The organism is Xanthomonas sp. XNM01 (assembly GCF_014851915.1).
Classification (GTDB): Bacteria; Pseudomonadota; Gammaproteobacteria; order Xanthomonadales; family Xanthomonadaceae; genus Pseudoxanthomonas.
Window position 1 is genome coordinate 1 of sequence record NZ_JACVAP010000004.1, and the last position, 114817, is coordinate 114817.

General features: G+C 70.3%; 97 protein-coding genes and 2 pseudogenes (1 of these 99 cut by a window edge). 54 read left to right on the forward strand and 45 right to left on the reverse strand.

Translation table 11 applies throughout. The features are described from left to right. Window positions 1-323: 323 nt before the first annotated feature. On the reverse strand, window positions 324-782 hold the full coding sequence (locus IB242_RS14190; RefSeq protein ID WP_192280658.1) for a hypothetical protein: 459 nt from the start codon (window positions 780-782) through the stop codon (window positions 324-326). Between the two features lie 206 nt (window positions 783-988). Between IB242_RS14190 and IB242_RS14195 the strand changes: the two genes are divergently transcribed. From IB242_RS14195 to IB242_RS14210, 4 genes are all read left to right on the forward strand, one after another. Continuing rightward, window positions 989-1999, forward strand: coding sequence for an integron integrase (locus IB242_RS14195; protein ID WP_192280661.1), 1011 nt, complete (start codon window positions 989-991; stop codon window positions 1997-1999). A 340-nt stretch (window positions 2000-2339) separates the two neighbouring features. Then, on the forward strand, window positions 2340-3479 hold the full coding sequence (locus tag IB242_RS14200) for a PQQ-dependent sugar dehydrogenase (protein ID WP_192280664.1): 1140 nt from the start codon (window positions 2340-2342) through the stop codon (window positions 3477-3479). Between the two features lie 326 nt (window positions 3480-3805). Further along, a complete protein-coding gene (dcp, locus tag IB242_RS14205; RefSeq protein WP_192280667.1) occupies window positions 3806-5953 on the forward strand; it encodes a peptidyl-dipeptidase Dcp in 2148 nt (715 codons plus the stop codon). A 565-nt stretch (window positions 5954-6518) separates the two neighbouring features. Continuing rightward, window positions 6519-7262, forward strand: coding sequence for a helix-turn-helix domain-containing protein (locus IB242_RS14210; RefSeq protein ID WP_192280670.1), 744 nt, complete (start codon window positions 6519-6521; stop codon window positions 7260-7262). 382 nt (window positions 7263-7644) lie between these two features. Here the strand turns inward: IB242_RS14210 and IB242_RS14215 are convergent, their stop codons facing one another. Then, a complete protein-coding gene (locus IB242_RS14215; protein WP_192280673.1) occupies window positions 7645-8706 on the reverse strand; it encodes an ankyrin repeat domain-containing protein in 1062 nt (353 codons plus the stop codon). A 145-nt stretch (window positions 8707-8851) separates the two neighbouring features. Beyond that, window positions 8852-11644 carry a TonB-dependent receptor gene (locus IB242_RS14220; RefSeq protein ID WP_192280676.1) on the reverse strand — a complete coding sequence of 931 codons (2793 nt, stop codon included), beginning with the start codon at window positions 11642-11644 and terminating at the stop codon, window positions 8852-8854. A gap of 310 nt (window positions 11645-11954) precedes the next feature. Between IB242_RS14220 and htpG the strand changes: the two genes are divergently transcribed. The 5 genes from htpG (at window position 11955) to IB242_RS14245 (ending at window position 17480) form a co-directional block, all read left to right on the forward strand. Continuing rightward, a complete protein-coding gene (gene htpG / locus IB242_RS14225) occupies window positions 11955-13847 on the forward strand; it encodes a molecular chaperone HtpG (protein WP_192280678.1) in 1893 nt (630 codons plus the stop codon). A gap of 174 nt (window positions 13848-14021) precedes the next feature. Further along, complete coding sequence (locus tag IB242_RS14230) at window positions 14022-15092, forward strand: catalase family peroxidase (RefSeq protein ID WP_192280681.1); 1071 nt, start codon at window positions 14022-14024, stop codon at window positions 15090-15092. Further along, complete coding sequence (locus IB242_RS14235) at window positions 15089-15661, forward strand: cytochrome b/b6 domain-containing protein (protein WP_192280685.1); 573 nt, start codon at window positions 15089-15091, stop codon at window positions 15659-15661. The genes IB242_RS14230 and IB242_RS14235 overlap by 4 nt, the downstream gene beginning before the upstream one ends. 122 nt (window positions 15662-15783) lie before the next feature. Next, window positions 15784-16134, forward strand: a complete 351-nt coding sequence (locus tag IB242_RS14240; RefSeq protein WP_192280688.1) for a VOC family protein — start codon at window positions 15784-15786, stop codon at window positions 16132-16134. A 665-nt stretch (window positions 16135-16799) separates the two neighbouring features. After that, window positions 16800-17480: a hypothetical protein gene (locus IB242_RS14245; RefSeq protein ID WP_225540671.1), complete on the forward strand. Its 681-nt coding sequence runs from the start codon at window positions 16800-16802 to the stop codon at window positions 17478-17480. A gap of 129 nt (window positions 17481-17609) precedes the next feature. Here IB242_RS14245 and IB242_RS14250 read toward each other — a convergent pair whose 3' ends face one another. Further along, entirely contained in the window at window positions 17610-18578 is a 969-nt protein-coding gene (locus IB242_RS14250; RefSeq protein ID WP_192280690.1) for a LysR family transcriptional regulator, read from the reverse strand. Window positions 18579-18686: 108 nt separating this feature from the next. Here IB242_RS14250 and aceB point away from each other — a divergent pair, with 108 nt between their 5' ends. The 4 genes from aceB to IB242_RS14270 all read left to right on the forward strand — a co-directional run bounded on the left by aceB (window position 18687) and on the right by IB242_RS14270 (window position 25612). Continuing rightward, window positions 18687-20351, forward strand: coding sequence for a malate synthase A (gene aceB / locus IB242_RS14255; RefSeq protein WP_192280693.1), 1665 nt, complete (start codon window positions 18687-18689; stop codon window positions 20349-20351). Window positions 20352-20631: 280 nt separating this feature from the next. Next, window positions 20632-21924 (forward strand): isocitrate lyase, encoded by a 1293-nt coding sequence (aceA, locus tag IB242_RS14260; RefSeq protein WP_192280696.1) that lies wholly within the window; start codon window positions 20632-20634, stop codon window positions 21922-21924. Window positions 21925-22089: 165 nt separating this feature from the next. Continuing rightward, window positions 22090-23082 carry a GGDEF domain-containing protein gene (locus IB242_RS14265; protein ID WP_192280699.1) on the forward strand — a complete coding sequence of 331 codons (993 nt, stop codon included), beginning with the start codon at window positions 22090-22092 and terminating at the stop codon, window positions 23080-23082. Between the two features lie 16 nt (window positions 23083-23098). Beyond that, entirely contained in the window at window positions 23099-25612 is a 2514-nt protein-coding gene (locus tag IB242_RS14270) for a putative peptide modification system cyclase (RefSeq protein ID WP_192280702.1), read from the forward strand. Window positions 25613-25651: 39 nt separating this feature from the next. On the opposite strand, the gene IB242_RS14275 is transcribed toward IB242_RS14270, so the two are convergent. After that, entirely contained in the window at window positions 25652-25939 is a 288-nt protein-coding gene (locus IB242_RS14275; protein ID WP_255523467.1) for an NHLP-related RiPP peptide, read from the reverse strand. Window positions 25940-26056: 117 nt separating this feature from the next. Between IB242_RS14275 and IB242_RS14280 the strand changes: the two genes are divergently transcribed. Continuing rightward, window positions 26057-27250 carry a putative peptide maturation dehydrogenase gene (locus IB242_RS14280; RefSeq protein ID WP_192280707.1) on the forward strand — a complete coding sequence of 398 codons (1194 nt, stop codon included), beginning with the start codon at window positions 26057-26059 and terminating at the stop codon, window positions 27248-27250. Between the two features lie 128 nt (window positions 27251-27378). On the opposite strand, the gene IB242_RS14285 is transcribed toward IB242_RS14280, so the two are convergent. From IB242_RS14285 to IB242_RS14295, 3 genes are all read right to left on the reverse strand, one after another. Then, window positions 27379-29460: a S9 family peptidase gene (locus tag IB242_RS14285; protein WP_192280710.1), complete on the reverse strand. Its 2082-nt coding sequence runs from the start codon at window positions 29458-29460 to the stop codon at window positions 27379-27381. A gap of 852 nt (window positions 29461-30312) precedes the next feature. After that, window positions 30313-31818: a YifB family Mg chelatase-like AAA ATPase gene (locus tag IB242_RS14290; protein WP_192280713.1), complete on the reverse strand. Its 1506-nt coding sequence runs from the start codon at window positions 31816-31818 to the stop codon at window positions 30313-30315. A gap of 10 nt (window positions 31819-31828) precedes the next feature. Continuing rightward, window positions 31829-32095: an accessory factor UbiK family protein gene (locus IB242_RS14295; RefSeq protein ID WP_192280716.1), complete on the reverse strand. Its 267-nt coding sequence runs from the start codon at window positions 32093-32095 to the stop codon at window positions 31829-31831. Between the two features lie 199 nt (window positions 32096-32294). Here IB242_RS14295 and IB242_RS14300 point away from each other — a divergent pair, with 199 nt between their 5' ends. Further along, window positions 32295-32633 (forward strand): P-II family nitrogen regulator, encoded by a 339-nt coding sequence (locus tag IB242_RS14300; RefSeq protein ID WP_192280719.1) that lies wholly within the window; start codon window positions 32295-32297, stop codon window positions 32631-32633. A 262-nt stretch (window positions 32634-32895) separates the two neighbouring features. On the opposite strand, the gene IB242_RS14305 is transcribed toward IB242_RS14300, so the two are convergent. Together IB242_RS14305 and speE are read right to left on the reverse strand one after the other, a co-directional pair. Continuing rightward, window positions 32896-33561: a phosphotransferase gene (locus tag IB242_RS14305; RefSeq protein ID WP_192280722.1), complete on the reverse strand. Its 666-nt coding sequence runs from the start codon at window positions 33559-33561 to the stop codon at window positions 32896-32898. Between the two features lie 196 nt (window positions 33562-33757). Beyond that, on the reverse strand, window positions 33758-34609 hold the full coding sequence (gene speE, locus IB242_RS14310; RefSeq protein WP_192280725.1) for a polyamine aminopropyltransferase: 852 nt from the start codon (window positions 34607-34609) through the stop codon (window positions 33758-33760). 423 nt (window positions 34610-35032) lie between these two features. Between speE and speA the strand changes: the two genes are divergently transcribed. Then, the gene (speA, locus tag IB242_RS14315) at window positions 35033-36922 is read left to right on the forward strand and encodes an arginine decarboxylase (RefSeq protein ID WP_192280728.1); all 1890 of its coding nucleotides are present in this window, start codon (window positions 35033-35035) and stop codon (window positions 36920-36922) included. A 269-nt stretch (window positions 36923-37191) separates the two neighbouring features. Then, window positions 37192-37803, forward strand: a complete 612-nt coding sequence (locus tag IB242_RS14320; protein WP_343237152.1) for a MarC family NAAT transporter — start codon at window positions 37192-37194, stop codon at window positions 37801-37803. A gap of 69 nt (window positions 37804-37872) precedes the next feature. Here IB242_RS14320 and IB242_RS14325 read toward each other — a convergent pair whose 3' ends face one another. The 8 genes from IB242_RS14325 to radC form a co-directional block, all read right to left on the reverse strand. After that, window positions 37873-38628, reverse strand: a complete 756-nt coding sequence (locus IB242_RS14325; RefSeq protein ID WP_192280731.1) for an SDR family NAD(P)-dependent oxidoreductase — start codon at window positions 38626-38628, stop codon at window positions 37873-37875. Between the two features lie 39 nt (window positions 38629-38667). After that, the gene (locus tag IB242_RS14330) at window positions 38668-39345 is read right to left on the reverse strand and encodes a hypothetical protein (protein WP_192280734.1); all 678 of its coding nucleotides are present in this window, start codon (window positions 39343-39345) and stop codon (window positions 38668-38670) included. Between the two features lie 98 nt (window positions 39346-39443). Next, entirely contained in the window at window positions 39444-39869 is a 426-nt protein-coding gene (locus IB242_RS14335; RefSeq protein ID WP_192280737.1) for a hypothetical protein, read from the reverse strand. Between the two features lie 313 nt (window positions 39870-40182). Continuing rightward, window positions 40183-40491, reverse strand: coding sequence for a hypothetical protein (locus tag IB242_RS14340; RefSeq protein WP_192280740.1), 309 nt, complete (start codon window positions 40489-40491; stop codon window positions 40183-40185). A 217-nt stretch (window positions 40492-40708) separates the two neighbouring features. Further along, the gene (locus IB242_RS14345; RefSeq protein ID WP_192280743.1) at window positions 40709-41491 is read right to left on the reverse strand and encodes an SPOR domain-containing protein; all 783 of its coding nucleotides are present in this window, start codon (window positions 41489-41491) and stop codon (window positions 40709-40711) included. A 15-nt stretch (window positions 41492-41506) separates the two neighbouring features. After that, complete coding sequence (gene argS, locus IB242_RS14350) at window positions 41507-43195, reverse strand: arginine--tRNA ligase (protein WP_192280746.1); 1689 nt, start codon at window positions 43193-43195, stop codon at window positions 41507-41509. Between the two features lie 124 nt (window positions 43196-43319). After that, window positions 43320-43835 carry a DUF1697 domain-containing protein gene (locus tag IB242_RS14355; RefSeq protein ID WP_192280749.1) on the reverse strand — a complete coding sequence of 172 codons (516 nt, stop codon included), beginning with the start codon at window positions 43833-43835 and terminating at the stop codon, window positions 43320-43322. A 128-nt stretch (window positions 43836-43963) separates the two neighbouring features. Beyond that, window positions 43964-44638, reverse strand: coding sequence for a DNA repair protein RadC (gene radC / locus IB242_RS14360; protein WP_192280752.1), 675 nt, complete (start codon window positions 44636-44638; stop codon window positions 43964-43966). Window positions 44639-44735: 97 nt separating this feature from the next. On the opposite strand from radC, the gene coaBC reads away from it, so the two are divergent. The 3 genes from coaBC to IB242_RS14375 are packed head-to-tail and all read left to right on the forward strand — an operon-like array spanning window position 44736 to window position 48800. Then, a complete protein-coding gene (coaBC, locus tag IB242_RS14365) occupies window positions 44736-45977 on the forward strand; it encodes a bifunctional phosphopantothenoylcysteine decarboxylase/phosphopantothenate--cysteine ligase CoaBC (protein ID WP_192280755.1) in 1242 nt (413 codons plus the stop codon). Beyond that, a complete protein-coding gene (gene dut / locus IB242_RS14370; RefSeq protein WP_192280758.1) occupies window positions 45974-46444 on the forward strand; it encodes a dUTP diphosphatase in 471 nt (156 codons plus the stop codon). The genes coaBC and dut overlap by 4 nt, the downstream gene beginning before the upstream one ends. Window positions 46445-46457: 13 nt before the next feature. Next, window positions 46458-48800, forward strand: coding sequence for a phosphomannomutase/phosphoglucomutase (locus IB242_RS14375; protein ID WP_192280761.1), 2343 nt, complete (start codon window positions 46458-46460; stop codon window positions 48798-48800). Window positions 48801-49062: 262 nt separating this feature from the next. Here the strand turns inward: IB242_RS14375 and IB242_RS14380 are convergent, their stop codons facing one another. Together IB242_RS14380 and pyrE are read right to left on the reverse strand one after the other, a co-directional pair. Continuing rightward, window positions 49063-49734 (reverse strand): hypothetical protein, encoded by a 672-nt coding sequence (locus IB242_RS14380; RefSeq protein ID WP_192280764.1) that lies wholly within the window; start codon window positions 49732-49734, stop codon window positions 49063-49065. An 18-nt stretch (window positions 49735-49752) separates the two neighbouring features. Next, window positions 49753-50412, reverse strand: a complete 660-nt coding sequence (pyrE, locus tag IB242_RS14385; protein WP_192280767.1) for an orotate phosphoribosyltransferase — start codon at window positions 50410-50412, stop codon at window positions 49753-49755. Between the two features lie 123 nt (window positions 50413-50535). Here pyrE and IB242_RS14390 point away from each other — a divergent pair, with 123 nt between their 5' ends. The 5 genes and pseudogenes from IB242_RS14390 (at window position 50536) to IB242_RS20680 (ending at window position 53596) form a co-directional block, all read left to right on the forward strand. Continuing rightward, the gene (locus tag IB242_RS14390; RefSeq protein ID WP_192280770.1) at window positions 50536-51345 is read left to right on the forward strand and encodes an exodeoxyribonuclease III; all 810 of its coding nucleotides are present in this window, start codon (window positions 50536-50538) and stop codon (window positions 51343-51345) included. Further along, window positions 51342-52667: an MFS transporter gene (locus IB242_RS14395; RefSeq protein ID WP_192280773.1), complete on the forward strand. Its 1326-nt coding sequence runs from the start codon at window positions 51342-51344 to the stop codon at window positions 52665-52667. The genes IB242_RS14390 and IB242_RS14395 overlap by 4 nt, the downstream gene beginning before the upstream one ends. A gap of 82 nt (window positions 52668-52749) precedes the next feature. Next, a complete protein-coding gene (locus tag IB242_RS14400; protein WP_192280776.1) occupies window positions 52750-52977 on the forward strand; it encodes a hypothetical protein in 228 nt (75 codons plus the stop codon). 147 nt (window positions 52978-53124) lie between these two features. Next, window positions 53125-53247, forward strand: a pseudogene (locus IB242_RS20675) (macro domain-containing protein); the annotation flags it as partial. A gap of 88 nt (window positions 53248-53335) precedes the next feature. Beyond that, complete coding sequence (locus IB242_RS20680) at window positions 53336-53596, forward strand: macro domain-containing protein (protein WP_255523468.1); 261 nt, start codon at window positions 53336-53338, stop codon at window positions 53594-53596. A 121-nt stretch (window positions 53597-53717) separates the two neighbouring features. On the opposite strand, the gene IB242_RS20505 is transcribed toward IB242_RS20680, so the two are convergent. Both IB242_RS20505 and IB242_RS20510 read right to left on the reverse strand, forming a co-directional pair. Continuing rightward, window positions 53718-54686, reverse strand: a complete 969-nt coding sequence (locus IB242_RS20505; RefSeq protein ID WP_343237162.1) for an isoaspartyl peptidase/L-asparaginase — start codon at window positions 54684-54686, stop codon at window positions 53718-53720. Between the two features lie 456 nt (window positions 54687-55142). Then, window positions 55143-55655, reverse strand: a pseudogene (locus IB242_RS20510) (Type 1 glutamine amidotransferase-like domain-containing protein); the annotation flags it as partial. A gap of 102 nt (window positions 55656-55757) precedes the next feature. Here IB242_RS20510 and IB242_RS14415 point away from each other — a divergent pair. From IB242_RS14415 to IB242_RS14425, 3 genes are all read left to right on the forward strand, one after another. Then, window positions 55758-56351, forward strand: coding sequence for an RNA polymerase sigma factor (locus IB242_RS14415; RefSeq protein ID WP_192280782.1), 594 nt, complete (start codon window positions 55758-55760; stop codon window positions 56349-56351). After that, window positions 56332-57411, forward strand: a complete 1080-nt coding sequence (locus IB242_RS14420; protein WP_192280785.1) for a FecR domain-containing protein — start codon at window positions 56332-56334, stop codon at window positions 57409-57411. Before IB242_RS14415 ends, IB242_RS14420 begins: the two co-directional genes overlap by 20 nt. A gap of 106 nt (window positions 57412-57517) precedes the next feature. Beyond that, window positions 57518-60592: a TonB-dependent receptor gene (locus IB242_RS14425; RefSeq protein WP_192280788.1), complete on the forward strand. Its 3075-nt coding sequence runs from the start codon at window positions 57518-57520 to the stop codon at window positions 60590-60592. A 393-nt stretch (window positions 60593-60985) separates the two neighbouring features. Here IB242_RS14425 and IB242_RS14430 read toward each other — a convergent pair whose 3' ends face one another. The 5 genes from IB242_RS14430 to IB242_RS14450 all read right to left on the reverse strand — a co-directional run bounded on the left by IB242_RS14430 (window position 60986) and on the right by IB242_RS14450 (window position 66253). Continuing rightward, complete coding sequence (locus IB242_RS14430) at window positions 60986-62101, reverse strand: anhydro-N-acetylmuramic acid kinase (RefSeq protein WP_192280791.1); 1116 nt, start codon at window positions 62099-62101, stop codon at window positions 60986-60988. A 159-nt stretch (window positions 62102-62260) separates the two neighbouring features. Next, window positions 62261-64486 carry a hypothetical protein gene (locus IB242_RS14435; protein WP_192280795.1) on the reverse strand — a complete coding sequence of 742 codons (2226 nt, stop codon included), beginning with the start codon at window positions 64484-64486 and terminating at the stop codon, window positions 62261-62263. Further along, window positions 64483-65235, reverse strand: a complete 753-nt coding sequence (locus tag IB242_RS14440; protein WP_192280799.1) for an ankyrin repeat domain-containing protein — start codon at window positions 65233-65235, stop codon at window positions 64483-64485. Before IB242_RS14440 ends, IB242_RS14435 begins: the two co-directional genes overlap by 4 nt. A 302-nt stretch (window positions 65236-65537) precedes the next feature. Then, window positions 65538-65897: a hypothetical protein gene (locus IB242_RS14445; RefSeq protein ID WP_192280802.1), complete on the reverse strand. Its 360-nt coding sequence runs from the start codon at window positions 65895-65897 to the stop codon at window positions 65538-65540. Further along, window positions 65894-66253: a hypothetical protein gene (locus IB242_RS14450; protein ID WP_192280804.1), complete on the reverse strand. Its 360-nt coding sequence runs from the start codon at window positions 66251-66253 to the stop codon at window positions 65894-65896. The genes IB242_RS14445 and IB242_RS14450 overlap by 4 nt, the downstream gene beginning before the upstream one ends. Between IB242_RS14450 and IB242_RS14455 the strand changes: the two genes are divergently transcribed. Further along, on the forward strand, window positions 66237-66557 hold the full coding sequence (locus IB242_RS14455; RefSeq protein ID WP_192280807.1) for a hypothetical protein: 321 nt from the start codon (window positions 66237-66239) through the stop codon (window positions 66555-66557). The two genes, IB242_RS14450 and IB242_RS14455, sit on opposite strands and share 17 nt — an antisense overlap. A 501-nt stretch (window positions 66558-67058) precedes the next feature. Here IB242_RS14455 and IB242_RS14460 read toward each other — a convergent pair. Beyond that, complete coding sequence (locus IB242_RS14460) at window positions 67059-68471, reverse strand: peptidoglycan DD-metalloendopeptidase family protein (RefSeq protein ID WP_192280810.1); 1413 nt, start codon at window positions 68469-68471, stop codon at window positions 67059-67061. Window positions 68472-68642: 171 nt separating this feature from the next. Between IB242_RS14460 and tyrS the strand changes: the two genes are divergently transcribed. Further along, window positions 68643-69851: a tyrosine--tRNA ligase gene (gene tyrS, locus IB242_RS14465; protein WP_192280812.1), complete on the forward strand. Its 1209-nt coding sequence runs from the start codon at window positions 68643-68645 to the stop codon at window positions 69849-69851. Window positions 69852-69915: 64 nt separating this feature from the next. Here tyrS and IB242_RS14470 read toward each other — a convergent pair whose 3' ends face one another. The 3 genes from IB242_RS14470 to IB242_RS14480 form a co-directional block, all read right to left on the reverse strand. After that, entirely contained in the window at window positions 69916-71067 is a 1152-nt protein-coding gene (locus IB242_RS14470) for a GGDEF domain-containing protein (protein ID WP_192280815.1), read from the reverse strand. An 88-nt stretch (window positions 71068-71155) separates the two neighbouring features. Continuing rightward, entirely contained in the window at window positions 71156-74365 is a 3210-nt protein-coding gene (gene putA, locus IB242_RS14475; protein ID WP_192280818.1) for a bifunctional proline dehydrogenase/L-glutamate gamma-semialdehyde dehydrogenase PutA, read from the reverse strand. Window positions 74366-75073: 708 nt separating this feature from the next. Next, window positions 75074-75787: an AraC family transcriptional regulator gene (locus IB242_RS14480; RefSeq protein WP_343237153.1), complete on the reverse strand. Its 714-nt coding sequence runs from the start codon at window positions 75785-75787 to the stop codon at window positions 75074-75076. A 286-nt stretch (window positions 75788-76073) separates the two neighbouring features. On the opposite strand from IB242_RS14480, the gene IB242_RS14485 reads away from it, so the two are divergent. The 6 genes from IB242_RS14485 to IB242_RS14505 all read left to right on the forward strand — a co-directional run bounded on the left by IB242_RS14485 (window position 76074) and on the right by IB242_RS14505 (window position 80942). Next, entirely contained in the window at window positions 76074-76547 is a 474-nt protein-coding gene (locus IB242_RS14485) for a DUF2244 domain-containing protein (protein WP_192280824.1), read from the forward strand. A gap of 20 nt (window positions 76548-76567) precedes the next feature. Then, a complete protein-coding gene (gene coxB, locus IB242_RS14490) occupies window positions 76568-77515 on the forward strand; it encodes a cytochrome c oxidase subunit II (protein ID WP_192280827.1) in 948 nt (315 codons plus the stop codon). Between the two features lie 65 nt (window positions 77516-77580). Next, complete coding sequence (ctaD, locus tag IB242_RS14495) at window positions 77581-79191, forward strand: cytochrome c oxidase subunit I (RefSeq protein WP_192280830.1); 1611 nt, start codon at window positions 77581-77583, stop codon at window positions 79189-79191. Window positions 79192-79311: 120 nt separating this feature from the next. Further along, the gene (locus tag IB242_RS20685) at window positions 79312-79446 is read left to right on the forward strand and encodes a hypothetical protein (protein ID WP_255523469.1); all 135 of its coding nucleotides are present in this window, start codon (window positions 79312-79314) and stop codon (window positions 79444-79446) included. Continuing rightward, complete coding sequence (locus IB242_RS14500) at window positions 79443-80039, forward strand: cytochrome c oxidase assembly protein (RefSeq protein ID WP_192280833.1); 597 nt, start codon at window positions 79443-79445, stop codon at window positions 80037-80039. The genes IB242_RS20685 and IB242_RS14500 overlap by 4 nt, the downstream gene beginning before the upstream one ends. A gap of 18 nt (window positions 80040-80057) precedes the next feature. Beyond that, window positions 80058-80942 (forward strand): cytochrome c oxidase subunit 3, encoded by an 885-nt coding sequence (locus tag IB242_RS14505; RefSeq protein ID WP_192280836.1) that lies wholly within the window; start codon window positions 80058-80060, stop codon window positions 80940-80942. 117 nt (window positions 80943-81059) lie between these two features. Here IB242_RS14505 and IB242_RS14510 read toward each other — a convergent pair whose 3' ends face one another. Then, the gene (locus IB242_RS14510) at window positions 81060-81278 is read right to left on the reverse strand and encodes a twin transmembrane helix small protein (protein ID WP_192280838.1); all 219 of its coding nucleotides are present in this window, start codon (window positions 81276-81278) and stop codon (window positions 81060-81062) included. Between the two features lie 69 nt (window positions 81279-81347). Between IB242_RS14510 and IB242_RS14515 the strand changes: the two genes are divergently transcribed. The 6 genes from IB242_RS14515 to IB242_RS14540 all read left to right on the forward strand — a co-directional run bounded on the left by IB242_RS14515 (window position 81348) and on the right by IB242_RS14540 (window position 86581). Next, the gene (locus tag IB242_RS14515) at window positions 81348-82046 is read left to right on the forward strand and encodes an SURF1 family protein (RefSeq protein ID WP_192282112.1); all 699 of its coding nucleotides are present in this window, start codon (window positions 81348-81350) and stop codon (window positions 82044-82046) included. Between the two features lie 27 nt (window positions 82047-82073). After that, the gene (locus IB242_RS14520; RefSeq protein ID WP_192280842.1) at window positions 82074-82646 is read left to right on the forward strand and encodes a hypothetical protein; all 573 of its coding nucleotides are present in this window, start codon (window positions 82074-82076) and stop codon (window positions 82644-82646) included. Window positions 82647-82659: 13 nt separating this feature from the next. Continuing rightward, window positions 82660-83847 carry a COX15/CtaA family protein gene (locus tag IB242_RS14525; RefSeq protein WP_192280845.1) on the forward strand — a complete coding sequence of 396 codons (1188 nt, stop codon included), beginning with the start codon at window positions 82660-82662 and terminating at the stop codon, window positions 83845-83847. Beyond that, window positions 83844-84740 carry a heme o synthase gene (locus IB242_RS14530; protein WP_192280848.1) on the forward strand — a complete coding sequence of 299 codons (897 nt, stop codon included), beginning with the start codon at window positions 83844-83846 and terminating at the stop codon, window positions 84738-84740. The genes IB242_RS14525 and IB242_RS14530 overlap by 4 nt, the downstream gene beginning before the upstream one ends. 70 nt (window positions 84741-84810) lie before the next feature. Then, complete coding sequence (locus IB242_RS14535) at window positions 84811-85647, forward strand: calcium-binding protein (RefSeq protein WP_192280851.1); 837 nt, start codon at window positions 84811-84813, stop codon at window positions 85645-85647. 106 nt (window positions 85648-85753) lie between these two features. Continuing rightward, window positions 85754-86581, forward strand: a complete 828-nt coding sequence (locus tag IB242_RS14540; protein ID WP_192280854.1) for a calcium-binding protein — start codon at window positions 85754-85756, stop codon at window positions 86579-86581. Window positions 86582-86641: 60 nt separating this feature from the next. Here IB242_RS14540 and IB242_RS14545 read toward each other — a convergent pair whose 3' ends face one another. Both IB242_RS14545 and IB242_RS14550 read right to left on the reverse strand, forming a co-directional pair. Beyond that, complete coding sequence (locus tag IB242_RS14545) at window positions 86642-87373, reverse strand: TerC family protein (protein WP_192280857.1); 732 nt, start codon at window positions 87371-87373, stop codon at window positions 86642-86644. Between the two features lie 91 nt (window positions 87374-87464). Then, window positions 87465-87800: a zf-TFIIB domain-containing protein gene (locus tag IB242_RS14550; protein ID WP_192280860.1), complete on the reverse strand. Its 336-nt coding sequence runs from the start codon at window positions 87798-87800 to the stop codon at window positions 87465-87467. 432 nt (window positions 87801-88232) lie between these two features. On the opposite strand from IB242_RS14550, the gene IB242_RS14555 reads away from it, so the two are divergent. Beyond that, on the forward strand, window positions 88233-90287 hold the full coding sequence (locus IB242_RS14555) for an amidohydrolase family protein (RefSeq protein WP_192280877.1): 2055 nt from the start codon (window positions 88233-88235) through the stop codon (window positions 90285-90287). Between the two features lie 148 nt (window positions 90288-90435). On the opposite strand, the gene IB242_RS14560 is transcribed toward IB242_RS14555, so the two are convergent. After that, the gene (locus IB242_RS14560; protein ID WP_192280880.1) at window positions 90436-90912 is read right to left on the reverse strand and encodes an Lrp/AsnC family transcriptional regulator; all 477 of its coding nucleotides are present in this window, start codon (window positions 90910-90912) and stop codon (window positions 90436-90438) included. A 200-nt stretch (window positions 90913-91112) separates the two neighbouring features. On the opposite strand from IB242_RS14560, the gene IB242_RS14565 reads away from it, so the two are divergent. From IB242_RS14565 to IB242_RS14590, 6 genes are all read left to right on the forward strand, one after another. Then, the gene (locus IB242_RS14565) at window positions 91113-92465 is read left to right on the forward strand and encodes an MFS transporter (protein ID WP_192280883.1); all 1353 of its coding nucleotides are present in this window, start codon (window positions 91113-91115) and stop codon (window positions 92463-92465) included. A 148-nt stretch (window positions 92466-92613) separates the two neighbouring features. Further along, on the forward strand, window positions 92614-94242 hold the full coding sequence (locus tag IB242_RS14570; protein ID WP_192280886.1) for a M20/M25/M40 family metallo-hydrolase: 1629 nt from the start codon (window positions 92614-92616) through the stop codon (window positions 94240-94242). A gap of 6 nt (window positions 94243-94248) precedes the next feature. Beyond that, window positions 94249-94695 (forward strand): RidA family protein, encoded by a 447-nt coding sequence (locus IB242_RS14575; RefSeq protein WP_192280889.1) that lies wholly within the window; start codon window positions 94249-94251, stop codon window positions 94693-94695. A 334-nt stretch (window positions 94696-95029) separates the two neighbouring features. Further along, window positions 95030-97252 (forward strand): TonB-dependent receptor, encoded by a 2223-nt coding sequence (locus tag IB242_RS14580; protein ID WP_192280892.1) that lies wholly within the window; start codon window positions 95030-95032, stop codon window positions 97250-97252. 122 nt (window positions 97253-97374) lie between these two features. Further along, on the forward strand, window positions 97375-99105 hold the full coding sequence (locus IB242_RS14585; protein ID WP_192280895.1) for a hypothetical protein: 1731 nt from the start codon (window positions 97375-97377) through the stop codon (window positions 99103-99105). 8 nt (window positions 99106-99113) lie between these two features. Then, entirely contained in the window at window positions 99114-100430 is a 1317-nt protein-coding gene (locus IB242_RS14590) for an aminotransferase class V-fold PLP-dependent enzyme (RefSeq protein ID WP_225540677.1), read from the forward strand. Between the two features lie 16 nt (window positions 100431-100446). Here IB242_RS14590 and IB242_RS14595 read toward each other — a convergent pair whose 3' ends face one another. After that, entirely contained in the window at window positions 100447-101439 is a 993-nt protein-coding gene (locus tag IB242_RS14595; RefSeq protein ID WP_192280898.1) for a bile acid:sodium symporter family protein, read from the reverse strand. Window positions 101440-101596: 157 nt separating this feature from the next. Here IB242_RS14595 and IB242_RS14600 point away from each other — a divergent pair, with 157 nt between their 5' ends. From IB242_RS14600 to IB242_RS14615, 4 genes are read left to right on the forward strand one after another with little or no spacing between them, the layout of a single operon-like run. Continuing rightward, complete coding sequence (locus IB242_RS14600) at window positions 101597-102106, forward strand: hypothetical protein (RefSeq protein ID WP_192280901.1); 510 nt, start codon at window positions 101597-101599, stop codon at window positions 102104-102106. A gap of 3 nt (window positions 102107-102109) precedes the next feature. Further along, window positions 102110-102787 (forward strand): PspA/IM30 family protein, encoded by a 678-nt coding sequence (locus IB242_RS14605; RefSeq protein WP_192280904.1) that lies wholly within the window; start codon window positions 102110-102112, stop codon window positions 102785-102787. A 7-nt stretch (window positions 102788-102794) separates the two neighbouring features. Further along, a complete protein-coding gene (locus IB242_RS14610) occupies window positions 102795-103481 on the forward strand; it encodes a YqiJ family protein (protein WP_192280907.1) in 687 nt (228 codons plus the stop codon). A 59-nt stretch (window positions 103482-103540) separates the two neighbouring features. Beyond that, complete coding sequence (locus IB242_RS14615) at window positions 103541-105211, forward strand: flotillin domain-containing protein (RefSeq protein WP_225540678.1); 1671 nt, start codon at window positions 103541-103543, stop codon at window positions 105209-105211. A gap of 138 nt (window positions 105212-105349) precedes the next feature. On the opposite strand, the gene dnaG is transcribed toward IB242_RS14615, so the two are convergent. The 8 genes from dnaG to rpsU all read right to left on the reverse strand — a co-directional run bounded on the left by dnaG (window position 105350) and on the right by rpsU (window position 113311). Next, entirely contained in the window at window positions 105350-107071 is a 1722-nt protein-coding gene (gene dnaG, locus IB242_RS14620; RefSeq protein ID WP_192280910.1) for a DNA primase, read from the reverse strand. A 91-nt stretch (window positions 107072-107162) separates the two neighbouring features. Further along, window positions 107163-108092, reverse strand: coding sequence for a YihY/virulence factor BrkB family protein (locus IB242_RS14625; RefSeq protein ID WP_192280912.1), 930 nt, complete (start codon window positions 108090-108092; stop codon window positions 107163-107165). A gap of 70 nt (window positions 108093-108162) precedes the next feature. Beyond that, on the reverse strand, window positions 108163-108654 hold the full coding sequence (locus IB242_RS14630) for a GNAT family N-acetyltransferase (protein ID WP_192280915.1): 492 nt from the start codon (window positions 108652-108654) through the stop codon (window positions 108163-108165). Between the two features lie 72 nt (window positions 108655-108726). Beyond that, window positions 108727-109860, reverse strand: a complete 1134-nt coding sequence (locus tag IB242_RS14635) for a serine hydrolase (RefSeq protein ID WP_192280918.1) — start codon at window positions 109858-109860, stop codon at window positions 108727-108729. Further along, window positions 109857-110972: a serine hydrolase gene (locus IB242_RS14640; protein ID WP_192280921.1), complete on the reverse strand. Its 1116-nt coding sequence runs from the start codon at window positions 110970-110972 to the stop codon at window positions 109857-109859. The genes IB242_RS14635 and IB242_RS14640 overlap by 4 nt, the downstream gene beginning before the upstream one ends. Window positions 110973-111004: 32 nt before the next feature. Continuing rightward, window positions 111005-112171, reverse strand: coding sequence for an acyltransferase family protein (locus IB242_RS14645; protein WP_192280924.1), 1167 nt, complete (start codon window positions 112169-112171; stop codon window positions 111005-111007). A 313-nt stretch (window positions 112172-112484) separates the two neighbouring features. Next, on the reverse strand, window positions 112485-112931 hold the full coding sequence (locus tag IB242_RS14650; protein ID WP_192280927.1) for a GatB/YqeY domain-containing protein: 447 nt from the start codon (window positions 112929-112931) through the stop codon (window positions 112485-112487). A 164-nt stretch (window positions 112932-113095) separates the two neighbouring features. Then, window positions 113096-113311, reverse strand: coding sequence for a 30S ribosomal protein S21 (gene rpsU / locus IB242_RS14655; protein WP_149861347.1), 216 nt, complete (start codon window positions 113309-113311; stop codon window positions 113096-113098). Between the two features lie 128 nt (window positions 113312-113439). Between rpsU and tsaD the strand changes: the two genes are divergently transcribed. Beyond that, entirely contained in the window at window positions 113440-114465 is a 1026-nt protein-coding gene (gene tsaD, locus IB242_RS14660; RefSeq protein ID WP_192280929.1) for a tRNA (adenosine(37)-N6)-threonylcarbamoyltransferase complex transferase subunit TsaD, read from the forward strand. Here tsaD and IB242_RS14665 read toward each other — a convergent pair. After that, window positions 114425-114817, reverse strand: the end of a protein-coding gene (locus IB242_RS14665; RefSeq protein WP_192280932.1) for a glycosyltransferase family 4 protein. The gene runs 795 nt beyond the window's last position; only the last 393 of its 1188 coding nucleotides appear in the window; its start codon lies beyond the right edge, outside the window — the gene reads right to left on this strand; it ends in the stop codon at window positions 114425-114427. The two genes, tsaD and IB242_RS14665, sit on opposite strands and share 41 nt — an antisense overlap.

The following is a 114817-nucleotide window of genomic DNA, read 5'->3' on the forward strand; positions in this document are numbered from 1 at the left end:
CGTTCGATCCGCGCCATGTCGGCCACAAGCCGCATGCGGTGAAACAGTCCATGTAACGCGTCGGGAGAATCAAAAAGCGTTTCAGCGTCAGCAGTGCAGCACGATCCATGTCATGACGAAGGGCTCGCTCCCCGGATCGGACAAGGCCGATAACAATTCCGGCGCACGACGCCGCTTGAACGATAGGCCCCGATCCGCGGATTTCATGATGGCCCGAGCGCTCCGCGCTCACCCCAAGGCCGAATACACGACTGCAACCGATCCGCTTCGCCCGTCAATGATCACGCTGTGTGCTGTTGCAAAGGGAGTCCATACATGAATTGTTAGGCTTGTTCTTCGGAACTGGGTGAAGGCTTCCCCCAGCCAGCGAACTTTATGATTCGCTTCGTTACACGACGCCCCTCTCCAGATGCCCCCAGCGTGATCCCTGACTCATCTCCCTTCACGCCAAGAGATCCTTTCCCTTGTCCGTCGTAGAACTCCTCGATCTCGACTGTGTCAGAGAAGTAGATCCTTTGAGCGATGGCTAGCTCTTGAGCCACTCTTGCTTGGTGGGCCTGGAATTCCATGTTGACTCTTTGTTTCTTTGCCTCGTCCTCAAGCGATGTAATTCCTTTGCTCTCAGCCTCTTTCAGGTCGTCTTGAGATTTATTTAATGCGGCAACTATTCCAGCTATCGCAAAACCAGCAGCACCAACCATGCCTATAGGAGTAAATGCAGCTGCTGTCGCTGCAACTGCAGCGGCTGCTGACCCTGCTGCAGCGTAATTTTTTTTGTCCATATGCATTCCTGTTGATGTTAGAGAGAAGGCGGTTGGGCATGCCTAACACTTAGTAGTCCGCGATTCCGCGGGATAACGCCGAGTATTCATCCGCGTGAAGATGCCGTCAATCAGGTAAATCTGACCCCCGATCAACGACTTGGCGGATGCCTCAGAGCCACCCGGGTGTCGGACCCTTCGGTGCATACAAAGCGGAATGCGGTGCGATGTCTTATCACCCCCAGAATGCGGTGCCATCCGGTGGGAAGGTGGAGCCGGGCAAGCCGCGGCTGCTCGAGCAGGTCCGGCAGCGGATCCGGGTGAAGCATTACAGCCTGCGCACCGAGCGCAGCTATGTCGCGTGGATCCGGCGCTTCATCCTGGCCAACGGCAAGCGGCACCCCGCACAGATGGGGGCAGCCGAGGTCGAGGCGTTCCTCACCGCACTGGCGGTGCAGGGGCAGGTCAGTGCCAGTACCCAGAACCAGGCGCTGTCGGCGCTGCTGTTCCTCTATCGGGAGGTGCTGGGCATCGACCTGCCCTGGATGGAGAACGTGACCAGGGCCAAGCGTCCGGCACGCCTGCCGACTGTGCTGTCTGTCCAGGAAGTCCGCGCGTTGTTGGCCTGTCTGGATGGACGGGTCGGGCTGCTTGCCAGCCTGCTGTACGGCACCGGGATGCGGCTGATGGAAGGGCTGCGGCTGCGGATCAAGGATGTGGACTTCCAGCGCAATGAGATCCTGGTGCGTGACGGCAAGGGCGGCAAGGACCGTCGGACCATGCTGCCGGCCAGTCTGGTACCGGCGCTGCGGCAGGAGATCGAACGTGCCCTGCAATGGCACCGCCAGGATCTGTCGGAAGGCTGCGGCGCCGTGTGGTTGCCGCATGCGCTGGCGCGCAAGTACCCGAATGCGGCCAGGGAGTCGGGTTGGCAGTACGTCTTCCCGGCGCCGCGCCGCAGCCGCGATCCTGCCGATGGCGAGGAGCGGCGCCATCACCTGGACGAGGACCGCCTGGCGCGGGCGCTCAAGCGCGCGTGCCGGCAGGTCGGCATCGCCAAGCCGGTATCGGCGCACACGCTGCGGCACAGCTTCGCCACGCATCTGATCGAGGCGGGCTACGACATCCGGACCGTCCAGGAACTGCTGGGCCACAAGGATGTGGCGACCACGCAGATCTACACGCACGTGCTCAACCGCGGCGGCAGTGGTGTGGTGAGCCCGCTGGATCGGGGCTGACCGCTGCGATGGCGTCCCCGTGCCCGTCGCGGTCGGCTGCCGTGCGCACTGCGGGCAGGGCGTTCGATGGGCTGCGTTCCGACGACGGTGGATGCGGCTGGCGTGGCATCGACGTCACGCTGCAGGCGTGGCGTGGCGCGCTGTCCGCCAACGCCGCGCCTGCGCCTGCGCCTGCGCCGGGGCTGGCGGGCTGCAGGCCCGGATGACATCCATGGCGATGCACGGGTGCTGGGCAGCATGGACGCTGCGTGCAACGCGCCGCGGCTGCGCCGTGCATCGCCCCTGTCACGCGCCAGCCGGTAGGATCGGGGATCTTTCCGAAATCCGACCGAGGTGTCCGATGCCCCGTCCGCTCACCGTCCTTCTGCTCGCCTCCGCCCTGGCTGCGGGTCTTGCCGCGACCACCGCCGAGGCGCAGGCGCCCACGCCTGCGGCCAAGCCGTTCGAGGCGCAGGAGATCACCCGCTTCGACGCGCCGTGGGCGATGACCTTCCTGCCCGATGGTCGCCTGCTGGTCACCGAGATGGCCGGCACGCTGGTGGTCTACGACATCGAGGCCGGCACCCGCAGCAAGGTGGGCGGCGTCCCGAAGGTGGAGCATGGCGGGCAGGGCGGCTTCGGCGACGTGGTGCTGCATCCCGGCTTCGCACGGAACGGCTGGGTGTACCTGAGCTATGCCGAGGCCGGCGACGGCGGCCAGGGCGCCGCGGTGGCGCGGGCGAAGCTGGTGCTGGACGCGCAGGGTGGCGGCACGCTGGACGACCTGCAGGTGATCTGGCGCCAGGTGCCGAAGGTGTCGGGCCAGGGCCATTACGGCCACCGCATCGCGTTCGGCGACGACGGCCTGCTGTGGATCACCTCCAGCGACCGGCAGAAGTTCGATCCGGCGCAGGACATGGCCTCGAACATGGGCAAGATCATCCGCCTGCGCGACGACGGTTCGGTCCCGGCCGACAACCCGTTCGCGTCGCAGGGCGGGGTGGCCGCGCAGGTCTGGTCGCTGGGCCACCGCAATCCGCTCGGCATCGCCTTCGGCGAAGGCGGCCGGCTGTGGGTGCACGAGATGGGGCCGGAAGGCGGCGACGAGCTGAACCTGATCGAGAAGGGCGCCAACTACGGCTATCCGATCGTCTCCAACGGCAACCACTACGGCGGCAGGCCGATCCCCGACCACGCCACCCGCCCGGAATTCCGCGCGCCGGTGATCACCTGGACGCCGGTGATCTCGCCGGCCGGCTTCGTGATCTACAGCGGCGACCGCTACCCGGGCTGGACCGGCAGCGGCCTGATCGGCGGCCTGTCCTCGCAGGCGCTGGTCCGGGTGACCTTCGACGGCGACAGTGCCCGCGAGGCCGAGCGCTACGACATGGGCACCCGCATCCGCGAGATCGAGCAGGGCCCGGACGGCACGGTCTGGCTGCTGGAGGATGGCCGTCGCGGTGGGCAGGGTCGTCTGCTGCGGCTCGATCCGCGCGGCTGACCTCGCCGGTGCGACGGCACGTGGGTCACGTGCCGTCGCCTGCCGTCGCGTCAGGGGCGGGGCCCCGCTGACCGCCACGAAGCCCGGTGGACACGCAGGGCGAGGCCATGTGGCAAGGCCATCCGGCACCCGCACCGGCCGGGCCGCACCGTCCGCGGGCCGGCATCGTGGGCGCAGGCCTGAACCGGCGTCCGCCGATGGATGGCGGCAGCGCGGGCGCGGTTGCGGCCATGCGGCACAACGTTCCACCGCAGGCACATCACCGGCGGCGCGGGCAGGCGTAGAGTGTGCGGGCGCCCGATCCGGGCTCCCGCGAACCCCTGTCCATGACCCGTCCGCTCCTGCTCGCCGCCGCCATCACCCTGGCGCTGGCTGCCTGCTCCAAAGAAGAGTCCGCCCCCGTGACCGACACCCCCACCGCCGCACAGCCGGCCGACACCGGCAATGCGCTGCTGGCCGCCAGCACCCTGCCGTTCCAGGCGCCGCCGTTCGACAAACTGAAGGACGCCGACTACCAGCCGGCGATCGAAGAAGGCATGAAGCAGCATCTGGCCGAGATCCGCCAGATCGCCGACAGCGCCGAGCCGGCCACCTTCCAGAACACCATCGAGGCGATGGAGCGCAGCGGCGCGCTGCTGACCCGCGCCACCAGCGTGTTCTTCGCCCTCGCCGGCGCCAACACCAACGAGACCCTGCAAGCCGCCGAAGAGGCGCTGGCGCCGAAGCTGGCCGAGCACAGCGATGCGATCCACCTGGATCCGGCGCTGTTCGCCCGGGTCAAGGCGATTTACGACCAGCGCGACACGCTGGGCCTGACCCCGGAACAGAAGACCGTGGTCGAGCACTACCAGCGCAACTTCGAGCGCGCCGGCGCGCTGCTGTCCGATGCCGACAAGGCCGAGTTGCGCACGCTCAACGCCGAGGAATCCTCGCTGTCGACCGCGTTCGGCAACAAGCTGCTGGCGGCCGGCAATGCCGGCGGCGTGTTCGTCACCGACCGCGCCCAGCTCGATGGCCTGGACGACGGCACGATCGCCGCGGCGGCCGATGCCGCGAAGGCCGCGGGCAAGGACGGCCAGTGGCTGCTGAGCCTGCAGAACACCACCCAGCAGCCGGTGCTGGCCTCGCTGAAGAACCGTGCGCTGCGCGAGCAGGTGCTGGCCGCGTCCACCGGCCGCGCCGAGAAGGGCGATGGCAACGACACCCGCGTCACGATCCAGCGCCTGGCCGAGCTGCGCGCGCGCAAGGCGCAGCTGCTGGGCTTCCCCAACTACGCCGCCTACAGCATCGCCGACCAGATGGCCGGCACGCCCGAGGTGGCGCTGAAGCTGCTGACCGACACCGTGCCGGCCGCGACCGGCCGAGCACGTGCCGAGCTGGCCAAGATCCAGGGCGTGGTCGACGCGCAGAACGGCGGCTTCACCGCCGGCGCCGCCGATTGGGATTTCTACGCCGAGCAGGTGCGCAAGGCCGAGTTCGACCTGGACGAATCGCAGATCAAGCCGTACTTCGAACTGGACCGCGTGCTGAAGGACGGCGTGTTCTTCGCCGCCAACCAGCTGTACGGCATCACCGCCACCGAGCGTACCGACATCCCGGTCTATCACCCGGATGTGCGCGTGTTCGACATCAAGGACGAGGACGGCACCCAGATCGCGCTGTTCTACCTCGATCCGTTCAAGCGCGAGAGCAAGCAGGGCGGCGCCTGGATGGGCAACTTCGTCGAGCAGGACGGCCTGACCGGCACCATCCCGGTGGTCTACAACGTGGAGAATTTCACGAAACCTGCGGCCGGCCAGCCCGCGCTGCTGAGCTTCGACGACGTGACCACGCTGTTCCACGAGTTCGGCCATGCGCTGCACGGCTTCTTCTCGAAGACGCAGTATCCGTCGGTCGCCGGCACCAACACGCCGCGCGACTTCGTCGAGTTCCCCTCGCAGTTCAACGAGCACTGGGCGCTGGATCCGAAGGTCTTCGCCAACTACGCCAGGCACCACCAGACCGGCGAGGCGATGCCGCAGGCGCTGGTCGACAAGATCGTCACCGCGCGCACCTTCAATCAGGGCTACGCGACCACCGAGTACCTGTCGGCGGCGCTGCTCGACCTCGCCTGGCACACGCTACCGGCGGGCACGCCGAAGCAGGACGTGGACGCCTTCGAGAAGCAGGCGCTGGCGACCTACAAGGTCGACCTGGCCGCGGTGCCGCCGCGCTACCGCACCAGCTATTTCAGCCACATCTGGGGTGGCGGCTACGCGGCCGGTTACTACGCCTACTTCGGCGCGGAGGTGCTGGACCACGACGCGTTCCAGTGGTTCCGCGAGAACGGCGGCCTGACCCGGCAGAACGGCCAGGTCTTCCGCGAGAAGATCCTGTCGATCGGCCACTCGAAGGACCTGGCCGCCGCCTACCGCGAGTTCCGCGGCAAGGATCCGTCGGTGGAGCCGCTGCTCGAACACCGCGGCCTGAAGTAAGCGTCCACGTCGAGCGCAAGCGAAACGCGACCGGAACGCGCCACACGCGACGCCAACGGCCTGCGACAAGAGACGAGCCGCAGGCGACACGACTGGCACGCGAACCGTAGGCAGACCCCACGACGGCCGGCAACCCCGGCCGTCGTGCTGTGTGGGTACCGCTGTGCGTTGGTGGCAGCGTTGCCTGCAGTGCCTGTGGAACCGGTGCCTGCAGTGCATCGGTGCCGGCGTCGCCTGCATGGTCCTGCGCCGAACGCCACCCGATGGCGGCCGCTGCGGCCGCTGCTACAGGACTGCAGGAGACCGCTCGAGGCCACCGCCATGTTGCCGACGTGTCTGCACTGGACGCAGGGCCCCGGCATCGCCCGCTGCTGCGCCCCAGCTGCGTGATGTCCGCACCCGGCGTCCCTCCAGCCTGCGCATCGGTGACACCCCGATGCGGACCGTGATCGCGTCCGCCCTGCACGACGGGTGCGGTGCGTTTCCGCGACGGGCACGCGACAGCGATGCGCGTCCCTTGGCTCGTGCGGACATGACCGCATGGCGTGATGTCATCATCGGCGGCATGCCGACCATTCCTCCGCTGCTGCCGGCCCTGCCACCCTATGTCGAGGCGCTGCCGCCGCCCGCGCTGCGCGACCGGCTGTGCCGGGTCTGGCGCTACCGGGTGGAGCCGGCGGCGGATGCGCAAAGCCGGGTGCTGCCCGATGGCTGCGTCGATCTGATCTGGGACGGCCGGCGCCTGTTCGTCGCCGGGCCGGACCAGCAGGCGAGCGTCGCCCGGCTCGCGGCCGGGACCACGCTGACCGGCCTGCGCCTGGCGCCCGGTACCGCCCACCGCGTGCTCGGCACCTCGATGCAGGCATTGACCGACCGGCGCGTCGATGCCGACACGGTGCTTGGCACGCGCGCCCGTGCGTTGCAGCAGCGGTTGGGCGAGGGTGCCGATCCGCTGCCGACGCTGCTCGCCGCGGTCGCCGCCAGCGACGTGGTCGTCGACACGCGCATGGCCTGGCTGTTCGCTGCACTGTCGGCTGATCGGCCCGCGGGCATTCCCGCGCTGGCGCACGGTCTGGGCATCAGCGAGCGCGGCCTGCATCGCCATTGCCTGCAGGCATTCGGCTATGGCCCGAAAGTGCTGGAGCGGATCCTGCGTCTGCAGCGGCTGCTGCGCCTCGCCGGACAGGTGCCGACGCTGACCGCGGCCGCGCTGGATGCCGGCTACGCCGACGCCACGCATCTGTCGCACGACGTGCGTCGCCTGACGGGCCTGACGCCGACGCAGCTGGTCCGCGATCACGGGCACTGACTGCCACGTTCCTGCCTGCGTGCCGGCCCGGTGTGTCGGCGCGCTGGGCGCAAGGCTGGCACTCGCGCTGCGTTCCGGCAGCGGACGCGTTCAACCCGGGTCGCCGTTGTCTGCAGGCGTGGGTGGCCGCGACCGCCATCGATCCATGCATGTCTGCGGGCAGCGTCCGGCATGGCGGTCGCCGCGGAGGCGACTCAACGCTGCGTCAGGGATCCTGCCGCGCCGGGGCGGCGCTCCCGCGACCGGTGCGCCGAACCACCGGTGCCGCCGACACGCGTGCTTACGGCGGCGGGAACGCCGATGCGCACGGCCGCGGTCCGCGCACGGCGTGCTCGGCCAACAGGAGCGCCGACACGGACGCCCTCGTCCTGGAAGCGGTGCGTCAGCGCCTGTAGGCAGGCAACGGCAACGCGATCGGTGCCGGGTTGAGCCGCACCCAGTCCACGGCGAGCCGGGCGAGCGCGGACAGTGCGTCCTCGTCGCCATCGCCGGCATGCAGTGCGCGCGTCAGTGCCCGTGCGTCGACCAGGGCCGCCGCCGGCAGCGGCGTGCCGCTGCCAAGATGGGCGGCGAACGCAGCCAGCATCGCGCGGAAGTCCGCATCCCAGTTCACCGCCCCGTTGTCGAGGATCTCGCGCGACAGCTTTCCCGCGATCCGGATCACCTCGCCCTGCACGCTGGCGGCCGCGCCGCTGGACGGCACCAACAGCTGCCACAGCGCATCGAACTGCGCCGGCCATGCCGCGTCGTCCACCACGATCGGCGACCACCCGTCGTGCACCCTGCGCGCGGCGGCCGGAGCGGTGCCGAACAGGCGGTAGAGCGTGGTCAGGCCGGCATCGGTGGCATCCAGGAACTCGGGGTTGAAGCCGGCCCGATGGAACTCGAAGGTGCGGCCGATCCGCTCCACATCGGCGCGCATGTCGTCCTGCACGGACGCGCCGGCGGCCAGCAGCACGCCGGCGATCTCCGCGGTCTCCACGATGTCGCTGTTGGACGCGGTGGCCAGCGCCAGTTTCAGCGGGGTCATGCCGGCATCGTTGCGCGCATCCACCGAAGCGCCGTGCTCGACCAGGCGGCGCAACGAGGCGGACTTGTGGCTCTGCGCGGCGGCATGCAGCGGCGTGTTGCCGCGACGGTCGCGCGCATGCCGGTCGGCACCCAGTGCCAGCAGGGCGTCCACGCCGCCCTTCCAGCCGGCCGCGCGATGGTGCAGCGCCGTGCGGCCATCCTTGTCGACCGCCTCGAGGTCGGCCCCCTGCGCGACCAGCCAGTGCAGCAGGGCGTCCGGGCAGTTGTAGAACGACAGCGCGGTCTGCTTGGCATAGCCGCCGCGGGCTTCGAGATCGCAGTGCTCGAAGGTGGCGATCAGCGTCTCCAGCGGTGCCTCGTCCAGTAGCGTGGAGAAGTCGCTGGGCAGTGTCTGGCGCTTGCGCCTGGCCATGCGGGCGTCCTTGAAGCCGGTGCGGCGGGACGTCAGCTTAGCGTGGTGCTGCCGCTCCGCGGCACGGGCGACCCGCGTCCTGCAGGCCGCCCGCCGCGCCATCCGTGGACCGGCCGCGACGCCGCGGCCGGGAGTCCACTCTCCGTCAGTTGAAGCGGAACTTCGCGCCCACGGTGAAGTAGCGGCCGATCGCACCGCTGAAATCCATCGGGTTGTAGTTGATCGCGCCGTAGGTCAGCGGATCGAGCGGCGCGATGCGGTCGGTGACGTTGTTGACCGAGCCGAACAGCTCCCAGTGCTCGGTCGGCATCCAGCGCGCCGACAGGTCGATGGTGTAGAAGTCGTCCAGCTCGCAGCCGGCGGGCGCATCCTCGCCGTTGGCGAAGCCGTTCGCGCACTCGGTCTCGCTGGCTTCGCTGACGTTGCGCAGGCTGTCGCGCCAGTTGACCACGCTGCTGATCGCGAACTGCCCCATCTCCCAGGTCGCGCCGAAGTTGGCCTTGTTCTTCGGCGTGCCGATGCAGTTGGTCACGTCGCAGTTGCCATGGGTGCCGGCGAACTCGTAGACGCTGCCATCCACATCCTCGCGCTCGAACTTGCTGATGTGGGTGAACTGCAGGTCCAGCCGCAGGTTGCCGGCCTCGCCCAGGTCGATGCGCTGCTCCATGTCCACGTCGAAGCCTTCGACCGTGGTGGAGGACGCGTTCTCGTAGCCCACCAGCACCGCCAGGATCGAACCGCTGCCCGGCGTGCCGGGGATCGCGTTGCTGCCGCGGATCACGTTGGCGCCGCCGGCCGCGATCGCCGCGTCGGCGCTGCCGCCGAAGATCTCGTCGGTGCGCTTGATCCGGAACGCGTCCAGCGCCAGCGAGCCGCCGGTCCACGGCGACAGCACGATGCCGACGGTCGTGCTCTTGGACTCTTCCGGCTTGAGGTCCGGGTTGGGCGAGGTGATCAGCGCGATCGGGCCGGCGTCGCAGTCCTGCGGCTCATTGCCCGGCGCGGCGCAGCGGACCGGATCGACCGCGGTGCTGAAGGCGGCCAGGCCGCCGGTGCCGGCTTCAGCCGGGTTCGGCGCGCGGAAGCCCTCGGCGTAGGTCGCGCGCAGCGCGATCCAGTCCGACGGCGACCACTTCACGCCGAGCTTGGGCGTGGTCGCGGTGTCGCCGCCCTGGTACTTGTCCATGCGCACCGCGCCAGTCAGTTCCAGGCTTTCCAGCAGCGGCGCCTGCAGCTCGGCGTAGACGCTGGTGATCTTCTCCACGCCCTCGTAGGCCGAGTAGCCCAGGCCGATGATGTCGCCCTGGTCGGTGAAGGTCTGCGGGGTCAGCGACACCGACTGCCGGCGGTACTCGGCGCCCAGCGCCAGGCCCAGCGCGCCCCCCTGCAGGTCCATCAGCGGGCGCGTGATCTTCGCGTCCACCACGTCCAGGCGGGTGCGGCCCTCGGCGCTGATGCGCGGCGAGATGTAGTCGTACAGTGCCTGCGAGTTGAGCCCGGCGTCGTCGCCGATGCGCCACCAGCCGACCGGGCTGGCCGGATCCTCCAGCACGGTCTTGACCCGGCTGTACTGCAGGAAGCCGGTGCGCTCGTTGGTCAGGTCGGTGCCCGAGTGCAGGTACCCCACGTCGTAGTCCCACTCGCCGGCGCGGCCCTTGAAGCCCAGCAGCAGGCGCACGAAGCGACTGTCGTTGTAAGTCACGCGCGGGCCGACGTCGAAGGCGGTGTAGCGCAGGCGGTTGGCGGTGCCGGGGTACGGGTTGTCCGGGTGGTCCGGGCCGAGCACGACCGCGCCGGGGCCGGGATCGGAGGCGTTGACCGGGCCGCCTGGGTAGCCCCAGGCGCCGGACACGCCCGACGGCGTGTTCTGGAACACGGTCTTCTTGTTGGCCGCGCTCAGCTCCATGTACAGCTCGCCGCTGTCGCCGACCGCGAAGGCCGCGCGCGAGAAGAAGTTGATGTACTCCTCCTCCGGCGACAGGTCGCGGAAGCGGCCCACGTCCCAGAGGCAGCCGCCGGCCGGATCCTGCGGGGTCACGTCCGAGAGCGCCGCGCAGCCGGGCAGCGACTCGAAGCGCCCGGTGATCGGGTTCTCGATCGCGCCGCTCGGCCCGCCACCGGCGCCGGTGCCGCCGCCGGTGATGCGCCCGGGCAGGTTGCCGCCGATCGGATAGCCCCACGGGCGGGTGTCGCCGGTGCCGATCCACTTGCGGTTGCGGCGGTCGCTGACGCGGATCGCGTCGGTCTTGGCCGCCTCCACGCTGAAGAACGCGTTGAAGCCGTCCTCGACCAGGTCGCCGGTGCCGGCGGTCAGCGACACCTTGGGCTGGTCGCCGCCGCCGTCGTCGGACCAGCCGTAGGACACGGTGGCGACCGCGCCCTGGAAGTCGTTGCGCAGGATCACGTTGACCACGCCGGCGATCGCGTCCGAGCCGTAGATCGACGAGGCGCCGTCCTTCAGCACCTCGATCCGCTCCACCGCGTCCAGCGGGATCGTGCTGAGGTCGGTGAACACCTTCTGGCCGTCGTCGGCCAGACCGAACGGCGCCATGCGGCGGCCGTTGAGCAGCACCAGCGTGGAGCCGGCGCCGAGGCCGCGCAGCGAGATCGCCGCACCGCCGCCGGCGAAGCCGTTGCCGAAGCTCTTGGGCACCGAGCCGGCGCCATCCACCGACAGGCTCTGCAGGTACTCGCCGACCGTGGTCTTGCCGGTGCGGTCGATCTGTTCGCGGGAGATCACCTGCACCGGCGAGGCGGTTTCGGTGTCGGTGCGCGGGATGTTGGAGCCGGTGACGGTGACCCGGTCCAGGTCGGTGGGCTGGTCGGCGCTCTGCGCGGTCGCTGCCAGCGGCAGAACCAGGGCGCAGAGCGCGGCGGGAATGGCGAGGCTGAGGCGGCTGCGGCGCGGCATCGGCCGGCGCGGGTGGAACGTGGTCATGGCGAATCCTCGGGGGCGCGGTGGTCGAAACATCCAGTGCTCGGTCCACATCCGCTGTCGGATCGATGCGAGCGCGAGTTAACGAGCCTTTAACGTGAGGAATCGGTGAAAAGCGCCTATTCAGGCAATTGACGTTCGTGAAAGGTTCGGAAAGCGTTAACCGATCTGACTTTTTCAGTCATGTGAGCGGGCGGGCCCGGGCCGCGTTTCGGATCGCCTCGCCAAGCATGCCGGCCCCCGCCGGCCTTGATCCCGCGCCCGGGACACCCATATCCCCGGCTTGCACCACTCCACAGGGAAGCAGTACGCAATGACCGCATCCGCCGAAACCCGCAAGTTCGAAGCCGAAGTCGCCCAGGTCCTGCACCTGGTCACCCACTCGCTGTACTCGCACAAGGAGATCTTCCTGCGCGAGCTGATCTCCAACGCCTCCGACGCCTGCGACAAGCTGCGCTTCGAGGCGATCGCCAACCCGGACCTGCTGGCGGGCGCGGGCGATCTGCACATCGACGTGAGCTGGGACAAGGCCGCACGCACGGTGACCATCCGCGACACCGGCATCGGCATGTCGCGCGAGGACGTGGTCGCCAACATCGGCACCATCGCCAGTTCCGGCACCCGCCGCTTCCTTGAGGCGATGAGCGGCGAGCAGAAGGCCGACGCGCGCCTGATCGGCCAGTTCGGCGTGGGCTTCTACTCGGCCTTCGTGGTCGCCGACCGCGTCACCGTGCTGACCCGCCATGCCGGCGCGGCGCCGGAGACCGGCACGAAGTGGGAGAGCGACGGCCGCGGCGAGTACACGCTGGAAGACGTGACCCTGCCCGAGCGCGGCACCACCGTGATCCTGCACCTGAAGGCGGACGAGGACGAATTCCTCGACGGCTGGAAGCTGCGTTCGCTGATCACCAAGTATTCGGACCATGTCGCGTTCCCGATCCGGATGCCGAAGGACGTCGCTTCCGAAGACGGCGACGATGCCAAGGCCGATGCCGCGCCCGAGTGGGAGACCGCCAACGACGCCTCGGCGCTGTGGACCCGCAACAAGTCCGAGATCAGCGACGAGGAATACCAGAACTTCTACAAGGCGCTCGGCCACGACTTCAACGATGCGGCCGCCTGGACCCACAACCGGGTCGAGGGCAGCCAGAGCTTCACCACGCTGCTGTACCTGCCGTCGCAGCCGCCGTTCGACCTGATGATGGGCGGGCGCGACGAGCGCAAGGGGCTCAAGCTCTACATCAAGCGCGTGTTCGTGATGGACGCGGCCGAGGAGCTGCTGCCGAACTACCTGCGCTTCGTGCGCGGCGTGGTCGACGCCGACGACCTGCCGCTGAACGTCAGCCGCGAGCTGCTGCAGCACAACCGGCAGCTGGAGCGGATCAAGGGCGCCTGCGTCAAGCGCGTGCTCGACCTGATCGAGAAGCTGGCGCGCGACGAACCCGGGAAGTTCGCCGCCTTCCTGAAGGCCTTCGGCAACACGCTGAAGGAAGGCATCGTCGAGGACCACGCCAACCGCGAGCGCATCGCCGGCCTGCTGCGCTTCGCCTCGACCAGGGGCGAGGGCGCCGCGCAGACGGTGTCGCTGGAGGACTACGTCGGCCGCATGGCCGAGGGCCAGGACACCATCTGGTACATCACCGCCGACGGCTACAAGGCCGCGGCCGGCAGCCCGCAGCTCGAGGCGTTCCGCGCCAAGGGCATCGAAGTGCTGCTGATGTTCGACCGCATCGACGAGTGGATGCTCGGCCACCTGCACACCTTCGCCGGCAAGTCGCTGAAGAACGTGGCCAAGGGCGAGCTGCCGCTGGACGAGGCCGACAAGGCGAAGCAGGAAGAGGCGACCAAGGCGGCCGAGTCGCTGCTGGCCAAGCTCAAGGGCCTGCTCGGCGAGCGCGTCGGCGACGTGCGCGTGTCCGCGCGCCTGACCGATTCGCCGTCGTGCCTGGCCCTGGCCGACTACGAGATGGCGCCGCACCTGGCGCGTCTGCTGCGCGAGGCCGGCCAGGAGATTCCGGAGAGCAAGCCGACCCTGGAGATCAATCCGCAGCACGCGCTGCTGCAGCGGATCGAGGCCGAGCCCGACGCGGGCAAGGCCAACGACCTGGCCACGTTGCTGCTGGAGCAGGCCGAGATCGCGGCCGGCGCCCCGCTGCCGGATCCGGCCGCCTTCGTGCAGCGCATCAACCGCCTGCTGCTGGGCTGAGCGCAGGACGGCCGGCGCCCGCCGGCCGCTCCTCCCTGTCGCGGGCCGGCAGCGTCCAGCCCGCGGCATGATCCGCCACGACCGGCCGCGACGCGTCCGGCCTCCCGCGACCTTCACCCGGTCCGCGCGCCCGTCGGGCCTACACTCGCCGGCAGTCCCGACCAGGCTGTCCGCATGTCCCCGCCGTCCGCCCGCTCCCGCCTCGGGGCGTATGCCGCGATCACCGCGATCGTGGCGTCGATCGCCGTCGCGTTCGCCTGGGCCGCCGGCTGGCTGACGCCGCAGCGGCTCACCCCGGCGCGCATGACCGACGCGATCGAGGCCAGCGCCGCGCAGGCGGCGCCGGGCTTCCGCCGCGCCCACGCCAAGGGCCTGTGCGTCAGCGGCCACTTCACCCCGACAGCCGATGGCGCCGCGCTCAGCCGGGCACGGGTGTTCGCCGATGCCTCCACGCCGCTGCTGGGCCGCATGTCGATCGGTGGCGGCTCGCCCTACGGCCTGGACGCGCAGGCGCGCGTGCGCAGCATGGCGCTGGTGCTGGAAGGCAGCGACGGCGCGCAGTGGCGGATGGCGATGAACAGCTTCCCGTTCTTAGGCGCGGCCTCGGTCGAGACCTTCCTGGCCCAGACCCGCGCGTCGGCGCCCGATCCGGCCACCGGCAAGCCCGATCCGCAGCGCGTGGCCGCGTTCACCGCCGCCCATCCGGAGGCGCAGCGCTTCGCCGCCTGGGCGCGCGGAGCGCCGTGGTCGGACAGCTTCGCCAGCACGGCCTACAACGGCATCCACGCCTACCGCTTCATCGCCGCCGACGGCCAGGCGCGGATGGTGCGCTGGTCGATGCGGCCGCAGGCCCCGTTCGTGGAGATGACGCCCGACCAGCGCGCCGCGGCCGGGCCCGACCACCTGCAGGACGAGCTGCGCAGCCGGCTCGCGCAGGGGCCGCAGCGCTGGGACATGGTGGTCACGCTGGCCGCGCCCGGCGACGATCCCGACGACCCGAGCACGCCGTGGCCGGACGATCGCGAGCAGCGTGTGGTCGGCACGATGGTGCTGGAGCGCGCCGAGGACCAGGCCACCGGCACCTGCCGCGACCTCAACTTCGATCCGACCGTGGTGCCGCCGGGCGTGGCCCTGTCGGATGACCCGATCCTGGCCGCGCGCGCGGCCGTGTACGCGCAGTCCTTCGACCGGCGCGAGCGCGAACTGGCGCGCGGCGCGCCGCCCGCTGCGGAGGCGCCGCGATGAGGCCGGCGACGGGCCACGACCCGCTGGCGCGGGCGCTGCACTGGTCGATGGCGGTGCTGATCGTGGCGATGCTGTTCGTCGGCGTGGCGATGGTCGCCTCGATGACGCTGCGGCCCGCGCTGCTGGCGCTGCACCGGCCGCTGGGTATCGCGCTGCTGGTGCTGGCGGCGCTGCGGCTGCTGCATCGCCTGCGCAGGCGCGTGCCGCCATTGCCCTCCGACCTGCCCGCCTGGCAGCGCGCCGCCGCGCATGCCTCGCACTGGCTGCTGTATGCGTCGATGCTGGCGATGCCGCTGATCGGCTGGGCGATGGTGTCGGCGGCCGGCAATCCGGTGACGCTGTGGGGCGCGGTGGCGCTGCCCCCGATCGCGCCGCACGACCCGGCCGTCTACAGCGGGCTGCGGCTGGCCCACGCCTGGCTGGCGCGCGCGCTGCTGGCGCTGGTGCTGCTGCACCTGGCCGCCGCGCTGTACCACGCCTGGATCCGCCGCGATGGCGTGTTCGCGACGATGGCGCCGTGGCGCATCGCCCGCCCGCCATCGCGCCCCCGGCCCGACGACGCGGCCTGAGCGGCCTGCCACGCACCGGAATGCAGGTGCCCGGGCGCCGCGCGTCGCTGTCCGATTTCTGCAAGCCGGCCTGCCGCTCCGAAGCGACAATGCGGGACCTTCCACAGCAGGAGCCAGTGCGCATGTCCCGTCCCGACGCCCATCACCGCATCGACTATCTCGAGTACGCCGTGTCCTCGATCGCCGAATCGCGCCGCTTCTACGGCGAAGCTTTCGGCTGGACCTTCCAGGACTATGGCCCGGACTACTGCGAGTTCCGCGACGGCCGCCTGACCGGCGGCTTCTTCCATGGCCAGCCCCAGCCCGGCGGCGCGCTGGTGATCCTGTATTCGGACGACCTGGCCGAAAGCCAGGCCGCGGTATCGCGCGCCGGTGGCCGCATCACCAAACCGGTGTTCGAATTCCCGGGCGGACGCCGCTTCCAGTTCGCCGACCCGGACGGCTACGAACTGGCGGTCTGGTCGCAGGACTGATCCGTTCGGGTCCGTGCCTTCCGCGCGGACCATCACATCGAATGCCGCACGCTGTGCGCCCGCTCGCCGCGCGAGCGGGCTGCCGGCGCCACCACCCGGGGAATGGCGCGGTGATCGTGACCGGTCGCCGCCGCAGGGCGCCTGGGCCGTGCGCCCGCCGGCTGCGCGATGCCCGCGTGGCGGGACGCAGAGACATCCTGACCGCGACGACCGCACGCGCGGCCGCTTCCATCCAGGGCCCGCGGACCATGCATTGCGGCCGAACCAGCTGACGAACTTCTGACGACGCGGGAGACACCATCCGGCCTCCACGTCACCGAGAAGGCCTGCCATGACGGCGCGTCCGCGCCCTGTCCCCCACGTTGATGCCGGTCCGGCGGTACCGCCGTGCCGGAGGGAATCCGCGTGTGCGACCGCGCCGATTCCGGCGTCGTCCTGCCACCCCGGAATGCGCTGCTCGCGGGTGCGCCGTCACATCGCGCGCAGCGCTTCGCAGGCCACGCAAGCCGGCAGACGGCCGTGCAGCATTCCAATAACGAACTTTTAATAGTGAACCAAACGGTTCAAAATGTGCGACCTGGTTCCGCCATACGCGGAAGCCGACGCGGTCCACGTGACGACCGCCACCCGCGCCGCCCGCAGCGGCGGACTTTCTGGACCACGCCATGAAGAACGATCTCAACTATCTCCTCGGTCATCTGAGGAACACCGTCCTGTTCGCCGTGATGGTGACCCTGCCGGTGGTGCTGCTGTACCTGGACATCCACTGGCTGGAAGACAACGTCGGCGAGTGGTCGCTGGTCGAACTGACCCAGCTCGGCTTCCTGTTCGCCAGCGTGCTGGCCTTCGTCCGCCTGGCGCGCCAGCGCGTGGACGACCGCCGCTTCGCGGTGCTGGCCGCGGCATTCTTCGCGACCATGCTGATCCGCGAGATGGATGCGGTCTGGGACCTGCTGTTCGAGGGCCTGTGGTCGCTGCTGGTCGCCGTGGTCGCCGGCAGTGCGCTGGTCTATGCGCTGCGCGACCGGCGCGCGACGCTGGCCGGCCTGGTCCGCTTCCTGTCCTCGCGCCCGGGCACGCTGATGACCATCGGCGTGGTGATGCTGCTGTTCTACTCGCGCCTGTTCGGCATGGGCGCGCTGTGGCAGGGGCTGCTGGGCGAGGGCTACATCCGCATCTTCAAGAACGCGGTCGAGGAAACCACCGAGCTGCTCGGCTACACCTTCATCCTGGCCGCCAGCCTGACCTACGCGACGCGGCGCATCCGCGAGCGTTCGAAGGCGATGGCACGGGCGGTGGCCGCCGCACCGGTCGGCGCAGGCGCCAAGGGCGTCGGGCGGTTCTGAAGCCGCCGGTCCCGGTCCGCCGCAAACGTGGCGGACCACGGCCGTGCGCTGGTGTCCGCGTCGGTCGGGCGCCATCCGCCGCCCGCGACGATGCCGGCGTGTGGAACGGCAACAGCCTGCATGCGTGCTTCAGCGTTCCGAATGCCCGCTCTGGTCGTACTCGCGCGGGCTCAGCAGGTCGGGCCGGATCAGGTCGACGAAGGCGCGCGCCTGCGGCGACAGGATCCGGCCCTTGCGCACCACGATGCCGTAGCTGCGCGCCGGGAACCACGCCGCCAGCGAGCGCGACACCAGCCGGCCGCGGTCGCCGTCGTTGAGGCAGATCGCCGGCACGATCGACACGCCCATCCCCATCGCCACGTACTGCTTGATCACCTCCCAGCCGCTGACTTCCAGCGCGACGCTGTAGGGCACGCGCGCCTGCTGCAGCACCAGGTCGACCAGCCGCCAGGTGATCTGCCGCTTCGGCGGCAGGATCAGCGGATGCGGCGACAGGTCTTCCAGCGCCAGCTTCGCCTTGCCGGCGAGCGGATGGCCCGGCGGGGCGATCAGCATCTGCTCGAAGCGGTAGACCGGTTCGTAGCTCAGGTCGGCCGGCACGTCGAGCAGCGAGCCGACCACCAGCTCCACCGCGTCCTCGCGCAGCTGGTCGGTGCCGTCGGCGCTGATCGCGTTGTGCAGGGTCAGGCGCACGTCCGGATGCCGGGCGCGGAAGGCCTCCACGATCGTCGGCAGCAGGTACAGGATGGTCGAGCTGTTGGCCGCGATCTTCAGCTCGCCGGCGTCCAGCCCGGCCACCTTGTCGCGGAAGGCGGCGTCCAGGCCGTCCAGCTGCTCGACCAGCGGCAGCGCCATCTCGTACAGCAGCTCGCCCTCGCGGGTCGGCGCCAGGCGCCGGCCGTTGCGCTCCAGCAGCGGCACGCCCAGCTCCCGTTCCAGCGCCTGCAACTGCTGGGTGATGGCCGGCTGGCTGACGAACAGCGCCTCGGCCGCACGCGACACCGAGCCCAGGCGGACCGTCTGGCAGAACGCGCGCAACGGTTTGAGCCGGTCGGACTTGTAGGAAAAACGGGGACTTGCGGCGGGATTTCGCGGCATCGTCACGTCCGTATAAGGCGTACTTATCTAATGCATTGGGAAAACTGCTTTGTCAAATAATCGCCCCGGGCGGAGGGTGGTGGCCCGACCCGTCGTCAGGAGACCGACATGTCCGCCACCGCCGCCGCCATCGTTCCAAGTCCCGCACGCCCCGCGTCCCGTCCCGCCGCCGGGCTGTCGCTGACCGAGCGTGTCGCCGGCCAGGAACAGGTGCTTCCGGCGCCGCTGCTGGGCCTGCTGGTGTCGCTGCACAGGGCGATCGAGCCCGGACGCCGCGCCCGCCTGGCCGCGCGGCGCGAGCGCCAGGCCTTCTTCGATGCCGGCGGCCTGCCCGACTTCCGTACCGACACCGCGGCGATCCGCGGCGGCGACTGGCGGGTGGCGCCGATTCCGGCCGCGCTGCAGGACCGCCGGGTGGAGATCACCGGGCCGACCGACCCGAAGATGGTGATCAACGCGCTGAACTCGGGTGCCAACTGCTACATGGCCGACTTCGAGGACTCCACCGCGCCGACGTGGCGCAACGTGCTGGCCGGCCAGCGCGCACTGGCTGAAGCCGTGGCCGGCACCCTGACCCACACCGCGCCGAACGGCAAGGAATACCGGCTGGGGCCGGCCGAGGACCGTGCGGTGCTGATCGTGCGCCCGCGCGGCTGGCACCTGGACGAGAAGCACGTGCGCGTGGACGGCGAGCCGATCGCCGGTGGCCTGTTCGACATGGCCGTGTTCGCCTGGCACAACGCGCGCACGCTGATGGCCAACGACCGTGGCCCGTACTTCTACCTGCCCAAGCTGCAGAGCATGGAAGAGGCGGCGTTGTGGGAGGCCGCGCTGTCGCATGCCGAGGCCATGCTGGGCCTGCCGCACGGGCAGATGAAGGTGACCGTGCTGATCGAGACGCTGCCGGCGGTGTTCGAGATGCACGAGATCCTGCATGCGCTGCGCGACCGCGTCGTCGGCCTGAACTGCGGCCGCTGGGACTACATCTTTTCCTACCTGAAGACCTTCCGCGCGCACGGCGACAAGGTGCTGCCCGAGCGTGGCCAGGTGACGATGACCCAGCCGTTCCTGAAGGCGTACTCGGAACTGCTGATCCAGACCTGCCACCGCCGCGGCGCGCATGCGATGGGCGGCATGGCCGCGCAGATCCCGATCGCCGGCGACGCCGCCGCCAACGAACAGGCGATGGCCCGCGTGCGCGCCGACAAGCTGCGCGAGGTGAGCGCCGGCCACGACGGCACCTGGGTCGCGCATCCGGCACTGATCCCGATCGCCCGCGAGGTGTTCGACGCGCACATGCCCACGCCGAACCAGCAGCACGTGCTGCGTGAGGACGTGCAGGTGGGCCGCGACGACCTGATCCGGCCCAGCGAAGGCACGATCACGCGCGCCGGGTTCGAGGGCAACATCGAGGTCTGCGTGCGCTACATGGCCGCCTGGCTCGATGGCAACGGCTGCGTGCCGATCCACTGGCTGATGGAGGATGCGGCCACCGCGGAGATCGCGCGCGCGCAGATCTGGCAGTGGCTGCACCATGCCGAGCCGCGTGGCCAGGACACCCGCGGCCAGGGCGTGCGCCTGAGCGACGGCACCCTGATCGACGTCGCCCTGTTCGAGGCCACGCTGCGCGCGCTGCCGGCGCGGCTGGGCGACCGCAGCGCGCTGCCTGGCGGTGCCCGCATCGACGAGGCCATCGCCCTACTCGACCAGCTGACCCGCGCCTGCCAGCTGGTCGACTTCCTGACCCTGCCGGCCTACGCACGGATCGACTGAGCCACGGCGTCGTCGGACCGGGTCTGCCTGCGACGGCCACTCCATCAACGCAGACCTTCCAGGCGCGGGCTCGCCCGCGACCGGCATCGCACCGTCCCACGCACCCGTGTCGAGGTGCCACGCGTCAGCGATTCACCCGACATGGCGGTCGCGCTCCAGCGCGCTCCCACGGGAAACGTATCGACCGATACGCCATCGCACCCCGATCCAGCACGACCACACCACCCCGACCCACCTCCAGGTCCCACGCCCACGTTCCACGCCAAAACGGAGAACCACCATGAGCACGCTGAAGACCGCCGAGCAGATCCAGCACGAATGGGACACCGACCCGCGCTGGGCCGGCATCACCCGCAACTACACTGCCGAAGACGTCGTGCGCCTGCGCGGCACCGTCCACGTCGAGCATTCGCTGGCACGGCTGGGCGCGGAGAAGCTGTGGAAGTACCTGCATGAAAAGGACTTCGTCAACGCGCTCGGCGCGCTGACCGGCAACCAGGCGATGCAGCAGGTCAAGGCCGGCCTGAATGCGATCTACCTGTCCGGCTGGCAGGTGGCGGCCGATGCCAACCTGGCCGGCCAGATGTATCCGGACCAGTCGCTGTACCCGGCCGACTCGGTGCCGGCGGTGGTCAGGCGCATCAACAACACCCTGCTGCGCGCCGACCAGCTGCACCACGCCGAAGGCAAGGACGAGATCGATTTCCTGCAGCCGATCGTCGCCGATGCCGAGGCCGGCTTCGGTGGCGTGCTGAACGCGTTCGAGCTGATGAAGGCGATGATCGAGGCCGGCGCCGCAGGCGTGCACTTCGAGGACCAGCTGGCCTCGGTCAAGAAGTGCGGCCACATGGGCGGCAAGGTGCTGGTGCCGACCCGCGAGGCCATCGAGAAGCTCAACGCCGCGCGTCTGGCCGCCGACGTGCTGGGCGTGCCGACGCTGCTGGTCGCCCGGACCGACGCCGAGGCCGCCGACCTGCTGACCAGCGACATCGACGCCACCGACCAGCCGTTCGCGACCGGCGAGCGCACGCCGGAGGGCTTCTACCGCACCCGCAACGGCCTGGACCAGGCGATCAGCCGCGGCCTGGCCTACGCGCCCTACGCCGACCTGGTCTGGTGCGAGACCGGCAAGCCGGATCTGGAGTTCGCGCGGAAGTTCGCCGAGGCCATCCACGCGAAGTACCCGGGCAAGCTGCTGGCCTACAACTGCTCGCCCAGCTTCAACTGGAAGAAGCACCTGGACGACGCCACCATCGCGAAGTTCCAGAAGGAAATCGCCGGCTACGGCTACAGGTTCCAGTTCATCACCCTGGCCGGCTTCCACGCGCTGAACTACTCGATGTTCAACCTGGCCCACGGCTATGCCCGCCGCCAGATGAGCGCGTTCGTCGAGCTGCAGGAAGCCGAGTTCGCCGCCGCCGATCGCGGCTTCACCGCGGTCAAGCACCAGCGCGAGGTCGGCACCGGCTACTTCGATGCGGTGACCCAGGCGATCCAGCAGGGTCAGTCCTCGACCACCGCGCTGACCGGCTCGACCGAGGAAGAGCAGTTCCAGCAGACCCGCGCGGCGTAGGCGATCCATACGGCCGGCCGCTTCACGGAATGGAGCTGCCGGTCGCGAACGTGTCGTCAAGGCGATGGTATGCTCGCCGATCAACCCGGGGGGGCGGGCGAGGGAGTCGCGCGAATGGCGAGCGGGACAGCCACGGTCCCGGCCGCAAGGCCGGACACGGAAAGGATGGCGACAGCCCACCCGGGAGGCAGCGCCGTGCTCGCTGCCGACGAGTTCATCCTGTTCCAGGCCGTGGCCCGGGCCAGGCCCGTCGCGGCCGGCGAGCGCATCTTCCGCCGCGGCGATCCCGGCGAGCATCTGTATGTGGTCGCCAGCGGCCAGGTGGAGCTGGACTTCGGCAGCGACCTGGCGCTCAAGCTGCTCGGCCCACATGAATTCTTCGGCGAACTGGGCCTGCTGATCGGCGAGCACACACGCACCGCCGACGCCATCGCCCAGGGCGACGGGCTGCTGCTGGAACTGGGCGCCACCGAGTTCCAGGCCCTGGTCGACCGCGACCCGGCGCTGGTCGCCCAGTTCCTGCGCCGCGCGATCGCGCGCGTGGTCCTGAACGAGCAGGCGCTGATCCGCCAGCTGCGCCGCCGCAACCAGGACCTGGAAGCCGCGCTCGACAACCTCTACGCCACCACCCACCAGCTCAGCCAGACCGAAGAGTTGATCCGTACCGACGAGCTGACCGGCCTGTACAACCGGCGCGGCCTGACCCTGCACCTGCAGGAAGTGCGCAATGCCGCACGCGGGCGCGGCCTCGGGTTGCTGCTGGTCGACTGCGACCGCTTCAAGCAGGTCAACGACGATCACGGCCATCTGGTCGGCGACCGCGTGCTGCAGAACATCGCCAACATCCTGCGCTCGGTCAGCGCCAGTGGCGATCTCGCGTGCCGCCTGGGCGGCGACGAGTTCTGCCTGCTGGTCGAGGCCGACAGCCGCGAGGATGTGATGCGCTTCGCCGACTTCATCGTCGCCAGCACCCGCAACCTGCTGGCGATGCAGCAGGTGCGCCCGACGATCTGCCCGGTCAGCGTCGGCGCCTGTCTGATCGACCCCAACCGCGACTGGAACGAGTGGTATGCCCGGGCCGACGCGGCCCTGTACGAGGCCAAGCGCCTCGGCGGCAACCGCGCGTTCTGGGTCGACACCACGCCTACGCCGTTCTGACCCAGGAACCCACCGGATGGATGCCGCCGCTCCGGATCACACCCACGACGCCCCCCAGCTGCGCACGCTGCTGCTGACCGACCTGTGCGATTCGACCGCCCTGGTCGAGCGCCTGGGCGACACCGCGGCCGCCGCGCTGTTCCGCGACCACGACCGCCTGGTGCTGGAACTGCAGCAGCGCTGGCGCGGGCGCCTGATCGACCGTTCCGACGGCCTGCTGCTGCTGTTCGAACGCCCGATCGATGGCCTCGGCTTCGCGCTGGACTACCGGCGCGGACTGGAGGACCTGGGCAAGGCGCACGATGCCGGCCAGCTGCGCGCGCGTGCCGGCCTGCATGTCGGCGAAGTGCTGATCTGGCGCAACAGCGACGAGGCCGTGGACGTCGGCGCCAAGCAGGTCGAGGTCGAAGGCCTGGCCAAGCCCTTCGCCGCACGTCTGATGCAGCTGGCGCTTCCCGGCCAGATCCTGCTGTCGGCGGTGGCCGAACCGCTGGTGCGCCGCGCCGTGCGCGAACTGGGCGAGCGCGCCGACACGCTGAAATGGCGCTCCTACGGTCGCTGGCGCTTCAAGGGCGTGCCGACCCCGTTCGAGATCCATGAGGTCGGCGAAGCCGGGCTCGCCCCGCTGCGCACCCCGCGCAGCGATGCCAAGGCCTGGCGCGACGTGCCGCTGTGGCGTCGCCCGATCGCCCTGGTCGCCGAAGTGGCCGCGGTCGCGGTGCTCGGCGCGGGCATCTGGCTGGCGACGCGCGTTGAGCCAGCGCTGGCGTTCAACGAGCGCGACTGGGTAGTGGTGGGGGATCTGCGCAATTTGACCGGGCAGACCGTGTTGGATGATTCGCTGGAGCAGGCGTTCCGGATCAGCTTGGAGCAGTCGCGCTACGTCAATGTGCTGAGTGATCTCAAGGTCCAAGATGCGTTGGTCCAGATGAGGTTGGATCCAGCTCAAACAGCTATAGATCGCGCGGTTGCCTCGCAGATTGCAATCAAGGAAGGCGCGAGAGCAGTAGTTCTACCCACCGTTTCAGAAGTCGACAGCCGTGTGCGCTTTTCAGTCGAGGTCGTCGACCCTGCTACGCAGACTACCGTGTACTCAGAACATGCCAGCGGGAAAGGATTGGAATCGGTCCTTGCTTCTATCGATAACGTCGCCGGCGCCCTCCGCGGAAGGCTTGGTGAGGCCCTAGCTGCGATCAGCGCTACTTCGGCGCCGCTCCCTCAGGCTACGACAGCTGATCTGGATGCGCTTCGCGCTTATGCCCTCGCTGAGTCCGCAGTGGTCCAGGGGCGGTTTCGTGAGGCCCAAGACCTCTATGAAACGGCTATTCGGATTGATCCCGTGTTTGCAAGAGCTCACCTCGGTCTCGCAACACTTGCTTGGGCTTCAAGTAATCATCAGGTCGCGCGAAACCATGTGGTCGATGCAGTGCGCCTTCGGGAGAACCTGAGTCCACGCGACCAGCTGAGCATAGACGCTTGGGAGAAAGAAGTTTCCCCGGATGGGAACTCGCTTTCACGCTGGTTGACGATGGCCAGAATGTATCCCGACCACTTTGGTGCGCACTCCAATGCGTCTTGGTATCTCCTAATGGAGAACCGATTTGACGAGTCCATGCAGCATGCGCTGTCTGCTTCAACGGCTTGGGCGCCGAAGCGGGCGTACTCACTCGTGCATGCTGCGCGCGTCCACATTGCACAAGGTCGTGCCGAGGAGGCAATTCGACTGCTCGATCAGGCAGATGCTGCAGGTCGCGCCTCGTCTTCGGGGGCGCGCGCAGAAGCACTCTGGCTTCTTGGACGTACTGATGATGCCAAGGCGATCTTAAGCCAGGTCAAGTCCGACCCTGCACCGGTAATGTGGATGCTCGCACAGCGCGCACTTGTGTCTGCAGCACTTGCGGAATCCGATCACATTGCAGCGGCCCGCATCTCCGAACGGGTTCGTGATAGAGCGCTCACGATGCCTGATCCTTTCAGTCGCCACTTTCGCTTGACTCATGCCTTGGTGCGCTCCGCAATCGGAGATCCCTTGTCTGAGGCGGAGGTGGTAACGCTCGAGAAGGAGTTCCGCTTGGCCTTGAATGATGTTGATATGCCGGCCCGCTATGAAGAGGTTTTCCGCTACGCTACCTTGCTGTACGTGGCCCAACGTGACGGGCATCTAGCACTATCTTCTACCGGGCTGCAGTGGCTAGAGCCAGAGGCCGAGCGCATGCAGAATCGCTTGGTGAGCAAGATCTCAGTGCTGGTTCGAGCGAACCAGATGCACCTTGAAGGAAAGAACGATGAGGCGGTTGCTCTTCTCCGGCCTGAGTTGGATGGATCAGAGTTGGTGCAAGCCCGTGTTCTGATGGTGAGATTGGCAAGAGCCAATGGCGATTCGGCGATGCTTGACGAGCAGGTTGAGTGGTTAACCTCGCATCGTGGGCAGGCTTGGGCTGAGGTCGCGGTGGGACAGCTTCTACAGCCTCTGAATGTGGCTGACAGTACGGCTATTTCGGGTGAAGAGCGAGCTGTGGCTTTTCAGTAATGCATGCGCCCATTACTCATGGGCGCATGCTGGGCGTTCTCATTCGCCGCCGAGCGATGATTCGATCTTTCCGGCCTCGAAGTTGAAGATTACAGTCATTGCCATCGCACAGTGATCGGTCAGATGTGCATGGAGCGCATCACGCGCAGCTGCAATCTCCTCCTTTGGAGCCAGCACCGTAGTCTGCGCGCACAGCAGCGGGTCCTGCGCATCCGCATCGTGGCCAATGTCAGCCAGTGCGGCACGCGGATCGCTGGCGAACAACGTACGGAACTCGTCGTCGTTCGAGAGCTTGTGCAGCAGTGTATCGGCGACGGACGGATCCATCGGTGTTCCTGCCGTGCTACCGGTCATCTTTCATTCCCCTGTCGTGTTGGCCGCACGGGACTGTGCGGTCTGGCATCCTCATACTGACGCTCACTGTTTTCAAGGGGGAGACATCACGTGAAGGTGCGTCGTTGCGTCCAGCTCTTTCTCGAGCCCAGGGAAGTCGTCGAGTTCGATCTCGCTGGGTTGTTCAGCGGTGGGGCGGGCGCCCGCCATCGTCTGGAGTGGGTCGCGCATGCGCCACACCTTGATGCACCCGTGGTGCTGGATGACGACATGCGCATCCATCTGGGAACCCTGTCGCCGGAACGTTGGGTTGCCGTCGATGCGCTGGCAGACTGGCCCGACGGCGTACTCGCCCGGTTGTTGGAGCACGGGCTGGTGCTGGCGGACAGCGGAAGCGCGTATGTCTTCGTCGAGGCGGATGCGAAAGTCCGTGCGGGACACTGGTGGGGACCTGCCGCGATGGTTCACCGCGCAGCGCGCTGGCGTGGTCAGGATGCTGCTGCCGCAACGGAGGCGGCCGGCCTGTCGAATGCCGAGGGCTTGAGAAGCAAGCTGGGGGCGCCGCCTCCGGCTGTGCGCGAGCGCTGTACCGCGGAGCAGCGTCACGCACTGCCGTTGCCTGCGACGGACGGCGCGTTCGACGTCCTGCTGCAGCGGCGGACGACGTGCCGCAACTTCGACCCTGAGCGGATGGTATCGGGTGAGATGTTCGCGGCGATGATGCATCGCGTTTTCGCGGCGCAGGCCTCCTGGCAGATGGATGGAGACACCGTGTTCCTGAAGAAGGGCAGTCCGTCGGGTGGTGGGCTGCATCCGACCGAGGCCTATGTGATCGTGCAGCGGGTCGAGGGCACGGCGCCTGGGCTGTATCACTACCATCCACTGGAGCACGCGCTTGAGCCGTTGGATCCGCCAGCGATGGCGCTGGCCGACCTGGCGCGGCTGGTCGTGGCCGGCCAGTACTGGTTCGCGGATGCGCCCGTGATCGTGGTCATGGCGGCCCGCTTCGAGCGTTGTTTCTGGAAGTACCGCAAGCATGCGAAGGCCTATCGGGCGATCACGATGGACGCTGGTCATCTGTCGCAGACGCTTTATCTGAGTGCCACCGAACTGGGCCTTGGTGCGTTCGTGACGTGTGCGGTCAACGAGATCGACATCGAGCAGGCGTTCGGTCTCGATCCGATGACCGAAGGGGTCATGGCTGTTTCCGGATTCGGCTGGCGCGCCGACACGATGGAGACTGCCGAATTCGATCCGCAGTGCAGGACCTGGCGTGCAGCGGCATCGGCGCCAGCGGCGGGGTGAGCGTCTGATTCGCTGGCCGCTCTTACTCGTTGCGTTGCCACGTGGCTGGTGGCGTGGCGGATGCAGTACTGGAGCGGGATTGCGTCACGTCCGGAGTGCCGGTGATCGCCAGCACTCCGGGGCGCGGCTTACTTCCTCACATCCTGCGTATGCGACTGCAGCGCCTCGGCCAGGCCGGGCACCTTGTCGGCGCCGGTCGGCACGGTGATGCTGGAGCCGGTCAGTTCGCTGCCGATCGGTTCGACGCGGCCGCCCAGGCATTCGCCGAGGAAGCCTTCGGCCACGGCGTTGAACGCCTTGCTGTTTTCCGGGCGGTGGAAGCCGTGGCCTTCGTCGGGGAACAGCACGTAGGTGACCGGGATGTTCTTGGCGGTCATCGCGTTGACGATCTGGTCGCTCTCGTCCTGTTTCACGCGCGGGTCGTTGGCGCCCTGGCCGATCAGCAGCGGCTTGCTGATCGCGTCGACGCGGCTCAGCGGCGAACGTTCGGTCAGCCAGGCCTTGCCTTCCTCGGTGCGCGGGTCGCCCATGCGCCGCGCCAGCTGTTCGAAGAAGCTGGCCCAGTACGGCGGCACGGTGGCCAGCAGCGTGTTGAGGTTGGACGGGCCGACGATGTCGACGCCGCAGGCGAAGGTGTCCGGGGTGAAGGTCAGGCCGACCAGCGTGGCGTAGCCGCCGTAGCTGCCGCCCATGATCGCGACCTTGTCCTGGGTGGTGATGCCTTCGCCGACCGCCCACTGCACGGCGTCGATCAGGTCGTCGTGCATTTTCGCCGCCCACTCGCCGTCGCCGGCGTTGGTGAACGCCTTGCCGAAGCCGGTGGAGCCGCGGAAGTTGACCGACAGCACCGCGTAGCCGCGGTTGGCCAGCCACTGGTTGTTGCTGCGGAAGCCGTAGGCGTCGCGCGCCCACGGGCCGCCGTGGACCAGCAGCACCAGCGGCACCGGTGCGTCGGCCTTGCCGTCGTTGTCGGCATCGGCGCCCGCGGGCAGGGTGAGGTAGCTGACCAGGGTGAGGCCGTCGCGCGACTTGATCTCCTGCGGCCACATCGGCACCAGCGGCTTGCCGTCCAGCGCCGGGCGGCCGGAGAACAGCCGGGTCAGTTTGCCCTCCGCTCCTTCGGCGCGGTCGTAGCGGTAATAGACCACCGGCGATTCGGCGGCCGAGTAGGTGACGATCCAGGTGCGGTCGTCCAGGGTGCGTGCGTTGATCCCGACTTCGCCTGGGCCGATCGCCTCCAGCGTCTTCAGGTCGGCGCTGATGCTGTCGCCCAGCGGCTTCCATTCCTCGCGCAGGTAGTTCACCGACACCGCCTGCAGCTGGCCGGTGCGCGGGTCGGACAGGCCGCCGCCGATGTCGGCGCGTGCGTCCTCGGCCAGCAGGCGGCGTTCGCCGCTGGCGGTGTCGATCGCGTAGACGGCCGAGGTGTCGCGGTTGCGCGAATCGGCCAGGTACAGCGTGGCGCCGTCCTGGGTCAGGCCCAGGGTGCTGGTGGTCATCACGTCCTCGAACGGGATGTCGTCCGACTTTTCCCAGCCGTTGCCGGCGCGCTTGAGGATGTCCATGCCGCCATCGGGACGCGAGCGGCTGGCATAGCGCAGCGTGTAGTCGCCGTCGGTGATGTAGCCGCCGATCTCGTGGGTGTTCTTCTCGACCAGGGTGCGCTGACCGCTGGCCAGGTCGACGGTGTACAGGTCGTGCCACTTCGGGTCGCGGTCGTTCATGCCGACCAGGATCGTGTCCGGATGCTGGTGGCTGACGCCGCTGACCATCGCGGTGGTCTTCGGGAACGGGGTCAGATCGCGGCTCTGGCCGCTGGCCAGGTCCACCGAGAACAGGTGGAAGTCCTCGTCGCCGCCGGTGTCGCGCAGATACAGCAGCGTGTCGGTGCGGTAGGACCAGAAGTAGTTGCGGATGCCGCGCGCCTTGTCGTCGGTGACCGCGCGGCCGGCGGACGGATCGTCGACCGGTGCGACCCAGACGTTCATCACCCCGTCGACCGGCGCGATCCAGCTCAGGTGTCTGCCATCCGGGCTGATCTGCACGCCGGCGCGTTCGGGGTTGCCGAACAGCGCATCGCGCGGAATCAGCTCGACCTCCTTCGGTGGTGCGGGCGTGGCCGCGGTGGTGGTGCCGGCGTCGTCCTTGCCGCCGCCACAGGCGGACAGGGCAAGCGCGAGGCTGGTGGCGAGCAGCAGTGGGCGGTGCATGGGGTCGCTCCTTCGATGCCGGAATGGCAGGTGGCCCACGCTACCGGGAAAGCTCGCCGGCAATCGTTCGAAAGCCGTTAAAGCGGGACGTGACTGATGGGGGATGGCGGCGGGTGCGCGCACGCTGGCCGGGCGGGGATGCCTGCCTGGTTCAGCGTGCAGGTCCGGTGTCGGGCATGCCGGATCGGCGCCGATGCGGCGAGTGCTCAGGTTCGCGTGGTGGAGGGATGCGGAGAACCCGTGCGTATCCCTGTAGGCGGCAGCCTGTGCATCGTTGTCGCAGCGTTTGATTGCAGGACTCGCGGTCGCGGCGAGGCCACTTCTGCCGAAGCCGTCTCGCTGCCAGCTTGCCGCGTTGGTGTCTTGCATCGCCTGTGATCTTGATCGGCGCATGCACGGGCGCTGCATCATGGTGATCGTCTGGACTGGGATCTTGCCCGCCTGTTCGACACGCCGTCTGCGTCGATGGCCGTGCCGCCCGTGATCGGCTTCGGCGGTTCAGCTGCATTGGCGAGGCAGTGATGGTGAGGGGAGTGGCCAGCCGCGAATGCGACGCAGAGGCGCACTCGACACGTCGGCGATGACGGGGAGACGTGTGGACAGGGCGTTCCGTTGTCGTTCCTCCACCGAGCGGGCGCTGGTCCACGGTGGAGCGAAGAGGCACGTCGACCCACACGAGCATCATGGTGCTGCGGCCCCCGGCCATCACTGGCAGGGACCTCGCTGGCGAGCACCGGCTGGTCGGTGCGGCAACGGTCGTCGGATCGCCCGTGGCGATGAACCCGACGCAGACATGGCGAGGCGACGGCACCCGACGAGGCGCTTGGGCATCTGCGCGACCCTGCGCGCGGATCAGCCCTGCACGGCGTCCTGCGCGCGATAGCCGAGCGCTTCGGTCAGGTGCGCGGTGGCGATGCTGTCGGCGCCGGCGAGGTCGGCGATGGTGCGGGCAACCCGCAGCACGCGGTGCATGCTGCGGGCGGTCAGCCGCAGGCGTTCGCTGGCGTGTTCCAGCAGGGCCTGGTCGGCGTCGGTGAGGCGGCAGCCCTCGCCGAGTGCGGCCGCGTCGAGGCGCGCGTTCAGTCGTCCGCTGCGCGCCTGCTGACGTTCGCGTGCAGCGGCCACGCGGGCCCGGATCGGACCGCTGGCCTCGCCGCGCGGCGCGTCGGCGCGCAGCGCGGTGGGTGGCAACCGGGCAACCTGCAGGTGCAGATCGATGCGGTCCATCAGCGGGCCGGAGATGCGGGCGAGATAGCGGCGGATCGCATCGGGCGTGCAGCGGCAGCGCGCCGACGGATCGCCTGCCCAGCCGCACGGGCAGGGATTCATCGCCGCGACCAGCTGGAAGCGTGCCGGAAACTCCGCGCTGCGCCCGGCCCGGGCGATGGTGACGCAGCCCGATTCCAGCGGCTCGCGCAGCGTCTCCAGCGAGCGGCGGTCCCATTCGGGAAGCTCGTCGAGAAACAGGACGCCGTTATGGGCGAGGGAAATCTCGCCGGGTCGTGGAGGGCTGCCGCCGCCCGCCAGCGCCACGGCACTGGCGCCATGATGCGGGGCACGCCATGGCCGCTGCTTCCAGCGTGCCGGTTCCAGTCCGCGCCCGCTGATGGACAGCACCGCGGCGGTTTCCAGCGCTTCGGCCTCGCTGGCATCGGGCAGCAGGCCGGGCAGGCGCGAGGCCAGCAGCGTCTTGCCACAGCCCGGTGGGCCGCTGAGCAGCAGATGATGGCCACCGGCTGCTGCGATCTCCAGGGCGCGCCTGGCCTGGGCCTGACCACGCACATCGGCCATGTCGGGCAGTGGCAGCGGGCCGGCGTCGGCATCCGCCTCGGCCCGGGGCAGGACGGTCTGGCCGCCGAGCCCGGCGCAGGTTTCCAGCAGCGTGCGCGCGACGTAGGTGTCGGCATCGCGGACCAGGGCGGCCTCGTTGCCGCTGGCGGCCGGGACCACCAGCCGGCGGCCGTCGCGCGTGGCGGCCAGCACCGCAGGCAGGATGCCGTCGACCGCGCGCAGCTCGCCGGTCAGGCCGAGTTCGCCGAGGAACTCGCAGCCGGCCAGCGCATCACGGTCGATCTGGCCGCTGGCGGCCAGGATGCCCAGCGCGATCGGCAGGTCGAAGCGGCCGCCGTCCTTGGGCAGGTCGGCAGGCGCCAGGTTGATGGTGATCCGCCGCTGCGGATACTCGAACTGCGCGCAGAGGATGGCGGCGCGCACGCGGTCGCGCGATTCGCGCACCGCCGCTTCGGGCAGGCCGACGATATGGGTGGAGGGCAGGCCCCCGGACAGGTGGACCTCGACCTGGACGGCCGGGGCGACGACCCCGGCGCGGGCGCGGCTGTGGACCAGTGCCAGGCCCACGTGCGCCGGCTCAGTGCGGGGTGGGGCCTGGCTGCTCGAGACGCGCCTCGAGCACCTGCACGCTGCGCTCCAGCGCGTCGAGCTTCTCGCGGGTGCGCAGCAGCACGGCGCGCTGCACGTCGAACTCCTCGCGGGTCACCAGATCCAGCCGCGACAGGCCCGACTGCAGCGCCTGCCGGAAGCTGGCCTGCAGTTCGTCGCGGGAGTCGCGCAGGCCCGGCGGCAGCAGGTCGCTGAGGCGGCGGGCGAGGTCGTCAATCTGGTTGAGGTCGATCATCGGAAATCCTCCGGCAAGGGGTGCAGCCTGCGCCGGTCGGGTCGGCGCTGGCATCGGCGTGCGGCGCGGCCGGGTGTCGGGAAAGTCCGACGACATGGGGCCCGCGCATTGAACAGGACCGACCACGGCGAGGCAAGCGCGGCGCGGTATCCTGTGCGTCCCGCAACATGCAGTGCCAGCACTACCAGGAGACCGCCGGATGAAGATGATCATGGCCGTGATCAAGCCGTTCAAGCTCGACGACGTGCGCGAGGCACTGGCCGAGCACGGGGTCACCGGCATCACCGTGACCGAGGTCAAGGGCTTCGGCCGGCAGAAGGGCCATACCGAGCTCTATCGCGGCGCCGAGTACGTGGTCGACTTCCTGCCCAAGGTCAAGCTGGAGATCGCGGTCACCGACGACCAGGTCGAGCCGGTGGTGGAAACCATCGTGCGTGCAGCCGGTACCGGCAAGATCGGCGACGGCAAGGTCTTCGTCTACGACCTGGGTACCGTGGTGCGGATCCGCACCGGCGAGCTGGATGGCGACGCGCTGTAAGCGCGCCGCATAGCCTCGGAACGGAGCGATTGCCGCTTCGGCGGGCCATGCCGCGGAGAAGCCGCTGGTCGCGTCAGCGGCGCCTCGCCAGGCCGTGCCCGTCCAGTGACCACGCGTGCAGCGTGCGCGTCATCGCATGACGACGTCGCTGGTCTGCGACACGCACGGCGGTAGGAAGCGTGGTCTTGATGCGCAGGGCATCTTCAGGCGACTGCGCAGCGGATTGCTTCCGCAGAGCCGTGCGACGCGGCCGGGCCCCGACTCAATGACGCCCGCGCAGCGCACCGTAGAAGCGCTTCCAGCCGAGCCGGATCGCGGTGACCCAGCCCGGATCGGCGACCGCCGCCGCGCGCAGCTGGCCGGGCGCGCGGCCGGTCAGGCGCTGCTCGATCTTCAACGCGTTGGCCAGGTCGCTGCGGCGCAGCTCGCGCAGCACCGGTGCGTTGCGCAGCCAGCGCGGCAGGTGCAGCGCGGCGGTGAAGTCGAGCAGGACCAGACGCTGGCCGTCGACCATCACGTTGGCCGGATGCAGGTCGTTGTGGGTGAAGCCGGCCGCATGCAGGCCGGCGACCGCGCCGCGCAGGCGGCGGAAGGTCTCGTCGTCGACCTGGCCTTCGCTGCCGAGCAGCTGGCCGGGCACGAACTCCATCGCCAGGGTCAGGCCACCGACGATCCCCAGCAGCATCGGCGCATGCGCCCAGCCGCGCAGCCGGCGCAGGGCGCGGGCTTCGCGCCGCACCAGCAGCCGCGCGAACGGTGCCAGCCAGGTGCGCCGATACCGGCCGTAGTCCTTGAAGACCGCCGGCTGGTCGTCGATACAGGTCAGGTAGACGTCCGGCTCGAGCAGGCGCTCGCCACGCTTGAGCACACGGCTGGTCTGGGGGATGCCTGCGAGCAGGCCGACGGTGGAGATCGGAAGCGTATTCATTCGGGCGGTGGTGCCCGTCGCGGCGGCTGCGGCGACGGGCGGACTGCGACAACGGTGCACAGGCTAAGGATTGCCTGGCACCGGGTCGACGCCACCGGAGGCGCTGGTCTGTTCCGTTTTTAACGGAAAACTAGCGATTTCAACGGCTTCCGCGATCCTGGATGGCCGCGGAAACCGAATTTCAGTACGCCGCGGTTCAGATTTCGCCGAGCGCTTCGGCCACGAACGGCGGCGCGACCAGCACGCCCTGGTGCAGGTGCGCGTTGTAGTACTTCGTCGGGAAGCCCTTGGCGGCGGCATCGGCCTGGCGGAAATCGAAGCCCTGGCCCTTGCGCGCCAGGGTCACGCTCCACCAGCCGGTCGGATAGCACGGCTGCGGGAACGGCAGGGTCTTGAAGGTGCTGAAGCCGGCCTTGCCCATCTCGTCGCGCATCGACTTGATCAGCTCCAGCTGCGCCAGCGGCGACTCGGACTGCTGGACCAGGATGCCGTCGTCCTTCAGCGCGCGGAAGCAGCTCTCGTAGAAGGCCTTGTTGAACAGGCCCTCGGCCGGGCCGACCGGGTCGGTGGAATCGACGATGACCACGTCGACGCTGCCCGGCGCGCAGTTGGCCATGTAGGCGATGCCGTCGTCGAACAGCAGCTCGGCGCGCGCGTCGCCGTTGGCGTCGCACAGTTCCGGGAAGTGCTTTTCGGCCATCCGCGTGACCTGCTCGTCGATGTCGCACTGGGTGGCGCTCTCCACGCCCGGATGCTTGAGCACCTCGCGCAGGCTGCCGCAGTCGCCGCCGCCGATGATGACCACGCGCTTCGGCGCCGGATGGGTGAACAGCACCGGGTGGCTGATCATCTCGTGGTACAGGAAGTTGTCGCGGCTGGTCAGCATCACCGCGCCGTCGATCAGCATCAGCTTGCCCCAGTCGGTGGTCTGGTAGATCTCGATCTTCTGGAACGGCGACTGCACCTCGTCCAGCTTGGCGCTGACGCGGTAGCCGATGGCCGAGCCGGTCTGCTCGAAATGCTCGATGTACCAGTTGTCCTGGGTCATGGAAGAGTCCTTGGTTCGGAGGGTTGCGCCCGGGAATCGGAGCGGTGGCCCTGGAGAGGGAGTGGCCGGACGGCGCGGGCGCGGATTGTACCGGAAGCCCCGTGACACGCCGGCGCTCGCGGTCGGCAGGATGGGCGCTCGGCCGGTGCGCGGGAACGGTGGCGTCGGCGAGGCCATCGCGACCACCGTCGGCCCTGTCCCGCAGTGCAGAGAAGACGTTCAGCGACGCCACGGTCCTGCCTCACCTCGCCGCGCGCCTGCAGGGCCCGGGAACGTACGCCGTGCTCGGCAGCGACGCCGACCGCGCGCTGGTCCGCCGCATCCGCGCCACCGCCGGCGCGCCGTTCCACCGGCGTCCGTAACCTTCCGTCGGCGACGGGGGCGTTAGAATGCACGCCCTTTTTGATCAGCCGAGCCCGCGCAATGAGCGAGTGGTCCCCCGACCAGGCCCGCAGGACCTATTCGATCCGGCACTGGGCCGACGGGTATTTCGACGTGGACGGCGCCGGCCGGGTCATCGTGCGCCCGACCGGCGAGGCGGGTCCGGCGATCGCATTGCCCGAGGTGGTCGATGCCGCCCGCGCCAATGGCGCGCGGCTGCCGATGCTGGTGCGCTTCCCGGACATCCTCGGCCAGCGCCTGGGCAAGCTGCAGAGCGCCTTCGCCCAGGCCCAGCAGGACTGGGACTACGCGGGCGGCTACACCGCCGTGTACCCGATCAAGGTCAACCAGCACCGCGGCGTGGCCGGCACCCTGGCCAGCCACCACGGCGAGGGCTTCGGCCTGGAAGCGGGCAGCAAGCCCGAGCTGATGGCGGTGCTGGCGCTGAGCCGGCCGGGCGGGCTGATCGTCTGCAACGGTTACAAGGACCGCGAATACATCCGCCTGGCGCTGATCGGGCGCAAGCTCGGCCTGCAGACCTTCATCGTCATCGAGAAGCCGTCCGAGCTGAAGCTGGTGCTGGAGGAATCCAGGGCGCTGGACGTGAAGCCCGGCCTGGGCGTGCGCATGCGCCTGGCTTCGCTGGGCGCCGGCAAGTGGCAGAACAGCGGTGGCGACAAAGCCAAGTTCGGGCTGTCGCCGCGCCAGGTGCTGGACCTGTGGAAGTCGCTGCGCGACACCGAGTACGCCGACACGCTGAACCTGCTGCACTTCCACATGGGCTCGCAGATCTCCAACGTGCGCGACATCGCCAACGGCATGCGCGAGGCGACCCGCTACTTCGTCGAGCTGTCCAAGCTGGGCGCGAAGATCAGCCATGTCGACGTCGGCGGCGGCCTGGGCATCGACTACGAAGGCACGCGCTCGCGCAGCTACTACTCGATCAACTACGGCCTGCACGCCTACGCCAGCAACATCGTGCAGCCGTTGGCCGAGGCCTGCGAGCAGCACGGCCTCGCGCAGCCGCGCGTGGTCACCGAGTGCGGCCGCGCGATGACCGCGCACCATGCGGTGCTGATCGCCAACGTGGCCGAGGTCGAGCAGGCGCCGGAAGGCCGCGTGCCTGACGAGCACGACGACGAGCCCACCGTGGTCCGCCATCTGCGCGACATCCACGCCGAACTGGACGTGCGCCCGGCGGTGGAGCTGTTCCACGAGGCCCAGCACTTCCACGCCGAAGGCCTGGCCGCGTACGCGCTGGGCCAGATCGACCTGACCCACCGCGCGCGCATCGACGACCTGTTCTACGCGATCGCCCATGGCGTGCGCGCGCGCCTGAGCCACGAGGAAAAGAGCCACCGGCCGGTGCTGGACGAGCTCAACGACCGTCTGGTCGACAAGTACTTCGTCAACTTCAGCGTATTCGAATCCATCCCCGATGTGTGGGCGATCGACCAGGTGTTCCCGATCGTGCCGATCGAGCGGCTGGACGAGCGTCCCGACCGTCGCGGCATCATCGCCGACATGACCTGCGACTCCGACGGCATGGTCGATACCTATGTCGAGAACGAGAGCCTGGATTCGTCGCTGCCGCTGCACGAGCTGCGCCCGGGCGAGAGCTACCGGATCGGCTTCTTCCTGGTCGGTGCGTACCAGGAAATCCTCGGCGACATCCACAACCTGTTCGGCGACACCGACGCGGTCGAGGTGCTGGCCGAGGACGACGGCTACGTCATCACCCAGCAGCGCCGCGGCGACACCACCGACGTGATGCTGGACTACGTCGGCTACCGCCTGGACGACCTGCGCACCGCCTACGCCCAGCGCGTGCACGACGCGCGCCTGCCCGAGGCCGAATCGCTGCTGCTGGCCGAGGCGCTGGAAGCGGGCCTGACCGGCTACACCTACCTGTCGGACGAACCGCTGAGCTGACGCAGGCGGCCGCGGGCAGCGGCCATTGCAGGATGCGGCCGTCGCTCCGACGGCCGCGTCCTGTTCCGTTTCCTTCGCATCGGCTGCCGGTGCGTGCGGCCGTCATCGTGCACGACGCACGCGCGATCTGATCGGATGCAGGCCAGCGCGGATTGCGCGACCATGCGGGGCGCCGGCAGGTGCCGGCCTGTCTGCAGGGGATGCGGCATGCTCGAGCTGCTCAAGGCGGTGGCAACCGGCCTGGCGATGCTGCTGCCGCTGGCCAATCCGTGACCACGGTGGCGCTGCTGCTGGGGCTGTCGCGCGGCATGGATCCGGCCGAACGCAACCGTCAGGCATTCCGTGCGTCGTGCTACGTGTTCGCGATCATGCTGGTCGCGTTCTATGCCGGCCAGCTGGTGATGAACACCTTCGGCATCTCGATCGACGGCCTGCGCATCGCCGGTGGCCTGATCGTGGCCTTCATCGGCTTCCGCATGCTGTTTCCGCAGCAGAAGCTGGAGGAGACGCCGGAGGTCGAGCACCGTTCGAACGAGCTGCGCCAGCGCCGCACCGACGACATCGCCTTCATTCCGCTGGCGATGCCCAGCACCGCCGGCCCCGGCACGATCGCGCTGATCATCAGCACTGCCGCGGCGACGCAGGACGACCCGCCGTTCGCACCGTGGATCATGTGGACCGCGCCGGTGCTGACCTTCTTCCTGGCCAGCGCGCTCCTGCTGCTGTGCCTGCGCAGCGCCGGCACCATCATCCGCGTGCTCGGCCACAGCGGCGTGGAGGCGTTCTCGCGGCTGATGGGGTTCCTGCTGGTCTGCCTGGGCGTGCAGTTCGTGATCAACGGCGTGCTCGACATCGTCGCCGACCTGCGCGTGGCCGGTTGAGCCGATCCCGCATCCGGCCACCCCCGCCTGCGGTGGCGACGCTCCGGTGCCGGTGCGCCGCCCTCGTGCTCAGCGTTGCTCGCGCGCGACCTGGAACCCGGCGAACGACTGCGTCGTCGGCATGATCTCCAGCCGGTTGATGTTCAGATGCGGCGGCAGCGTGGCGACGTGGAAGATCTGCTCGGCGATGTCCTCGGCCGTCATCGGGTTGGCGCCGTGGTACAGCGTGTCCGATGCTGCCTGGTTACCGTGGGTGCGGACCAGGGTGAACTCGGTCTCGGCCATGCCCGGCTCGATCGTGGTCACGCGCACGCCGGTGCCATGCAGGTCGGTGCGCAGGTTGAGCGAGAACTGGCTGACGAAGGCCTTGGTGCCGCCATACACGTTGCCGCCCGGATACGGATACACGCCGGCGACCGAGCTGATGTTGATGATCACGCCCTTGCGCGCGATCAGGCCCGGCAGCAGCCGGTGGGTCAGCTCCACCAGCGACACGATGTTGGTGTCGATCATCGTGCGCCAGTCCGGCAGGCTGGCCTGCTGCGCGGGCGAGGTGCCCAGCGCGAGGCCGGCGTTGTTGACCAGCACGTCGACCGTGGCGAAGCCGTCGGGGAGGGCGGACAGCGCCGCGTCCATCGCCACGGTGTCGCGCACGTCGAAGGCGGCGGCATGGACCTTGTCGCTGCCGAGTTCGGTGACCAGCGCCTGCAGGCGGTCGGCGCGGCGTCCGGTGGCGACCACGCGCCAGCCGGCGGCGACGAAGCGGCGGACGGCGGCGGCACCGAAGCCGGAGGTGGCGCCGGTAACGAAGGCGGTACGGGTCATGTGCGTGCGGTCTCCTCTGTGCTGCATGCGGTGAAAGCGTCAGGGTGCGGCGTCAGACCGGCGCTGGCTGCGGCGCCAGTCCATGAGTTGTGCGTGATCGATCTCGCGCTGCGCGGTGATGCGGCCGGCGCTGATCTCCACCAGCCGATAGCGCGGATACTGCGCCGAATACCCCATGTGCCGGTCGACGCCGCGCTCGCCCAGCGGCACCACCAGGGTGCCGCTGTACCAGTCGGCCGCCACCGGCGCCGATTGCCCGGGGAAGTACAGCGACAGGTCGGCAGCGGGGGCGTCGGCATTGCAGGCGCCGTAGACCATGCGCTGCAGCCAAAGGCGGTCATCTTGCAGCGACCACCAGGCACGGTAGCCACGCCAGTTCGCGGTGCATGGGCCACGCCGGCCGATCCCGGACGCCTCGCGGAAGTGCTTCCAGTGCGCGGGCGTGTCGAGCAGCATGCCGAACGGCTCGCTGTACAGCGGCCGCTCCTGTCCATCGACCAGGATCGCATCGGGGATCTGTTCGGTCGCGCTGGCCGGTACCAGCACGGTCAGCAGCAGCGCGGCCAGCAGCAGCGAAAAGAGCCAGCCGCGGTGGCCGTGCCGGCCTCGAGCCTCCGGTGCGGCGGTGCTGCCCGCACGGCGATCGTCATCGCGGCTGCCGCCATCACGCGCGAGCAGCCTGCGCGGCGCACCTGGCGCCACGGCAGGCATGTGCATGATCCGGCTCATCGGAGGTCGTTCACACGGGACACGGCGGCATTGTAAGCGCCGTCGCCGGAACAGGCACGGCGACCGCGGCGATCGGCGGTGTGGCCTCAGGCGCGCTCGATCGAGGGGTGCGACTGGGTGCGGCCCGCCTGCTCCTGGCGTTCGGCCTCGGCCATCCGCTGCTGCACCTGGGCATCGAATGCACGGCCCTGCTCGGATCCCTGCAGGTCACGCATCGCCTGCTGCAGCCTCTCGGGATCTTGCGCTGCGGCCAGGCGCTCGACCTGTCCTGGCGCCTGCTGCCCGTTGTCTGGTGCGGCGCTGAGCGAGGACGAGCCGCCGCGTTCGATCTCGCCCTGCGTCTGCGGGCTGTCCGGTGCGGTGGCGCGCGGTTCTTCCAGCTCCTTGATGCTCTTGCCGAGCTGGCGCGGCGTGTCGGTGACGCCGAGCAGTTCCGAGGCGTTGACCCGCTCGCCGGTGACGCGGTGGGCGGTGTCGCTGGCCCATGAAGCGCAGGTATTGGTGTAGCCCAAGGTCACTTTCTCGCCGAGCGCGGCGTCCAGTGTCGCGACCTGATCGGGCGTGAGTTCGTAGTAGCGGCTGCCGGTCGCCTGGAACCTGTCTTCGATGCCCTGGCGGATGTCGCTGTCCGGATGCGGGTCCTTGCTGGCGAAACGTGGATGGCTGTTCGACCAGAGGCCGTCGCTGGTGGTTTCGCCACACCCGGCTGACGGTCAGCCGGGTGTGGCCGTCGGTCAGGCCGGCGTCGTCCGGCGCGTTGTGTCGATGCCAGGAACGACACGGTCCTGCGTGGGCTCGGTCATGCGAGCGCTCCCGCCGCTTCGTTCAGGGGTAGACCTGCTGTTCGCCGTCGGCATGCACGATCACCACGCGCCCGCCGTCGTATGGGAGATGGACCTCGGCCTGCCAGTCGTCGTCCAGGGGGATCACCGGCTTGGACATCGGTTCGCATTGCGCACCGACCGTGCAGCGGGCGATGACGATCCGCAGCGCGTCGCCGGCGCGCTCGTAGTCGACGCCGCCGGAGTAGTGGCTGCTCTCGGGAAAGACCCTGTAGCGCAGTGCGATCTGACCATCGGCGTGCGGCTGCACGGTGACCGGCTGCACCGCCGAACGGGGATAGCTGGTCTCCATCATGGTTCCGTTGCATGCGGTAGCCACGGACGCCAGGGCGGCGGCGAACAGAACCAGGAGGGGGTCGCGCACGTCGTGTACTCCATCTCCGCCAGAACATCGCCGGGGCGGAGGGCGCATGCGTCGGCACACGCCCGGGCAGGACAGGACCGTATCAGCCGTTCCCGCCCGGCACGTTAATCACATGTGATGGATCCGCGATGCGGACCGCCGCGCGTCACTGCGCGCGGATTGCCATTGCCTGCAGGCCGCCGTTGGCCAGCTTCTGCTTGGCTTCGGCCAGCTCGCTTGCGGTGCCGTAGGGCCCCATCCGTACGCGGTAGACGGTGCGTCCGTCGGTTTGGGCCGACTCGACCCGGGCGCTCAGGCCCAGCATCGCGATCTTGGCCTTGGCTGCCTCGGCATCGCCGGAGGCGCCGAATGCGCCGGCCTGCAGGATGTAGCGGGTGTCCGCGGCCGCTGCCGCCGGCGTCGCCGCGGGCGCCTGCGCGGGCGCCGCGACTGCGGCAGCGGAGCTGGCAACGGCAGTGGCAGGCGTTTCACCGATCGGCGTCGGCAGCGCGGCGGCCTGCTCCGCAGCCGGTGCCGGGGTCCGTCCTTCGAGCGCATCGCGTGCGCGCTGTGCCTCGGTCTGCGCCACACGTGCCTGCTCGGCACGTGCGCTGGCCGCCAGTTCGGCATCGGACATGCGGACTTCGTTGCCCGGCAGCACGGTGTAGAAGTCGTACTGCGGCGACGCCGGTTGCGGGCGTGGCAGCGCCGGCGCAGCCGGGGTCTCGGCGATGGCCTCGGTGTCGGCGACAGGCGCCGGGCGTGCATCCGGATCGGCGCGCGGACCGAACCGGACGAAGCCGTCGCCCTCGCGCTTGAACAGGCCGGGCGCCGCCATGAACACCACGCCGCCGATCGCCAGGCCGGCGATCAGCCAGACCCAGCCGGGGCGTTCGCCGCCGCCGTTGCGTCGTGCCTGGGTCTTGCCCTTGCCGCGTCTTGCCGCCATCGCACCGCTCTCCGCTTACATCCGCTCCGGCGCGCTGACGCCGAGCAGTTCGAGTCCGTTCGCCAGCACCTGCTGTGCGGCCAGGCCCAGGGCCAGGCGCGTGTCGCGCAGGTCGGCGTCGTCCACCAGCACCGGCGTGCCGGCGTACCAGGTGTGGAAAGCATAGGCCAGCTCGCGCAGGTACTGGGCGATCTGGTGCGGCTCCAGCGCCTGGCCGGCGGCCTCGACCACTTCCGGCCAGCGCGACAGCTCGACCATCAGCGACAGCGAGGTCGCATCGTCCAGCGTCGACAGCTTCGCCAGCGCGTTGGCCTGGTCGTACGTGTAGCCCTTCTCGGCGGCCTGGCGCAGCAGGCTGGCGACGCGGGCGTGCGCGTACTGCACGTAGAACACCGGGTTGTCGTTGCTCTGCTGCCGGGCCAGGTCGATGTCGAACACCAGCTGCGAATCGGGCTTGCGTGCGATCAGGAACCAGCGGGTCGCATCGCGGCCTGCTTCGTCGATCAGGTCGCGCAGGGTCAGGTAGCTGCCTGCACGCTTGGACAGCTTCACTTCCTCGCCGCCGCGCATCACCGTGACCATCTGGTGCAGCACGTACTCCGGCCAGCCCTGCGGGATGCCGACATCCAGCGCCTGCAGGCCGGCGCGCACGCGCGCCAGCGAGCCGTGGTGGTCGGCGCCCAGCTCGGTGATCGCGCGCTCGTAGCCGCGCTGCCACTTGCTGAGGTGATAGGCCACGTCCGGCAGGAAATAGGTGTAGGTGCCGTCGGACTTGCGCATCACGCGGTCTTTGTCGTCACCGAAATCGGTCGAGCGCAGCCACAGCGCGCCGCCTTCCTCGTAGGCATGGCCCTTGGCGACCAGCTGGCGCACGGTCTCCTCGACCTTGCCATCGGCGTACAGCGAGCTTTCGAGGAAATAGATGTCGAAGTCGACGCCGAACGCGGCCAGGTCGTGGTTCTGCTCGTTGCGCAGGTAGGCCACGGCGAAGCGGCGGATCGCGTCCAGGTCCTCGGCATCGCCGGCACCGGTGACCACGTGGCCTTCGATGTCGACGCTGTCGCCGCCCAGGTAGGCGTTGGCGACATCGCCGATGTAGTCGCCGTTGTAGGCCTCCGCCGGCCACTGTTCGTCGCCCGGCTTGAAGCCGCGCGCACGCGCCTGGGTCGAACGCGCCAGATTCTCGATCTGCACGCCGGCGTCGTTGTAGTAGAACTCGCGGCGCGCGTTCCAGCCGTTGGCGGCCATCAGCCGCGCCAGGCAGTCGCCGATCGCCGCGGCGCGGCCGTGGCCGACGTGCAGCGGGCCGGTCGGGTTGGCCGACACGTACTCGACGCCGACGGTGCGGCCCTGGCCGCTGGTGTTGCGGCCGTACTCGTGGCCGTGCTTGAGCACCGCCACTACTTCGCGCTGGTACGCGGCCGGAGCGAGGTGGAAATTGATGAAGCCCGGGCCGGCGATCTCGACCTTGGCGATGTCGTCGCTGGCCGGCAGCGCGGCGACCAGCGCCTGCGCCAGCGCGCGCGGATTGCTGCGCGCGGCCTTGGCCAGCAGCATCGCGGCATTGGTGGCGAAATCGCCATGCTCGCGCGTCTTCGGACGTTCGACGACGAAATCGGGAGTGACAGTGTCGGCCGGCAGGGTGCCGTCGCCGCGCAGTGCATCGATACCCTGGGCGATCAGGGCGTTCAGGAGGGTCTTCACTCGGACGGGTGCTTCATGCGGTCTGGCCGCGCATTTTACCCGGTCTGCCTGTACGAAGCCGGGCCCGCGGCTGCGGCCGCCGCAGATGCCCGTGCCGCCTGCCCCGGCTTCGCCGGGTCACGCCTCACAGCGCCGCCGTCATCGCCACCAGCCTGGCGACGGTGTTCATGTTGCGGGCGGTGCCGCTGGCAGCGGCCGGGATCACCAGCTTCGAGGCGCCCATGCCGTCGCCGTAGGCCACGTACAGCTCCCGGGTACCCAGGGCGATCCGTTCGTCGACCCGGTGGCGTGCGCTGGTGGCCGCGTCGGCTGGTGGCGCGGTATCCAGGAAGATCGCCAGGGTCCGGTTGCCGGGCTCGCCCGGGAAGGGGTTGCCGTCCAGCACCGCCGCCAGTTCGGTGGCGGTGCGCACCAGCACGCCGACCGGCTTGCCGGCGTAGTCCAGCAGGCGCCGTTCCAGCGCGGCCTTGACCTGCGCGGCGGTGTGGTCGGCGGTGAACACCACATTGCCGCTGGCGATCCAGGTGCGGACCTGGCCGAAGCCCTCGGCCTCGCACATCGCCTTCAGTTCGGCCATCGGCAGCTTGCCGGTGCCGCCGACGTTGACCGCACGCAGCAGGGCGACATAGGGGGTGGGCATGCGCGTGTTCCGGCCGGTGGGAAGCGCAGTATCCATCGATCCGCGCCGCGTCCGGCGGCCGACCTGCAATGAACGGAGACCGGTACGCAGGTCGGCGCGACGGCTGGCCCAGGCGAGGGCGGCGTCGCTCAGACCAGTCCGCGCGCGGCCAGCGAGACCGGTTCGCCGTCGCCGATCACGAAATGGTCGAGCAGGCGCACGTCGACCAGCGCCAGGGCCTGCTTCAGCCGCGCGGTGACGGCGTGGTCGGCCGCCGACGGATCGGCGCAGCCGGACGGGTGATTGTGGCCGACGATCACCGCGGCCGCGTTGTGCGCCAGGGCGCGGCGGGCGACCTCGCGCGGATGCACCTCGGCGCCGTCGATGGTGCCGTGGAACAGTTCCTCGAATCCCAGCGCCCGGTGCCGCGTGTCCAGGAACAGCGCGGCGAAGACCTCGTGCCGGTGCGGCCGCAGCCGCTGGGCGAAGTAGCGGCCCGCGCTGAGCGGATCGGTCAGGGCATCGCCCCGGGCCAGTGCCGCCGCCAGATGCCGGTTGCCCAGTTCCAGCGCGGCGGCCAGCTGGCAGGCGCGGGCCGGGCCGAGGCCGGGCAGCAGGGCGAGGTCGCGCGGTGGCCGGTCGAGCAGGCGGCGCAGCGGCCCATGCGCGTTCAGCAGCTCGCGCGAGGTCTGCACCGCATCGCGCCCGCGCAGGCCGGAGCCGAGGAAGATCGCCAGCAGCTCCGCGTCCGAGAGCACGCCGGCGCCGCGGGCCAGCAGCTTCTCGCGGGGACGTTCTTCGTCGGGCCAGTCGCGGATATGCATATGCCGCAGCGTGCGTGTCGCCCGCAGGTGCATGCATCGGCCTGTCAGAAGGCTTGGAGTAAGCTTGTCGATCTGTTTCAGGTAGGGAAAGTCCCACGTGAGCGTATCGGCCTCCGGCCCCCTGCAGGGGCAGCGGATCCTGTTGTGTGTCGGTGGCGGCATCGCCGCGTACAAGTCGCTGGAACTCGTCCGCCGCCTGCGTGACGCCGGCGCCACCGTGCAGGTGGCGATGACCGCCGGCGCGCAGCAGTTCGTGACCCCGTTGAGCTTCCAGGCGCTGTCGGGCTTCCCGGCGCGGACCACGTTGTGGGACAGCGCGGCCGAGCAGGCGATGGGCCACATCGAGCTGGCGCGCTGGGCCGACCGGGTGCTGGTGGCGCCGGCCACCGCCGACCTGCTGGCGCGGCTGGCGCATGGCCTGGCCGACGACCTGGTGACCACGCTGTGCCTGGCCACCACCGCGCCGCTGAGCGTGGCGCCGGCGATGAACCACCGGATGTGGCAGCACCCGGCCACCCGGGCCAACCTGGCGCTGCTGCGCGAGCGCGGCGTGCAGGTGATCGGCCCGGACGACGGCCCGCTGGCCGAAGGCGAATCCGGCCCCGGCCGGCTGCGCGAACCGGACGCCATCGTCGCCGAGCTGGCCGGCAGTGCGCCGACCGCGGGCGTGGTCGCCGATGGCGACCTGCTGGCCGGCCTGCGCGTGGTGGTCAGTGCAGGCCCGACCTACGAGGACCTGGACCCGGTGCGGTATCTGGGCAACCGCAGCAGCGGCAAGATGGGCTTCGCCGTGGCCGCCAGCGCCGCCCGCCAGGGTGCGCAGGTGGTGCTGGTGGCCGGTCCGGTGCAGCTGGCGACGCCGCCCGGCGTAGAGCGCATCGACGTGCGCTCGGCCGAGCAGATGCGCGCGGCGGTCGCTGCCGCGTTGCCGGCCGACATCTACATCGGCGCGGCGGCGGTGGCCGACTACACCCCGCGCGCGTTCTCGCCGGACAAGATCAAGAAGACCGGCGTGGGCGACGAGCTGCGCCTGGAGCTGGTACGCACGCCGGACATCCTGGCCGAGGTGGCCCAGCGCGAGGACGCCGGGCTGAAGCTGGTGGTCGGCTTCGCGGCCGAGACCCGCAACGTGGCCGAGTACGCGCAGCAGAAGCTGGCGGCCAAGCGCCTGGACCTGATCGTGGCCAACCGCGTCGGTGTGCCGGGTGCCGGGTTCGAGAGCGACGACAACGCGATGACCGCCTACTGGCCCGGCGGCGAACACGACTTCCCGCCCGCCCCCAAGACCCGCCTGGCCGACGCGCTGGTGGCCCTGGTCGCACGGCGCCTGCACGCATGAGCACGGCGACGACCCACGAACTGCAGGTCAAGCTGCTCGATCCGCGGTTCGGCGACAGCTGGCCGCTGCCCGCGTACGCCACCGAGGCCAGCGCGGGCATGGACCTGCGCGCGGCCACCGATGCGCCGCTGGTGCTCGAGCCGGGCGATGCCGCCCTGGTGCCCAGCGGCCTGTCGATCCACATCGCCGATCCGGGCCTGTGCGCGCTGGTGTTGCCGCGCTCGGGCCTGGGCCACCGCCACGGCATCGTGCTGGGCAACGGCACCGGCCTGATCGACGCCGATTACCAGGGGCCGCTGTTGATCAGCGTCTGGAACCGCGGCCGCGAAGCGTTCACCATCCAGCCTGGCGACCGCATCGCGCAGCTGGTCCTGGCACCGATCGTGCGTGCATCGCTGAAGGTGGTGGATACTTTCGCCGACAGCGTGCGTGGCGAGGGTGGATTCGGCCACACCGGGGTGCGTTGACCAGGGGAGGAGCATGACCGAGAGCGAAGCAGGCAGGCGTCCGTCTGCCCAGATCCGACGCGCTGCCCTGCTGGCAGCGGTCCTGTGCGTGCTGCTGGCCGGCTGGTTCGGCTGGAGCGGCATCAACCAGTGGCGCGGCGACGCGCGCGAACAGGCGCTTTCCGAAGCCCGCGACCAGGCCGTGCAGGCCACCTCGGCCGCGCTGTCGGCGCAGCTGCGCCAGCTGGCCCAGCGCCTGGCCACGCCGACCGTGCAGGCCGCGCTGGCCGCCGGCGATGCCGACGCCGTCGCGGCGGCGGTCGGCGAGGGCTGGAAGGGCGTCGAGGAGATCGCGGTGCTGCCGGCCGACCTGGCCGCGCCCTATCGCGATGCCGCGGCGTTCGGCTATGCGCGGCTGGGGCTGCTGGAGCGTGCGCTCAGTGCCGAGGAGCCCGTGGCCGCGGTGGTGCGCGACGCCGGCGGGGCAAGGCTGGGCCTGGCCAGCGCGGTGACCACCGGCGCGGACGCGCGGCAGGCCGTGCTGTACGTGCGCCTGCCGCTGTCGGTGCTGACCAGGGCCTTCGAGCAGGGCGCGCTGCCGGCCGGCACCTATCTGGCGTTGCGCCAGGGCAACCACAACGTGGTGGAGCGTGGCGACGCCGGCCTGGCCGGCAGCGCCGACGTGCTGTCGCGCGAGGTCGCCAGGACCGGCCTGCGCGCGGCGGCGGCGGTCCCCGATGTCGATCCGGCGCCATTGGGGCTTGCGGCGATTCCGTGCCTGGCCGTGGCCGGCGTGCTCGGCCTGCTGGCCATGGCGCTGCTGCTGGTCGCGCATGGCGGCGTGCTGGCGCGGCGGCGCCGGCGACCGGGCGCGGCGCCGGTGGTCGACGAGGAACCGACCTTCGGCCAGACCCTGCATCGCGAGGGAGGCGACACGGCGCGGCCGGCGGCTGCGGCCAGGTCCGCGTCCCCGGTCGCCGACCCGGGCGTGGTGCCGGGCATCTTCCGCGCCTACGACATCCGTGGCGTGGTGGGTCGGGAACTGACGCCCCAGGTCGCCGCGCGCATCGGCCAGGCGATCGGCAGCGTGATGGCCGAGCAGGGCCTGACCGACATCGTGGTCGGCCGCGACGGGCGCCTGTCCGGGCCGGAACTGGCCGGTGGCCTGATCGAGGGCCTGCGCCGCGCCGGCCGCAACGTGATCGACATCGGCATGGCGCCGACGCCGGTGGTGTACTTCGCCGCCTACCACCTGCGCGCCGGCAGCGCGGTGGCGGTGACCGGCAGCCACAACCCGCCGGACTACAACGGGTTCAAGGTCGTGGTCGGCGGCGAGACGCTGTCCGGCGACGCGATCGCCGACCTGTACGCGCGTATCCGCGATGGCCGCCTGCACGAGACCACCGTCGGCGCGCTGCGGCAGCAGGACGTGGGCGACGACTACATCCAGCGCATCGCCGACGACGTCCAGCTCGAGCGGCCGCTGAAGGTCGTGCTCGATGCCGGCAACGGCGTGGCCGGCGAGCTCGGCCCGCGCCTGCTGGAGGCCATCGGCGCCGAGGTGATCCCGCTGTACTGCGACGTCGACGGCACCTTCCCCAACCACCATCCGGATCCGAGCGAGCCGCACAACCTGGAGGACCTGATCCAGACCGTGCGCCAGTTCGACGCCGACCTGGGCGTGGCGTTCGATGGCGACGGCGACCGCCTGGGCGTGGTGACCCGGGAAGGGAAGATGATCTTCTCCGACCGGCTGCTGATGCTCTACGCCTCGGACGTGCTGCAGCGCAATCCGGGCGCGCTGGTGATCTACGACGTCAAGTGCACCGGCAAGCTGTCCGACTTCATCCTGCGCAACGGCGGCAGCCCGCTGATGTGGAAGACCGGGCATTCGCTGGTCAAGGCCAAGATGCGCGAGACCGAGGCCGAGCTGGCCGGCGAGATGAGCGGCCATTTCTTCTTCAAGGAACGCTGGTACGGCTTCGACGACGGCCTGTACGCCGCCGCGCGCCTGCTGGAGATCCTGGCGATGCGCTTCGAGAGTCCGTCCGAGGTGCTGGCCGAGCTGCCGGAAAGCGTGGCCACGCCGGAGATCAAGGTGCAGGTGGGCGATGCCGACCCGCACGCGTTGATCGCGCAGCTGGTGGCCACCGCGCATGCGGGCGAGGAGTCGCCGTTCGCCGGTGCGCGGCTGACCACGATCGACGGCCTGCGCGCGGACTGGAACGATGGCTGGGGCCTGCTGCGTGCGTCCAACACCACGCCGGTGCTGGTGCTGCGGTTCGAGGCCGACGATGCGGCCGCGCTGGAGCGGATCAAGGCGGTCTATCGCGCCGAGCTGGAGACGCTGCTGCCCGGGGCCGCGCCGGGCTTCTGAGGACGGCGTCTGGTGGCGGGCCTGCCACGGTCGCAGCAGGCGCCGCCATGGCGGTCGCGCATGCCGCAGGTCGGCACCGGTGCGGCGTCGGCGCGCGCTCGATCAGGGGCGGGGCACGCTGCCACGGACCACGTACCCGGCGTGTACCCGGCGCTTCCGGGGACCGGGCATCGCCGGACGCCGCACCGGCTCCGGCCGCGTGCGTCGCGGCCGAGCGCTGCACGGCTCACGGGGCCTCGGCGGACAGCGCCGCCGGGCGTGTTCAGGGTGCCTGGGTCGCCGCGCCGGTGCGCGGGGCACGCAGCTCGCGATAGCGCTGCAGGGTGTCGTCGATTTCCTGGTCCAGCGACGCGCGCTGCGTCTCGAAGCTGCGCTGCAGGTGCTTGTGGTACAGCAGCTGCTGGTGGCGCTGGCGGATGTCGCCGGCCAGCTTGTCCGGGACCGGCTTGCCGCCGAGCTCGCGTTCGCCGGCGGTGCGCAGCAGGGTGACCAGGCCTTCGCGCAGGCTGGCGACGTTGTAGCGGGCGGTGGCGATGCTGTTGTCGACCAGGGTGATGCGCTCGGCGAACACCCGCTTGAGTTCGTCCTCGTCGTCGAACGAGGCCAGCATGGCCTGGTCGGTCTGGCGACGGGTCTCGGCGGCCAGCGCCTCGGTCCGGCGCAGCGCCTCTTCCTCGGCCTGCGCGGCACGTTCCTCGTCGGTCAGCGCGCGCTGGACCTCGGCGGTGCGCAGGCCGCTGCGCACGCTGATCTCCTCGCGCGCACCCTGCATGGCTTCGGCCGGCAGCGCGTCGGCGCAGACCCGCTGGCCGTTCTGGTCCCAGCAGTAGAGCTTCTTGTTTGCGGTCGGCGGCGCCTTGCGCTGCTGCGCCCCGGCAGGCAGCACGGACAGCGCCAGCAGCGCGATGGCCAGGGTCGAGAACTTCGGCGTCATGGCAGCCCCCTGCTGTCGTCAGCCTGTCGGATCGATGCCGTAGCGGGCCCGATAGGCGAGCAGCGGCGCACGGAACCGGGCCAGTGTGTCGTTTCCATCCGCGAATGCAAGCAGGTCGGCCAGCGAGGCCACCGCCAGCACCGGCACGCCGGCCTCGGCGGCCACGGCCTGCGCGGCGGAGCGGCGGTCGGCGTCGCCGGCGATCTCCTGCCGGTCCAGCGCGACCACGATCCCGGCCACGATGCCGCCGGCGTCGGCGATGATCGTCAGCGACTCGCGGATCGCGGTGCCGGCGGTGATCACGTCGTCCACGATCAGCACCCGGCGACCGGCCAGCGGCGCGCCGATCAGGCTGCCGCCCTCGCCATGGGCCTTGGCCTCCTTGCGGTTGAAGGCCAGCGGCAGGTCGCGGCCGCGTGCGGCGTAGGTGCAGGCGACCGCGGTGGCCAGCGGAATGCCCTTGTAGGCCGGTCCGAACAGCAGGTCGAAGTCGATCCCCGAAGCCTCGATCGCATCGGCGTAGCAGCCGGCCAGCGCGGCCAGGCTGGCGCCGCCGTCGAAGCGGCCGGCATTGAAGAAGTACGGACTGACGCGGCCGGACTTGAGGGTGAACTCGCCGAAGCGCAGGGCATCGGCCGACAGGGCCAGCTGCAGGAAACGGGTGCGGTGGTCGGTCATGAGCGGAGAACAGGCAAGCGTGAAGGGCTAGGGGTGAAAGCATAGCGCCTCGCCCGGGCCGCGCACGGGCGGTGTCGTTACGCTTTACTCTTCCCCCTTTCCGGTTCACCGCGACGGCACTCCATGCGCATCATCAGTTTCAACGCCAATGGCCTGCGTTCGGCCGCCAGCAAGGGCTTCTTCGACTGGTTCGCCCAGCAGGACGCGGACGTGCTGTGCGTGCAGGAGACCAAGGCCCAGGAGCACCAGCTGGCCGGCCCCGCGTTCCTGCCGGCCGGCTACAAGGCTTGGTTCCGCGATGCGAGCACCAAGAAGGGCTACAGCGGCGTGGCGATCTACGCCAGGCAGGAGCCGGATGAAGTGCGTACCGGACTGGGCTGGCCGGAGTTCGACGAGGAGGGGCGCTACATCGAGGCGCGCTTCGGCAATCTCAGCGTGGTCTCGTTCTACATCCCGTCCGGCTCGTCGGGCGAGCTGCGCCAGGGCTACAAGTTCCAGGTGATGGAGTGGCTGCGGCCGATCCTGTGCGAGTGGCTGGCCAGCGGCCGCGACTACGTGCTGTGCGGCGACTGGAACATCGTGCGCAGTGCGCTGGACATCAAAAACTGGAAGTCCAACCAGAAGAATTCCGGCTGCCTGCCGCCGGAGCGCGACTGGCTCAACGGCCTGTGCGCCGACGTGCTGGACGAGGCCGACGCGGCCAGCGGCCGCGGCTGGGTCGATGCCTATCGCGCGCTGCATCCGCAGGGCGAGGACTACACCTGGTGGAGCAACCGCGGCGCGGCGCGCGCCAACAACGTGGGGTGGCGGATCGACTACCAGTTCGTGACCCCGGGCCTGCGCGAGCGGCTGCAGGCCTGTTCGATCCACCGCGCGGACCGCTTCTCCGACCACGCGCCGTTCACCGTCGACTACGCCGGCGGGCTGCGGTGAGCACCGGCCAGCAGGCGGCGCCGGCCGCGGAGAAGCCAGCCTACAAGGGCTGGGCCGGGATCAGGCGCGCGTTCGGCACGCCGTCGGCGGCGACGATGGCCTTCCTCGGCTTCGGCTGCGGCCTGCCGTTCCTGCCGATCGCGTCGATGACGCTGTCGACCTGGCTGCGCGACATCGGCCTGGACCTGGGCAGCATCGGCCTGATCAGCCTGGCCAGCTTCTTCTACCTGCTGAAATTCCTGTGGGCGCCGCTGATCGACCGCTACGCGTTCCCGCTGACCGGCTTCCTCGGCCGCCGCCGCTCGTGGCTGCTGGTCGGCCAGGCCGGCGTGGGCATCGGTCTGGTCGCGCTGGCGATGACCCGGCCCGAGCTGGGTGTCGGCCCACTGGTCGGCTGGGTGCTGTTCACCTCGTTCTGGGGCGCGACCCAGGATTCGGTGGTCGACGCCTACCGGATCGAGATCGCACCGGCGTACGCGCAGGCCGCGCTGGCCGCGACCTACACCCTGGGCTACCGGATCGGCCTGATCATCGGCGGCGCCGGCGCGCTGTACATGGCCGACCTGGTCAGCTGGCGCTCGGCCTATCTGATGATGGGCGCGCTGATGCTGCTGCCGCTGCTGGCGACGCTGGTCTGCCGCGAACCCGATGCGCCGCAGTCGACGGTGCAGCGCCGGATCGATTTCCTTGGCGCGTTCTGGCAGCCGTTCTCCAGCTTCTTCCAGAACAACGGCCTGGCGCTGGGGCTGGTGCTGCTGGTGTTCGTCGGCCTGTACAAGTTCCCCGACCAGGTGATCGGCGTGATGGCCGGGCCGTTCTTCCTGGACAGCGGCTACAGCAAGAGCGACATCGCCACGGTCTCCAAGGTGTACGGCATCTGGGCCGGCATCGCCGGTGCGTTCGCCGGCGGCGCCTGCGTGGCCGCGTTCGGGATCCGCGCGATGCTGCTGGTGGCCGCGCTGGGTGTGGCGCTGTCCAACCTGGCGTTCCTGCTGATGGCGCAGAACCCCGCCCAGCTGTGGGCGTTCTATGCGGCGATCAGCTTCGACAACGTTTCGCAGGGCTTCGCCGGCACCGTGCTGGTGGCCTTCATCGCTTCGCTGACCGACCGCAACTTCACCGCCACCCAGTTCGCGCTGATGGTGTCGCTGGCCAACCTTCCGGGCAAGTTCGCCGGCGGCATTTCCGGCTACGTGGTCGAGGCGACCTCGTACAGCACCTTCTTCGTGCTCAGCGCGATGACCGTGGTGCCGACCCTGCTGCTGCTGGGCTGGATGTGGAAGCGGATCCGCGAACCGGACGCCGACCCGCCGCCCGTCTGACCGGCGCTACGTCCATGCCGCCGCGCGTCGCCGCCGGCGGTCATTCGTGGCATGGTGCGCGCCGGGGGATCGAGGAGCAGGAATGAGCGATCTGGTGTTGCGCAATCTCGATCCAATCCTGGCCGAGCGCCTGCGACGGGTAGGCATGGCCCGCGGCTGGAACGCCCAGGACACCGTGCTGCGCCTGCTCGAGCAGGGTCTGCTGGTGGCCGAGCAGGAAGTCAGCGGCGGCTTCGTCCGTGGCGAGGTCGATGCGCTGTCCGACGCGATCGCCGCGCTCAAGCAACTGCCGGCCGGGCAGGGCTTCTGAGCCACCGGTGATGCGCGGCGATCGCCGCGCGCGTCGCCCTGCATCCAGGCGTGACGCCGTGGCTCCGGCGCAGGTGCGTGATCGGCGTGCGGTCATTTTCCTGGTGGACGCCTCCCTCATTGTCTCCGTCCGCGGCCACGCACCGCGATGAGCGTGCCGCTGCGCGCCGTCCGCGCCGTCATCACCACGCTGCAGGTCGACGCGATCGTCAACGCCGCCAACAACACGCTGCTGGGCGGCGGCGGTGTGGAGGGTGCGATCCATCGCACGGCCGGCGCTGGCCCGGTCGCCGAATGCCGGTCGCCCGGCGGCTGCCCGACCGGGCAGCCGCATCACCGGCGGTCTGTCGGCGCGGCACATGATCCACACTTTCGGCCCGGTCGGGTGCGGCGGCGATCACGACGTACCCGCGCTGCTGGCGACCTGCGACCGATCCAGCCTGGCGCTGGCCGAGCAGGCCGGGTGCGCGGGCGTGGCGTTCCCGTCGCGCAGCACCGGCGTCCACGGCGATCCGCACGATGCGGGCGCCGCCGTGGCGGTGGACACCATGCGCGCATTCCGCGCACGGCAGCTGCGCGAGGTGACCTTCTATTCATCCGGGGCCGACCTGCAGTGCTAGCAGGCGCTGCCTGTGTCGTCGCGGTCGACGTCCATCGAGCGACACGACGCGCCGACGTGCGTCGCCGGCAGCCAGCGCGCCGGGTCGCGGTCGATGCCGCGACCCGGCGCCTGGCGCTGCATCACGGCGTCGGCAGCGACTCGCCGGCGAACACCGCCACGTGCGGCACGCCATCGGCGCCGATCCAGCCGCGGTACATGCCCTCTGTGTTGAACGGGAAGGCGACGCTGCCGTCGGCGCCGAGCGCGATCGCGCCGCCGTCGCCACCGGCGGCGGGAATCGCCCGGTTGATCACGCGGTCGGCCGCGCGCTGCAGCGGGATGCCCTGGTAGGCCACGCGCGCGCAGATGTCGTGCGCCGCCGCGGCACGGATGTAGTACTCGCCCCAGCCGGTGCCCGACACCGCGCAGCGCGCGTCGGCCCAGGTGCCGGCACCGATGATCGGCGAGTCGCCGACCCGGCCGTAGCGCTTGTTGGTCATGCCGCCGGTCGAGGTGCCGGCGGCCAGGTGGCCCTGCGCATCCAGCGCCAGCGCGCCGACGGTGCCGAAGTAGTCCAGCGCGCGCTCGGCGCGGGCCTGGCCCGATGCCTCCTCGCGCAGCGCCTGCTGCAGCTGCTGCCAGCGTTTTTCAGTGCGGAAGTACGACGGATCGACCAGTGCCACGCCCTGTTCGCGGGCGAAGGCCTCGGCCCCGCCGCCGACCATCATCACGTGGCGCGAGCGCTCCATCACCGCACGCGCCAGGGTGATCGGATTCTTCACCCGGTGCACGCCGGCCACCGCGCCGGCGCGGCCGCTGGCGCCGTCCATTAGCGAGGCGTCCAGTTCGTTCTTTCCGTCGTGGGTGAACACCGCGCCGCGGCCCGCGTTGAACTGCGGGGCATCCTCGAGCACGGCGATGGCCGCGGTCACCGCGTCCAGCGCGGGCGCACCGGCCTGCAGCCGCGCATGGCCGGCACGCAGCGCGGCCTCGAGCGCCTGCCGCGCGGCCGCTTCCTCGTCGGCCGACAGGCCGGCACGCTCGACGCCGGCACCGCCGTGGATCACCAGCAGCGGCGCATCCAGCGCCACCAGCGCACCGTCGCGCACCGCGTAGTGGCGGCGGTTGGCGGGGCGCTCGACCTCGCCCGAGGGCAGGTGCAGGGTCGAGTTGCTGTCGATTCCGATGGTCTCGACGCGGGCCAGGTTCATCGCCTCGTCCTCGACCTGGCTGCGCGGGAAGCCGCCCAGCACCAGGGTCGCGCCGGCGCCGGGCGCGGTCGCGTGGACGCGGGTGCGGCCGTCGGCCTCGACCGCCAGCGCCGCATCCTCGTCCACGCCCAGGCCGAGCACCCGGGTGCCCTCCGGCGCCTGCGCCTCGGCCTTGGCCACGAAGGCGATCAGCCGGCCCAGGCGCGCGCGTTCGCGGAAGTGGGTGTCGGTGAGCACGCCGCGCAGCGCGGCGATGTGCAGCATGCCGGTCTCGATGGTGTTGCCGTCGCCGAGCGGGTCGGCCAGCGCCTGCGGCGTGGTCTGGCTGCCGCCGTCCATCGCGCCGTAGACGTGCTCGCCCAGGATCGCCAGGCCGGCGCTGGTGCCGCCGATCGGCTTGCCGGCGCGCACGTGCGCATCCAGCGCCTCGGCCACCGGCGTGCCCTTCCAGTAGCGGACGTAGCGGGCCTGATCGCCGCCGGCCAGGAAGATGCCGTCGGCGCGGCGCAGCGCGCGCAGCAGGCGCTTGTCGGTGGACGCCTCGCGGCTGGTGACCACGAAGGTCTCCACCGAGGCCACCCCGCCGACCTCGTCGTGGAACTCCTCGCCGATCTCGCCGCCGAGCGAGGCGCGCAGCACCACCACGTGGCCGTTGCCGGCCTTGCCCAGGAACCAGCGCAGCGCTTCGTGGTTGCGGTCGCCACCGCCCATCAGCAGCAGGCCGGGGCCGACCTGCCCGGGCGTGGCCGCGCCGCGGTCGCCGACCAGGTAGTGGCGGTAGTCGGCGGCGGCGGCCGCGGGCAGGGCCAGCGACAGGAGCAGCAGGGCGGCGGCCCTCAGGTGGCGGACGGGGCGGGTGGAACGCATGCGGCTCTCCTCGGCATGGCGGAACGGCGGACTTCCCTCCCTAGACGAACGGCCGCCGGATTTCCCCCTTGCGGGGTGGCGGCCATCGGCTATGGTGCGGACATGCCCTCCGTCCTCGACGCCTGGTTCGTCAGCGAGATCCTCGTCCACGAGGCGTCGCTGGCCGCCTATCTGCGCCGCTGCTGGCCGCGCCCGGACGAGCTGCACGACCTGCGCCAGGAGGTCTACGTCCGCGTCTACGAGGCTGCGGGCAAGACGCTGCCGAGCATGCCCAAGTCGTTCCTGTTCGCCACCGCACGGCACCTGATGACCGACCGCCTGCGCCGCGCGCGGGTGGTCCGGATCGATCCAGTGGGTGATCCGGACGCCTGGAACGTCCTGGTGGATGAGTGCTCGCCCGAACGCTGGTGCGGCGGCCGCCAGGTGCTGGCGCGGCTGGCCCGCGCGCTGGACCGGCTGCCGGACCGCTGTCGCGAGGTGGTCTGGCTCAGGCGGGTCGAGGAACTGTCGCAGAAGGAGGTGGCCGTGCGCATGGGCATCAGCGAGAAGACCGTGGAGAAGCACCTGGCCAAGGGCATGCGCCTGCTGGCCGCGCAGTTCCATGGCGAGGACGGGCTGCCGGCGGCCGTCGACCACCACACCACCGGCCGACGGATGCGGCAGGGGCTGGGGCCGGATGGACAGCCTGAGGATTGAACAGGCCGCGGCCGCGTGGCTGGCGCGGCGCGAGGGCGACCACTGGAATCCGGCCCAGGCCGCCGCGCTGGAGCAGTGGCTGGCGGCCGACACCGCGCACCGGGTCGCCTTCCTGCGGCTGCGCGCGACCTGGGAGCAGGCCGGCCGGCTGAAGGCGCTGGGGGCCGGCCTGCCGCGCGGGCGGGTGCCGCCGCGTGGCCAGTGGGACGCGGCGTGGCCCGCGCTGGAGGCCGCGAGCGCGGTCGATGCGCCCGGGCCGCGCGCACGCGTCGATGCGGCGCTGGCCGGGGTGCGGTTCCGCCCGCGCGAGCAGGCGCCGCCGGCGGTCGGCGGGCGCCAGCGGTTCGCCGGCATCGTCGCGCTGGCCGGGCTGTTCGCCCTGGCGATCGGCGCGTCGCGCCAGGCCGAGGTGCCGCCGGCCAGCTTCCACAGCGCGCTGGGCGAGGTCGTGCCGGTCACGTTGAACGACGGCTCCGATGCGGTGCTGGGCAGCGACAGCCGGATCGAGGTGCGGCTGTCGCCGCGCCGCCGCGCGATCGCGCTGACCCGCGGCGAGGCGATCTTCGATGTCGCCCGCGATCCGCAGCGGCCGTTCGTGGTCGAGGCCGGCGAGCGCCAGGTGGTCGCGGTCGGCACCCGCTTCTCGGTGCGTCGCGACGGCGCGCAGGTGCAGGTGGTGGTCACCGAGGGCACCGTCCGGCTCGAGCCGGTGGCCGGCGGATCGTCGCTGCCCAGTGCGCTGCTGCCGGCCGGCAGCGTGGCGCTGGCCGGGCCGGACGGCGTGTCGGTGCTGAGCCCGGGCGTGGAGGCGGCCACACGGCGGCTGGCCTGGCGCGATGGCGACCTGAGTTTCGAGGACCTGCCGCTGGCCGAGGCGCTGGCCGAGTTCAACCGCTACAACCCGCGGCCGCTGGAACTGGCCGATCCGAGCCTGGCCACGCTGCGGGTCGGTGGCAGCTTCCGCTGGTCCGAGCCCGAGCGCTTCGTCGATCTGGTCGAGCAGCTGTTCCCGGTGCGCGCCGAACGCCGGCCGGACCGGGTGCTGCTGCATCGGCGCTGAGCGCACGGCACAGGCATCGGCGGCCGGCGCCGATCGGATGGGGGGATCGCACGGCCCGTTCGTCCCGGTCAGCATGGGGCGCGTGGGCGCCCGGGGGAGAGAGTCCATGCGGTCGCGGTCTTCGTTGCGGATCCTGATGTTGAGCCTGGCCTGTTCGATGGCGTTGTCCGCGCAAGCGCAGACCGCGGTCGGACGCGTCGATGTCCCGGCCGGCGACCTGGCGGCGGCGCTGACCGCGCTGGGCCGGCAGTCCGGCACCCAGATCATCTACCGGCCCGAGCAGCTGCAGGGCCTGCGCACCACCGGGCTGCGCGGTGATTACGCCGCTGCCGACGCGGCCACGCGGCTGCTGCGCGGCAGTGGCCTGGCCGTGCGCCAGGATGCGGGCGGTGCGCTGCTGGTGGTGCCCGACGCGGCCGCACCGGCCGCGCCGCGGCGTGCCCCGGCCGGCGGTGCCGATGCCGAGGCGGCGCCGGCGGTGACCGAGATGCAGAGCGTGCAGGTCACCGGCTCGCGCATCCCGCGCGCGCAGATCGAGGGGCCCGCGCCGATCACCGTGATCACCGCCGAGCAGATCCAGTCCGCCGGCCTGACCACCGTGCCCGACCTGCTGCGCTCGTTGAGCCAGAATAGCGGCAGCGTGCAGGGCCAGCAGAACACCACCGGCGCCCAGTCCACCCCCGGCGCGCAGGCGGTCGACCTGCGCGGCCTCGGGCCCAACCACACCCTGGTGCTGATCAACGGCCGCCGCATCGCCGACTTCCCGCTGCCGCTCAACGGCCGCAGCAACTTCACCGACATCGGCAACATTCCGCTGGGCATGATCGAGCGGGTCGAGGTGCTGACCGGCAGCGCCTCGGCGGTGTACGGCTCGGACGCGATGGCCGGCGTGATCAACTTCATCCTGAAGAAGTCCACCGACGGCACCACCATCGACTACCGCTACGGCGACACCAGCCGCGGTGGCGGCGAATCGCACCGGCTGACCCTGACCAGCGGCTTCGAGCGCGGCGCGCTCAGCGGCATCGTCGGGGTGGAGCTGCAGAACCGGCGCCCGCTGTGGGGCTACGAGCGGCGCAACCAGGATTCCACCTTCGATGCGCCGACCGAGGCGCGGCGCCTGCCGCGCCTGATCGCGCAGATCAACGACTGGGACGACGACGTCAACATCGGCCCGACCGACGACTGCGCGGCGCTGGCCGGCCTCAACGACGGCACCACGGTGCTGGCCGAGGATCCCGACTACGGCCCGTACTGCGGCAGCGACCGCGCCATCGCGTACCGCACGATCCAGAACGAGCGCAAGGGCGCGACCGCCTACGGCTCGTTCGAGTACCGCTTCTCCGACGCGCTGTCCTGGTTCGCCGACGTGCAGCTGGGCCGGCAGGAAGTGAAGCTGCTCACCGGCACCAATGGCAACAACGTGGCCAGCGACCATATGGGCTGGGAGTTCCACGACCCGGCCTCGACCAACAACTACCGCAACAAGATGTTCTACAACGCCAACACCGGGCACTACGAGATCTGGTCGCGCCAGTTCTCGCCGGAGGAGGTCGGCGGCCTGGAAAACCGCATGAACACCACCACCCAGAAGACCCTGGCGGTGACCACCGGCCTGCAGGGCAGGTTCGCCGAACAATGGAACTGGGAAGCGGCCTACAACCACTCGCAGTACAAGGCCGACGTGGCGATGCCGCGCATCCGCGCCGACGCCGCCAACACCTTCTTCCTGGGCGAGCGCCTGGGCTACGACGACGATGGCTATGCGATCTATGCACCGGATCCGGACAGGCTGTTCTCGCCGCTGACGCCGGCGCAGTTCGCCACCCTCGGCGCGATGTCGACCTTCCGCCCGGTGGCCAAGAACGACAACCTCAGCTTCACCGCGGACACCCCTGCGCTGTTCTCGCTGCCGGCCGGCGATGTCGGCTTCGCCACCGCGCTCGAGTACGGCCGCCAGTCCTACCGGATCAATCCCGACCCGCTCGCGCTCGCCGACGACGCCTACTTCGGCCCGCGCTACGGCGACGGCCGCGGCGAACGCGACCGCTGGAGTGCGGCCGGCGAACTGCGGCTGCCGCTGCTGTCGTCGCTGCAGGCCAGCCTGGCCGGCCGCTACGACCGCTATTCCTACGGCAACAAGAACCCCGGCAAGTTCACCTACAGCGCCGGCCTGGAGTGGCGTCCGCTGGAGACGCTGCTGGTGCGCGGTTCGTACGGCACCGGCTTCCGTGCGCCGGACATGCACTACCTGTTCGCCGGCGAGGACTACTACCGCACCCGTTTCGCCACCGACTACTTCCAGTGCCGCACCGCCGAGCCCGACGCCACCGACGGCTACTGCTACGACGACGGCAGCTACGACGGCAGCACCTTCGACGTCTATACCGGCAACATGGAGCTGGATGTCGAGACCAGCAAATCGTTCTCGGCCGGTTTCGTCTGGTCGCCGCTGCCCGGCTTCGACCTGGCGGTGGACTACTACAAGATCCGCGTGTCCAACCAGGTCCAGACCCAGGACCGCGAGCTGCTGCGCATCACCGAGGCCGACTGCCGGCTCGGCGTCACCGATGCGGGCGCGGCGGTGGACATCACCTCGCCGACCTGCGTCGATGCGCTGGCCCGCGTGATCCGCGATGCCGACGGCGACATCACCAGCGTGCGCTTCAGCCCGATCAACATCGCCAACGAGGAAACCTCGGGCATCGACCTGGCGACCAGCTACCGGATGGAGACGGCCGCCGCCGGCGACTTCCGCTTCAGCGGCAGCTACACCTGGACCCACCGCCACACCCGCCAGCAGTTTCCGGGCGATCCGCGCGAGGACATGCTCGACGTCAGCTTCAGCGCGACCACGCTGCCGCGGCAGAAGGGCAACCTGGGCGTGGCCTGGGACCAGGGCGCGTGGGGCGCGAGCCTGTTCGGCAACTACCTGGGCCGCGTCGCCAACTACGACAACGATGCCTGGACCGGCTCGACCTGGCGCTTCAACGCCGGCGCGCGCTACGACATCAACGACCACCTGCGCGTGTCGCTGACCGTCAACAACCTGCTCGACAAGATGCCGCCGAAGGACCCGACCTGGTCCAACTACCCGTACTACGACACCTCGTGGTTCGACTCGGTCGGCCGCAGTTACTTCGTGCAGGTCACCTGGAAGCTGGGCGGCAGCGCGCTGTAACCCGCAGGGCGACGGCGGCCGCGTCCGGTCGCCGTCGCAGCGCCTCCGGGCATGACGCCGCGCGCGCAGCGTGCGCCTGTCGTGTCGGTGGCCGGCAGGCATGCCGTGGTGCTTCCGGCATGCGTGCGGGTCATCCGGGCGGTCCTGCGCTGCGTTCTGGCAGGTGCGCCCGGTCCCGGGCAGCGCCGCATCCAGCGCGAACACGCCGCACCTGTTCTGGCCGCGCCTGCTGTGCAACGTACCGGCGAACGCGGGACGCCTCCCTTCTCAGGCATCCGACGCTGCCCGGAGGCTGGAGGAGGGGCTTCGATCACGCCTCTCGCGGCCTGCCGGCCAGGATGTGCCAGATGCGCTGCGGCCGACGGGCTGCCCCGGCGAGGCGGGCATCGGACCTCAGGCCGGATGCACGACCCCGAGCACGCGTGGACCGACCGCACCGGTGACCGCCGGCAGGTTGCCCGGCCGCCCGGCCAGGGTTTCGCGGGCAAGCCATGCGAAGGCCATCGCCTCGACGTAATCCGGATCTAGGCCGTAGCGGTCTGTGCTCTCCACCGCGATGCCGGGCAGGCGCCGGGCGATCGCATCGATCAACCGTGGATTGCGTACGCCGCCGCCGCAGGCGATGACGCGTGCGGTGTGCGGTTGCTGCGTCAGCAGCGCATCGGCGATAGTCGCCGCGCTCAGTTCCAGCAGTGTGGCCTGCACGTCCGCCGGTGATTCACCGCCATGCAACCGCGTCTGCAGCCAGGCCAGATGGAACTGCTCGCGGCCGGTGCTCTTCGGCGGCGGCAGTGCGAACCAGGGCTCGTCCAGCAGCCGCTGCAGCAGCGCCGCGTCGGCCCGGCCGGATGCGGCGAACGCACCATCGGCATCGAAGGCCTGGCCGGTGTGGCGCAGGCACCACGCATCGAGCAGCGCATTGGCCGGCCCGGTATCGAACCCGCGCACCGCGGCGGCGTCGCGCGGCAACAGGGTGTAGTTGCCGATGCCGCCGAGGTTGAGCACCGCGCGGTCCTCGTCGGGACTGTGCAGCAGCGCGGCGTGGAACGCCGGCACCAGCGGCGCGCCCTGGCCGCCGGCGGCGATGTCGCGGCGGCGGAAATCGCAGACGGTGGCGATGCCGGTGCGCTCGGCGATCACGCTGCCATCGCCGATCTGCAGGGTGAACGGGGACGGGCCATGCGGACGATGGCGGATGGTCTGGCCGTGCGAACCGATCGCGGCGACTTCGTGCGCGGCGACACCGGCATTGGCCAGCAGCTGGTGGGCGGCGTCGGCGAAGGCCTGCGCCACCTGCACATCCAGTCGTCCGTACTCGTCCAGATCCTGCAGGCCGCCACCCTGGCCAAGTGCGACCAGGCGCTCGCGCAGCGTCGCGTCCCATGGATGCACGTACGCGTCGACGAGCCGCAGGCCGGCGGCGGAAACAGGATCGGGGAAGGACACCAGCGCGGCGTCGATGCCGTCGGCGCTGGTGCCGGAGATGAGGCCGAGGAAGAACTGGGTCATGCCTGCATTGTAGGCACGCGCCGGCGGGCTGCGGATCGGGAGCGAGGCGCCGGTGCCGCGCTGCGGCCGCGAGCTGCCAGGCCCTCGGATGGGTGCCGCCGGGCCGTCGCCGCAGGTGCGTTCCGCCGACACCGGATGCGTGCATGCGACGCGGACCGCTCAGCGTCCCGGTGCGGTGTCGACGCTCGCCGCCTGTGCCTGTGCCTGCGTCGCGCGTTCGCCTGCCGTCGCGTCCGCATCGCGTTCGATCGCGGCCGCGCGCGTGCGGCCATCGGCCAGCCACTCCTTCGCCCCGGTCGTGGCCAGCAGCGCGGACGACGCCAGGGCCATCGCGCCGGCATCGTCCTGCCGGGCGGCCGCCAGCAACCGCTCCACCGCGGCGCCGGTATCGGTCGCCCGCAGCGCCGCGTGCGCGTCAGGCAGCGCCGCCTCACGCCCGTCGCTGCGCTCCTGGCGCGCCTGCTGCAGCAGGCGGCGCGCTGCGTCCTCGTGCGTTGCCACATGGCGGTCCAGGCTGGCGATCACCGCCGAGTCCATGCCATGGCGTGCCAGCGCTTCGGCCACCCCCGGCCCGGCCTCGCGGACCAGTTGCACCGTCGCGTGCAGATTGACCAGGCCCTGCGGCGTCTGCGGGTTGAAGGTCACCGCGCCGCCGACGAGGACGCCGGTGGTGCCACCCAGGCCCGCACCGAGCGTGGGGGCATGCGAGGTGGTGGCGGTGATCTGCGTTCCGATCACGGTCAGGCCAGCGTCCAGCTGCTCGCCGACATAGACCAGCCCGTCGCGCGCCTGTGCGCCGGCGGCCGTCGACGAAGACTGCAGGCCCTGTCCGATCGTCGCGGCGGCCTCGCGCCGTGCCTGCGCGTCGCTGCGTCCCTGCGCCAGCGCGGCCACCGCTTCCTGCTGGTTGCGCTGGAGCGCGACCGTCCCGTCGGCCTCGATCCGCTGCGCGCGGGCTTCGATGTCTTCCCGCCAGGTATCGGAAAACAGTCCCGCCAGTTGGCCGGCCCCGCGCAGCGCGCTGGCCCGCGCCTGGGCGATGCCGTGCTGGGCCAGGCCCTGGCCCTGGTCGATCGCCGCATCGATCTGGGCGCCGGCCATCCGCGCGTGCGCGGTGACTTCGCCGATCATCCACGCGCCGTGGTTCAGCGCGGCGCCGGTACCGACATAGCTGCGCTCGAGCTGGAACGCGGCGCCGGAGACGCCGGCCCGGGCGAGGTCGCCGGCGCCTTCGTAACCGGCACCGAGCACGCGTCCGCCCTCGGCCACCACCTGCCCGACGGCCGCGCCGGCGTTCGCGCCGCGCGCGCCCATCGTGGCCACGGCCAGCACCGGTCCGGCCAGCAGCTGCAGCTCGCCCAGCGACGCCTGTTCGTCGCGCGCCACCAGCTCGCGTTCCTCGCGCGTCATCGCCACCAGGGGCGGCCTGCGGTCACCGGCGGCCTGCGGAAGATCCCGGATCAGCGATGCGGCGTCGCCCTGCTGCAGCACGTCGAGAAACTCGCGCACCACGGAGCGCGAGCGCTCCGGCATGCCCTCCACCAGGCGCTGCTCCAGCAGTTCGCGGCCTGCCGGGGTGCGTTCCAGCGCATCGATGGTGGTCGACACCAGCGTGGCGATGCGCGCGCGCTGCAGCGCATCCATGCTGCGCAGGTCGCCCTGCACGCCATCGTTCAGCAGGTCGCCACGGACCTGCCATGCAGTGACGATCGCGTTGGTGTCGTACAGCGGCAGGCCACCGTTCTCGTAGGAAAAACGCCGTGCGGTTTCCGGATGCAGGCCCGCGGCATTGTGGGTGACGGCGCGCATGCCGGTGACCGCAGCGGCCGCCGAGGCCATGCCGCCGCCCAGGCTGTGGCCGGACAGGTCGAAGTCGAGGCCTGACCGCTGCAGCTTGTCCGCAAGCGCCATCGCCCGGTCGTAGTAGTCGGTCTTCAGGCCGATCGACTGCGGGAAGTTGTTGCCGATGAAGTCCTCGGTCGCCGTCGCGCGCAGCGTGCCGTCGGGCATCCGCACCTGGTGGGCCGAACCCTTGAACACCACCGTGGGTTTGTAGCCGGGGCCGAGCACCTCCGGATCGGGCAGATAGATCTCGGCCCGGAATCCCGAGCCCTCGGGCGTGAGCATGTCCCTGAGCTCGGCGTCGGTGGCGCCGAGCCCGGGCATGGCCGCCCTGAGCTGGTCGATGTGCTCGCTGGCCCGCCTCCAGCCCGCCGGCGGGCTGCCGGTCCCGCGCGCCGCGGCGTACACATCGTGCGACAGGCCGGCGGTCTCACGCGCGTGGTAGAGCGCGCGCAGCAGGTCGGCCTGGCGCAGGGCCTCGTGCGTGCCGACTGTCTGCAATGCCTGCAGCAGCGCCTGCTGATCGTCGTGCCGTGTGCTCATTGCCGGGCTCCGGTGTCGTCCATGTCGGGCAGGGGAATCTGGTCTTCGCGATGCGGAAAGCCGAAGGTCTCGCGCATCCTCCGATAGTGTTCCGGCATCGGTGGCCGCTGGTGCCCGTGCTGCAGCAGCCAGCGCTGGCTGCGGATCTGCCAGGTCGGATCATCCGGCGTACCGGGGTGCCAGAAGATGGCCTCGATGGCATCCGCGTCAGAGCGTTGCACGGGCTTTCCGTAGACGTACTCCAGCGTCGGATCCGCACCATGCTCGAGCAACCAGGACGCCATCATGAAACCACCGCGGCCCGCGTACTTTGTCAGGATGGTGTCGCCGGCCGCGGCATTGATGTTCACGTCCGCGCCGCGCTCCACCAGCAACTGCACGTTCTTCCACAGGTTGCCGTTGATGAAGGCATGGAACAGCAGCGCTTCGTTGTTCGCGTTGCGCGTATCCGGATCGCCGCCATGGTCCAGCAGCAGCGTCAGGTAGGTCTGGTCCCGCTCTCCCGCGGCGAGGACCATCGCATTGGCGTGGTGGCGCGTCCCGCGGTCGCGGGTCTCGTAGGCCTTTCCCGCATCCGGATCGGCGCCGTGCTCCAGCATCGCGCGTAGCCCTTCCGGATTGCCGCGGACGATCGGCCAGGCCAGCAGCGGCAGCCCGCCGTTGCTCCCGCCGAACAGGGTGTCGGGGTCGACGCCCCGTTCGCGCATCAGCGTGCCGACCGCGACCGCATCCCCCGTGGCGGCGGCCACTGCGAGCGCCTGCGCATCGGCACCGGCATCCGCGAAGGCGGCCTCGGCGGCCTTGCGTTCAACGGCCAGGTCCGGATGCGACTGCGCGGGCACGCAGCCCGGGAGCGCGACGAATGCCAGCATCGCCAGGCAGGCCGCCCACGCGCGGCGGCGGATCGCCACCGGGCCGTGGATCAGACGCCAACGACCAGGATGGCGGTCGGGATGATGCTTCGGGTCCATGCAGCGACGGGCTCATCCGGAGCAGTGGACCGATCCTAGTGCGGGCCGACCACGGGGATGTGAAATCGACGTGCCCGGCTTCACAGATTCCGCGATGCCGGCGGCGGGGCGCGGTCGGGCAGGGGAATCTGGTCTTCGCGATGCGGGAAGCCGAAGGTCTCGCGCATCCTCCGATAGTGTTCCGGCATCGGTGGTCGCTGATGTCCGTTCAGCAGCAGCCAGCGCTGGCTGCGGATCTGCCAGGTCGGATCATCCGGCGTACCGGGGTGCCAGAAGATGGCTTCGATCGTGTGGGAATCATCGCGCCGGACCGGTGCTCCCCCGACGTAGTCCAGCCGGGGATCGGCACCGTGCTCGAGCAGCCAGTGGGTCATCATGAAGCCACCGCGTGCGGCGTAGACGTTGGCGATGGTGCGGCCGCCGGAGACGGAGGCGTTCACGTCCGCGCCGCGCTCCACCAGCAACTGCACGTTCTTCCACAGGTTGCCGTTGATGAGGCATGGAACAGCAGCGCTTCGTTGTTCGCGTTGCGCGTATCCGGATCGCCGCCATGGTCCAGCAGCAGCATCAGGTAGGTCTGGTCCCGCTCTCCCGCGGCGAGGACCATCGCGTTGGCGTGGTGGCGCGTCCCGCGGTCGCGGGTTTCGTAGGCCTTTCCCGCATCCGGATCGGCGCCGTGCTCCAGCATCGAGCGCAGCCCTTCCGGATTGCCGCGGACGATCGGCCAGGCCAGCAGCGGCAGCCCGCCGTTGCTCCCGCCGAACAGGGTGTCGGGGTCGATGCGCCGTTCGCGCATCAGCCTGCCGACCGCGACCGCATCCCCCCGTGGCGGCGGCCACGGCGAGCGCCTGCGCATCGGCACCGGCATCCGCGAAGGCGGCCTCGGCGGCCTTGCGTTCAACGGCCAGGTCCGGATGCGACTGCGCGGGCACGCAGCCCGGGAGCGCGACGAATGCCAGCATCGCCAGGCAGGCCGCCCACGCGCGGTGGTGGATCGCCACCGGGCCGTGGAGCAGACGCCAACGACCAGGATGGCGGTCGGGATGATGCTTCGGGTCCATGCAGCGACGGGCTCATCCGGAGCAGTGGACCGATCCTAGTGCGACGTGAGCACCGTGACGTGAAACCGGGCCGCTGCTGGGAGTGCGCTACAGGCGGAGCCGTAAGGATGCAGGCGATAGATCCGGTATCGCACGGCCGGCGATTTGCCTGTTTCCCTGATCGGCGGACTGGCAGCGGGACGCACGCACGCTGCCTCGTGGAGGCCGGTGCGGTCATGGACCTGTGGCATGCGGACGACGAACGCATCGCACCCGTGCAGCCCGCGACTGCATGAACGCGCCGTGCGCTGGCGGGTGGATGGACGCCAGCGGTGTGTACGCGCTGGCAGGTGCCGGCTCGACCCGGGCCGGGCCGCGGCGATGTCACCGGGCCTCGGGCGATCGACCTGCGGTCGCGGAATGGACGCCGGGCGTCGATCGGTCCGACAGTCCACCGATGGCGGTGCTGCCCACGCGGGGGCGTTGCGCTGCGGACGGCGCGCCGGGGGATCGGGACACGATGGCGGCGACCGCACCGGGCGGGCGCCGCGGGAAGGACGATCAGCCGCGCTTGTTGCCGGCCACCGGCGTGGCGTCGGCGTACATCAGCCGTTCCATCGACTGGATGCGCGCCAGCACCGGCGCGCTCTGCGCCTGGAAGGCCACCAGCTCGGCGCCCTTCAGCGGCTCCGGCGGCGGCAGGGTCACGCTCAGCGGATTGCGGTGCACACCGTTGACGCGGAATTCGTAATGCAGGTGCGGGCCGGTGGCCAGGCCGGTGGAACCGACGTAGCCGATCACCGTGCCCTGGGCGACGCGCTGGCCCTGCTTGATGCCGCCGAAGCGCGACATGTGCGCGTACAGCGTGGTGTTGCCGCGGCCGTGGTCGAGGATCACGGTGTTGCCGTAACCGCGCTGGGTGCCGACGAACTGCACGCGCGCATCGCCGGCGGCCATGATCGGGGTGCCGGTCTTGGCCGCGTAGTCAACGCCCTTGTGCATGCGCATCGTGCCCAGCACCGGGTGCCGGCGCGAACCGAAGTTCGACGACAGCCGCGCGTACTGGATCGGCATGCGGATGAAGCTCTTCTTCAGCGGCCGGCCGTCCTGGGTGAAGTATTCGGCCTTGCCGTTGCGCTCGAAACGGAAGCCGGTATAGGTCTTGCCGCCGGTGCTGAAGGTCGCGGCCAGGATCTTGCCGGTGCCGATCCGCTCGCCTTCGCGCCACAGTTCCTCGACCACCGCGCTGAAGCGGTCGCCGGGCTGCACGTCCTTGGCGAAGTCGATGTCGTACTGGAAGATCTCGTCGGTCATCACCGCGATCGCGGTGGGGCTCAGGCCGGCCTTGCGGCCAGCGGCGTACAGCGAATGGCTGATCTCGGCGCTGGCCACGGCGGTGCGCGTGGTGGTGGCGCGCTCGAGGACCTTCTCGTGGATCTTCTCGCCCTGCAGCGACAGCTCGACCCGGTGGGTCGGGCTGCGGTCGAAGCGGAAGCCGCGCAGCTCGCCGCCCTGGCCGACGTCGAACGCGAGCTCGGCGCCCGGGCGCAGGCGGGTCAACGCCTCCTTGTTGCCGGGATGCTCGAGGATCCGGTGCATGGTCGCGGTGGGGATGCCCATCTGCGAGAACAGCGCGCCCAGGGTCTGGCCCGAGGCTACCTGCAGCACTTCCCAATGGCTGGAACCGGCGCCGGCCGGCGCGGCCACGGTCAGCGGCGGCAGGCTCAGCGGCAGCGTCGCCCGCGCCTGCGAGGTGGCATCGAGCTGCGAGGAGAAGCCGGGGACGATGGTCGCCACCAGCGCGCCGAGGGTGGCGAACAGGCTGGCATGGACCCAGTGGCGGCGCGTCCAGCGCGTGTTGAACGCGGCCGGGAAGCGCTGCTTGAGCTTGCGATGGAGGAGACGGTGGTGAAGGATGCCCAGTCGTTCGTGGAAACGCCGCTTGCGGGCGCTGTCGTGCTCGTTCGAGGGCATGCTCGGGTTCCTTCACAGGGCCCCGGAATGCGGCCCACCGCGGGGTACCATAGACACCTCAAATCTGTGCGTCAAACCATTGATCAAGCTGAACTTTCAGCTGGTCTTCGGGTTAACTACCACTTAACATTGCGTTCAAGTTTGTTACCACCTGAACGCTTGGAGCCGTCCGTGTCGTCCGTCGAAGAATCCCTTGCCCTGATCAGCCGTGGCGCCGACGAAATCCTCAAGCTGGACGAGCTGGAGGCGCGGCTGAAGCTGGGCCGCCCGCTGAGGATCAAGGCCGGCTTCGACCCGACCGCGCCGGACCTGCACCTGGGCCACACCGTGCTGCTGAACAAGCTGCGCCAGTTCCAGGACCTGGGGCACCAGGTGATCTTCCTGATCGGCGACTTCACCGGGATGATCGGCGACCCGTCGGGCAAGAGCGCCACCCGCAAGCCGTTGAGCCGCGAGGACGTGCTGGCCAACGCCGAGACCTACAAGGAGCAGGTGTTCAAGGTGCTGGACGCGGACAGGACCGAAGTCCGCTTCAACTCGGAGTGGTTCGGCGCGATGGCCGCCGCCGACCTGATCCGGCTGGCCGGCCAGCACACGGTGGCGCGCATGCTCGAGCGCGACGACTTCGCCAAGCGCTATGCCGCCCAGCAGTCGATCGCCATCCACGAGTTCCTCTACCCGCTGGTGCAGGGCTACGACTCGGTCGCCCTGGAGGCGGACGTGGAGCTGGGCGGCACCGACCAGAAGTTCAACCTGCTGATGGGCCGCGGCCTGCAGGAGCATTACGGGCAGAAGCCGCAGGTGGTGCTGACCATGCCGCTGCTCGAGGGCCTGGACGGCGTCAACAAGATGTCCAAGTCGCTGGGCAACTACATCGGCATCAGCGAGCCGGCCATCGACATCGTGACCAAGACGATGAAGGTCGACGACACGCTGATGTGGCGCTGGATCGACCTGCTCAGCTTCGAGATCTCCATCGCCGAGGCGGCGGCGCTGAAGGCCGCGGTCGAGGCGGGCACGCTGAATCCGCGCGAGGTGAAGCTGCGCCTGGCGCGCGAGCTGGCCACCCGCTTCCACGACGCCGACGCGGCCGAGCTGGCGATCGCCGGCTGGAACGCGGTGGTCACCGGCCAGGGCGATACCTCGCTGCTGCCGCTGCAGGACGTGGCCGTGCCGGCCGAGGGGCTGCGCGTGGCCGCGCTGCTGACCGCCGCCGGCCTGACGCCGAGCAACTCCGAGGCCAGCCGCAAGCTCAAGGAGCGTGCGGTGAAGATCGACGGCGTGGTGGTCGAGGATCCGCAGCAGCTGTTCGTCGCCGGCTTCGAGGGCGTGCTGCAGGTCGGCAAGCGCACCTTCGCGCGGGTGCGTCTGGTCGGATAGGCGGCGGGACGCGGCTTCGCCCGGGTGGCGCGGCCGCGCGCATCGGCGCGGCGCCGACGGCCGGCTACAGCGTGTGCGTGACCACGCAGTCGCGGCCGCCGCGCTTGGCCACGTACAGCGCCTCGTCGGCGCCCCGCAGCAGCATCGACAGCGCCATCGGGCGCGCGGCCAGGCAGACGCCGATGCTGACCGTGACCCGGATCGGCGGCGTCGGCGTATCCAGCCGCATCGTCGCCACCGCGCGCCGGATCGATTCGGCCAGCGTGGGCGCCTGCATCGCCTCCGCGCCGGTGACCACGACCAGGAACTCCTCACCACCGACCCGGGCGAACACGTCGCTCTCGCGCAGGCAGGCGCGCACGGTATCGCTCAATGCCTGCAGCACCAGGTCGCCGACTTCGTGGCCGTGGCGGTCGTTGATCCGCTTGAAGCGGTCCAGGTCCAGTGCGATCACCGCCAGCTGCGCGTTGCGGGTCAGCTGCTCCAGCTCCGGGTCGAGCCGGGCGAACAGTCCGCGCCGGTTGAGGGTGCCGGTCAGCGGGTCGAGCATCGCGCTCTGGCGCAGCGATTCGGCCGCGCGGAAACTGGTCAGCATCAGCATGCAGAAGTTCAGCAGGTACCACGTCGACAGGTCGACGTTGACCCAGGACACGTTGGACGCGTAGCTGCCGGAGAAGGCGTCCAGCAGGTCGCGCGCGTACAGCACCGCCAGCACCGCGCAGCCCAGCATCATCAACCGCGCCGGCAGGCGCAGCGGCGGCAGGTCCAGGCGCCGCAGCTGCCACAGCATCACCGCGAGCATGCCGAGTTCGGCCGCGCTCATCGCAGCGCCCTGCGCGCCGATCGGGTCCTGGCCGTACCAGGCGATCACCGAGAACAGCGCGAACAAGGGAAGCAGCGCGAGCTCACACCGCCGCAGCGGGCGCTGCTGGACGAAGCGCAGCAGCGACCACGCGAGCAGGGCCAGGCCGCTGCAGGCGAGCAGGCCGCCCAGCGCGGCCGCGATCGACACCGCGGCGTCGCTGCCGGCGCGCTCCAGTTCCTGGGCGGTGCCGTCCAGCATCGCCGCGCCCAGGGTGTAGAGGAAGTGGCCGATGCCCCAGCTGAGGATGCCGCGCACCCCGCGCGACACCCGCGACACGTACCAGAACAGGCCGAGCAGCAGCAGGGCCAGGGCGGAGTCGGTCAGCAGCAGGTTGTAGAAATCGGTGGTCAAACCCGCTCCCGACGGTCCCCGATGGGGCGATCATGCGGCATCGCCCTCGCGGACCGCCATGCCCCATCGGGGATGGCGGGTCGGGCCTTCAGTCGCCCAGGGTCAGCAGCGAGGCATTGCCGCCGGCGGCGGTGGTGTTGACCGTCACCGTCTTCTCGGTGGCGAAGCGCAGCAGGTAGTGCGGGCCGCCGGCCTTGGGGCCGGTGCCGGACAGGCCCTGGCCGCCGAACGGCTGCACGCCGACCACCGCGCCGATCTGGTTGCGGTTGACGTAGACGTTGCCGACCTCGACCCGGCTGGCGATGCGCTCGACGGTCTCGTCGATGCGCGAATGCACGCCCAGGGTCAGGCCGTAGCCGGTGGCGTTGATCTGGTCGATCACCGCATCGAGCTGGCTGGCTTTCCAGCGGATCACGTGCAGCACCGGGCCGAACACCTCGCGCTGCAGCTGGCCCAGGTCCTTCAACTCGTAGGCGCGCGGGGCGAAGAAGGTGCCGTGCGCGGTCTGCTCCGGCAGCGGCGCGGTGGCGATGTGGCGTGCCTCGCGGTCCATCCGCGCGGCGTGGTCGTCCAGGATCTTCAGCGCGTCGGCGTCGATCACCGGGCCGACATCGGTGTCCAGCTGGGCCGGGTCGCCGACCTTCAGCTCGGCCATCGCGCCGGCGAGCATGGTCATCACCTTGTCGGCGATGTCGTCCTGCACGAACAGCACGCGCGCGGCCGAGCAGCGCTGGCCGGCCGAGACGAAGGCGCTGGCGATCGCATCCTTGACCACGGCTTCGGGCAACGACGAGGAGTCGGCGATGAACGCGTTCTGGCCGCCGGTCTCGGCGATCAGCACGCCGATCGCGGCATCGCGCGCGGCCATCGCACGGTTGATCGCGCGCGCGGTCTCGGTGGAGCCGGTGAACGCCACGCCGGCCACGCGCGGGTCGGCGGTGAGCGCGGCGCCGACGGTGGCGCCATCGCCGGGCAGGAACTGCAGCGCCGCGGCCGGCACGCCGGCCTCGTGCAGCAATGTCACGGCGGCATACCCGACCAGGCTGGTCTGCTCGGCCGGCTTGGCGATGACGCTGTTGCCGGCGGCCAGCGCCGCGGCGACCTGGCCCAGGAAGATCGCCAGCGGGAAGTTCCACGGGCTGATGCAGACGAACACGCCGCGGCCGTGCAGCTGCAGTTCGTTGGATTCGCCGGTCGGGCTGGGCAGCGTCTCGGCCTGGCCGAACTGCTCGCGCGCCTGCTTGGCGTAGTAGCGCAGGAAGTCGACCGCCTCGCGTACCTCGGCCACGCTGTCGGGCAGGCTCTTGCCGGCTTCCTTGACGCACAGCGCCATGAACTCCGGCAGCCGCGCTTCGAGCTGGTCGGCGGCGTGCTCCAGGATCGCCGCGCGGCTGGCGGCCGGCGTGCGGTTCCAGCCGCGCTGCGCATCGACCGCATTGGCCAGCGCCAGCTGCACGGTGGCCGCATCGGCTGCCTGCCACTGGCCCACCACCTGGCGGGTGTCGGCCGGGTTGGTCACCGCCTGCATCGGGCCGGTCGCGGTCGCGCCGGGCACCAGGGGCGTGGCCTGCCACGGGCGGACCGCGGCGGCGAGCTGGTCGGCGAGGGCGCGCAGGGTGGTGTCGTCGGCGAAGTTGACGCCCATGGAATTGGTCCTGTCGTGGTTCTGGCTGCGCAGCAGGTCGACCGGCAGCGGGATCTTGGGATGCGGGATGGAGGCGAACGAGGACACCGCCTCGACCGGATCGCGGATCAGGTCCTCGATCGATACGTCCTCGTCGGTGATGCGGTTGACGAAGCTGGAATTGGCGCCGTTTTCCAGCAGGCGCCGCACCAGGTAGGGCAGCAGGTCCTCGTGCGAGCCGACCGGCGCGTAGACGCGGCAGGGCAGGTCGAGGCGGTCGGCCGGCACCACCTCGGCGTACAGGTCGTCGCCCATGCCGTGCAGCTTCTGGTGCTCGTAGGTCCGGCCCAGCGCCAGGCTGCGCACCGCGGCGATGGTGTGCGCGTTGTGGGTGGCGAACATCGGGTACAGCACGTCGGCATGGCCGAACAGGCGCCGCGCGCACGCCAGGTAGGACACGTCGGTGTTCTGCTTGCGGGTGAACACCGGGTAGCCAGGCAGGCCGTCGATCTGCGCGCGCTTGATCTCCGCGTCCCAGTAGGCGCCCTTGACCAGGCGCACCTGCAGCTTGCGGCCGCTGCGGCGGGCGAGGTCGGCCAGGTGGTCGATCGTGTACGGGGTGCGCTTCTGGTAGGCCTGCACCACAACGCCGAAGCCATGCCAGCCAGCCAGCGACGGATCGGTGACGACCCGCTCGATGATGTCCAGCGACAGCTCCAGGCGGTCGGCCTCCTCGGCATCGACGGTGCAGCCGATGCCGTAGGACTTGGCCAGCTGCGCCAGTTCCAGCACGCCGGGAACCAGGTCGTGCAGCACGCGCGCGCGCTTGGCGTGCTCGTAGCGCGGATACAGCGCCGACAGCTTGATCGAGATGCCCGGCGCGTCGTTGACGTCGCCGTCCGGGCGGCCGCCGCGGGCGGTGTGGTCGCCACCGATCGCATGGATCGCGCGGCGATAGTCCTCCAGATAGCGCAGCGCGTCCTTCATGGTCAGCGCGCCCTCGCCGAGCATGTCGAACGAGTAGCGGTACTGCTGGTTGTCGCCCTTGTGCGAGCGCGCCAGCGCCTCGCCGATGGTGCGGCCCATGACGAACTGGTGGCCCATGATCTTCATCGCCTGGCGCACGGCCAGGCGGATCACCGGCTCGCCGACGCGGCCGACCAGGCGGCCGAACGCGCCGTGCACGTCGCGCCTGGTGTCGTCGGCCAGGTCGACCAGGCGGCCGGTCAGCATCAGGCCCCAGGTGGAGGCGTTGACCAGTACCGAGTCGGACTGGCCCAGGTGCTTCTTCCAGTCCGCATCGCCGAGCTTGTCGCGGATCAGCTTGTCGGCGGTGTCCTGGTCGGGGATGCGCAGCAGCGCTTCGGCCACGCACATCAGCAGCACGCCTTCCTCGCTGCCCAGGTCGTACTGGCGCATGAAGGCCTCGATCGCCCCCTGGTGCCGGGCACGGGCGCGTACCCGGCGGACCAGGTCGGCGGCGACGGACTGCACGTGCGCCTGTTCGCTGGCGGGCAGGCGTGCCTGTTCGAGCAGTTCGCGGACGTGGGTGGTCTCGTCGCGGAGCCATGCGGCGGTGATCGCGGCGCGGGTGGCCGACTGGACCGGAAGCGCAGCCGGCGTGATCCAGGCGCCAGGCGCGCCGGGCTCGTGGGAACGGGGAACTGAAGTCATGGTGTGGACGGGCGAAGGGCCCTGCGGGCCTGCTGCGGAACCCGTACGGGCGGATGCACGTGCGGGGCTTGCTCGTACATGGCAGTCGCCGCTGGCGACCCGTGGCCGAGGCGCCAAGATAGAGTCCGGGCGCGGGCGTGGCTTGACGGATTCCGGCGCCGGCACCGGGTGTCGCGGCACAAATGCCGTTCCACGCCGCCGGCCCCTTTGCCGCCCGGGAGCATCGGCGTCGGGGCGCCGGGAGCGGACCATAGAAGGTGCGTCGTGATGCAGGCGTTGCGCGGTCCAGGGCGGCCCGTGTGCCCGATGCCTGCGTGGCGTGTCCAGGCGCGAGGACGCGTGCGCGGGCGGGTGCGGCTGTCGTGCGATCCGTACAGGTGGACGTAGCGCTGTGGGGGCCGGTCACCCGACGGCGAAGCGCGCCCGGCAGTGGTGGTCGACCCGGACGCCGCCCGCGTCCCCGCCCCGGCGCTGGCCTTCCACGCAGGGCGTGCCATCGCGCGCCGTGCGATGTGGCGCAGGTGGGAACGCCGGTTGCCGGCACATCCGCCGCGGGGCTGTGCCCGCATCCCGCAACGGGGGCGCATGGCCGGACGACGCGACTGCCCGACCGCTGCCCGGGCCGGTCGTGGACTGGACGCCCGGCTGCATCCGGCCGGCAGCCGTCCAGCGCGCATCGGCGACCCGCCGCAGGCCACGCCTGCTCGATCAGGGCGCGCGCAGGCGCCGGTAGTCGCGGGGCGTGCTGCCGACGATGGCGACGAAGCGCCGGGTGAACGCGCTCTGGTCGCCGAAGCCGCAGGCCTGGGCGATCTCGGCGATGCTGCCGGTGCCCTGCAGCCTGTGCATCGCGGCCTGGATCCGGATCCGCGTCAGCAGCTGCAGTGGCGAGAGCTGGAACACCTTCTGGAAGGTGCGCTCCAGCTTGGATTCGGAGAAGCCGGTGATCGCCAGCAGGTCCTGGATGCGGATGTTGTCGGCGTAGTGCTGGTTCATGTGCAGCAGCGCCTCGCGCAGCGACAGGTAGTCCGACTGCAGGCCCTCGCGGCTGGCCAGGTCGCGCGAGATGCCGATCAGGCCGGCGATCTGCCCGTCGACCCGCAGCGGGCGCTTGGCGGTCAGGCACCAGCCCGGCTCCTGGTCGGAGAACAGGTGCAGTTCCAGCAGGTTGTCGATGACCGCCCCGGCCAGCACCTGCTGGTCCTGGATGCCGTAGTTGGCGCTCAGGTCGCCCGGGTACACCTCGCTGGCGGTGCGGCCGATGATCTCGCGGCGCGCGCGCAGGTCCAGCCGCCGCAGCATCGTCGCGTTGACGTGGGTGTAGCGGCCCTCGCGGTCCTTGATGAAGAACAGGACGTCCGGAATCGAGTCGAACAGCGCCTCGACATCGGCTGCGTCCACGCTGACGGGGGCTGGTTTCACGTTCGGTCCGGACTGGGGGCGGGCCGCGCTGGCGTGCAGGACGCGCTGGCCCCGTGCGGGGCCGTCGTGTCGAAGCAGACCGGCGGCGGCGACCATTCTAGGCGGCCGCGTGGAGGCCCGGGCGGCCGTCGTCCCGGGGTGCCGCGGGTCCTCGCCAGACGGGCGGATGCCGCACTGCAACAGGCTCGTGCCGTCATTGCGCAGGATCAATGCGGCTTGCCGCTGACTGTGACCAGCGCTTACCATCCTGCTGTTTTCCGCAGTCGGCAAGGCAGCGGTGGGCGGGATGATCGAGGTGGTGCCGTGGAGGTCCGGCGATGCCGGCGCGCAGCTCAGGCTGCGCCCGCCGCGGGCGCTGACGGCCCATCAGTTCAGGGCGCTGTTCGCGGCGCTGGCAGGGGCGATGTGGCTGGTGGCCGGGGCCGGTTGGCTGGCCGGCAACGTGTTCGCCCCCGCCTTCGCCCTGCTGCACAGCGCCGGCCTCGCGCTTGCCCTGCGCTGCCTGTGGCGCAGCGGCGAGCGCGGCGAGGACATCGCCGTGGCGGCAGGCGCGGTGGAAGTGCGGCGGGGGAGCGAACGGGTGTTCAGCGCGCATCCCTACTGGGTCCGGATGCGGGTGGAAGGGGGCGAGGGGCGGATCAGCCTGTCGTCCAGCGGCAACAGGGTCGAGGTCGGTGCCTTCCTGGGTCCGGCCGAACGCTCGCAGCTGGTGCGGTACCTGGGTGATCTACTGGCGGCCGCGTCCGGCCGCAACCGATGACGCAACTTAGGGTCTAGGCAATGACGCAAGCGAACGGATGGTGGAAGCGATGGACGGCGGCGGCGCTGCTGGCGATGCCGGCGCTGGCCTGGGCCCAGTCGGCGGACCCGCACCGCTGGCAGCTGAACATGGGGCGGGGCGTGACCACCTCCTCGCAGCATGCCTACGACGCGCACATGATCGCGCTGTGGGTCTGCGTGGTGATCGGCCTGGTCGTGTTCGGCGCGATGGGCTACGCGATGTTCAAGTTCCGCAAGTCCAAGGGCGCCGTCGCGGCCCAGTTCACCCACAACACCACGGCCGAGACCATCTGGACGGTGATCCCGGTGGTGATCCTGATCGCGATGGCCTGGCCGGCCACCGCCAAGCTGATCGCGATGTACGACACCCGCGACGCCGAGATGACGGTCAAGGTCACCGGCTACCAGTGGATGTGGAAGTACGAGTACCTGGGCGAGGGCGTGTCCTTCACCAGCCGCCTGGACCGCGAGTCCGACCGCATCCGCCAGAGCGGCCAGCGCCCCGACGCGGCCGCCAATCCGCACTACCTGCTGGACGTGGACAACCGGCTGGTGCTGCCGGTCGACACCAAGGTCAAGTTCGTGATCACCGCCGACGACGTCATCCACTCGTGGTGGGTGCCGGCGCTGGGCTGGAAGCAGGACGCGATCCCCGGCCTGATCAACGAGGCCTGGACCAACATCCAGGAGCCGGGCGTGTACCGCGGCCAGTGCGCCGAGCTGTGCGGCAAGGACCATGGCTTCATGCCGATCGTGGTCGAGGCGGTCTCCAAGGAGGAGTTCGCGCGCTGGCTGGCCGAGCGCAAGCCGGCACCGGCCGCCGCCCCCGAGGCCGTGCCGCCGGTCGAAGCGGCGCCTGCCGGCGAGGCCGCCCCTGTCGAGGGCGAGGCCCCGGCCGCGGCGCCCGATGCGGCGCCGGCCGAGCCGGCCGCCGCCGCGCAGGCCTGACCGGACCGAATCACGCAACGGCCGCCGACGCGACCGCCACGCAACCGCATTCCAGAGGTAACGCCATGGCCCACTCCGCTGTCGATCACCACGACGACCATCACGGCCACCCCGGTTTCCTTGAGCGTTGGTTCTTCTCCACCAACCACAAGGACATCGGCACGCTCTACCTGCTGTTCTCCTTCGTGATGTTCATCATCGGCGCCGGCATGAGCGTGATCATCCGCGCCGAGCTGATGACCCCGGGCCTGCAGTTCGTCAGCCCCGAGTTCTTCAACCAGATGACCACCGTGCATGCGCTGGTCATGATCTTCGGCGGCGTGATGCCGGCCTTCGTCGGCCTGGCCAACTGGATGATCCCGCTGCAGATCGGCGCGCCGGACATGGCGCTGCCGCGCATGAACAACTGGTCCTTCTGGATCATGCCGTTCGCCTTCAGCCTGCTGCTGGTCACCCTGTTCCTGCCGGGCGGCGCGCCGGCCGGCGGCTGGACGCTGTATCCGCCGCTGTCGCTGCAGGGCGGCTACAACGTCGCGTTCACCATCTTCGCCATCCACATGATGGGCGTCAGCTCGATCATGGGCGCGATCAACATCATCGCCACCGTGCTCAACATGCGCGCGCCGGGCATCGACCTGCTGAAGATGCCGATCTTCTGCTGGACCTGGCTGATCACCGCCTTCCTGCTGATCGCGGTGATGCCGGTGCTGGCCGGTGCGGTGACGATGCTGCTGACCGACAAGTTCTTCGGCACCAGCTTCTTCAATGCCGCCGGCGGCGGCGACCCGGTGATGTACCAGCACATCTTCTGGTTCTTCGGTCACCCCGAGGTCTACATCATGATCCTGCCCGCCTTCGGCGTGGTCAGCGAGATCATCCCGACCTTCAGCCGCAAGCCGCTGTTCGGCTACCAGGCGATGGTCTACGCGACCGCGGCGATCGCCTTCCTGTCGTTCATCGTTTGGGCCCACCACATGTTCACCGTGGGCATGCCGCTGGGCGGCGAGATCTACTTCATGTTCGCCACGATGCTGATCTCGGTGCCGACCGGCGTGAAGGTCTTCAACTGGGTCAGCACGATGTGGAAGGGCTCGATCAGCTTCGAGGCGCCGATGCTGTGGTCGGTGGCCTTCGTGATCCTGTTCACCATCGGCGGCTTCTCGGGCCTGATGCTGGCGATCGTTCCGGCCGACTTCCAGTACCACGACACCTACTTCGTCGTCGCCCACTTCCACTACGTGCTGGTCACCGGCGCGGTGTTCGCGCTGATCGCCGCGGTCTACTACTGGTGGCCGAAGTTCACCGGGCGCATGTACAGCGAGTTCTGGGCAAAGGTGCATTTCTGGTGGACGATGGTCTTCGTCAACCTGCTGTTCTTCCCGCAGCACTTCCTCGGCCTGGCCGGCATGCCGCGCCGCATCCCGGACTACAACGTGGTGTTCGCCGACTGGAACCTGGTCAGCTCGATCGGCGCGTTCGGCATGTTCGCCACGCCGTTCATGATGGCCGCGATCCTGCTGGCCTCGCTGCGCAACGGCGCCAAGGCCGAAGCGCGGGCCTGGGAAGCGGCACGCGGCCTGGAGTGGACGATTCCGTCGCCGGCCCCGCACCACACCTTCGCCACGCCGCCGGTGATCAAGGATGGCGACCTGGCGCACGGCGACATCAGTCATTGATCCGGACCTCCGGCCACCGGCGCGGCATCGCGCCGGCGATGGGGGATCGACCGCAGGCATCTTCCGCGACGGACGCGGGCTGATCGACCGGCGGGTTTTTCGAACGGGATGGGAGAAGCGATGAACGCTCCGATCGGACAGGACCAGGACCTCGCGCGTCGCCGCCGCAGCGTGCGCCGCACCGCGCTGGCGTTCGGCCTGATCGCGCTGTCGATCTACGTGGCCTTCATCCTGTCCGGCGTGATCGGTCGATGAGCGGGCAGCCGGCACCGGCTAGGCGCAGCGCGGGCCTGCTCAAGCTGGGCCTGGTCGCGCTGGGCGCGTTCGCCTTCACCTTCTCGCTGGTGCCGCTGTACCGCATCGCCTGCGAGAAGGTGTTCGGGATCCGGCTGGAGCAGGGCCCGGGCCAGGTGCGCAACGCGTCGGCGGCCGCTGGCGAGCGCCCGTCGCGCACGGTCACCGTGCAGTTCGATGGCGGCGTGAATTCCAAGCTGCCGTGGGCGTTCGAGCCCGAGCAGCTGACCATGCAGGTCGTGCCGGGCGAGCTCAACGAGGCGCTGTACTTCGCCCGCAACGACGGCAGCGGGCCGGTGGTCGGCAGCGCGGTGCCCTCGGTGGCGCCGGCGCGCGCCTCGGGCTATTTCACCAAGACGGAGTGCTTCTGCTTCACCGCGCAGACACTGCAGCCCGGCGAGAGTCGGGACATGCCCGTGCGCTTCATCGTCGATCCGGACCTGCCGGCCGACGTGAAGACCATCACCCTGTCGTATACCTTCTTCAAGAACGAGGCCATGAGCGCGCAACTGGTCGCGCCCAAGGCCGCCAACACGCCGCACGCGGCGCCCTGACCGACGACGGAATCCGCCATGGCCCATACCCAGCCGACATCGCACGACGCCGACATCTACTTCGTGCCGACGCGCAGCAAGGCGCCGATCCTCGCCTCGATCTCGCTGTTCACGATGATGCTCGGTGTCGCCACCTGGCTCAACGACATCGGCTGGGGCAAGTGGATGTTCTTCGCCGGCGTGGCGATGATGCTCGCCGTGCTGTTCTACTGGTTCGCCGAGGTCATCCGCGAATCGCAGGCCGGCCACTACAACCGCCAGGTCGACGTGTCGTTCCGGATGGGGATGATCTGGTTCATCTTCTCCGAGGTGATGTTCTTCGGCGCCTTCTTCGGCGCGCTGTTCTACACCCGCCAGTTCGCGCTGCCGTGGCTGGGCGGCGAAGGCGACGGCGTGATGACCAACGCGCTGCTGTGGGACGGCTTCAGTTCGGCCTGGCCGAGCGCCGGCCCGGGCCAGGTCGGCGGCCAGTTTCAGACCATCCCGGCCTGGGGCCTGCCGCTGCTGAACACGCTGATCCTGCTGACCTCGGGCGTGACCCTGACCATCGCCCATCACGCGATGAAGGCCAACAACCGTCGCCAGATCCTGCTGTGGCTGGGCCTGACCGTGGTGCTGGGCCTGATCTTCCTGTTCTTCCAGGCCGAGGAGTACGTACACGCGTACCGCGACCTCAACCTGACCCTGGGCTCGGGCATCTACGGCTCGACCTTCTTCATGCTCACCGGCTTCCACGGCGTGCACGTGCTGCTGGGCACGATCATGCTGGCGGTGATGTGGCTGCGTGTGGCGCGCGGCCATTTCACCGCGGACAACCACTTCGCGTTCGAGGCCTCTGCCTGGTACTGGCACTTCGTGGACGTGGTCTGGCTGGGCCTGTTCCTGTTCGTCTACGTGCTCTGAGGCGAACGTCCGGAGATGCACCGGACCGGCAGCGCGCGGACGCGCGCTGCATGCACCGCACCACTGCCGGGCGCCCTCGTGGCGCCCGCGCCGTTCAGGGGCCTGGTGCGATACCGGTCAGCGACCCACGCCGTGCGGCTGGATCACGCCGGTCCAGATGCCCAGGATGACCAGCAGGATCAACCCGACCGACAGCGCGATGCGGCGGGTCAGCGCATTGACGGTGCGCTTGCTCTGGCCGCGGTCGACCAGCATGTAATACAGCGCGGTACCGAGGTTCCACAGGATGACGATCAGGAACGCGACAACCAGCAGGGTCTTCAGCGAATCGTTCACGGCGATGGTCTCGGTGGATGCGGTGCGCCACGCATTATTGCAGGCGGAGGCGCAGGCGTGAGTCGACGCATGCCGCTGTGGCTGGGCGCCGTGCTGGCGCTGGTGGTGGCCGGCGTGTTCGCCGCGCTCGGGTTCTGGCAGCTGGACCGGATGCAGCTGAAAGCGTCGATGCTCGCATCGGTGGAACAGGTGCTGGCCGGGCGCGAGGAGCAGCCGCTGCAGATCGCCACCAGCGCGCAGCCCGGCTACGCCTGGGCGGCCGGCGAGGGCCGCTTCCTGCCCGTGCCGGCGGTGCTGCTGGACAACCAGAACCACGGCGGGCGCGCGGGCGTGCGTGCCTACCGCGTATTCCAGCCTGACGATGGCGGGACGCCGCTGCTGGTCGAACTCGGCTGGCTGCCGCTGCCGGGCGACCGGACGCTGCCGCAGATCGAGCTGCCCGGCGTCGATACCGTCGCCGGCCTGCTGCTGCCGCCACCGTCGCCTGGTCTGGTGGCGACCGTGCTGGAGCGCGACGACGCGCGCGTGCTGACCACGGTGCTCGACGTGCCCGCGCTGGCGCAGGCGCTGCAGCTGCCGGCGCTGGCGCCGCGCGTGCTGCGCCTGGATCCGGCTCTGCCGCTTGGCTATGCGCGCGATCTGGAGCTGCTGCCGAACACCCTCACGCCCGAGCGCCACCTGGGCTACGCCGTGCAGTGGTTCGCGCTGGCCGCGGCGGTGCTGCTGGTCGCGCTGATCACCGCGCTGCGCAGCCGACGCCGGCGCTGAGCGCCCACCCGTGCGAAAATCCACGCCATGACCGTTCCCGCTTCCGACGCCGCCCGCACCCGACGCGGGCGCCTGATGCTGATCGCGCTGTTCGTCCTGTTCTTCGGTTCGGCGTTCGGCGCAGGGATCCTGCGTTTCACCGGCTGGATGCCGGCCGGGCTGAAGAACCACGGCCAGCTGCTGCAGCCGCCGGTCGACCTGCGCGCCACCCCGCTGCAGCTGGCCGATGGCCGGGCCTACGAGTGGAATCCCGGTGCGCGCATCTGGCGCATCCTGGCCGCGCCGCCAGCCAGCTGCGCCGCCGACTGCGACGCGCTGCTGGTCGAGCTGGACAAGGTCTGGCAGCTGTTCGGCCACAACGCCGACCAGGTCGAGATCCTGTGGCTGGGAGCGCTGCCGGCCGATGCCCCGGCGCTGTCCGAACTGCGCGTGCTGCGCGACGACGCCGACCTGCGCGCGCGGCTGCCGGATGCGGCCGATCCGGCCGGCGTGCCGGTCTACGTGATCGATCCCAACGGCTTCGTGATCCTGCGCTACCCGCCGCATGCCGATCCGGCCGGCCTGCGCGCCGACGTGGCCAAACTGCTGAAGTTGAAGTGAGAGCGCCGTACCGATGAACGTGATCGCCCGCCCCGCGCTGGTGCGCAGCTTCCATCGCATCGCCTGGCTGGCGGTGATCCTCACCGCCTGCGTGGTCGTGTTCGGCGCGTTCGTGCGCCTGTCCGATGCCGGCCTGAGCTGCCCCGACTGGCCGACCTGCTACGGCCGCGCGACCTGGCCGTCGCAGGTACAGGAGGCCGCCGCGCATGCGGCCAGCGAGATCCGTCCGTTCGAGGACCACAAGGCGTGGCGCGAGCAGGTCCACCGCCACCTGGCCGCCACGCTCGGCGTGCTGGTACTGCTGCTGGCGCTGCTGGCCGCGCGCAAACGACGTTTCGGCATCGGGCTGATCCTCGGCGCCTCGGCGCTGGTGGCCGCGGCGATCCCGGCCTACATGCAGGGCCGGATCGGGCTGGCGTTCGCGCTTGCCGGTGCCGGCGAGGCGATCCTGCTGCTGGCCGCGCTGCGCTGGTCGAACATCGACCTGGCCCGCGCCGGCGCGCTGACCCTGGCGGTCATCGTGTTCCAGGCGCTGCTCGGCAAGTGGACGGTGACCCTGCTGCTGAAGCCGGTCATCGTGATGGGCCATCTGCTCGGCGGCATGACCACGTTCTCGCTGCTGGTGTGGATGGCATGGCGTGCGACCCACCTGCCGATCCACCTGGCCGACGCGCGCGTGCTGCGGCGCTGGCTGGTCGGCGGCCTGGCGGTGGTCGGCGTGCAGATCGCGCTGGGCGGCTGGGTCAGCGCCAACTACGCCGCGCTCGCCTGCGGCGCCGGCGGCTGGGTGACCGAGCAGCACCACTACTTCGATTTCCCGCAATGCGTGGGCCAGTGGTGGCCACAGGGCGACTTCCGCGAGGGCTTCGTGCTGTGGCGCGGGCTGGGCGTGGATTACGAAGGGGGCGTGCTCGACGGCGCGGCGCGGGTCGCGATCCAGATGGCGCACCGGCTGATGGCGGTGGCGGTGCTGGTGTACGTGCTGTGGCTGTCGCTGCGCCTGTTCCGCACCCCGGGCATGCGCGGCTGGGCGGCGATGCTGGGCGTGCTGGTGCTGGCCCAGGCCACGCTCGGCATCCTCAACGTGAAGCTGGCGCTGCCGCTGTCGGTCGCGGTGATGCACAACGCAGGCGCCGCCGCGCTGCTGTTCGTGCTGGTCTCGCTGCTGGCGCGGCTGAAGGAACCCGGGAACGTCGCATGAGCGCCACTCCACTCTGGCGCGAATACCTCGAGCTGACCAAGCCGCGCGTGGTCGCGCTGCTGGTGTTCACCGCCCTGGTCGGCATGTTCCTCGCGGTACCCGGCCTGCCGCCGCTGAAGGAAAGCGTGTTCGGCCTGCTCGGCATCTGGCTGGCGGCCTCGTCGGCGGCCGCGATCAACCATCTGATCGACCAGCGCATCGACCGGGTGATGGCGCGTACCGCGCACCGGCCGCTGGCCACCGGTGCGCTGCGTCCGGTGCAGGTGCTGGTGTTCGCGCTGGTGCTCGGCGCGCTGTCGATGCTGCTGCTGGTCACGCTGGTGAACCTGGTCACCGCGCTGCTGACCTTCGCCTCGCTGATCGGCTATGCGGTGATCTACACCGGCTGGCTCAAGCGCGCCACGCCGCAGAACATCGTGATCGGCGGCGTCGCCGGCGCCGCGCCGCCGCTGCTGGGCTGGGCCGCGGTCACCGACATGCAGGGCCCGTGGGACTGGCAGCATGCGCTGCTGCTGGTGCTGATCATCTTCGTGTGGACGCCGCCGCATTTCTGGGCGCTGGCGATCTTCCGCCGCGAGGATTATGCGCGCGCGCTGATCCCGATGCTGCCGGTGACCTATGGCGTCACCTACACGCGCTGGCAGATCCTGTTCTACACGGTGCTGCTGGTCGAGGTGACGATCCTGCCGGTGGTGTTCGGCATGAGCGGCTTCTTCTACCTCGGTGGCGCGCTGGTGCTGGGCAGCGTGTTCCTCTGGTACGCCTGGCGGCTGCTCGACCCGCCGGACGAGTTCTTCGCGATGCGGGTGTTCAACTACTCCATCGTCTACCTGATGGCGCTGTTCGCGTTCCTGCTGGTCGACCACTGGCTGCCGCTGGTGCTGGGTGGCTGATGGCGTACGCCGGGCGTTGAAGCCGGGCTGACGGATCGATCAGCGTTTCGCTTTTCACGGAGGATGCGACATGTGGCGATGGATGGCCGCGATGACCGTGCTGCTGGTCTGTGCCTGGCCGGCGAGGGCGGAGCAGGATCCCGTGCATGCCGCAGCCGACGAGATGTTCGCCGCGCTCGGCGAGCGGCGCCTGCTGCTGGTCGACGAACTGCACGGCACGCAGGAGGCGCCGCGTCTGGTCGCGGCTGTCGTCGAGCGTTTGAGTGCTGCCGGGGCGGTGACGCTGGGCATGGAGATCATGGCCGAGGACGCCGAGACGGCGGCCATCGCGCGCTATCTGGACAGCGCCGGCAGCGCCGCCGACCGTGCCGCGCTCGCGGCCACGCCGTTCTGGGGTATCGCCAGCGAGCGCAATGATGGCCGGCGCACCGAGGATCTGATCGATCTCGTCGATGCCGTGCGCCGGCTGCGTGCCCAGGGACGCGATGTCACGGTCGTGCCGTTCGATGCGGTCCTCGCGACCTGGCGGCGGGGCGGCAGCGAGGCGCGTGAGGAGGAAATGGCGCTGCGGCTGCGTGCCGCGGCTGATGCGATGCCACAAGGCCGCGTGGTCGCGCTGACCGGCAATCTCCACGCGATGCACAGGAAGCGGGATCCTGCGCAGTCGGGTCTGCCGGAGCCGATAGGTGCGCGTCTGCGTGATCTGGAGCCGTTCTCGGTCAACGTCTCCGCCAGCGATGGCGAGGCATGGAACTGCAGAGCTGGAAGCTGCGGCCGGTATCCTGCGCGCAGTCGTGACGCCCATGGTCCGATGGACGCCGATGCGCCGTTCCACCATCAGATCGTGCTGCCGCGCTTCACTGCTGCACGTCCTGTCGGTGCTGCCGCGCCAATGCAGGAGCATTGATCGGTCGGCCAGCCGCACCGGGTGTCCGGTGGCACGCCGTGCAGCCGGCTTGAAGAAGCCTGCTGCACGCCGCATGACATCGGGACCTCCCGACAGGATGCCCCTGATGCTCCGACGTCTGTTCGCGCTCTGTCTTGCGTCTGCGTGCGTGTTCCAGGCCGTAGCGGGTGGCTCCGCTGCACGCGCCTCCGCCGTTGACACCCTGGTTGCCGAGGCCGGCAAGCATCGCCTGATCATGCTCGGCGAGATGCACGGCACGCGCGAGATTCCGCCGCTGGTCGGCGAGGTCGCCGAGCACCTGAGCCGCGAAGGTCCGCTGCTGCTGGCGCTGGAGATCCATGCCAGCGAGCACGCATCGCTGCGGGCGTATCTCGACGGCGATGGCAGCGTTGCGCAACGCGACCTGCTGCGCCGCCGCCCGTTCTGGTCGGTGCCGCAGCAGCGCAACGACGGGCGCCGCAGCGAGGACATGCTCGATCTGGTCGAACGCATGCGACAGCTGCGTGCGCAGGGACGCGATGTGGCGGTTCTGGCCTACGACGTGGCGAACGGGGGTGGTCCAATCGGTGACTGGCGCGATGACGCGATGGCCGCGCAGCTGCGGCAGGCATTCGGCGCACTGCCGCGCGGGCCGATGCTGGTGCTGACCGGCAACGTGCATGCGATGCGCCTGCGCCCGAGCTGGGCGCCGGAGCAGATGCCGGCGCCGATGACCGCCGGTCTGCTCGATCTGCAGCCCGTCTCGATCGAGATTGCGGCGGCCTCCGGTGAATTCTGGGCATGTCCGGCCGCTGGTTGCGGGCCGCAGCGCATCGTGGCCGTGCCGTCTGCCGGCGCGTTGCCGGCAGGCGAACCGTTCGATTACCGGATCGTGCTGCCGGCCTTCAGCGTTGCCCGGCCGGTAAAGCCGGCTGGCGCCGCGACATCGCCCTGAAGCGACATCGCGACGACGGCGGATGCCGGTGCCGCCGTGGTGGCGGCACCGGCTGCAGCCTCAGCCTGCCGCAGTGCTGCGCTGGTTCTCGCGTCGGCGGATCCACAGGTTGATCATCTCGACGAAGACCGAGAAGGCCATCGCCGCGTAGATGTAACCCTTGGAGATGTGCTGGCCGAAGCCGTCGGCGATCAGCACCAGACCGATCATGATCAGGAAGCTCAGGGCCAGGATCTTGACCGTCGGGTGGCGCTCGACGAAGCGGCTGATCGGGCCGGCGAAGACCAGCATGAACACGATCGAGATCAGGATCGCGGTGACCATCACCCAGCGCTCGTCGACCATGCCGACCGCGGTGATGATCGAGTCCAGCGAGAACACGATGTCCAGCACCATGATCTGCGCCAGCACGCCGGCGAACGAGGTCGCCGCGTGCTTGACCACGCTCTCCTCGCCACCACCCTCGATCTTCTGGTGGATTTCGTGGGTGGCCTTGCCGATCAGGAACAGGCCGCCGCCGATCAGGATCAGGTCGCGCCAGGAGAATGTGTGCCCGAACACCTCGAACAGCGGTGCGGTCAGCCCGACGATCCAGGCGATCGCGAACAGCAGGCCCAGGCGGCTGATCGCGGCCAGGGCGATGCCGAGCTTGCGCGCCTTGTCGCGCTGGTGCGGCGGCAGCTTGCCGGCCAGGATCGAGATGAAAATGATGTTGTCGATGCCGAGCACCAGTTCCAGCGCGGTCAGCGTGGCCAGGGCGATCAGGATCTCGGGGGTGAACAGGGATTCCATCGAGGGGCTCTTGGAGAGAGGGCAGTGGGGTGCGCGCCGCCAGCGTGCGGCTGCACGCCGGGACGGGTCGTGAAAGAGGGAACGCCTGGGCTCAGAAGTCGAACAGTTCGTTCAACAGCGACTTCTTTTTGCGCTTGTGGCCGTAGCCATAGCCATCCTGGTAGCCGTGCTTGCCGCGCTCGCGGTATTCGTCGCGATAGCCGTCGCGGTGGGCGGGCTGTGGGGGATAGGCCTGGTGCGCGTGGGGCTGTGGCGGAGGCGGCGGCTGTGGCGCGGACGGCTGCAGATCGGCCTCGGCGCGCTCGATCAGGCGATCCAGTTCACCGCGGTCGAGCCAGATGCCGCGGCACTGGGGGCAGTAGTCGATCTCGATGCCCTGGCGTTCGGTCATGGCCAGGGTGACGGTCTTGCAGGCGGGGCAATGCATGTGGGGTGGCCTCGGATGCTGCGGGGGCCACGGCAAATCTGCATCGAATGAAGCGGACGCACCTTCGCCGTGGAACGGCGAAGGTCTTGCCCACAGGTCCGATGGACCTGCCGCGGTGCCGGGGTCGGAAGACCCGTCATGACGACACCTGCGCGGGGGGCTACTCCCCTTCGAGCGGCGATCCTAGCACGCGGCCTGTGACATGCGCCGGTGCGCGCGGGGGACGGGGACGGTCGTTCAGTCGACGGGCATCGATGCGCTGCCGGGCTTCGCGGTGCATGGAATATGCGCAGGCGGACCAATTTCCGAAACAAAATCGCGCCAAACCTTTCAGGTCGCGTCGACAACGCACAGTGTGCGCGGCACCGCGCCGATAGAATCGGATCTCCGTCGCCCAGGCTGGCCACGGCCCCGTCCATTGCAGGTCTCCCGATGACGCGTCTGTTTCCCTCGCTGCGTGCCGCCGCCCTGGTCGTGGCGTCCGTCCTGTCGGGCGCCGCGTGCGCCACCGTCGCCTCCGACGCCACAGACGGCGAGGAACGCCTGTCGGTGGTGTCCAACGGCGAAGTGATCGGCCGCCTGGTGGCAACCACCCGGGGCGACACGGTGGAGGTGGACTACCACGTCGACGACAACGGACGTGGCCCGAAGCACCGGGAGACGCTGCGCATCGGTGCCGACGGGGTGCCGGTGGAGTGGACCATCGCGGGCGCCTCGCTGATGGGCGGGCCGGTCGACGAGCGGTTCGCCTGGCGCGACGGCGTGGCGACCTGGCGCAGCCAGGCCGACCACGGCGAGCGGCGGGTGCCGCGTGCGCTGCCCTACATCGTCAACGATGGCAGCCCGTGGGCGCTGGGCGCGTACGCGCGCGCGCTGCTGCGGGCGCCGGGCCTGCGGCTGGATGCGCTGCCGGCCGGAAGCCTGCAGCTGGAACCGCTGCGCGAGGTGCGGATCGGCGAGGGCGCCGCCGCGGTGGCGACCACCGCCTATCGCCTGACCGGCGTCGACCTGCAGCCCGAATACCTGCTGCTGGACGACGCGCAGCGGCTGTTCGCCCAGTTCTCCACGCGCCGGATCGTGGTCCGTGCCGGCTACGAGGATGCGCGCGAGACCATCGCCGCCCTGGCGTCGGACCTGGACATGCAGCGCGCCGAGCAGCTGCAGCAGCGGCTGGCGCATCGCCATGACGGCCCGCTGCGGATCCGCAACGTGCGCGTGTTCGATCCGGACGCGCTGCGCCTGGGGCCGCTGGTGTCGGTGCTGGTGCGCGATGGACGGGTGGCCGCGATCGAGACCACCGACGTGCCTGCCGCCGAGGGCGAGACCGCCTACGACGGCCAGGGCGGCACGCTCAGCAGCGGCCTGCACGACATGCACTCGCACAGTTCGCTCGATTCCGGGCTGTGGTACCTGGCGGCGGGGATCACCTCGACCCGCGACATGGGCAACGACAACGCCTTCCTGCTCGACCTGACCGCACGCATCGAGCGTGGCGAGGTGGCCGGCCCGCGGATCGTGCGCAACGGCTTCCTGGAAGGACGCAGCCCGTACTCGGCGCGCAACGGCTTCGTCGCCGACAGCCTGGACCAGGCGCTGGACGCGGTGCGCTGGTACCACGACAACGGCTACTGGCAGATCAAGGTCTACAACTCGATGAACCCGCAATGGGTGCGCCCGATCGCGGCCGAGGCGCACCGCCTGGGCATGGGCGTGACCGGGCACGTGCCGGCGTTCTCCTCGCCGGACCGGGTCATCGCCGATGGCTACGACGAACTGGCGCACATCAACCAGCTGATGCTCGGCTGGCTGCTGGAAGACGGCGAAGACACCCGTACGCCGCTGCGGCTGACCGCGATGCAGCGCGCGGCCACGCTGGATCTGGCGCGCTCGCCGCGGGTGGCGAAGACGCTGGCGCTGATGAAGGAGCGTGGCGTGGCGCTGGACCCGACCGCGGTGATCGTCGAGATCCTGATGCTCAGCCGCGCCGGCCAGATGTCGCCCGGTGGCGAGCATTTCCTCGATCACATGCCGGTGTCCTATCAGCGCTACCGCAAGCGCACGTTCGTCTCCGACCTGACCGCGCAGAACGATCGCGACTATCGCGAGGCGATGCAGCGCGTGCTCGACACGCTGAAGCTGCTGCACGACAACGGCATCCGCCTGCTGCCGGGCACCGACGACGGCACCGGCTTCACTCTGCACCGCGAACTGGAGCTGTATGCGCGGGCCGGGATCGCACCGGCGCAGGTGCTGCGCATAGCCACGCTCGGCAGCGAGGAACACCTGGGCCGCAGCGGCGAGCTGGGCCGGGTCGCGCCGGGCCAGCATGCCGACCTGGTCCTGATGGACGGCGATCCCACCGCCGACATCAATGCGGTACGCCGCGCGCGGATGGTCCTGCGCGGCGGCGTGGTCTATTTCCCGGCGGAGATCTACGCGGCGCTGGGCGTGCGGCCGTTCGCGGCGCCGCCGCCGCGGCTGGACTGAACAACGGTTCTCGAGCCGCCACCGGATGCGGTGCGGGACCGCCAGGGTCGCCGCGTCGGCGGCGTGCATCGTTCCCGCGCGGGTGCCGGCCGCTGCATGCGGCCCGGCATCGCCCAGCAGCGGCACACGACAGCGGACGCGCTGCGGCTCAGCCGGCGGCGGCCTGCGGATACACCGGCAGCGCCGAGGTGTTCTTCAGGTCCTCGATCACGATCACCGAGCGCATCGTCGCGACCACGTCGACCTGGGCCAGCCGGTCGAGCAGGTCTCGGAAATGCGGCAGGTCGCGGGTGTAGGCCTTGAGCAGGAAGTCGCCGTCGCCGGTGACCATCGTGCATTCCAGGATCTCGGCGGTGTCGCGGATCAGCGCGCGGAAATCCGTGGCGGTCTGCGAGTTGTGCTTGAGCGTGACCGTGATGTACGCCTTCAGGTGCAGGCCGAGCCTGGTCGCGTCGAGGATCGCGGCGAAGCGGCGGATCAGCCCGGTGTCGCGCAACTGCTTGACCCGGCGCGAGCACTGCGAGTGCGAGAGGTGCACGCGCTCGGACAGTTCGGCCATGGTCATGTCGCCCTGGACCTGCAGGGCTTCGAGGATGCGGACGTCGAACGAATCGAGTGCGGACATGCGGCTGGCCGTAAGGAAGGGCGCTGCGATTCATAGCATGATCCGACCCTGTCGCGGCAAAACCGTGCATCCATGCGGCGATCGGCGGTGATCGCCGCCATCGGCGGCCGCGCTGCCCGGCGAGCCAAGGCCGCGCTACCATCGCCGGCCGGCGCCGCACGCAGCGCGTGCCCGGTGCGCACAGGCCGATGGATCCCGTGGTGACCGCTTCCCCGCCGCTTTCGCTGGGCGCCCGGCTTGGCTGGGCCTTCGGCCAGTTCGCGATCGCCAGCCACATGGCGATCGTCAGCGTGTACCTGCTCTATTACCTGACCGAGGTGCATCGGGTGCCGGTGCTGCTGGCCGGGGTGATCACGGTGCTGCCGCGGGTCTGGAACATCCTCACCGATCCGCTGGTGGGCATGCTGTCGGACCGCACCCGGTCGCGATGGGGCCGGCGCCGGCCGTGGGTGCTGGCCGGTACCCTGCTGTGGGCGCCGGCGTTCGCCGCGATGTTCGCGCTGCCGGCGACGCTGCCGGTACACATGCTGGCGCTGGCGTTCCTGCTGCTCTACCTGCTGGTCAACAGCGGCGTCAGCCTCTATCACGTGCCCTACTCGGCGATGGCGCCGGAAATGGTGCCCGATTACCGGCAGCGCCTGTCGCTGATCGGCTACAAGGAGGTCGCCTCGCGCCTGGCGGTGCTGCTGGCGATCTCGGCGGTGCCGTGGATCGTCGAGCGCGCGGCCGACCCGTTCGCCGGCTACCGGCTGGCCGGGCTGGCCTTCGGCGCGCTGATCCTGGTCAGCGGGTTGGCCACCTTCCTGGCCACCGCGCACGCGCCGCAGGCGCCGTTGCCCGTGCGCGCGCCCGATGGCGGACTGCGCGGCCAGTGGCAGGCGCTGCGCCGCAACCGGCCACTGGCGGTGCTCGGCGGCGCCTATCTGGTGGCCAACATCGCCAGCGTCGCGTTCAGCGGCGCGCTGATCTACCTGGTCACGGCCGTGCACGGGCAACCGGCCGCGCTGATGGGCCTGCTGTACCCGCTGGGCTCGCTGGTCAGCCTGGCGGTCACGCCGCTGTGGGCGCGGCTGGGTGCGCGGTTCGGCAAGCGCGAGGCCTGCGTGGCCGCCTATCTCGGCCTGGCCGGCTGCTGGTTGCTGCCGCTGCTGCTGCCGTTGGGAGCGGTCTGGCCGCTGTTCGTGCTGATGCTGGTGTTCGGCCTGTTCAACGCCGGCGCCGAACTGCTGCCCAATGCGATGGTGCCCGACACCGTCGAGCACGACGAACTGCACGGCGGATGGCGGCGCGAAGGCACGATCTACGGTGCGTGGGTGGTGATCCAGCAGAGCGGCATGGTGCTCGGTGGGCTGGTCGTCAGCCTGCTGCTGGCGGTGGTCGGCTACGAGAGCGTGCAGGCCGCCGATGCCGGCGTGCGTGCCGGCATCCATCTTGGCGTGGCGCTGGTGCCGGCCGCGCTGGTGCTGCTGGCGCTGGTCCTGGTGCGCCGCTATCCGATCGACGCGGCGGCCTTCGCCGAGATCAGGCGCAGGCTCGACGCGCGCACCGCCTGAGCGCGCCACCGGCAACGCCATGCATGTTTTGTGCGTGCGCACGCGTGGATCGCATGGCGATCGCACGCATCGTGCGGAACGCGCTGGCTATGATCGGACGATGCGTCCTCCCCACGACCCGAGGCTGCCACCGGCAGCGATGAAGCCGATGTCCGCCGCCGCATGCCGGAGGCTGCTGTGCGTCGCGCTGATCCTGCCGGTGCCGGCCTGGGCCACGTCCTGCCCGGTGCATGGCAGCGACCGCGCCGACCCTGCGCTGCAGCCGCGGATCGAGGCGCTGGGCGTCGCCGGATCGCGCGCGCGCGACCACGCGCATGCGCTGATCGACCGCATCGGTCCACGCTTGACCGGCTCGCCCGGGCTGGACGCGGCGTTCGCATGGGCAGGCGCCACCGCGCGCGCGATCGGCCTGGACAACGTGCGGCGCGAGGCGTGGGGCACATTCGGCCATGGCTGGACCCAGCAGCGCACCTGGATGCGGATGCAGGCGCCGGTGCCGATGATGTTCGTCGCCCAGGCCGCGCCGTGGTCGCCGTCCAGCGATGGCGTCGTGACGGGCGAGGCGGTGCATGCCGATCCGCGTTCGGAGGCCGACCTCGCCGCGTGGCGCGGCTGCCTGCGCGGCAAGGTGGTGTTTCTCGGTGCGCTGCCGGCGCAGGACCCCCCGCGGCCGGAAACGCCCGCGTCGCCGCGCTTCGATGCCGCCTCCGCGCAGCGCGAGCTGGACACGGTCGGCCGCTACTTCGCCGGGCGCGCGCAGCGGATGCCGGCGCGGCTGCGGCAGCAGGCGTTCGCGGCGCACGTGGCCCGGTTCCTCGCCGCGGAGGGCGTGCAGGCGGTGGTGCTGCCCGGCGATCCGGGCGGCGCCGGGGCCGGTACCGCGCGCCTGTACCTGGACGACAACGCGCTGCTGTCGCCGCAGCCGTGGCGGCCTGGCCAGGCGCCGGCGTTTCCGGTGGTGGTCGCCAGCAACGAGGCGTTCGGCCGGGTCGGCAGGCTGCTCGCCGCGGGCACGCCGGTCCGGATCGAACACGAGGTCGCCACCACCACCACGCCGGTACCGGTGCCCGGCGACAACCTGATCGCCGAGATTCCAGGGCACGATCCGTGCCTGCGCGACGAAGTGGTGGAGATCGTCGCCCACCTCGACAGCTGGGCCGGCGCCACCGGTGCGGTCGACGATGGCGCCGGGGTGATCGCCGCACTGGAGGCGATGCGGATCCTGCGCGAGAGCGGCGTGGCGCTGCGGCGCACGGTCCGGCTGGTGCTGTTCAGCGGCGAGGAGCAGGGCGTGCTCGGTTCGCGCGCCCATGTGGACGCGCACTACGCGCAGGTGCCGCGCGATCCGCAGACCGGACTGGTGTCCGGCCCGGTGCGGCCGCGGCCAGGCCATGGGCGGCTGTCGCTGGCGATGCTGGTCGACATGGGCAGCGGGCCGATCCGCGGGATCTATGCCGGCGCCGATCCGGAGATGGCGGCGCTGCTGCGGCGCTGGCAGCCGGCGCTGGCGCCGCTGGGCGTGGACTTCGTGCTCGACGGACCGGGCTGGCCGGCCGACCAGTCCAGCTACACCGATGCCGGCCTGCCGGCGCTGCTGTTCCTGCAGGACCCGACCGACTACATGACCCGCGCGCGCCACACCAGCGTCGACACCTACGAACGCCTGGATTTCGACGGGCTCGCGCAGATCGCCACCGTCCAGGCGCTGCTCGCGCTCGATGCCGCGCAGCGCGATGCGCGCATGCCGCGTCCGCCCACCGCTTCCCCACCCGAGTGATTGCCCATGTCGCGTTTCCTCGCCTCGCTGCTGTCCGCGGTGGTCGGTACCGCCGCCGCTGCCGAGCCGGCGCCGTCGAACATCCAGCATTTCCGCGATCCGGCCAGCCCGTATCCGTTCTCGGCCGCGGTCCGCGCCGGTGACACGCTGTACCTGTCCGGCCAGATCGGCGTCGATGCGCAGGGACGCGTGCCCGAGGCGTTCGAGGCGCAGGCGCGGCAGGCGCTGGACAACCTGGTGGCCTCGTTGGAGATGGCCGGGCTCGGACTCGAACACGTGGTCAAGTGCGTGGTGATGATCGAGGACATGCAGCGCTGGCCCGAGTTCAACCGCGTCTACCTGGAGTACTTCACCGACCGGGCGCGCCTGCCGGCGCGCAGCGCGTTCGGCTCCAGCGGCCTGGCGCTCGGCGCGGCGCTGGAGGTCGAGTGCATCGCGCAGTTCCCGGAATGAGTGCGAAGCGGCGTCCATGGCGGTGCGTCGTGCACCGCAATGACGCATCGGATGCGCTTTCCCGCGAAACCGCCGATCCGTGAAGAATTTGTTGCATCGGAGGCAGGCAAAGCGTCCCAGAATGCGCGCCCATTGCAGCGCCGCCGCGTTAACGTCGATACCGAGTCGACGACGTGGCGGCGCAAGACGCGCAGCGAGCCCGGTGTCGATGCGGCCGGACACGCGCAGGGGGCACGTGGCCGGCGGCACGCAAGCCCACTGCCTACCCTTCATCCATGGTTGCGTGGACGGCCCCGCCGTGCACGCCGGGACACTATTGCCTGAGGATCTGCCCATGACGGTTCGAGCGCACCACCGCACTGCCTGTACGCCCAGCCTGATCGCCACCGCGGTCGGCCTGGCGCTGACCTCCACCGCCATGCTGGCCTCGGCGCAGAGCGCGCCGGCCGAGTCGCCGACCGAGCTGGACACCATCATCGTCACCGCGCAGAAGCGCAGCGAGCGCATCCAGGACGTGCCGATGTCGATCTCGGTGGTCAATGCCGAGAAGCTGGCCGACCGCGGCCAGGTGCAGCTGACCGACTACTTCGCCCAGGTCCCGGGCCTGTCGATGAACGCGCGCGGTTCCGGTCGCACCCAGCTGATCATGCGCGGCATCGCCACCGCCACCGAGCAGAACCCGACCGTGGGCGTGGTGATCGACGACGTGCCGTTCGGCTCGTCGACCACCGACATCCAGACCCCCGACCTGGATCCGTCCGACCTGCAGCACATCGAGGCGCTGCGCGGCCCGCAGGGCACGCTGTACGGCGCCAGCAGCATGGGCGGCCTGCTCAAGTACGTCACCGTCGATCCGGACACCTACGGCTTCAGCGGCCGTGCCCAGCTCGATGTGTCCAGCGTCGCCCACGGCGGCGAAGGCTACGGCGCGCGCGCCGCGGTGAACATCCCGGTGATCGAGGACACCTTCGCCCTGCGCGTGAGCGCGTTCGATCGCCGCGATGCCGGCTTCGTGCGCGACCTGCAGCAGGACAGGGACGAGGTCAACGAAGGCCGCGTGCGCGGCGCGCGCGTGGCCGGCCTGTGGAACGCCAGCGAGGCGGTGACGGTGCGCTTCGCCGCACTCGCGCAGGACTCCGAGAGCGACGGCACCGCCTCGGTCGACGTCGACTTCGACCACACCCCCGCCTACGGCAAGTATGCGCGCCAGCGCCTGGGCCACACCGACATCTACGAGGGCAAGGTGCGGCTGTACAACGTCAAGGTCGATGCCGACCTCGGCGCCGCCACCTTCGACTCGATCACCGCCTACAGCGAGTACGAGCACGACGGCCCGCAGGACGTGACCACCACGTTCGGCGGCCTGCTCGGCCGTATCCTGGGCGTCGCCAACCCCGGCGTGGTGATCGACAACGCCAGCACCACCGAGAAGTGGTCGCAGGAGTTCCGCCTGTCCTCGCAGGGCGAGCGCACGCTGGACTGGCAGGTCGGCTATTTCTATACGAAGGAAGACACCGAGGGTTACCAGGCGCTGCGTGCGGTCAACCGCGCCAGCGGCGTCGACCTCGGCCTGGCGCCGGCCTATACCGCGGTCAGCCCGTCCACGTTCGAGGAGCACGCCGTCTACGGCGACGTGAACTACCACTTCACCCAGAAGTTCGACATCCAGGTGGGCGGCCGCTACAGCGACGTCAAGCAGACCTCGCGCACGATCTACGACGGCCCGATGAACGGCGGCTACTCGGTCGAGACCGATCCGGCCGCCGGCGAAAAGGTCGGCACCTTCCTGTTCTCGCCGCGCTACAAGCTGGACGAGAACGCGATCGTCTACGGCCGCATCGCCTCCGGCTACCGCGCCGGCGGCCAGAACGGCGCCATGCCCGGCACCAACCTGCCGGAGACCTACGAATCCGACACGCTGGTCAGCTACGAGACCGGCTACAAGGGCAGCTTCGCCGACAACCGCGTCTCGCTGGACGTGTCGCTGTTCTACATCGACTGGACCGACATCCAGCTCAGCGTCGTCGACCAGGCCACCACCCAGACCTACTACACCAACGGCGGCAAGGCCACGAGCAAGGGCGTGGAAACCAGCCTGCAGTGGCGTCCGGCCGACGGCCTGAGCGTGGCCTGGAACGCGTCCTACACCCGCGCCGAGCTGGAACAGGACCTGCCCAACGGCAACTACGGCCGCAAGGGCGACCGCCTGCCGTTCTCGCCCGAGTTCTCCAGCAGCCTCAACGTCACCCAGGACTTCCCGCTGGGTTCGCTGTACGCCTTCGTCGGTGCCGGCGTGACCTACGTGGGCGACCGCGTGGGCACCTTCAGCAGCTCCTCGGCGGTGCGCCGCTTCACCATGCCGTCCTACATCACGGTCGACCTGCGCGCGGGCGTCGAGGGCGAGCAGTGGGCGGTGACCGTGTACCTGAAGAACGCCGGCGACGAGTACGGCTTCCTCAGCGGCACCGCGCGCAACGCGACCACCGGACAGAGCCTGTACGGTGCCAGCGTGATCCAGCCGCGCACGGTCGGCGCCTCGTTCACCTGGAACTTCTGAGCCCGATTGCCGGGTGGCGGCGCCACTGCCGGCCGCCGCCCGGCCTCTTTCTTCCGTGGATGCCGCCGCTGCGGCGTCCGCACCACGCACCACGCGGCGAGGTCGAGATGCAGCCAATCCCCATGAACACCGGCGGTACGATCACCGCAGCAGGACCGCGCCGGCGCATCGCCGGCATGCTGCTGTGTGCGGCCCTGCTGGCGCCGTCGGCCTTCGCTGCCGGGCCGGCGCCGTCGCTGCGGATCGAGCTGACCCCGCAGGCCGGTACGCCGGCCAGCCCGGGGCTGCAGGTGCGCGTGGCGGTCGATCCGGGCGACGCCGCGCTCGGTTCGCTCGGTTTGCCGGTCTCGCTCGGGCCGCTGGCCAACATCGCCGCGCGTGTCGACGGCGTGCGCATGCACGATGCCGCCGGCGAGGTCGCGCTGGCCGTCTCCGACGGGCCGGCCGACGGCCTGCTCGGCAGCCGCCAGCGGCTGTGGACGCCGCAGCGGCAGACCCGCGGCGAGGTCACCGTGGACTACACGGTGGCGGTCTCGCAGGAGACCGTGCCCGGCCCGATCTGGGACCTGCGTTCGGAAGCGCGCGGGATCAGCGGCGCGGCGCGTACCTTCGTGCTGCTGCCGCAGGACGCGCGCGAATGGCGCGTCGCGATCGACTGGAACCTGTCCGCGTATCCCCGGGGTGCGCAGGCGCTCGACAGCCTTCCCGCCGCCGTCCGTGACGGCGGCACGATGTCGCTGGAAGCGCTGCGCAGCACCTATCTGATGGCCGGCGACCTGCACGCGCTGCCGGCCGATCTGTCCGGCGCCACCGGCCCGTTCCGGGCGGCCTCCACCGCGCAGACGCCCGGCTACGACCAGCGCGACCTGCTGGTCTGGTCGGAGCAGGCCTACCGCCAGCTCAGCGGCTTCTTCCGCGAACCGGAGCTGCCGCCGTTCACCACCCTGTTCCGGACCAACCCGCTGACCGACAAGAGCGGCTCGGCGCTGCCGGGCGCGCTGATGAGCACGATGGCGGTCGACCTGCCGCGCGAGGAGATCGAGCAGCTGCTGGTGCACGAGATGGTGCACGTCTATCTCGACGGCCTGGAGGAACAGAGCTGGTTCCAGGAAGGCCTGGCCGTGGTCTACGAGGTGCGCGCGCCGTTCATGCTCGGCCTGTTCTCCAGCGAGCGCTACCTGGCCGGCATCAACGACACCCTGCGCACCTACTACAGCAACGTGCGCAAGGACATGCCGATCGCCGAGGCGCAGGCCGCGTTCTGGACCGACGCGCGCGCACGCATGCAGCCTTACTCGCGCGGCGGCATGTACTTCCTGGTCACCAATGCGCGGCTGCTGCACGCCTCCGGTGGCAGGCGTTCGCTCGACGATGCGGTGCGGGCCTTCCTCGACCGTCGCCGCGCCGGCGAGCCGGTCGACGCCGCCACCTGGGTGGCCATGCTCGAACCCGAGATCGGCGCCCACGCCCAGGCCGACTTCCGCGCGCTGCAGGACGGCGGCCTGCTGGTGCCGCCGGAGGATGCGTTCGGTCCGTGCTTCCGGCGCGAGCAGATGCCGATGCCGGTATTCGAGCTCGGCTTCGAGATCGCCAGCCTGATGCAGGTGCCGCGCGTGATCCGCGGGCTGGACCCGGCCTCGCCCGCGGCCCGTGCCGGTCTGCGCGAGGGCGACCGCATCGGCAATGCGGTCGGTCTGGACGGCCAGCAGTCGGATCCGTCGAAGCCGATCGTGCTGAAAGTGGAGCGCGACGAGGGCGTCGTCGAGATCGCGTTCGTGCCGCAGGGCGCCCCGTTCCCCGGTTACCACTGGGTCCGCAGCGACGTGGCCGACGGCCCGGCCTGCCGCTACTGAGCACCCGCATGCATCCGCACCATCCCGAGCGTCCGATGGATCCCAACGAACCCCGTCCGGCCGACCCGGCGCGGCGTCGCTGGCTGCGCAGCCTCGGCGCGCTGCCGGTGCTGGCCGCCTTGCCGCAGCTGCCGGCCATCGCCCGCGCCGTGCCCGCGCCCGCCGCGGCGACCGGCCTCGCGCGCGGCGGGCTGGATGGCATGCGCGCGCGCTTCGCGCTGGCCGGCACCCACATCAACGGCGCCTTCATGCATCCGGTCGGCCATGCTTCGGCCGCCGCGCTGCAGCGCTACCTCGATGGCCGCTTGATGAACCGCGCCGGCCAGGGCGTGAACCTGATGGAGGACCGCGCGCATGCGATGAAGCAGTTCGCGCGCCTGGTCAACGCGGACATCGACGAGCTGGCCTGGGTGCCGAGCACGATGGCCGGCGAGAACCATGTCGTCTCCGGCCTGGGGCTGCCGGGATCGCGCGCGCGCGTGGTCACCGACGCCTACCACTTCAGCGGCTCGCTGTTCATGTACAACGAGCTGGCCAAGCAGGGTCTGGACCTGCAGGTCGTGCGCCCGCGCGACAACCGGATCCAGCTCGACGACCTGGACCGCGCGATCACCCCCGGCACGCGCCTGGTGGCGCTGTCGCTGGTCTCCAACGTCAACGGCTTCGAGCACGACCTCAAGGCGGTCTGCGACCTGGCCCACGCGCGCGGTGCGCTGGTCTACGCGGACCTCATCCAGGCCGCCGGTACCGTGCCGATCGACCTGCATGCCAGCGGCGTCGATTTCGCCGCCTGCTCGACCTACAAGTGGCTGATGGGCGATTTCGGCATCGGCCTGATGTACGTGCGCCGCGACAGCCTTCCGGCGCTGCGGCGCTCGCAGTGGGGCTACCGGCAGGAGCAGGAGTTCGTCACCCACCTCTATCCATTCGACCCGCCGGGCGAGCAGCCGCTGGAAACCGCCCCGCGGACCGACACGCCGGGGCGGGTCGAGGTCGGCACGCTCGGTTACGCCGGCGTGGCGATGCTGAGCGCTTCGCTCGACCTGCTGCTGGAACTGGGTGTGGAACGCATCCAGGCCTGGCGCCAGCCGCTGCTGCAGCGGTTGCAGCAGGCGCTGCCGGCGCTGGGCTACCTGCCGATGACGCCGGCCGGGTCGCGCTCGCCGATCGTGACCTTCGCCGCGCGCGGCGTGGAGAAGCGGCTGGCGGCGCGCTTCGCCGACGCTGGCGTCGAGGCCACGCTGTACCCGGACCGGATCCGCATCTCGCCCTCGTTCTACAACGACATCGACGACATCGAGCGCCTGATCGCCCTGTGCGGCTGATCCGGCGCACAGGGGGTCACTCTGCCGCCAGCGGCGCGGCGCTGCGTGCGTTGCCGCGCGCGTAGCGCTGCGCGACCACCGCGCAGACGATCAGCTGGATCTGGTGGAACACCATCACCGGCAGCATGATCGCGCCGAGGCTGCCGCCGGCGAACATCACCTTGGCCATCGGAATGCCGGAGGCCAGGCTCTTCTTGGAGCCGCAGAACACGATGGCGATCTCGTCGGCGCGGTTGAAGCCCAGCCGGCGCGCGCCGACCACCAGCAGCCCCATCGCCACGCCCAGCAGCAGGCACGAGATCAGCGCCACCGACAGCAGCGCGGTGACCGGCGTGTCGCGCCACAGGCCTTCGATCACCGCGGCACTGAAGGCGGTGTAGACCACCAGCAGGATCGTGCCCTGGTCGGTATGGCGCAGCACCGGCCGGTGCCGTTCGACCCAGCCGCCGACCAGCGGCCGCAGCAGATGCCCGGCCACGAACGGCAGCAGCAGCTGCAGCATGATCCCGCCAACCGCCGCCAGTGGATCGGCCATGCCGCCCTGGCTGCCGGCCAGCACGCCCATCAGCAGCGGCGTCAGGAACACGCCGAGCAGGCTCGACGCCGAGGCGCTGCACACCGCCGCCGGCACGTTGCCGCCGGCCATCGAGGTGAACGCGATCGAGGACTGCACCGTCGACGGCAACACGCACAGGAACAGCACGCCCAGATACAGCTCCGGCGTCAGCAGCCAGTGCGACAGTGGCTTGGAGAGCAGGCCCAGCAGCGGGAACAGCACGAAGGTGCTTGCGAAGATCACCAGATGCAGGCGCCAGGCGGTGATGCCCGACAGGATCGCCTGCCGCGACAGCCGTGCCCCGTGCAGGAAGAACAGCACCGCGATGGCGATGTCGGTGACCACGTCCATGACCTGTGCGCCGATGCCGTGCACGGGCAGCAGCGAGGCCAGGACGACGGTGGTCAGCAGAGCCAGGGTGAAGGCGTCGGGGAGAAAGCGGCGGACTGACATCAACTGGCTCGATGCTGGGGTGTGCATTGTCGCCGCAGCAGGCCTGCGGCCTCCAATGACGCATTGCGGCATCTGGAATCCGATTGCAATCAAACGTATTGCGTTTGTCTTACGTTCGAACTACTGTCTGGATGCCGCCCCGCCCAGAGACTCGCCGATGGCCAAGCAGACCGTGACGCTCCGACTCGACGAAGACGACCTGACCTTCCTGGCCGGGATCGAGGTCGCCGGTGCGACCAACCTGAGCGAGAAGATCCGTGCGCTGCTGGCCGATGCGCGCGCGCAGCGCGAAGGCCTGGACGATTTCGGCGCGGCCTACGACTTCGTGCGCGGCCTGTTCGCGGTACCGGAGCGGCGTGTGCACCAGGCCGAGGTCGCCAGCCAGCAGCGTTCCGAACTGGTCGCGCGGGTGCTGGCGTGGATGCCGGAGACCGCGGCGTTCGTGCTGGCGGGCTCGGCGCTGCAGGCCGGCGGCGACACCCCGAAGGCCCTGCGCGATTTCGAGCGCGGGCTCGGCGAGCGTGCGATGGTGTTGACCGAATCCATGCTGCAGCTCGCCCAGGCGGGCTTCCCGGGATGCCATGCCCCGGAGACATTGAGCAGGCGCGCGCGGTTTGCGCAGAGCACTGGACGTGACCGAGATTCCAACCCCGCTGACAAGGAGTAAGCCATGAGCGAGACCCTGACCCAACGTGTTGGCCGCCTGATCGCCGGCAGCTTCCACAGCCTGGTGGACGCGGTGGAAAACGCCGCACCGGAAAGCGTGATGGCCCAGGCCGTGCGCGAGATCGACACCGCGATCGCCGATGTGCGTTCCGATCTGGGAACCGTCGAGGCGCAGCGCCACCTGACCGCCAAGCGCCTGACCGAGGAAAGCGGTCGCCACGAGACGCTGGGCGAGCAGGCGGCGTTCGCGGTCGAGCAGGGCCGCGAGGACCTTGCCCACGCCGCGCTGGGCCGCCAGATCGACATCGAAGCGCAGCTGCCGGTGCTGGAGTCGCGGCTGGCCGCACTGGCGGAGGATCGCACGCGGCTGGAGGGCTACATCACCGCGCTGCAGGCCAAGCGTCGCGAAATGAACGAGGCGCTGGAGGACTACCGCCGGGCGATGGAGCAGCGCGCGTCGAGCACCGCAACCAGCACCGGCAGCAGCCGTCCGGGCGAATCGGTACACGACCGTGCCGATCGTGCCGGTGCCGCATTCGACCGCATCTTCCAGCGCCAGACCGGCCTGTCCGGCACCCGCGGTGCGCATGCCGATGCCGCGCAGCTGGCCGAGCTGGAGACGCTGTCGCGCGACAACCGCGTCGCCGAGCGGCTTGCGCAGCTGAAGGCCGGCAAGCGCTGAGGCCGGCATGGACTGGATGACCGCCAGCGGCAATGCGCCCTTCGCGATCGCCCTGCTGATCATGGCCGGCCTCGCGGTGATCGAACTGATCTCGCTGGTCACCGGCTTCAGCGTCAACGACGTGGTCGACGACTTCGTCGCCGGGCACCTGGAGGCCACCGCCGGCTCCGGCAGCGGCATGGAAGCCACCGGGCAGGGCGAGGCGAGCAGCCTGGTCGGCCGCTTCCTGGCCTGGCTGCACGTCGGCCGCGTCCCGGTGCTGATGATCCTGATCGTGTTCCTCACCGTGTTCGGCGCCGTCGGGCTGGTGGCCCAGGGCGCCCTGCGTGCGGTGCTGGGTCATGCGCTGCCGACGGTACTTGCCGCGCCTGCGGTACTGCTGCTGAGTCTGCCGGTCGTACGCATGGGCGCAGGCCTGCTGGCCCGGCTGATGCCGCGCGACGAGACCAGCGCGGTCGATCTGGCCACGCTGGTCGGGCGCACCGCGGTCGTCACCGGCGGCACCGCACGCACCGGCCTGCCGGCGCAGGCGCGGGTGAAGGACAGTTTCGGCACCGAGCACTACGTGCTGGTCGAGCCCGAGGATGAGGGCGCCCAGTTCGCCACCGGCAGCGTCGTCCTGCTGGTCCGCCAGCATGCCGGCGGGCGCTTCACCGTCATCGACAACCCGAACGCGGCACTGGTGGACCACTGACGGTCCAGCCGCGCTCGACGCACCTCGTTCCCAACGTTGCAGAAAAGGAGTTTCATCAGATGGGCCAGATGCCTTACCTCTCGGTGATCGTGCCTGCGGTCGCCGTCCTCATCGCCCTGTTCGCGCTCGGTCTGGTGTTCGCGCGCCTGTATCACCGGGCCAGCAAGGAAATCGCCTTCGTCCGTACCGGCATGGGCGGCGAGAAGGTCGTGCGCGATGGCGGCGCACTGGTGCTGCCAGTGCTGCACGAGACCATCCCGGTCAACATGAACACGCTGAAGCTCGAAGTGCTGCGCGCACGCGAGGCTGCGCTGATCACCCGCGACCGCATGCGCGTCGACGTGCAGGCCGAGTTCTACGTGCGGGTGAAGCCCGATGCCGGTGCGATCTCGACCGCGGCGCAGACGCTGGGCCGGCGCACGATGGAGCCGTCCGCGCTGAAGGAGCTGGTCGAAGGCAAGTTCGTCGATGCGCTGCGCGCCGTCGCTGCCGGCATGAGCATGGAAGAACTGCACGAGAGCCGTGTCGACTTCGCGCAGAAGGTGCAGGTGGCGGTGGCCGAAGACCTGCACAAGAACGGCCTGGAGCTGGAGTCGGTGTCGCTGACCGGCCTGGACCAGACCGCTGCGGACTTCTTCAACCCGCAGAACGCGTTCGACGCCCAGGGCCTGACCAAGCTGACCCAGGAGATCGAACTGCGCCGCAAGCAGCGCAACGACATCGAGCGCGACACCAAGATCCAGATCGAGCTGAAGAATCTGGAGACCGAGCGCCAGTCGCTGGAGATCGCCCGCGACCAGGAGTACGCGCGCCTGATGCAGGACCAGGAGGTCAAGGTGCGTACCGCCGAGGCATCGGCGCATATCTCGCAGCAGGAAGCCGAACGTCGCCGCGAGGCCGAGCAGGCGACGATCGCGGCCAACCGCGCGATCGCCGAAGCCGAGATCGAGAAGCGCCGCGTGATCGAGCAGCGCGAGATCGAGCGCGAGCGTGCGGTGCGCATCGCCGAGCAGGAGCGCGAGATCGCGATCTCGCAGAAGTCGCAGGAGGAGTCCGCGGCCAAGGCCTCGGCCGATGCCGAGCTGGCCAAGGCGGTCGCAGCCGAGGAAGAAGTGAAGAAGGTCCGCGAGACCGCGGTGGCCGAGCGCTCCAAGGCAGTGCGTCTGGTGCAGGCGCGCGAGCAGGCCGAGCAGGATGCGATCGCGATCGTGGTCGCCGCCGACGCCGAGAAGAAGGCCGCCGAGGACCGCGCCGAAGCGGTGCGCGTGGCCGCGACGGTGGAGGCCGAGGCGGTGCGCATCCGCGCCCAGGCCGACGAGGAGCGCTACCGCGTCGACGCCGAGGGCCAGCGTGCGATCAACGAGGCGCGCAATGCGTTGAGCCAGGAGCAGATCGCGCTGGAAACGCGGCTGGAACTGCTGCGCCGCCTGCCGGAGATCATCGAGCAGTCGGTGCGCCCGATGGAGCGGATCGACGGGATCAAGATCGTCGACGTGCGCGGCCTGGGGGGCATCGGCAATGGTCCGGACGGTGGCGCTGCCAATGCCGGAGACGGCGGCGGCAATCTGGCCCGCTCGGTCGTGGACAACGCGCTGCGCTACCGCGCGCAGCGGCCGATGGTGGATGCGCTGTTGAAGGAAGTCGGCATCAGCGACCTGAGCGATCTGGACGGGCTCGTGTCTGGCGCAGCAGGCGAGGTATTGCCGCCACCGGCCGACAAGCAGGACTGAGCGGTTGAATGCAGAACGGCCCGCATCGCGGGCCGTTCCCATTTCGGCGGTGCGTACTGACGGACGCTGCTACGGTGATGCGCGTGCCGTCGTGCCAGTCAGCCAGTCTGTGCAGACGCCGCATCCGCCTTCCGCGCCTCAGTGGCGCGCGGCCACCTTGGCCTGCAGCAGCATCCGCAGCTCGTACTTGTCGGTTTCGTCCAGGCCCTGGCTGCGCGACTTCTGCTGCAGTTCGTCGATGCGCTGGCTCAGCGCCTGGCGCTCGAGCTGGACCACGGCGTCGTGCAGCTCGACCGCCCAGCTGGCCTCGTCGCCGGGCAGCACCTGGGTGGCCAGCTTGCGCAGCGCGTCGGCCTGCTCGTGTTCGGCGAAGTGCTCGAGCAGGCTGCCGGTGCGCATGTCCGGGCGCTGGACGATCAATTCCAGCATCTGCAGCAGCAGCGGCACGCCGGGCTGGCGCAGATCGGCGAAGCGGTAGGGCTGCTCCACGCCCAGCGCAAGCGGGGGATGTTGCAGCAGCAGCGCGATCGCGCTGCGCACCAGGCTGCGCTTCTGTACCGGGGCGACGCCGCGTCGGGCTGGCGGCGGGGCGGTGGCCGCCGCCGCGGCGCCGACGCCGGTCATCCGCTGCAGCTCCTGCCGCATCAGGTCGGCGAAGGCGCCATCGGGAATCTGCGCCAGCATCGGGCGCGCGCGTTCGGCCAGGCGGGCGCGCCCGTCCAGCGTGCCCAGGTTGATCTCGCGGCCGATCTCGTCGAAGAAGAACTGCGACAGCGGCAACGCCTGCGCCAGCCGCGCGTCGAAGCCGGCGGCGCCTTCCTTGCGCACGATGGTGTCCGGGTCCTCGCCGTCGGGCAGGAACAGGAACATCGCCTGGCGGCCGTCCTTCATCCGCGGCAGCACCGACTCGACCGCGCGCCACGCGGCACGACGGCCGGCGGCGTCGCCGTCGAAGCAGAAGTACACATCGGCCGCGTTGCGGAACAGCAGCTCGGCATGGTCGCCGGTGGTGGCGGTGCCGAGCGTGGCCACGGCCTGGGTGACGCCGTACTGGAACAGCGCGACCACGTCCATGTAGCCCTCGACCACGATCAGCCGTTCCAGCTTCTGGTTGGCCTGGCGCGCCTGCCACAGGCCGTACAGCTCGCGGCCCTTGTGGAACAGCGGCGTCTCGGGCGAGTTCAGGTACTTGGGGCCGTCGTCGCCGCCGAGCACGCGTCCGCCGAAGGCGATCACCCGGCCGCGGCGGTCGTGGATCGGGAACATCACCCGGTCGCGGAACTTGTCGTAGACGTGGCCGCGGTCGTTCTTCGACAGCATGCCGGTGCGCTCGAGCAGCTTGAGCCGGCGCTCGTCGCTGCCGAGGGTGTCCTTCAGCGTCGAATAGCCTTCGGGCGCATAGCCGATGCCGAAGCGGGCGCGGTTCTCGGCATCCACGCCGCGTCCGTCCAGGTAGGCCAGCGCGCGCGGACTGTCGGCCAGCGCGCGCTGGAACAGCTTGGCCGCCGCCTCCAGCGCCGCGTACTGGTCGCGCAGGTCGCTGTCCTGGTTGTTCTGTCTGGTCTCGCGCGGGACCTCGATGCCGGCGCGCTTGGCCAGTTCCTCGATCGCGTCGAGGAACTCGAGGCGGTCGTAGTTCATCAGGAAGCTGATCGCGGTGCCGTGCGCGCCGCAGCCGAAGCAGTGGTAGAACTGCTTGGTCGGCGAGACGTAGAACGAGGGCGTGCGCTCGTCGTGGAACGGGCACGGCGCGGTGTACTCGCGGCCCTTGCGCTTGAGCGGGACCCGCGCGCTGATCACCTCGACGATGTCGCTGCGCGCGATCAGGTCGTCGATGAACGCGTCGGACAGTCGGGCCATGCGCGTAGTGTATCCGGCCGCCCCGGCGAGGTGGCCTGTAGACGCCGGGAGGGTCCGCCGCACCGTCGCGTCCGGCGACGTCCGACGTCGCCTAGCGCAGCGGCGCCCCGGAATCCGGTGGCGGCGCCTGCGGCCGGCCCTGGTCGTCCAGCCCGGCCGCCTCCAGCCTGCGGTGGGAGTGCATGCGCTCGTCGATCACCGCGGTGATCAGGGCGCCGACGAAGAACACCACCGCCGCGTAGTACATCCAGAACAGCAGCAGCACCAGCGCGCCCATCGAGCCGTAGGCGCTGCCCGGGGCGGCCTCGGCCAGGTAGAAGCCGATCAGGTAACGGCCCAGCGCGAACAGGCCGGCGGTGATCGCGCCGCCCAGCCAGGCCTGGCGCCAGGCCACGCGCCGGTCGGGCAGGTAGTGGTAGAGGAAGGCGAAGGCCATCGCGTACAGCAGCAGCGTGGTCACGTAGCCGACCGCCGGCAGCAGCGACGGCAGCTGGGCGAACACCACCTGCACCGCGGTGGTGGCGATCATCGACACGATCAGCAGGAAGCCCAGGCCCAGCACCACGCCCAGCGAGAACACGCGCTTGCGCAGCCAGGCGCGCAGCCCGCCCAGCTGCTGGCCGCCGGTGCGGAAGATCAGGTTCAGCGCGCCCTGCAGCTGGGCGAACACCACGGTCGAGCCGACGAACAGCAGCGCGGTGCTCCACAGCCCGGCCAGCGAGCCCACGCTGGGCTGGTCGGTGGCGTTGCGGATCACCGTTTCGGCCACGGTCGCCGCGTTGGCGCCGGCCAGCCCTGAAATCTGCGCGACCAGCGATTCCTGCGCCGGCGGATACAGCGAGGCGGTCAGCCACAGCAGCAGCACCAGCAGCGGCGCCAGGGACAGCAGCGTGTAGAACGACAGCGACGCCGCCTGGGTCATCAGGTCGGCCTCGACGAAGCGCTTGACCATCGCGGCCGGCAGGCTCTGTTCGAGGCGTTCGATGTGCCGCTGCAGGCGGCTGCGGGTGGGAACGGACATGCGGTGCCGGGTGGGACGGGACCCCAGCTTCGATCCGCGTCCGTTGATGCGGCGTGAGCGGTGCGCCGGATCAGGCGGGATGCGCGGCCAGCATCCGCAGCGCATCGCCCTGCACGCGCTGCACCGTCCACTCGTCCATCGGTACCGCGCCGAGGCTGCGGTAGAACGCGATCGACGGCGCGTTCCAGTCCAGCACCGACCATTCGAAGCGGCCGTAGCCGCGCTCCACGCACAGGCCGGCCAGATGCACCATCAGGCGCTTGCCGATGCCGCGTCCGCGGAAGGCCGGACGCACGAACAGGTCTTCCAGGTACAGGCCGGGCTTGCCGAGGAAGGTGGAGAAGCTGGCGAAGAACAGGGCGAAGCCGGCCGGCTGGCCATCGGCCTCGGCGATCACCACCTCGATCACCGGGCGCGGGCCGAACAGCGCCTTGAACAGGTCTTCCTCGCTGGCCACGGCCTCGTGCGCCAGCCGTTCGTACTCGGCCAGTTCGCCGATCAGCGCGAGGATCAGCGGCAGGTCGTCACGGCGCGCAGGGCGCAGGGTGATGGCATCGGGCATGGCATTGGCTCGCGGCGGAAGGGGAGCACGCAGTGTGCGGTGTCGCCGCCGGCAATGCAGCCGGCGTGCGGCTCAGCGCTGCGCCAGGTCCGTGCGCATGCCGCCGAGCGCGCGGCCCAGCGCCTGGAACGCCTGCTCGGCTGCGGCCAGCTCGCCGAAGTCCTCGGCGCAGGCGACCACGATCGTGGCGCCATCGCGGCCCAGCGCGGGATCGAGGATGCCGACGTTGCAGGCGCGCTGCTGCTGGGTACCCGTCTTCTGCGCGAACGGGGTGCCGGCCGGCAGGCCTGCCTGGATCCGCCTGCCGCCGGTGCTGATCGCCTGCATGTGCCGGTACAGCAGCGCGCGGCTGTCGTCCTGCAGCAGTTCGCCGGCTGCCAGGCGCTCGAGCATGCGCGCGAAGGCCGGCAGCGTCGCCGCGTTGCGTCCGCTGGCGTAGTAGTCGTCGAACACGTCCTGCAGCGTGTCGGCCTTCAGTTCGCTGCGCGGTACGTCGAGCGCATCGGCCAGCGCCTGCAGCCGCGCCTCGCCGGCCTCGGCATCGCGCAGCGCCACGATCTGCTGCGGGGCGAGATCGGCCACGCCCGGATGCAGCGCGCCGTAGGCGTCGTAGCGCACCTGCTGGATCGTGGTGACCGGGCCGAAGCCGTCGCCGGCCCATGCGCCGATGCGCGCGTTGAGGTGGTCTTCGCCCAGCCGGCGGATCAGCATGTCCGTGGCGGTGCTGTCGCTGTCGCGCAGCGATTTCTCCAGCAGCGTGCCGACGGAAAAGCGCTCGCCGGGCGTGTGCTGCAGCATGTCGCCGGCGCCGTCGACCATGTCCTCGGCGCGCAGCACGAGTTCCTCGTCCAGGGTCAGGCGGCCGGCATCGACTTCCTCCAGCACGGCGATCGCGACCGGCACCTTGATCGTCGAGGACAGGTACCACGCGCGGCCTTCGCCGCCGTCGAAGCTGCCGGCCTGGGGGCCGAAGCGGGACACGTGCACGCCGAAGCGGCCGGGCATCGCCGCATCGATGCGCACCACTTCGTCGCCGAGCGCCACCGCCCACGCCGGCGGCTCGCCGACATCGGGTGAGGCGTCCGGTGCGCTCTGCTGCTGCGCCTGCCGTTCGACCGGCGAGGGCGGTTCCTGACGGCAGGCGCCCAGCAGCAGGACGGACAGGCAGGCTGCCAGCGGCAGCAGGCGCGGAAGGTTCATCGTCATGGCGGCGCTCGCGGGTCGGAGACGGTCGGAACCGGCGGGGCATCCACGAATACCCCGGATGCGGTGACGGCTGCGCCAACAGCGCGCAGCGCACGTTCGCCCGCGGCGGTGCCGCTGCCACGCGCGCAGGCGGCGATCACCACGTGCGCGGGCTGCGCGCGCTGGCCGGGCGTCGCCGGCAGCTGGACGATGCCCAGATCGCAGGTGCGGTGGTACTGGGTGCCGGTCTTGTGCGCGAACCGCGTGCCGGCCGGCAGCCCCGCGCGGATGCGGCGGCGGCCGGTCTGCACGCGCTCCATCGTGTCCAGCAGCCACGCGGTCGTCTGCGGCCGCAATGCCTTGCCTTCCACCAGCGTCGCCAGCATGCGCCCGTAGTCGACCAGCGTCGCGCTGTTGACGTGGGTCGCGTAGTAGGCCTCGAACGCGTCGCCCAGGTCGGTCTGCGCGAATGCATCCGGGGTGACGGCGAGCAGCTCGGCCAGCCGGCTCACCCGCGCCGGTCCGGCCGGGCTGCGCTGCAGCGCGAGCAGGTCGCGCGAGCGCAGCGCGGAGGCGCCTGGATGGAACTGCCCGTAGGCCAGGCGCCGCACGTCGGCGAGCGTGGTGATCTGGACGCATGCGTCGATCAGGTGCGCGGCCACCTCGTTGACCTGCTCCAGGCCGACTGTGCGGATCAGCACGTCGGTGGCCGTGTTGTCGCTGTGGATGATCATCTGCTCGAGCAGGTACGACACGCGCAGCCGGCTGCCGGGACCGAACGCGTTGGTGCCGCCGGCGCCGTCGACGAAATCGTCCTCCAGCAGGGACAGCCGGGTGTCCAGCGTCAGTCCGCCGCGATCGATTTCGCGCAGGACCGCGATCGCCACCGGCACCTTCACCCCGGAGGCGAGGTACCACGGCTCCTCGGCCTGGTATGAGTAGGACTCGCCGCGCTCCAGGTGCAGCACATAGACGCCGATGTCGCCGGGATGGCGCGCATCGGCCGCGCGCAGGCGCTGCTCCAGCGTCACGGTCCAGGCCGGCACGGGCAGCGCGCTGGCGGGCGGGGGAGCGGGAAGCGGCTGTGCCGCGGCGATACCGGCTGCGGCCAGCGCTGCGATACAGGTGGCCATGCGCGATCGCAGGCGAACGCACCGCCGCCGCATCAGCGCGCTCCGTCGCGCTGTCGTGTGCTGGCGAGCGCGCGCTTGCCGGACTGCCACAGCCAGATCCACAGCGCGGTGACCAGGATCAGGCCGATGCCGGTCAGCAGCGCCTGCTGATAGGGCACCGCCTGGTACCAGCCCAGCGTGGTCCGCAGCAGCAGGAAGATCACCGAGATATGCACGATGAAGGCCATCAGCGCATCGCTGCCGACCGTGGTCACCGGCTGCAGGCAGCGTGCCAGCAGGTTGCCGCCGGCGATCGCCAGGGCGAGCAGCAGCAGCGCGCCGCCGACGCTGAACAGCGAGAACAGCAGGCCGGGCGGATGCTTGCCATCGTTGCCGCCGATCGCCACCAGCGTCGCGTGCAGGTCGTCGCCGGCACCCAGGACGAAGCCGCCCAGCAGGACCAGGCCGGCCAACGCAATGCCGCCGGCCAGCGCCATGCGCGCGGCGGTCGCGCCGTGGTGGCGCAGCAGCAGCCCACCCAGCAGCAGCCCGATCAGCACCAGCGGCAGCCGCGAGAGCTGGCCCCAGGTGTAGTAGTCCGGATGCTCGACCAGCAGCGCCTGCAGCTGCGGCACGCCGCCGAATCCGGTCTGCTGCGGCAGCCACCACGCCAGCCAGATCACCGGCAGCGGACTGAGCCAGCGCAGCCATGCGGGCGTCCTGGCCCACAGCGGCAGCAGCCACGGAATCCACAGCAGGGCGATGGCGTAGAAACCGAGGATCTCCACGAACGACGGGAAATCGCGGTACAGCAGCGTGTCGACGATCTCGTCGCGGCTGCGGTCCCACAGCTCCACTACGGTCAGCGCCTTGTACCAGAACAGCACCAGCAGGCCGCGCCAGAGCAGGGCGTTGCGCCGCCGCGGCCAGTCCTCCTGTCCGGTCCTGGGCACGAAGGCCACCGCCAGCGCCACGCCGAACACGATGAAGAACAGCGAGGAGGAGAACTTGGTCGCCGCATGCACCGGTACCTGGCCCCAGTCCGGGAACGCGGAGTAGGGCATCAGGCCGTTGGTGGCGTGCGAGACGATCATCAGGCACACCGCCAGGCCGCGTGCGAAGTCGATCGCCGCGATCCGGCGCTGGCTGGCCACGCGGGGTGCCGCGATGGCGCTGGCCGATGCCGTCCGCTCCGTGGCGACGCTTGCCGGCGCGCTCATCGGGCGACCGCCGTCGCCGCCTGCGGCCCTGCCGTCGCGGCGGTCAGGGGAGCCGCGAGCGCAGACGGTGCCGGGGCAGGATCACCACAGCCGTTCCGCCATGCATCGGCGTCGGCGGGCATGGCGGAGACGCCGCGGCGTCGGAAGGAGGGCATGGCGGCCATGTCGTCGCGTCCGGTGCAGGAGCGGCCCATTCCAGCAGCGCCGCCGTGACGGCAGGGTCAGGCGCGGTGATGGCGCCTGGCCTGGAGCGGGCGCCCATGCGAAGACGCCCGGCGCGTGGCCGGGCGTCGTGCTGCAGCGTGCCGCTGGATCAGCCGGCGAGGCGCTGCTTGACCAGGGTCGAGACCAGGCCCATGTCGGCCTGTCCGGCCAGCTGCGGCTTCAGCACGCCCATCAGCTTGCCCATGTCGGCCGGGCCGGCGGCGCCGGTCTGGGCGATGGCGGCATCGATGACCGCCGCGATCGCGGCCTCGTCCATCTTCGCCGGCAGGTAGCGCTCGATCACCACGATCTCGCCGCGCTCGACCTCGGCCAGGTCCTCGCGGCTGGCGGCCTCGTACTGGGTCACCGAGTCCTTGCGCTGCTTGACCATCTTGTCCAGCACGGCCACGACCTGGGCATCGTCCAGCTCGATGCGCTCGTCGACTTCCTTCTGCTTGATCGCGGCATTGATCAGGCGGATCACGCCGAGACTGTGCTTGTCGCCGGACTTCATGGCGGCCTTCATCTCGTCGGTCAGTCGTTGCTTCAGGCTCATCGTGCACCTCGTTGTGCGGTGGTTCTCAAGGACGGGCGGACGCGGCACCGTCGCGCCGGGCATGCGTGAAACACAAAAAGCCGGTCACGCGCGAGCGTGCCGGCTTGTTGCGGAGCATCGGACGAAGGCGGCCCGGAGGGGCGCCAACCCCGCTGCTGCGTGACTCAGTACAGGCGCTGACGCTTGGTGACGTCGCGCGACATGCGACGCAGCTGGCGCTTCACCGCGGCGGCGGCCTTGCGCTTGCGCTCCTGGGTCGGCTTCTCGTAGAACTCGCGCTTGCGGGTTTCGGCCAGGACACCGGCCTTCTCGCAGGTGCGCTTGAAGCGACGCAGCGCAAACTCGAAGGGCTCGTTCTCGCGGACTTTGACGCTGGGCATGGAATCTCCGGACACAAAATAACCGGGACCGACCCGGTGAGCCGCGCATCATAGCCCTGCCTTCCGGGCAATGCAAGCGCGATGTCGCGGTCTGGCATCCGGCGGCAGGCAGCCCCATCCTTGTCGGCATGAAAGTCCTCGGCATCGAATCCTCCTGCGACGAAACCGGCGTGGCGGTCTACGACACCGGCCGGTCCGGCGCCGCCGGCCTGCGCGCCCATGCGGTCTACAGCCAGATCGCGCTGCACGCCGAGTACGGCGGCGTGGTGCCGGAACTGGCCAGCCGCGACCACGTGCGCAAGCTGCTGCCGCTGATCCGCCAGACCCTGGCCGAGGCCGGCCTGACCGTGGCCGATCTCGATGGCGTGGCCTATACCGCCGGCCCGGGCCTGGTCGGCGCGCTGCTGGTCGGCGCCGGCACCGCGCGCGCGCTGGCCTGGGCGCTGGACGTGCCGGCGGTGGGCGTGCACCACATGGAAGGCCACCTGCTGGCGCCGCTGATGGAGGACGACCCGCCGCAGCCGCCGTTCGTCGCGCTGCTGGTCTCCGGCGGGCATACCCAGCTGGTCGCGGTCGAGGCGATCGGCCGCTACCGGTTGCTGGGCGAGACCCTGGACGATGCCGCCGGCGAGGCCTTCGACAAGACCGCCAAGCTGATGGGGCTGCCGTATCCGGGCGGTCCGCAGCTGGCCGCGCTGGCTGAACAGGGCACGCCCGGCAGCTACCGCTTCGCACGGCCGATGACCGACCGGCCCGGCCTGGATTTCAGCTTCAGCGGCCTGAAGACCCAGGTGCTGCTGGCCTGGCAGAAATCCGACCAGGTCGCGCAGACCCGGGCCGACATCGCGCGCGGCTTCGAGGATGCGGTGGTCGAGACGCTGGCGATCAAGTGCCAGCGCGCGCTGGACACGGCCGGCAGCGACACCCTGGTGGTCGCCGGCGGCGTGGGCGCCAACAAGCGCCTGCGGGCGCAGCTGCAGCAGATGTGCGCGAAGCGTGGCGGGCGCGCGTGTTTCCCGCGGCCGTCACTGTGCACCGACAACGGCGCGATGATCGCGTTCGCCGGTGCGCTGCGGCTTCAGGCCGGCCAGCACGAGGGCGCGGAAGTGAAGGTCACTCCGCGCTGGGACATGGCGGCGCTGCCGGCGGTGTGAGTGGCCGCGCGCCGCGTGCGCGCAGCATCCCGTCGAACAAGGCCTGCCAGCGGGCCATCACCGCCGCGCTGGAGAACCGCTGCACGTTGCGGTAGGCCGCATCGCCCATGGCCTGCCGCAATAGCGCATCGCCGAGCAGCCGGTCCAGCCGCTCCGCCAGCTGCGCGACATCGCCGCTGTCGACCAGGAAGCCGTCCTCGCCATCGGCGATGATGTCGCGCGGCCCGCTGTGGCAGTCGAACGCGACCACCGGTACCCCGCAGGTCATCGCCTCGATCAGGACCATGCCGAAGCCTTCGTAGCGCGAACTCAGTGCGAGGACCGAACCACCGAGCAGGACCTCGCGCACCTC

Bases quoted from the DNA above. Each gene is read 5' to 3' on its own strand.
- IB242_RS14190 (WP_192280658.1), bottom strand. From the start codon at position 782: ATGGACAAAAAAAATTACGCTGCAGCAGGGTCAGCAGCCGCTGCAGTT.
- IB242_RS14195 (WP_192280661.1), top strand. From the start codon at position 989: ATGTCTTATCACCCCCAGAATGCGGTGCCATCCGGTGGGAAGGTGGAG.
- IB242_RS14200 (WP_192280664.1), top strand. From the start codon at position 2,340: ATGCCCCGTCCGCTCACCGTCCTTCTGCTCGCCTCCGCCCTGGCTGCG.
- dcp (WP_192280667.1), top strand. From the start codon at position 3,806: ATGACCCGTCCGCTCCTGCTCGCCGCCGCCATCACCCTGGCGCTGGCT.
- IB242_RS14210 (WP_192280670.1), top strand. From the start codon at position 6,519: ATGCCGACCATTCCTCCGCTGCTGCCGGCCCTGCCACCCTATGTCGAG.
- IB242_RS14215 (WP_192280673.1), bottom strand. From the start codon at position 8,706: ATGGCCAGGCGCAAGCGCCAGACACTGCCCAGCGACTTCTCCACGCTA.
- IB242_RS14220 (WP_192280676.1), bottom strand. From the start codon at position 11,644: ATGACCACGTTCCACCCGCGCCGGCCGATGCCGCGCCGCAGCCGCCTC.
- htpG (WP_192280678.1), top strand. From the start codon at position 11,955: ATGACCGCATCCGCCGAAACCCGCAAGTTCGAAGCCGAAGTCGCCCAG.
- IB242_RS14230 (WP_192280681.1), top strand. From the start codon at position 14,022: ATGTCCCCGCCGTCCGCCCGCTCCCGCCTCGGGGCGTATGCCGCGATC.
- IB242_RS14235 (WP_192280685.1), top strand. From the start codon at position 15,089: ATGAGGCCGGCGACGGGCCACGACCCGCTGGCGCGGGCGCTGCACTGG.
- IB242_RS14240 (WP_192280688.1), top strand. From the start codon at position 15,784: ATGTCCCGTCCCGACGCCCATCACCGCATCGACTATCTCGAGTACGCC.
- IB242_RS14245 (WP_225540671.1), top strand. From the start codon at position 16,800: ATGAAGAACGATCTCAACTATCTCCTCGGTCATCTGAGGAACACCGTC.
- IB242_RS14250 (WP_192280690.1), bottom strand. From the start codon at position 18,578: ATGCCGCGAAATCCCGCCGCAAGTCCCCGTTTTTCCTACAAGTCCGAC.
- aceB (WP_192280693.1), top strand. From the start codon at position 18,687: ATGTCCGCCACCGCCGCCGCCATCGTTCCAAGTCCCGCACGCCCCGCG.
- aceA (WP_192280696.1), top strand. From the start codon at position 20,632: ATGAGCACGCTGAAGACCGCCGAGCAGATCCAGCACGAATGGGACACC.
- IB242_RS14265 (WP_192280699.1), top strand. From the start codon at position 22,090: ATGGCGACAGCCCACCCGGGAGGCAGCGCCGTGCTCGCTGCCGACGAG.
- IB242_RS14270 (WP_192280702.1), top strand. From the start codon at position 23,099: ATGGATGCCGCCGCTCCGGATCACACCCACGACGCCCCCCAGCTGCGC.
- IB242_RS14275 (WP_255523467.1), bottom strand. From the start codon at position 25,939: ATGGATCCGTCCGTCGCCGATACACTGCTGCACAAGCTCTCGAACGAC.
- IB242_RS14285 (WP_192280710.1), bottom strand. From the start codon at position 29,460: ATGCACCGCCCACTGCTGCTCGCCACCAGCCTCGCGCTTGCCCTGTCC.
- IB242_RS14295 (WP_192280716.1), bottom strand. From the start codon at position 32,095: ATGATCGACCTCAACCAGATTGACGACCTCGCCCGCCGCCTCAGCGAC.
- IB242_RS14300 (WP_192280719.1), top strand. From the start codon at position 32,295: ATGAAGATGATCATGGCCGTGATCAAGCCGTTCAAGCTCGACGACGTG.
- IB242_RS14305 (WP_192280722.1), bottom strand. From the start codon at position 33,561: ATGAATACGCTTCCGATCTCCACCGTCGGCCTGCTCGCAGGCATCCCC.
- speE (WP_192280725.1), bottom strand. From the start codon at position 34,609: ATGACCCAGGACAACTGGTACATCGAGCATTTCGAGCAGACCGGCTCG.
- speA (WP_192280728.1), top strand. From the start codon at position 35,033: ATGAGCGAGTGGTCCCCCGACCAGGCCCGCAGGACCTATTCGATCCGG.
- IB242_RS14325 (WP_192280731.1), bottom strand. From the start codon at position 38,628: ATGACCCGTACCGCCTTCGTTACCGGCGCCACCTCCGGCTTCGGTGCC.
- IB242_RS14330 (WP_192280734.1), bottom strand. From the start codon at position 39,345: ATGCACATGCCTGCCGTGGCGCCAGGTGCGCCGCGCAGGCTGCTCGCG.
- IB242_RS14340 (WP_192280740.1), bottom strand. From the start codon at position 40,491: ATGGAGACCAGCTATCCCCGTTCGGCGGTGCAGCCGGTCACCGTGCAG.
- IB242_RS14345 (WP_192280743.1), bottom strand. From the start codon at position 41,491: ATGGCGGCAAGACGCGGCAAGGGCAAGACCCAGGCACGACGCAACGGC.
- IB242_RS14355 (WP_192280749.1), bottom strand. From the start codon at position 43,835: ATGCCCACCCCCTATGTCGCCCTGCTGCGTGCGGTCAACGTCGGCGGC.
- radC (WP_192280752.1), bottom strand. From the start codon at position 44,638: ATGCATATCCGCGACTGGCCCGACGAAGAACGTCCCCGCGAGAAGCTG.
- dut (WP_192280758.1), top strand. From the start codon at position 45,974: ATGAGCACGGCGACGACCCACGAACTGCAGGTCAAGCTGCTCGATCCG.
- IB242_RS14375 (WP_192280761.1), top strand. From the start codon at position 46,458: ATGACCGAGAGCGAAGCAGGCAGGCGTCCGTCTGCCCAGATCCGACGC.
- IB242_RS14380 (WP_192280764.1), bottom strand. From the start codon at position 49,734: ATGACGCCGAAGTTCTCGACCCTGGCCATCGCGCTGCTGGCGCTGTCC.
- pyrE (WP_192280767.1), bottom strand. From the start codon at position 50,412: ATGACCGACCACCGCACCCGTTTCCTGCAGCTGGCCCTGTCGGCCGAT.
- IB242_RS14390 (WP_192280770.1), top strand. From the start codon at position 50,536: ATGCGCATCATCAGTTTCAACGCCAATGGCCTGCGTTCGGCCGCCAGC.
- IB242_RS14400 (WP_192280776.1), top strand. From the start codon at position 52,750: ATGAGCGATCTGGTGTTGCGCAATCTCGATCCAATCCTGGCCGAGCGC.
- IB242_RS20680 (WP_255523468.1), top strand. From the start codon at position 53,336: ATGATCCACACTTTCGGCCCGGTCGGGTGCGGCGGCGATCACGACGTA.
- IB242_RS14415 (WP_192280782.1), top strand. From the start codon at position 55,758: ATGCCCTCCGTCCTCGACGCCTGGTTCGTCAGCGAGATCCTCGTCCAC.
- IB242_RS14420 (WP_192280785.1), top strand. From the start codon at position 56,332: ATGGACAGCCTGAGGATTGAACAGGCCGCGGCCGCGTGGCTGGCGCGG.
- IB242_RS14425 (WP_192280788.1), top strand. From the start codon at position 57,518: ATGCGGTCGCGGTCTTCGTTGCGGATCCTGATGTTGAGCCTGGCCTGT.
- IB242_RS14430 (WP_192280791.1), bottom strand. From the start codon at position 62,101: ATGACCCAGTTCTTCCTCGGCCTCATCTCCGGCACCAGCGCCGACGGC.
- IB242_RS14435 (WP_192280795.1), bottom strand. From the start codon at position 64,486: ATGAGCACACGGCACGACGATCAGCAGGCGCTGCTGCAGGCATTGCAG.
- IB242_RS14455 (WP_192280807.1), top strand. From the start codon at position 66,237: ATGCGCCGTTCGCGCATCAGCCTGCCGACCGCGACCGCATCCCCCCGT.
- IB242_RS14450 (WP_192280804.1), bottom strand. From the start codon at position 66,253: ATGCGCGAACGGCGCATCGACCCCGACACCCTGTTCGGCGGGAGCAAC.
- IB242_RS14460 (WP_192280810.1), bottom strand. From the start codon at position 68,471: ATGCCCTCGAACGAGCACGACAGCGCCCGCAAGCGGCGTTTCCACGAA.
- putA (WP_192280818.1), bottom strand. From the start codon at position 74,365: ATGACTTCAGTTCCCCGTTCCCACGAGCCCGGCGCGCCTGGCGCCTGG.
- IB242_RS14485 (WP_192280824.1), top strand. From the start codon at position 76,074: ATGATCGAGGTGGTGCCGTGGAGGTCCGGCGATGCCGGCGCGCAGCTC.
- coxB (WP_192280827.1), top strand. From the start codon at position 76,568: ATGACGCAAGCGAACGGATGGTGGAAGCGATGGACGGCGGCGGCGCTG.
- ctaD (WP_192280830.1), top strand. From the start codon at position 77,581: ATGGCCCACTCCGCTGTCGATCACCACGACGACCATCACGGCCACCCC.
- IB242_RS20685 (WP_255523469.1), top strand. From the start codon at position 79,312: ATGAACGCTCCGATCGGACAGGACCAGGACCTCGCGCGTCGCCGCCGC.
- IB242_RS14500 (WP_192280833.1), top strand. From the start codon at position 79,443: ATGAGCGGGCAGCCGGCACCGGCTAGGCGCAGCGCGGGCCTGCTCAAG.
- IB242_RS14505 (WP_192280836.1), top strand. From the start codon at position 80,058: ATGGCCCATACCCAGCCGACATCGCACGACGCCGACATCTACTTCGTG.
- IB242_RS14515 (WP_192282112.1), top strand. From the start codon at position 81,348: ATGCCGCTGTGGCTGGGCGCCGTGCTGGCGCTGGTGGTGGCCGGCGTG.
- IB242_RS14520 (WP_192280842.1), top strand. From the start codon at position 82,074: ATGACCGTTCCCGCTTCCGACGCCGCCCGCACCCGACGCGGGCGCCTG.
- IB242_RS14525 (WP_192280845.1), top strand. From the start codon at position 82,660: ATGAACGTGATCGCCCGCCCCGCGCTGGTGCGCAGCTTCCATCGCATC.
- IB242_RS14530 (WP_192280848.1), top strand. From the start codon at position 83,844: ATGAGCGCCACTCCACTCTGGCGCGAATACCTCGAGCTGACCAAGCCG.
- IB242_RS14535 (WP_192280851.1), top strand. From the start codon at position 84,811: ATGTGGCGATGGATGGCCGCGATGACCGTGCTGCTGGTCTGTGCCTGG.
- IB242_RS14540 (WP_192280854.1), top strand. From the start codon at position 85,754: ATGCTCCGACGTCTGTTCGCGCTCTGTCTTGCGTCTGCGTGCGTGTTC.
- IB242_RS14545 (WP_192280857.1), bottom strand. From the start codon at position 87,373: ATGGAATCCCTGTTCACCCCCGAGATCCTGATCGCCCTGGCCACGCTG.
- IB242_RS14550 (WP_192280860.1), bottom strand. From the start codon at position 87,800: ATGCATTGCCCCGCCTGCAAGACCGTCACCCTGGCCATGACCGAACGC.
- IB242_RS14555 (WP_192280877.1), top strand. From the start codon at position 88,233: ATGACGCGTCTGTTTCCCTCGCTGCGTGCCGCCGCCCTGGTCGTGGCG.
- IB242_RS14560 (WP_192280880.1), bottom strand. From the start codon at position 90,912: ATGTCCGCACTCGATTCGTTCGACGTCCGCATCCTCGAAGCCCTGCAG.
- IB242_RS14570 (WP_192280886.1), top strand. From the start codon at position 92,614: ATGTCCGCCGCCGCATGCCGGAGGCTGCTGTGCGTCGCGCTGATCCTG.
- IB242_RS14575 (WP_192280889.1), top strand. From the start codon at position 94,249: ATGTCGCGTTTCCTCGCCTCGCTGCTGTCCGCGGTGGTCGGTACCGCC.
- IB242_RS14580 (WP_192280892.1), top strand. From the start codon at position 95,030: ATGACGGTTCGAGCGCACCACCGCACTGCCTGTACGCCCAGCCTGATC.
- IB242_RS14585 (WP_192280895.1), top strand. From the start codon at position 97,375: ATGAACACCGGCGGTACGATCACCGCAGCAGGACCGCGCCGGCGCATC.
- IB242_RS14590 (WP_225540677.1), top strand. From the start codon at position 99,114: ATGCATCCGCACCATCCCGAGCGTCCGATGGATCCCAACGAACCCCGT.
- IB242_RS14595 (WP_192280898.1), bottom strand. From the start codon at position 101,439: ATGTCAGTCCGCCGCTTTCTCCCCGACGCCTTCACCCTGGCTCTGCTG.
- IB242_RS14600 (WP_192280901.1), top strand. From the start codon at position 101,597: ATGGCCAAGCAGACCGTGACGCTCCGACTCGACGAAGACGACCTGACC.
- IB242_RS14605 (WP_192280904.1), top strand. From the start codon at position 102,110: ATGAGCGAGACCCTGACCCAACGTGTTGGCCGCCTGATCGCCGGCAGC.
- IB242_RS14610 (WP_192280907.1), top strand. From the start codon at position 102,795: ATGGACTGGATGACCGCCAGCGGCAATGCGCCCTTCGCGATCGCCCTG.
- IB242_RS14615 (WP_225540678.1), top strand. From the start codon at position 103,541: ATGGGCCAGATGCCTTACCTCTCGGTGATCGTGCCTGCGGTCGCCGTC.
- dnaG (WP_192280910.1), bottom strand. From the start codon at position 107,071: ATGGCCCGACTGTCCGACGCGTTCATCGACGACCTGATCGCGCGCAGC.
- IB242_RS14625 (WP_192280912.1), bottom strand. From the start codon at position 108,092: ATGTCCGTTCCCACCCGCAGCCGCCTGCAGCGGCACATCGAACGCCTC.
- IB242_RS14630 (WP_192280915.1), bottom strand. From the start codon at position 108,654: ATGCCCGATGCCATCACCCTGCGCCCTGCGCGCCGTGACGACCTGCCG.
- IB242_RS14635 (WP_192280918.1), bottom strand. From the start codon at position 109,860: ATGACGATGAACCTTCCGCGCCTGCTGCCGCTGGCAGCCTGCCTGTCC.
- IB242_RS14640 (WP_192280921.1), bottom strand. From the start codon at position 110,972: ATGGCCACCTGTATCGCAGCGCTGGCCGCAGCCGGTATCGCCGCGGCA.
- IB242_RS14645 (WP_192280924.1), bottom strand. From the start codon at position 112,171: ATGAGCGCGCCGGCAAGCGTCGCCACGGAGCGGACGGCATCGGCCAGC.
- IB242_RS14650 (WP_192280927.1), bottom strand. From the start codon at position 112,931: ATGAGCCTGAAGCAACGACTGACCGACGAGATGAAGGCCGCCATGAAG.
- rpsU (WP_149861347.1), bottom strand. From the start codon at position 113,311: ATGCCCAGCGTCAAAGTCCGCGAGAACGAGCCCTTCGAGTTTGCGCTG.
- tsaD (WP_192280929.1), top strand. From the start codon at position 113,440: ATGAAAGTCCTCGGCATCGAATCCTCCTGCGACGAAACCGGCGTGGCG.